Annotated in this window: 73 protein-coding genes and 1 pseudogene; 32 read left to right on the forward strand and 42 right to left on the reverse strand. The window is 51.0% G+C overall.

Features of this window, described 5'->3' with window-relative positions; all coding sequences use genetic code 11:
• Positions 1-126: 126 nt before the first annotated feature.
• The 5 genes from P0Y67_RS09115 to P0Y67_RS09135 all read right to left on the reverse strand — a co-directional run bounded on the left by P0Y67_RS09115 (position 127) and on the right by P0Y67_RS09135 (position 4,284).
• Entirely contained in the window at positions 127-423 is a 297-nt protein-coding gene (locus P0Y67_RS09115) for a hypothetical protein (protein WP_342391634.1), read from the reverse strand.
• Complete coding sequence (locus tag P0Y67_RS09120) at positions 413-1,162, reverse strand: AAA family ATPase (protein WP_342391635.1); 750 nt, start codon at positions 1,160-1,162, stop codon at positions 413-415. The genes P0Y67_RS09115 and P0Y67_RS09120 overlap by 11 nt, the downstream gene beginning before the upstream one ends.
• 140 nt (positions 1,163-1,302) lie before the next feature.
• Positions 1,303-2,589, reverse strand: coding sequence for an NAD(P)/FAD-dependent oxidoreductase (locus P0Y67_RS09125; RefSeq protein WP_342391636.1), 1,287 nt, complete (start codon positions 2,587-2,589; stop codon positions 1,303-1,305).
• Positions 2,589-3,971 carry an FAD/NAD(P)-binding oxidoreductase gene (locus tag P0Y67_RS09130; RefSeq protein ID WP_342391637.1) on the reverse strand — a complete coding sequence of 461 codons (1,383 nt, stop codon included), beginning with the start codon at positions 3,969-3,971 and terminating at the stop codon, positions 2,589-2,591. Before P0Y67_RS09130 ends, P0Y67_RS09125 begins: the two co-directional genes overlap by 1 nt.
• Positions 3,964-4,284 (reverse strand): (2Fe-2S)-binding protein, encoded by a 321-nt coding sequence (locus P0Y67_RS09135; RefSeq protein WP_161456708.1) that lies wholly within the window; start codon positions 4,282-4,284, stop codon positions 3,964-3,966. The genes P0Y67_RS09130 and P0Y67_RS09135 overlap by 8 nt, the downstream gene beginning before the upstream one ends.
• A gap of 277 nt (positions 4,285-4,561) precedes the next feature.
• On the opposite strand from P0Y67_RS09135, the gene pyrC reads away from it, so the two are divergent.
• Both pyrC and P0Y67_RS09145 read left to right on the forward strand, forming a co-directional pair.
• A complete protein-coding gene (pyrC, locus tag P0Y67_RS09140; RefSeq protein WP_161456709.1) occupies positions 4,562-5,593 on the forward strand; it encodes a dihydroorotase in 1,032 nt (343 codons plus the stop codon).
• Positions 5,594-5,731: 138 nt separating this feature from the next.
• Positions 5,732-6,967, forward strand: coding sequence for a cation:proton antiporter (locus tag P0Y67_RS09145; RefSeq protein ID WP_342391638.1), 1,236 nt, complete (start codon positions 5,732-5,734; stop codon positions 6,965-6,967).
• Between the two features lie 110 nt (positions 6,968-7,077).
• Here the strand turns inward: P0Y67_RS09145 and P0Y67_RS09150 are convergent, their stop codons facing one another.
• From P0Y67_RS09150 to P0Y67_RS09165, 4 genes are all read right to left on the reverse strand, one after another.
• A complete protein-coding gene (locus P0Y67_RS09150) occupies positions 7,078-10,149 on the reverse strand; it encodes an efflux RND transporter permease subunit (RefSeq protein ID WP_342391639.1) in 3,072 nt (1,023 codons plus the stop codon).
• On the reverse strand, positions 10,149-11,237 hold the full coding sequence (locus P0Y67_RS09155) for an efflux RND transporter periplasmic adaptor subunit (protein WP_342391640.1): 1,089 nt from the start codon (positions 11,235-11,237) through the stop codon (positions 10,149-10,151). Before P0Y67_RS09155 ends, P0Y67_RS09150 begins: the two co-directional genes overlap by 1 nt.
• Before the next feature lies 1 nt (position 11,238).
• The gene (locus P0Y67_RS09160; RefSeq protein WP_342391641.1) at positions 11,239-12,273 is read right to left on the reverse strand and encodes an efflux RND transporter periplasmic adaptor subunit; all 1,035 of its coding nucleotides are present in this window, start codon (positions 12,271-12,273) and stop codon (positions 11,239-11,241) included.
• A gap of 187 nt (positions 12,274-12,460) precedes the next feature.
• Positions 12,461-13,975 carry a fumarate hydratase gene (locus tag P0Y67_RS09165; RefSeq protein ID WP_342391642.1) on the reverse strand — a complete coding sequence of 505 codons (1,515 nt, stop codon included), beginning with the start codon at positions 13,973-13,975 and terminating at the stop codon, positions 12,461-12,463.
• A 218-nt stretch (positions 13,976-14,193) separates the two neighbouring features.
• Here P0Y67_RS09165 and pabB point away from each other — a divergent pair, with 218 nt between their 5' ends.
• From pabB to P0Y67_RS09185, 4 genes are all read left to right on the forward strand, one after another.
• On the forward strand, positions 14,194-15,570 hold the full coding sequence (gene pabB, locus P0Y67_RS09170) for an aminodeoxychorismate synthase component 1 (RefSeq protein WP_342391643.1): 1,377 nt from the start codon (positions 14,194-14,196) through the stop codon (positions 15,568-15,570).
• Between the two features lie 47 nt (positions 15,571-15,617).
• A complete protein-coding gene (locus P0Y67_RS09175) occupies positions 15,618-16,226 on the forward strand; it encodes a CoA pyrophosphatase (protein WP_342391644.1) in 609 nt (202 codons plus the stop codon).
• 168 nt (positions 16,227-16,394) lie between these two features.
• A complete protein-coding gene (locus P0Y67_RS09180; RefSeq protein WP_342391645.1) occupies positions 16,395-17,675 on the forward strand; it encodes a serine/threonine transporter in 1,281 nt (426 codons plus the stop codon).
• A gap of 180 nt (positions 17,676-17,855) precedes the next feature.
• Positions 17,856-19,217 carry an L-serine ammonia-lyase gene (locus P0Y67_RS09185; protein WP_120511151.1) on the forward strand — a complete coding sequence of 454 codons (1,362 nt, stop codon included), beginning with the start codon at positions 17,856-17,858 and terminating at the stop codon, positions 19,215-19,217.
• 278 nt (positions 19,218-19,495) lie between these two features.
• Here the strand turns inward: P0Y67_RS09185 and P0Y67_RS09190 are convergent, their stop codons facing one another.
• The 3 genes from P0Y67_RS09190 to nfsA form a co-directional block, all read right to left on the reverse strand.
• Positions 19,496-20,089, reverse strand: a complete 594-nt coding sequence (locus P0Y67_RS09190) for an acetate uptake transporter (protein ID WP_342391646.1) — start codon at positions 20,087-20,089, stop codon at positions 19,496-19,498.
• Between the two features lie 433 nt (positions 20,090-20,522).
• Positions 20,523-21,740, reverse strand: a complete 1,218-nt coding sequence (locus tag P0Y67_RS09195; RefSeq protein WP_342391647.1) for a hypothetical protein — start codon at positions 21,738-21,740, stop codon at positions 20,523-20,525.
• A 228-nt stretch (positions 21,741-21,968) separates the two neighbouring features.
• A complete protein-coding gene (nfsA, locus tag P0Y67_RS09200; RefSeq protein WP_342391648.1) occupies positions 21,969-22,694 on the reverse strand; it encodes an oxygen-insensitive NADPH nitroreductase in 726 nt (241 codons plus the stop codon).
• Positions 22,695-22,978: 284 nt separating this feature from the next.
• On the opposite strand from nfsA, the gene P0Y67_RS09205 reads away from it, so the two are divergent.
• From P0Y67_RS09205 to P0Y67_RS09225, 5 genes are all read left to right on the forward strand, one after another.
• A complete protein-coding gene (locus P0Y67_RS09205; protein ID WP_342391649.1) occupies positions 22,979-23,959 on the forward strand; it encodes a porin in 981 nt (326 codons plus the stop codon).
• Positions 23,960-24,158: 199 nt separating this feature from the next.
• Positions 24,159-24,422 (forward strand): GrxA family glutaredoxin, encoded by a 264-nt coding sequence (locus tag P0Y67_RS09210; protein ID WP_342391650.1) that lies wholly within the window; start codon positions 24,159-24,161, stop codon positions 24,420-24,422.
• Between the two features lie 162 nt (positions 24,423-24,584).
• On the forward strand, positions 24,585-26,267 hold the full coding sequence (locus P0Y67_RS09215) for an aspartate:alanine antiporter (protein ID WP_337113808.1): 1,683 nt from the start codon (positions 24,585-24,587) through the stop codon (positions 26,265-26,267).
• Positions 26,268-26,443: 176 nt separating this feature from the next.
• Entirely contained in the window at positions 26,444-27,118 is a 675-nt protein-coding gene (locus tag P0Y67_RS09220; protein WP_027253340.1) for a response regulator, read from the forward strand.
• Positions 27,115-28,467, forward strand: a complete 1,353-nt coding sequence (locus tag P0Y67_RS09225; RefSeq protein WP_342391651.1) for an ATP-binding protein — start codon at positions 27,115-27,117, stop codon at positions 28,465-28,467. Before P0Y67_RS09220 ends, P0Y67_RS09225 begins: the two co-directional genes overlap by 4 nt.
• Before the next feature lie 120 nt (positions 28,468-28,587).
• Here the strand turns inward: P0Y67_RS09225 and fabV are convergent, their stop codons facing one another.
• From fabV to P0Y67_RS09245, 4 genes are all read right to left on the reverse strand, one after another.
• Positions 28,588-29,790 carry an enoyl-ACP reductase FabV gene (gene fabV / locus P0Y67_RS09230; RefSeq protein ID WP_342391652.1) on the reverse strand — a complete coding sequence of 401 codons (1,203 nt, stop codon included), beginning with the start codon at positions 29,788-29,790 and terminating at the stop codon, positions 28,588-28,590.
• Between the two features lie 289 nt (positions 29,791-30,079).
• Positions 30,080-32,353 carry an acyl-CoA dehydrogenase gene (locus P0Y67_RS09235; protein ID WP_342391653.1) on the reverse strand — a complete coding sequence of 758 codons (2,274 nt, stop codon included), beginning with the start codon at positions 32,351-32,353 and terminating at the stop codon, positions 30,080-30,082.
• 68 nt (positions 32,354-32,421) lie between these two features.
• Positions 32,422-33,093, reverse strand: a complete 672-nt coding sequence (locus P0Y67_RS09240) for a TetR/AcrR family transcriptional regulator (RefSeq protein ID WP_342391654.1) — start codon at positions 33,091-33,093, stop codon at positions 32,422-32,424.
• 582 nt (positions 33,094-33,675) lie between these two features.
• The gene (locus P0Y67_RS09245; RefSeq protein ID WP_342391655.1) at positions 33,676-34,509 is read right to left on the reverse strand and encodes an NAD-dependent epimerase/dehydratase family protein; all 834 of its coding nucleotides are present in this window, start codon (positions 34,507-34,509) and stop codon (positions 33,676-33,678) included.
• A gap of 313 nt (positions 34,510-34,822) precedes the next feature.
• Between P0Y67_RS09245 and P0Y67_RS09250 the strand changes: the two genes are divergently transcribed.
• Positions 34,823-35,677, forward strand: a complete 855-nt coding sequence (locus P0Y67_RS09250) for a MurR/RpiR family transcriptional regulator (protein ID WP_046219713.1) — start codon at positions 34,823-34,825, stop codon at positions 35,675-35,677.
• A 284-nt stretch (positions 35,678-35,961) separates the two neighbouring features.
• Positions 35,962-37,407, forward strand: coding sequence for a pyruvate kinase (gene pyk, locus P0Y67_RS09255; protein ID WP_192015336.1), 1,446 nt, complete (start codon positions 35,962-35,964; stop codon positions 37,405-37,407).
• A 113-nt stretch (positions 37,408-37,520) separates the two neighbouring features.
• On the opposite strand, the gene rimJ is transcribed toward pyk, so the two are convergent.
• Complete coding sequence (gene rimJ, locus P0Y67_RS09260) at positions 37,521-38,105, reverse strand: ribosomal protein S5-alanine N-acetyltransferase (RefSeq protein ID WP_342391656.1); 585 nt, start codon at positions 38,103-38,105, stop codon at positions 37,521-37,523.
• Positions 38,106-38,214: 109 nt separating this feature from the next.
• Between rimJ and P0Y67_RS09265 the strand changes: the two genes are divergently transcribed.
• Positions 38,215-38,700 (forward strand): methylated-DNA--[protein]-cysteine S-methyltransferase, encoded by a 486-nt coding sequence (locus P0Y67_RS09265; protein ID WP_342391657.1) that lies wholly within the window; start codon positions 38,215-38,217, stop codon positions 38,698-38,700.
• 42 nt (positions 38,701-38,742) lie between these two features.
• On the opposite strand, the gene tyrR is transcribed toward P0Y67_RS09265, so the two are convergent.
• The 6 genes from tyrR to pspA all read right to left on the reverse strand — a co-directional run bounded on the left by tyrR (position 38,743) and on the right by pspA (position 44,308).
• A complete protein-coding gene (gene tyrR / locus P0Y67_RS09270) occupies positions 38,743-40,278 on the reverse strand; it encodes a transcriptional regulator TyrR (protein ID WP_342391658.1) in 1,536 nt (511 codons plus the stop codon).
• Positions 40,279-40,492: 214 nt separating this feature from the next.
• Complete coding sequence (locus P0Y67_RS09275) at positions 40,493-41,530, reverse strand: YcjF family protein (protein ID WP_342391659.1); 1,038 nt, start codon at positions 41,528-41,530, stop codon at positions 40,493-40,495.
• Positions 41,527-42,924: a YcjX family protein gene (locus tag P0Y67_RS09280; RefSeq protein ID WP_161446849.1), complete on the reverse strand. Its 1,398-nt coding sequence runs from the start codon at positions 42,922-42,924 to the stop codon at positions 41,527-41,529. The genes P0Y67_RS09275 and P0Y67_RS09280 overlap by 4 nt, the downstream gene beginning before the upstream one ends.
• 83 nt (positions 42,925-43,007) lie before the next feature.
• Positions 43,008-43,394 carry an envelope stress response membrane protein PspC gene (pspC, locus tag P0Y67_RS09285; protein WP_161456179.1) on the reverse strand — a complete coding sequence of 129 codons (387 nt, stop codon included), beginning with the start codon at positions 43,392-43,394 and terminating at the stop codon, positions 43,008-43,010.
• Positions 43,391-43,621, reverse strand: a complete 231-nt coding sequence (gene pspB / locus P0Y67_RS09290) for an envelope stress response membrane protein PspB (RefSeq protein WP_027253354.1) — start codon at positions 43,619-43,621, stop codon at positions 43,391-43,393. Before pspB ends, pspC begins: the two co-directional genes overlap by 4 nt.
• A gap of 21 nt (positions 43,622-43,642) precedes the next feature.
• On the reverse strand, positions 43,643-44,308 hold the full coding sequence (gene pspA / locus P0Y67_RS09295) for a phage shock protein PspA (protein ID WP_342391660.1): 666 nt from the start codon (positions 44,306-44,308) through the stop codon (positions 43,643-43,645).
• 286 nt (positions 44,309-44,594) lie between these two features.
• On the opposite strand from pspA, the gene pspF reads away from it, so the two are divergent.
• From pspF to P0Y67_RS09325, 6 genes are all read left to right on the forward strand, one after another.
• Complete coding sequence (gene pspF, locus P0Y67_RS09300; RefSeq protein WP_342391661.1) at positions 44,595-45,617, forward strand: phage shock protein operon transcriptional activator; 1,023 nt, start codon at positions 44,595-44,597, stop codon at positions 45,615-45,617.
• 122 nt (positions 45,618-45,739) lie between these two features.
• Positions 45,740-47,359 carry an ABC transporter substrate-binding protein SapA gene (gene sapA / locus P0Y67_RS09305; protein WP_342391662.1) on the forward strand — a complete coding sequence of 540 codons (1,620 nt, stop codon included), beginning with the start codon at positions 45,740-45,742 and terminating at the stop codon, positions 47,357-47,359.
• 3 nt (positions 47,360-47,362) lie between these two features.
• Positions 47,363-48,325, forward strand: coding sequence for an ABC transporter permease (locus P0Y67_RS09310; RefSeq protein WP_342391663.1), 963 nt, complete (start codon positions 47,363-47,365; stop codon positions 48,323-48,325).
• Positions 48,312-49,199 (forward strand): putrescine export ABC transporter permease SapC, encoded by an 888-nt coding sequence (gene sapC / locus P0Y67_RS09315; protein WP_027253359.1) that lies wholly within the window; start codon positions 48,312-48,314, stop codon positions 49,197-49,199. The genes P0Y67_RS09310 and sapC overlap by 14 nt, the downstream gene beginning before the upstream one ends.
• On the forward strand, positions 49,199-50,197 hold the full coding sequence (locus tag P0Y67_RS09320) for a peptide ABC transporter ATP-binding protein (protein ID WP_120511172.1): 999 nt from the start codon (positions 49,199-49,201) through the stop codon (positions 50,195-50,197). Before sapC ends, P0Y67_RS09320 begins: the two co-directional genes overlap by 1 nt.
• The gene (locus P0Y67_RS09325) at positions 50,194-51,018 is read left to right on the forward strand and encodes a peptide ABC transporter ATP-binding protein (protein ID WP_342391664.1); all 825 of its coding nucleotides are present in this window, start codon (positions 50,194-50,196) and stop codon (positions 51,016-51,018) included. Before P0Y67_RS09320 ends, P0Y67_RS09325 begins: the two co-directional genes overlap by 4 nt.
• Here the strand turns inward: P0Y67_RS09325 and P0Y67_RS09330 are convergent.
• The 9 genes from P0Y67_RS09330 to P0Y67_RS09370 form a co-directional block, all read right to left on the reverse strand.
• Complete coding sequence (locus P0Y67_RS09330) at positions 51,015-52,286, reverse strand: MgtC/SapB family protein (protein ID WP_342391665.1); 1,272 nt, start codon at positions 52,284-52,286, stop codon at positions 51,015-51,017. The genes P0Y67_RS09325 and P0Y67_RS09330 overlap by 4 nt on opposite strands.
• Positions 52,287-52,435: 149 nt before the next feature.
• Complete coding sequence (pyrF, locus tag P0Y67_RS09335) at positions 52,436-53,134, reverse strand: orotidine-5'-phosphate decarboxylase (RefSeq protein ID WP_027253363.1); 699 nt, start codon at positions 53,132-53,134, stop codon at positions 52,436-52,438.
• 99 nt (positions 53,135-53,233) lie between these two features.
• Entirely contained in the window at positions 53,234-54,403 is a 1,170-nt protein-coding gene (gene lapB / locus P0Y67_RS09340; protein ID WP_027253364.1) for a lipopolysaccharide assembly protein LapB, read from the reverse strand.
• A 7-nt stretch (positions 54,404-54,410) separates the two neighbouring features.
• Positions 54,411-54,698, reverse strand: a complete 288-nt coding sequence (locus P0Y67_RS09345; protein ID WP_046219696.1) for a LapA family protein — start codon at positions 54,696-54,698, stop codon at positions 54,411-54,413.
• 129 nt (positions 54,699-54,827) lie between these two features.
• A complete protein-coding gene (gene ihfB / locus P0Y67_RS09350; protein WP_027253366.1) occupies positions 54,828-55,118 on the reverse strand; it encodes an integration host factor subunit beta in 291 nt (96 codons plus the stop codon).
• A gap of 74 nt (positions 55,119-55,192) precedes the next feature.
• Positions 55,193-56,863 carry a 30S ribosomal protein S1 gene (gene rpsA, locus P0Y67_RS09355; RefSeq protein WP_027253367.1) on the reverse strand — a complete coding sequence of 557 codons (1,671 nt, stop codon included), beginning with the start codon at positions 56,861-56,863 and terminating at the stop codon, positions 55,193-55,195.
• Positions 56,864-56,956: 93 nt separating this feature from the next.
• A complete protein-coding gene (cmk, locus tag P0Y67_RS09360) occupies positions 56,957-57,649 on the reverse strand; it encodes a (d)CMP kinase (protein WP_027253368.1) in 693 nt (230 codons plus the stop codon).
• A gap of 150 nt (positions 57,650-57,799) precedes the next feature.
• Complete coding sequence (aroA, locus tag P0Y67_RS09365) at positions 57,800-59,083, reverse strand: 3-phosphoshikimate 1-carboxyvinyltransferase (protein ID WP_342391666.1); 1,284 nt, start codon at positions 59,081-59,083, stop codon at positions 57,800-57,802.
• A gap of 176 nt (positions 59,084-59,259) precedes the next feature.
• On the reverse strand, positions 59,260-60,516 hold the full coding sequence (locus tag P0Y67_RS09370; protein WP_342391667.1) for a DUF5666 domain-containing protein: 1,257 nt from the start codon (positions 60,514-60,516) through the stop codon (positions 59,260-59,262).
• 94 nt (positions 60,517-60,610) lie between these two features.
• On the opposite strand from P0Y67_RS09370, the gene P0Y67_RS09375 reads away from it, so the two are divergent.
• The gene (locus P0Y67_RS09375) at positions 60,611-61,279 is read left to right on the forward strand and encodes a response regulator transcription factor (protein WP_342391668.1); all 669 of its coding nucleotides are present in this window, start codon (positions 60,611-60,613) and stop codon (positions 61,277-61,279) included.
• Positions 61,251-62,507, forward strand: coding sequence for a sensor histidine kinase (locus tag P0Y67_RS09380; protein WP_342391669.1), 1,257 nt, complete (start codon positions 61,251-61,253; stop codon positions 62,505-62,507). The genes P0Y67_RS09375 and P0Y67_RS09380 overlap by 29 nt, the downstream gene beginning before the upstream one ends.
• Positions 62,508-62,554: 47 nt before the next feature.
• Here the strand turns inward: P0Y67_RS09380 and serC are convergent, their stop codons facing one another.
• Together serC and gyrA are read right to left on the reverse strand one after the other, a co-directional pair.
• Complete coding sequence (gene serC, locus P0Y67_RS09385; protein WP_342391670.1) at positions 62,555-63,637, reverse strand: 3-phosphoserine/phosphohydroxythreonine transaminase; 1,083 nt, start codon at positions 63,635-63,637, stop codon at positions 62,555-62,557.
• A gap of 239 nt (positions 63,638-63,876) precedes the next feature.
• A complete protein-coding gene (gyrA, locus tag P0Y67_RS09390; RefSeq protein ID WP_218383110.1) occupies positions 63,877-66,519 on the reverse strand; it encodes a DNA topoisomerase (ATP-hydrolyzing) subunit A in 2,643 nt (880 codons plus the stop codon).
• A 336-nt stretch (positions 66,520-66,855) separates the two neighbouring features.
• On the opposite strand from gyrA, the gene ubiG reads away from it, so the two are divergent.
• The 5 genes from ubiG (at position 66,856) to P0Y67_RS09415 (ending at position 72,545) form a co-directional block, all read left to right on the forward strand.
• A complete protein-coding gene (gene ubiG, locus P0Y67_RS09395) occupies positions 66,856-67,566 on the forward strand; it encodes a bifunctional 2-polyprenyl-6-hydroxyphenol methylase/3-demethylubiquinol 3-O-methyltransferase UbiG (protein WP_342391671.1) in 711 nt (236 codons plus the stop codon).
• A 179-nt stretch (positions 67,567-67,745) separates the two neighbouring features.
• Positions 67,746-68,462: an HAD family hydrolase gene (locus P0Y67_RS09400; RefSeq protein WP_051288292.1), complete on the forward strand. Its 717-nt coding sequence runs from the start codon at positions 67,746-67,748 to the stop codon at positions 68,460-68,462.
• Positions 68,463-68,806: 344 nt separating this feature from the next.
• Positions 68,807-71,074, forward strand: a complete 2,268-nt coding sequence (gene nrdA, locus P0Y67_RS09405) for a class 1a ribonucleoside-diphosphate reductase subunit alpha (RefSeq protein WP_342391672.1) — start codon at positions 68,807-68,809, stop codon at positions 71,072-71,074.
• Between the two features lie 53 nt (positions 71,075-71,127).
• Positions 71,128-72,261, forward strand: coding sequence for a class Ia ribonucleoside-diphosphate reductase subunit beta (gene nrdB, locus P0Y67_RS09410; protein WP_027253377.1), 1,134 nt, complete (start codon positions 71,128-71,130; stop codon positions 72,259-72,261).
• Positions 72,258-72,545, forward strand: a complete 288-nt coding sequence (locus P0Y67_RS09415; protein ID WP_027253378.1) for a 2Fe-2S iron-sulfur cluster-binding protein — start codon at positions 72,258-72,260, stop codon at positions 72,543-72,545. Before nrdB ends, P0Y67_RS09415 begins: the two co-directional genes overlap by 4 nt.
• Positions 72,546-72,638: 93 nt before the next feature.
• On the opposite strand, the gene P0Y67_RS09420 is transcribed toward P0Y67_RS09415, so the two are convergent.
• Positions 72,639-73,871, reverse strand: coding sequence for a CinA family nicotinamide mononucleotide deamidase-related protein (locus P0Y67_RS09420; protein ID WP_342391673.1), 1,233 nt, complete (start codon positions 73,869-73,871; stop codon positions 72,639-72,641).
• A 456-nt stretch (positions 73,872-74,327) separates the two neighbouring features.
• Here P0Y67_RS09420 and tyrP point away from each other — a divergent pair, with 456 nt between their 5' ends.
• Complete coding sequence (gene tyrP / locus P0Y67_RS09425; RefSeq protein ID WP_342391674.1) at positions 74,328-75,533, forward strand: tyrosine transporter TyrP; 1,206 nt, start codon at positions 74,328-74,330, stop codon at positions 75,531-75,533.
• A gap of 314 nt (positions 75,534-75,847) precedes the next feature.
• Positions 75,848-77,812: a putative bifunctional diguanylate cyclase/phosphodiesterase gene (locus P0Y67_RS09430; RefSeq protein ID WP_027253381.1), complete on the forward strand. Its 1,965-nt coding sequence runs from the start codon at positions 75,848-75,850 to the stop codon at positions 77,810-77,812.
• 60 nt (positions 77,813-77,872) lie between these two features.
• Here the strand turns inward: P0Y67_RS09430 and P0Y67_RS09435 are convergent, their stop codons facing one another.
• From P0Y67_RS09435 to cysB, 3 genes are all read right to left on the reverse strand, one after another.
• Complete coding sequence (locus P0Y67_RS09435) at positions 77,873-78,601, reverse strand: sulfite exporter TauE/SafE family protein (protein ID WP_161459080.1); 729 nt, start codon at positions 78,599-78,601, stop codon at positions 77,873-77,875.
• Entirely contained in the window at positions 78,601-79,803 is a 1,203-nt protein-coding gene (locus P0Y67_RS09440) for a methyltransferase (protein ID WP_342391675.1), read from the reverse strand. The genes P0Y67_RS09435 and P0Y67_RS09440 overlap by 1 nt, the downstream gene beginning before the upstream one ends.
• Before the next feature lie 134 nt (positions 79,804-79,937).
• A complete protein-coding gene (gene cysB / locus P0Y67_RS09445) occupies positions 79,938-80,912 on the reverse strand; it encodes an HTH-type transcriptional regulator CysB (RefSeq protein WP_027253384.1) in 975 nt (324 codons plus the stop codon).
• Between the two features lie 313 nt (positions 80,913-81,225).
• Between cysB and P0Y67_RS09450 the strand changes: the two genes are divergently transcribed.
• A complete protein-coding gene (locus tag P0Y67_RS09450) occupies positions 81,226-81,987 on the forward strand; it encodes a hypothetical protein (protein ID WP_027253385.1) in 762 nt (253 codons plus the stop codon).
• 103 nt (positions 81,988-82,090) lie between these two features.
• Here the strand turns inward: P0Y67_RS09450 and P0Y67_RS09455 are convergent, their stop codons facing one another.
• Genes P0Y67_RS09455 through P0Y67_RS09465 form a run of 3 tightly spaced genes read right to left on the reverse strand, consistent with a single transcriptional unit; the run spans position 82,091 to position 85,288 of the window.
• Complete coding sequence (locus tag P0Y67_RS09455; RefSeq protein WP_342391676.1) at positions 82,091-83,323, reverse strand: quaternary amine ABC transporter ATP-binding protein; 1,233 nt, start codon at positions 83,321-83,323, stop codon at positions 82,091-82,093.
• A complete protein-coding gene (locus tag P0Y67_RS09460) occupies positions 83,316-84,215 on the reverse strand; it encodes an ABC transporter permease (RefSeq protein WP_342391677.1) in 900 nt (299 codons plus the stop codon). Before P0Y67_RS09460 ends, P0Y67_RS09455 begins: the two co-directional genes overlap by 8 nt.
• Positions 84,216-84,274: 59 nt before the next feature.
• Positions 84,275-85,288, reverse strand: coding sequence for an ABC transporter substrate-binding protein (locus P0Y67_RS09465; RefSeq protein ID WP_036759873.1), 1,014 nt, complete (start codon positions 85,286-85,288; stop codon positions 84,275-84,277).
• Positions 85,289-85,548: 260 nt separating this feature from the next.
• Here P0Y67_RS09465 and miaE point away from each other — a divergent pair, with 260 nt between their 5' ends.
• Entirely contained in the window at positions 85,549-86,340 is a 792-nt protein-coding gene (miaE, locus tag P0Y67_RS09470) for a tRNA isopentenyl-2-thiomethyl-A-37 hydroxylase MiaE (protein WP_342391678.1), read from the forward strand.
• Here miaE and P0Y67_RS09475 read toward each other — a convergent pair.
• The gene (locus P0Y67_RS09475) at positions 86,327-86,458 is read right to left on the reverse strand and encodes a hypothetical protein (RefSeq protein WP_342391679.1); all 132 of its coding nucleotides are present in this window, start codon (positions 86,456-86,458) and stop codon (positions 86,327-86,329) included. The two genes, miaE and P0Y67_RS09475, sit on opposite strands and share 14 nt — an antisense overlap.
• A gap of 38 nt (positions 86,459-86,496) precedes the next feature.
• Between P0Y67_RS09475 and P0Y67_RS09480 the strand changes: the two are divergent.
• Positions 86,497-86,624 (forward strand): annotated as a pseudogene (locus tag P0Y67_RS09480) (IS256 family transposase); the annotation flags it as partial.

Here is an 86,624-nt window from a genome sequence, read left to right on the forward strand (position 1 = left end):
TGCACCAAAATAGAAACTGGCCCCCTCATTGGCACCATCTCGTCAATTCAAGCCGTTTTGCCGAAATTGAACCGGCAGCGGTGTACCGGTTTACAGCTCCCATAACCCATCACAGCAAACAGCTCCTCAACAGCGATGCATTCGTATGCCACCGCTCGCCTGAAAATCATGCCAGAGGCATAAAATCTCACTTTGCATTCCAACACGCTGTAAATCGATACTTTTAACGACGCTTAAAAGCTCTTCACCGAATTCAGTAAAGAGCCTGATGGCTTTATCTTTTGTATGCCTGTCCTTGCTTGCACTTTCTTTATCGTGTCTGTCCTTGTAAATCATCAAATTAACGTGACTGTCCTTATAATTCGCCCAAGCATTAACGTGACTGTCCTTGTTGTATTCACTGTTGTATTCGTTAATCGACAAACAGCTCATCAAGCATGGGTTGGGGGTTATTCAGAAACGCTTTCGTGATCGCGTAGTGTTCCGTCTCTTCATATCTCACCGGGTGAATACCGGACGGGCCAATCTGATAAATCAGAGCGCAGGGATACGCCATGATCATGGGTGAATGGGTAGCAATAATGAATTGTGATTGATCCTGAACCAGCTGATGCATTCGACTGAGCACCGACAGTTGGCGCATAGGGGATAAAGCGGCTTCAGGCTCGTCCAGTATATATAAGCCCTTACCGCCAAACCGCTCGACCATTAATGACAGAAATGACTCACCATGCGACTGGTGATGAAGGGGTACGCCGCCGTATGAATCAATCACAGGCGGCCCAAAACCTGGCGCTTCGTCCAGTTCATCAATATGGGTCGAGACATTGTAAAAACTTTCAGCCCGGAGAAAAAAGCCGTCCTTATAACGCCTGAACGACTTGTTGTAGCGGATAGACTTATACAATTCAGAATGCGTACTTCGGGTCGAGAAATTGAAATTCTTCGTTCCCCCTTCTGCGTTGAACCCCATACCGACAGCAATGGCTTCCAGCAAGGTTGATTTGCCGCTGCCATTTTCACCGACAAAAATTGTGACCTCCGGGCTGAAGTCGATTTTATCCAGGCCTTTTACTGCCGGAATACAAAACGGATAATGACCAAAAGAGTCAATTTTCTCTCGTTTCAGCTGAATATCTCTTAAGTACGGTAAAGGTTCCATCTTCTGAATCTAGTGTCGAAATAATCTGAATTGAGCCGTATAAACTCTCCAAATTCAAGGAAAATCACCTGTTGTGATGGTATTGATGCGAAAACGCTGCAGTTGCACAGCACCACGCCTGGAGTCCATTCCGGGAACAGTCATGAGTTGGCTATCCTGTTCTCAGAAGATGAGCCCGCTGTAACTGAATAAGCTGCATCAGCCTTTTCGCCATTATCGTGTAAAAAACGCTGGTACAGAAATGGGCTGATATCCACACTGGTTGGTTCGCCGCGTACCAGTTCATTCAATAATTTACCTGTAATCGCAGAAGTCAGCATACCGGTTCTGAAGTGACCGCAAGCCGTCAGATAACCCTCAATACCGGGCACTGGCCCCAGAATTGGCAACTCGTCCGGGGAGCCGGGACGTAATCCGGCCCAGCAGCGTTTAATGTTCATGTCGCGCAACTGAGGAATCGTCTTCATCGCGCCCCGGGCCAAGGATTTAAGCTGGTTCAAATCTGTGCGGGTGTCGTAACCACACTCTTCTGTGGTTGAGCCAATCAGGATCTCGCCATTGTCTTTCTGCGCAATATAGCAGTCGCTGGTGGTAATACAGCTATTGAGTATTTTGGGCAATCTTTCAGACACCAGCACCTGTCCTTTTACCGGGAAAACCGGCATCTGCATGCCCGTCGCCCACAAGTTGATCTGCTCAGCCCATGCCCCGGCTGCATTGATGACCATACCGGCGCTTAATTTACCCCGGGATGTCTGCACGCCCGTCACCCGATGACCTTGTCGCTCAATCGCTGTGATCGAGGTATTGAGGTACAAATCCACACCGTTCTGGCGCGCGGCTTCCACATAGGCATCATTCAGCCGATAAGGGTTGATCTGGTGGTCGGTATCGAACTCCATCGCGCCAATGGCATCCGGCGCTATATTCGGCTCTTCTGCCAGCAGCGTGGCTTTATCAAGCCAGCGAATATGTTGCTGACGATCTGGCACAGCAGCGGCAATATGTTCGGCATAAATACGATCATATTGATCAAACAACACAAACTTCAGCCCTGTTTTTTCAAATTTCATATCGACACCGTGTTTCTCCAGCAGCTCCTGATTTAAAGCCGGATACATCGCATTTGACATCATCGCCAGATCAAAAAAAGACTTAGGCATGATATGTGGTTTCATGGCTGAAGCGTCCGATACGTCCGCCCCTTCCCGGAGTTGTTTTGACAGCGTCTTGAACAGAATGACTCCACAGCCCAAACCCGTTGATTCACCCATCGCCCACAACCCGCCGGCAGAGGCGCGGGACGCGTTGCCCGGTTTTTTGAAATCGACCAGCGCAATATTCAGATCCCGGTTACGGCTTAACGCAAAGGCCACCGCTCCGCCAATCACCCCACCGCCGCAAATCACAACATCATAATGCTTCATTATTCGTTCTCCATGGCAGCAAAGGGAATAGGATCTAATGGGAATCTGACTCTAAACTGACCCTGTTCGCGGTGAAAGCCTTCACTCGCTAACCTGTCATTGCAATAATGACTGCAGGTTTTTCCCTGACAGTCTCCCATAGTGACACGGGTCCGCATTTTCAGGCTCACGCTATCCCGGCAGCCTTCGGCAATCGCTTTGTCTATGGCAGAACGCTTTACCTGTTCGCAGCGACAGATCACAGTCTCGGCGTCGGGCAGGTTCAATAGCCCTTTTTTACGCTGATTAGCACGGTCAAAAGCACCGCGGAAACGGTACAAACGCTTGAGCGTCTTCTGCAGTTCAGAGAGACGTTCTGCTACGTCTGCCGCCTTGTCCGGATACAGCTCTGCCACCAACGCCAGGGCCGCGATCTGACCTTCCACAATGGCGACATCCGCCCCGGCGAAACGGGCAGAGTCACCGGCACAGAAAATATTCGCGCGGCTACTGCGCTGATAGGCATCTGTTACCGGAATCAGTCCGCTGAATTCATCCATTCTGACCTCAAGATCCATTAGCTGAGCCAGCTGGGACCGGGACACAAAGCCGTAACCCACGCCCAGTAAATCGGCCTCTATCCACTGTATTTTCTGCTGATCGGCTTCCCAGTTGCTGTTATAGGGTGCAACGGCCACACGCTCCAGACTGACACTGCCTTTCGCTTTCACTATCCCCCAGCCATAATTCACCGGTACTTGATGCAGCCTGAGATAGGCCAGCAGCGACAGACCTTCCAGCGCCATCTGCGGCCGATTAAGCAGCGCTATCACCTCCTTACTCATCGCACTGAAAGATGTGGCGTCATAGACACCTTTCACTTCGACTCCTGAGCGGAGCAGCTGACAGGCAAGCAGCACCAATAACGGGCCTGTCCCGGTGATTACCGCCTGCCGGCCAGGGCGCACTAATCCGCTTTTGAGCTGCAGCTGTATGCCACCAGCCAGCATCACACCCGGTAACTGCCAGCCCGGAAAAGGAATGCTCCGTTCCTGACAGCCCGTTGCCAGAAAAAGATAATCAAAGTCCTGAGCAGAAAGCCTGTCATGGCGGGACAGCAGCAGTTGACTGCCGGCTAACGGGCCAAGCACCCGCGTCTCGGTCAGAAGTGCGATATTGTGCTGGTGCTCCGCCACCAGGGCCTGCTGCAAAGCGATGTTCTTTTGCAGGCTTTCATCCAGATGCGGCATGGTTTGTGTTGCCCGCCAGGGGCCGCGATAGATAACACCGCCGGCTTTGGGCGATTCGTCAATGACAGTTGATCGTATGCCAAATGCCGACAAAGTGGATGCTATCGACATGCCTGCAGGGCCGGCACCGACAATCACGATATTCTCAGGCATGCTCACTGTCCCCTTCGATAACCCGATTGCGACAGGTGCGGATTTTCATGCTGGGCTGGACCAGTGTCTGGCAGGCACGCTGCTTATGACGGCCATTAATTTCAACCAGGCAGCAATGGCAAACGCCCATACCGCAAAAAGCCCCTGAAGATGCGCCAAAATCGTTTTTCATCAAACGCCTGAACTCACTGGCTAATAATGTGCTCAAGACACTTTCACCGGGTACCGCTTTCACCTCAATATCATTCACTGACACACAAAACGTGCTGTCTTTTAGCGGTGTAATATCTTGTGTTCTGGTTATAGATGCCATTTTATACTCTGTCTCTTGTAGGTAAGGTAAGAACTGCCACTGGTTTGCACTTAATTTTAGTGAAACCAAAAGCATATGTTTACGCTACCACTTCGCCAGATTCTGCGATTGTTTTCGATCAATGTTTGGTGTGATCAGACGATGCTTAACCGCAACACCAGCGCAGACAGGGCAAAGAATGCAAACGATTGCGGTTTGAGAGGGCAAATAGGCAATACGGCTTTACTTAGTCACGCCATACTTTTAGAATCGGGCGAATTTTTTGGAGGGAGCTACTATGACGTCGATCACTATCACACGTCCGGACGACTGGCACGTACACCTGCGCGATGGCGATGTACTGAAGGATACGGTTCGGGACATCAGCCGTTATATGGGACGGGCTATCATCATGCCTAACCTTGTTCCTCCCGTGACTGATACCTCTGCCGCTCTTGCTTACCGTGATCGCATTCTGGCTGCTCAGCCAAGTGAAACCTTCTCTCCTTTGATGGTGCTATACCTCACCGATAACACAACACCTGACGAGATTCGCAAAGCCAAGGCCAGTGGTCATGTGTACGCGGCAAAGCTCTACCCTGCCGGCGCAACCACTAACTCTGATTCAGGCGTCACCGACATCAACAAGCTGCTGCCCACTATGGAAGCCATGCAGGAACTGGGCATGCCGCTGCTGATTCATGGCGAGGTGACCAAGCACGATGTAGATATTTTTGACCGCGAGAAAGTCTTTCTCGACACTGTGCTGGCGCCTATCGTCGCTGCCATGCCAAACCTGAAAGTGGTGCTTGAACACATTACCACTAAAGATGCCGTCGACTTCGTCAACAATGCCGGGCCAAACGTGGGCGCAACGATTACCGCTCACCATTTGCTGTATAACCGCAACCATATGCTGGCTGGCGGCATCCGTCCGCACTTTTACTGCCTGCCTATTTTAAAGCGCAACACCCATCAGGAAGCACTGATTGCAGCAGCTACCAGTGGCAGCAAAAAATTCTTCCTGGGCACAGATTCAGCGCCACATGCCAAAGGCAAAAAAGAAGCCGCCTGTGGCTGTGCCGGCTCTTATACGGCCCATGCTGCCATTGAACTGTACGCAGAAGTTTTCGAGCTGGCAGGCGCACTCGACAAGCTGGAAGGTTTTGCCAGCCACAATGGCCCTGACTTCTACGGCCTGCCTCGTAACCATGACACTATCACCCTGACCAAACAAAGCTGGGCGGTGCCGGACACCATGGAATTTGGTGCCGAGCAGGTGGTGCCTATCCGGGCCGGTGAACAAATCGGCTGGCAAGTAGCACAGTAATCTGCTTTGCCCTGGTAAAAAGGCTCCTGCGTCGGAGCCTTTTTCTCATCCAATCTGTTCTCACTGCAAATAATCCGCTTGCTTCATCCTCCAACACGATTAGAGTATAAAAAACAATCACTTTTTGGAGAGGCGTCTGTGACTGGTTATGAATCTATCCCCTCACTTGTCATCTTCGCCGTACTGGGCTGGGTCGCCCTGAACGCCATCTTTTTCTTTTCTCACCGCTGGCGGCTGTTTTCAGACATTACCTGGATCCTCCTGCTGGGACTGATCTACGGCGCGGTTTCCGCAATGCCAGGTTCCAACTTGCCGGATCTGGTATTGGAGCCGCATGTTGTGCTGTATCTTTTCGTGCCGTTGCTGGTGTTTTCATCTACCCAATGTATTTGTCTGTTTCATTTCAGGCAGGTGCTGATCCCCGCGTCACTGGCCGGCTCCTTCGGTATATTGATCAGCATGTTGGTGATTGCGGCCGCTATACACTGGCTGCTCGGGGTACCCTTGATGCCTGCGTTGTTGTTCGGGGTTATCATTTCTGCCACCGATCCTTTGGCAATCAGCGCCTTATTCAAAGATAACCAAAGCGTGACCGAAAACCAGAAACTGCTGATTGAAGGGGAATCCATATTGAACGACGGTTTTGTGGTCACTGTGGCCAGTATTCTTTCCTTAGTGATTTTTAGTGGCACTGAATTTGATTTGACAAGCAGCAGTCTGAGTTTAGTGTCGCATGTGGTGGGGGCTTTGGCGGTCGGTGTGGTACTCGGCCGTGGGGCTCGCTGGCTGCTGACATTACTCCATGAGCGGCATTACACCTTAACAACCAATATCACGCTGGCATTGGCATATGGCAGTTTTGTACTGGCTGAAGAAATGCATTTTTCCGGAATTCTGGCCGTGTTTGCCGCGGCACTGGCTTACGGTTACAAGCCTTATCAGGATGATGCCAATCATCTTGCCCATCAGGAGATCTGGGAGTACCTGGATTATGTCGCCAACGCGCTGCTTTTCTTCCTGCTCGGTTCCAGCGTATTTACCCTGCTGTCTCCCGATGTCCTGTCCGCCGTTATTATACTGTTATCCATAGTGCTGCTTTTTTCGGCACGGTTTATTTCGCTTTGGCTGATGCTGCCTGTCCTGCGTATAGATTCGAAAAAACTGTCGCGGCTCGATTTCTGGCTGCTGAATTTCTCAGGCGCACGCGGCGCGGTATCCATTGCCCTGATCCTGATGCTGCCGGCAGACTTCAGCTACAAACCTTTGTTTCTGACGATGGCAATCAGCATGGTTCTGTTTTCTCTGATTGTTTATCCGGTTATTACCAAGCGTGTGCTGGCCCAAAGCAGTGCCATCCGTGAGTCGGCGTCATAACATCCTCTTTAATCCACCGTCCGCCCCGCAAGTGCGGGGAGGACGGCAGGTGATGGTGTTGAGAAAATCAGCATGAAAGTACTAACCAGGCTGATTCTCTGGGCTCAGGGTTATCCCTCACGGCCCGGCAACGGGACACTGTGGAATAAGCGGTACAGCACAGGCACCACAATCAGAGTCAGTATGGTCGCAAAGCCAAGACCGAACATGATGGTCACTGCCATCGGCTTAAAAAACACATCCGGCAATAGCGGGATCATACCCAGAATCGTGGTGATCGCTGCCATACAGACCGGGCGAACCCGGCTGACGGCGGCATCTACCACAGCCTGGTATTTGTCTTTACCGCTGCTGATTTCGATCTCAATCTGGTCTAACAGCACAATACCGTTTTTCACCAGCATACCTGACAAGCTCAAAAAGCCCAGCAGCGCCATAAAGCCAAACGGGGTGTTCAGCAACAGCAGGCCAGAGGCCACGCCAATCACCGCCAGAGGCACAGTCGCCCACACAATCAGCGCCTCCTTCACCTTGTTAAACAGGAAGATAGTGATCAGGAACATCATCAGATAACCCATTGGCATCGAGCTGAACAACGAGGCTTTCGCATCGCCGGAGGACTCGTACTCGCCGCCCCACTCCAGCGCATAGCCAGGTGGCAGATCCAGCGCTTCAATCGCTGGCTGGATTCGCTTTTGCACCGTCGCGGCCGTTTCATCGCCGAGCGGATCGGGGTCAGCCATGACTGTCAGTACCCGCTTTCTGTCTTTACGTGCGATGAGCGGATCTTCCCAGCGCAGATTCACAGCCGAGACCACTTGCTGCAATGGCACATAGCCCTGCACCGCCGGACTCCAGATTTTCATCCCCTCAATCGTGCTGATATCAACACGCTCCTGCTCCGGCAGTCGGGCAACAATCGGCATCAGGGTAGTCCCCTCGCGGTAGATACCTACCGACAGGCCGGAAAACGCCATTTGCAGCAGATCATCGACATCTTTCTTGGTGATCCCGTAGCGGCGGGCCTGACTTTCGTTGAAAACCGGCTCCAGCACTTTGGTGCGCTCTCGCCAGTCATGCCGTATGTTGGCGGTGCCCGCGTCAGCCCGCATGATATCAGTGACCTCTTTGGCCAGACCGCGGAGTACAGTCGGATCCGGGCCTACCAGACGTGCTTCAATTTTCGCGCCCGAAGACGGGCCAAGCATGATTTGCTTGAGCTTGTATTCGACATTCGGGAAGTCCTTACCAATGATCGCCTGTACCTGAGACATAGCCGGCAGCACATCATCAAACTGCTTCACCCGGATAATCAGCTCACCGTATGCGGCATAACTTTTCTCGGGTGAATAGGTCAGCATAAAGCGCTGCGAGCCTTTACCCGCACTGGTGCTGACATAGTCAATGCTGTCATCTTGCTCAATTTGCTGCTGCAGTTGTTTCAGCGCATCATTCGTCGCCCGGATGTCTGTCCCTTCTGGCAACCAGATATCCACCATGAACATAGGCGACGTTGAAGCGGGGAAGAAAGATTGCTTTATCAGTGTGAAGCCGTACAGGCTCACCCCCAGCATCACCACCAGCGATATCACCGTCAGCCAGGCGCGTCGCATACAAAGCTCAAGAAACTGCCGGTACAGCACAAAAAACTTGCCTTTGTACGGATCGTCACCTTCGCCACTTTCAGCTACTTTTTGCGATTTGAAGAACAAATCGGCGAAGAAAGGCGTCAGAGAAATCGCCGTGAACCAGCTCAGCATCAGAGAAATAAGCAGCACGGTAAACAAAGTACGGGTGTACTCGCCGGTCGAGTCCTGCGATAAGCCGATGGGCGCAAACGCCATGACGGCAATCACGGTCGCGCCCAGGAGCGGCCATTTGGTTTGTGTCACTATGTCAGACGCCGCCTGCAGCCGGGTTCGCCCTTTCTGCAAACCAATCAGTATGCCTTCAACCACCACAATGGCATTATCGACCAGCATCCCCAGGGCAATGACCAGTGCCCCCAGTGAAATGCGCTGTAAGTCGATAGCCATCCATTTCATAAACACAAAGGTAGCAAGCACAGTTAACAGCAGAATCAGTCCGATAAGAAGACCGGATCGCAATCCCATGAAGAACAGCAGGACCACAATAACAATCACCACGGCCTGGCCCAGGCTCACCACAAAACCGCTGACCGATTTATCCACTTCTGTCGGCTGGCTGTACACCACGCCGATATCTATACCCACCGGCTGCTGCACTTTCAGTTCAGCCAGGCGGCTCATCACACGCTTACCGCCTTCGACCACATTGATACCGGAAACAAAAGAGATCCCCAGGTTCAGGGCTTGCTTGCCGTTATAGCTGACCAGGTTATCCGGGACTTCCTTGAATCCGCGTTCAATCGTGGCGACGTCTCTGAGGTAAATCAGCCCCTGAGAGCCGGAGTCTTTGATGATCAGATCGCCCAGCGCATCCGCATTCTGGAATTCACCTGTGGTCTGCACTCGGATATATTCATCCCCGACACGAATGGCGCCGGCACTGGTCACCAGATTCTGCTGCTGCAAGGTGCCATAAATCGTCTGCGGTGAGATCCCCAGATTACTGAGCCGCTGCATGGAGATTTCAATAAACACCTGCTCCTGCTGCGTGCCCGTGACCTGTACTTTACCCACACCATCGACCAGCTCCAGCTCCCGGCGAAGGTAATCCACATAATCGTTTAACTCACGGTAGCTATAACCCTCCCCGGTCACAGCCAGCAGAATGCCGTACACATCACCAAAATCATCCACCACTTTGGGTGTGCCGACACCGGGTGGCAGGCTGGGTTTCAGATCATTGACCTTACGGCGCAGTTCATCCCAGATCTGCGGCAGATCGTCCGGGCCATAATTATTTTTCATGGTCACTGTGATCTGGGACAGATCCCGGCTTGAAATGGAGTTCACTTCATCCACGTAAGGAAGCTGGCCGATGGCTTTCTCTATCGGATAGGTCACCTCTTCCTCAACCTGCTGCGCGGTCGCACCAGGATACGAGGTCACCACCATGGCGTCTTTGATCGTGAATTCAGGGTCTTCCAGCCGGCCCAGCTCCAGAAATGCCATTGTGCCGCCGATCAGAAAGATCAGGGTCAGCATCCAGCTGATGACTTTGTTTTTAATAAAATATGTGGCGATATCCTGTTTCATTACTTGGCTGCCTCCTGATCCACAACAGTCACATGCTGACCATCACGGAGGCGATTGACGCCTTCAGTCACAATCACGTCGCCTTCCTGTAATCCTGACACAATACGCACACCATCCGGGACGACTTTATCTGTCACAATCTGGCGTTTTGTCACTGTATTACCGTCATTCACTACCCACACGAATTTGTTGGCCGGATTGATAGCATCACCATCTTCATTGAACACGGCACTGAGCGGAATCACCGCTTCATCCGAGCGATAAATCTGCATTTTTTGTCCGTCCACTTTTACCTCAACCGAAGTGCCATCAAGAATAAATTGCTCTGCCGGCATTGGCATAGTGAGTGTGACCTTAAAAGAGCCCAGCTCAGGATCCGGCTCTGTCGTAAACTCTTTCAGATACGCGGTATATTCTGTTCCGTCATCCAGTATCACTTTGGTGCCCGGCCGCTTATTTTGTACCTGCCTGGCGGTGCTTTTTGAGTAAATCATGTCCGGGGCCTGGATCAGGATATCCACGTCAGTCGCGCTATGGATATTCATGACAGCCTCGCCCACCTGGACATTTTCAAACTGCTCAACAGGTACACGAGAAATTACCCCGCTGAAAGGGGCGTGCAATGCGGTGAAGGTCAGACGCAACTTGGCCAGATTCAGCCTTGCCAGCGCGATTTGCCTTTGTGCAGCCAATTCATCGAACTGCGACTGGGCCAGATATCCCTGCTTGACCAGTGTGGCCGACCGGCGATACTGGCTGTCCGCCAGACTGAATTTCGCCTGCGCATCATTGACTGTCAGCTGGTAATCGGTCGGATCAAGTTGCGCCAGCAACTGGCCTTTTTTCACAAACTCGCCAGGCTTGACGTTGACCTTGATCACTTCACCGGAAAGACGAAAAGACAGCACAGATTTATCTGCAGCAGCAGCGACGGCCGGGAAAGATAAAATCGGTGAGCTTTGCTCCAGCCCCACCTGATAGACGCTCACAGATTGTGAAGCCTTAGGCTCGGGCTGCGGCTCCTGACCACAGCCAACAAGCAACCACGGCAATAGCCAGAAAGCTGAACGTAATAAGGTACTTTTCATCTCAGAGACCCCGCTCCTTGACCCATTCACGTACGATCTGGCCTTCTTTCAGCTCAGTCACACCAGACGCCGCAATAACCGCTCCGTCTTCTAATCCGCTGACCACGCGGGATTGTTCATCCAGCACCACTTCAACTTTGCTGACTTTGCCATCATCAGCCACCCGCCACACATAAGTGCTGCCGTTTTCCCGCACAATCGCCCGTGCGGGCAATGAACCTGCCCCGGTTTGCGGTAACGCAATTTTCACTTGCGCTGCCATACCGGGAAGCAGGTTTTGATCAACCGGTTTTTCCATGGTGAGAGTGACCTGGTAACTGGAGGTTTTAGTGTCGGCTTCGGTGTCAATTTCCTTCAGGTTGGCCTGGAACACCTGATCCGGGATGGTATCGAAGATCACCTGAGCAGATCGCTCGTCACCGGATCGCATACGGTTAAGCAGTTGCTGAGGTAACTGGAAACTGACATTAAGCAGCCCTTCGCTCTGAATATGCATCACAGGCTGTTTCGCCGAGACATATTCATAATTGTTGGCCATGGAAATAGAGACTACCCCATCGTAAGGCGCCATCAGGGTGGCGTATTTCAGGTTGGCTTCCTGTTTATCCAACTCTGCTCTGGCCTGATTTCGGGCTGCCGTTGACTGGTCAAAGTCCAGTTCGGACACCACATTGGTTTTCAGCAATTCAGCATTTCGTTGGTACTGAACCTGAGCCAGGTTGTAATTGGCTTTGGCCTGTTCAACCAGCAAGGTCAGCTCATCGGTTTTCAGCTTCGCCAGACGCTGGCCTTTTTTCACCTCTTCGCCATCGCGCACATCCACACTCTCCAATACGCCGGAAACACGAAATGCCAGCACCGCTTTATCGCCGGCTTCCACCTGGGCGGGAAATGTCCGGTAACTCTGACTGTCACCGACATCAACAGTTAACAACTTAACCGGTCGGGATACGGGTTCGGGCACAGATTTTGTTTCCTCACTGCAAGCGGTGAGCATGCTCACCGACAGAGTCAGGGCCAGCAGAGTGAGCCTCATTCAATGCATCTCCAATTCAATAGGTCCGATTTATTCAACATCTTGTATTTAACCACGTGCCAACATAGCAAAAAAATGCCATTTTATTGCTTACTTCCTTAATCAAAGGTTAAACCAGTGCAAAAAAAAGGAGCCAGACGGCTCCTTTTTATTTCAAAGTATTTCAGCAGATAACACTGCAGGCGTGTTACGCATCCATTTCAGCGATTTTGACTTTCCAGATGTCAGGGCCGGTCTGGTGCGCATTCACACCGTCTGAATCGACGGCGACTGTGACAGGCATATCCTGCACTTCAAATTCATAGATAGCTTCCATGCCCAGATCTTCAAAGGCCACAACGCGCGATTTTTTGATGGCTTTTGCCACCAGGTACGCCGCACCACCCACTGCCATTAAATACACGGCCTTGTGATTTTTAATTGACTCAATCGCCACAGGGCCGCGCTCTGCTTTACCTATCATGCCAATCAGGCCGGTTTCAGCCAGCATCATGTCGGTGAATTTATCCATGCGCGTGGACGTTGTCGGACCAGCAGGACCCACAGCTTCGTCGCCCACTGCATCCACAGGACCGACGTAATAAATGAAGCGGTTGTTGAAATCCACACCGTCTGGCAGGCCCTGTCCGCTGTTCAGCATTTCCTGAATACGCTTATGGGCAGCATCACGGCCAGTCAGGATTTTACCGGACAGCAGCACAGTTTCACCGGACTTCCATTGCTGAATTTCCTCTTTGGTGATGTTGTCGACATTAACACGACGTACATTCTGGCCCACTTCCCAGGTCACTTCAGGCCAGTCTTCCAGCTTAGGCGGCGTCAACTCTGCCGGGCCGCTGCCGTCCAGGGTGAAATGCACATGGCGGGTTGCCGCACAGTTCGGGATCATGCAAACCGGTTTGGAGGCCGCATGTGTTGGCGCTGTCTTGATTTTGATATCCAGCACGGTCGTCATGCCGCCAAGGCCCTGGGCACCGATACCCAGCTTGTTGACGCGATCATAGATATCCAGACGCAGCTTCTCTTCGGCATTTTGCGGACCGCGCTCTATCAGCTCATGAATATCAACCGCTTCCATCAGCGACTCTTTCGCCAGTACCGCGGCTTTTTCAGCCGTGCCGCCGATACCGATTCCCAGCATACCTGGCGGGCACCAGCCCGCGCCCATCAGTGGCACCGTTTTTTCAACCCACTCGGCAATATCATCCGACGGGTTGAGCATCACCATTTTGGTTTTGTTCTCTGAGCCGCCGCCCTTGGCCGCCAGCTGAATTTCCACTTCGTTGCCCGGCACCATGTCAATATGAACAACCGCAGGGGCGTTATCTTTAGTGTTGATACGCGCACCGGCAGGATCCGCAACAACCGATGCCCGCAGAGGGTTGATCGGGTTGTTGTACGCCTGACGCACACCTTCATCGATCATTTCCTGAACGGTCAGATCGCTCTCCCACTGTACGTTCATACCAATTTTCACGAAACAGGTCACAATACCTGTGTCCTGGCAAATCGGACGATGGCCTTCGGCGGACATACGAGAGTTAATCAGAATCTGTGCCATGGCATCTTTCGCGGCCTGGCTCTGCTCTTTGTGGTAAGCCTTTTCAAGAGCCTGCACAAAATCCAGCGGATGATAGTAGGAAATGTATTGCAGCGCGTCTGCCACACTGCTGATCACATCTTCTTTACGGATGACGGTCATAGTTGCCCTCGTTGCTTATTGTCGTATACGCGCCTGCAAATTGACGGGCCTGACCCGGACCTTATGCATGGTAGGGTGTCAGAGGCAGACCGAAATCTTGAGCTGAATCATCAATGCGCCGGATAAAGCCGCGATGCAGACGTCGTATTTGTTTCTATGATACTCTTGCCCGCAATCTCGCGCTATGCGCCAATCGAACACCTGTCACAAAAAAGAAAATGAAATATTCTGCTGTCTCTCAACTCCAGGTGATGCATCTGGACTATAGCCAGGATGCTGTTCTGGACTGGTTCGAACCTCTTTCTGCCACCCCTTGGGCTATGCTGCTGCGTTCAGCGGCACAAGGCCACCCTGACAATCGTTATGACATTCTGGTTGCCAGCCCGCTGGCGACCATTGAAACCCGAGACGGTGTCAGTGTGATCACCCATGCAAGCGGCCAGCAACGCAGCTCTGAGCAAGACCCGTTTTCATTACTGCACGCGCTGCAGTCGGAATTATTACCAGCCTGTCCTGCTATTGACGATCTGCCTTTTACCGGCGGGGCTGTGGGGTATTTTGCTTACGATCTGGGCCGGCAGGTGGAAAAGATACCTGCCCTGGCCATTCAGGATATCAAGGCGCCGGATATGGCGGTGGGCTTATATGACTGGGCGTTAATTGCTGACCACCATACCCGGCAACTCTCGCTGGTGGCGCCAGATACCTCAGCGCGGCTGCAGTGGCTGAAAGCACAGCAATCAACTGAATCTGACCAGAGAGATGCCTTCCGGCTGACCTCCGACTGGCAGGCCAATATGACGCTCGACAGCTATATCGGGAAATTTAATCAGGTACAGGATTATTTGAACGCGGGTGACTGCTATCAGATTAACCTCGCCCAGCGTTTCAGCGCGGGTTATCAGGGCGATGAATGGCAGGCTTACCGGAAACTGGAAAGCCATAATGGCGCGCCCTTTTCAGCCTTTATTCGTCTTGATCAGGCCGCGGTATTGTCTGTGTCACCGGAACGTTTTCTGAAACTCAAAGACAACAAAATTGAAACCAAGCCGATTAAGGGCACCCGCCCTCGCTCTGCCGATCCTGTCACCGATCAGGCCAATGCCGAAGATCTGAAACACGCAGATAAAGACAGGGCAGAGAATTTGATGATCGTCGATTTGCTGCGCAATGACATCGGCCGGGTGGCATCACCGGGCACGGTGCGCGTCCCCAGCCTGTTTGCCATTGAAAGCTTCCCGGCCGTGCATCACTTGGTCAGCACAGTCACGGCCGACATGGACCCTGCTCACTATTGTGCAACGGATCTGCTGAAAGCTTGTTTTCCTGGCGGTTCTATCACGGGGGCACCGAAAGTCCGCGCCATGGAAATTATCGAAGAGCTGGAGCCGCACAGACGCAGCGTGTACTGCGGCAGTATCGGTTACATCAGCCGCTGCGGTCAGATGGATACCAGCATCACGATCCGAACCCTGATCGCGGTCGACAAGCAGATTTATGCCTGGGCCGGCGGCGGTGTGGTGGCCGACAGCGAAGCTCAGAGCGAATACCAGGAAACGCTGGACAAGCTGAGCAAAATTCTGCCAATCTTATAACAGACCCTCAACAAATTGCCGGGAGGGGGCGCCATCGGGAATACCACATGATAGTCCAGCATCACATGCTCAGCCGCTTCCTGCTTGCGCAGCCGGGCCAGTATGATCGCAGCCATCAGAGACGTATCAAGCAGTTGCTGCCCAACAGCAGCCGCTTTAAACCCGCGGCAGTGATGATCCCTCTGGTGGCAAGGCCTGACGGTTACCATGTGATACTGACCAGGCGGGCAAACCACCTGAAACACCATCCGGGACAGGTGGCCTTTCCGGGCGGTCGCTTTGAAAGCGAAGACGGCGAACTCATCAATACTGCCATTCGGGAAACACAGGAAGAGATTGGCATTCTGTGTGATAAAAAAGACATTCTGGGCACATTGCCCGCCCTCCCGACGCTCAGCGGTTATATGGTGACACCGTTTTTAGCGACTGTTACCGCCAGCTACCGGCCCGTGCTCGATCCCAACGAAGTCGACAGCATATTTGAAGTCCCTGTTACCTTCTTGCTCAATCCCCGCAATATGCGCACCCAGCGTTTCACCTTCAAAGGTAAGGAACACACCATTTATGCCATCCCATATCAGGAATATTCCATTTGGGGCGCGACGGCTCAGATAGTCAAAGCCCTGTCACATCAAATCTGGGTTGACAATCGCTGAACCTTTCGCCATCTGCGACATAAATAGCGACTCTTTAGGTGATCAAACTCTCATTTCCTTGCAACAAATGTTAAATAGTGAGCGAGTTTTTTCACAGATCATTTTTTCACGCCTTAAATAAGCGAAAATACCCCGGTTCCTGTTCCCTATTAAATGTTGGACTAACTTATGCAAACGAAAACTGCATCTGTATCTGCTGCATCCGCTGCTGCCAAAAGCCGCTGGACTGCACAAGATACGACCTGGGTGCTTTCTCTTTTTGGTACCGCAGTTGGTGCCGGTATCCTGTTTCTGCCAATCAACGCGGGTATGAGCGGCTTCTGGCCACTGCTGGCGATGACACTGCTGATTGGCCCGATGACTTACTTCGCGCACCGCGGTCTGGCGCGTTTTGTCCTGTCTTCCGCGAAGCCCGGCAGTGACATTACTGAAGTGGTGGAAGAACATTTTGGCGCCCGTGCCGGTAAATTAATCACCCTGCTCTACTTCTTTGCTATTTACCCGATTGTGCTGATTTATGGTGTTGGTATCACCAATACTGTCGATTCCTTCATGGTCAACCAGCTTGGTATGGCATCCATGCCTCGGGCATTACTGTCTATCATTTTGATTCTGGGCATGATGTCCGTGATGATTGCCGGTGAAAAACTGATGCTGAAAGTCACTCAGTTTCTGGTATACCCGCTGGTGGGCATTTTGCTGTTTATGTCGGTATATCTGATCCCCGAGTGGAATCTGTCTTCCGTCAGCCTGAGCACCATGCCTTCACTGGGTGATTTTGCGGTCACCTTGTGGATTACCATCCCTGTTCTGGTATTTTCGTTTAACCACAGCCCTATTATCTCGGCTTTCTCGCAGGCACAAGCGCGCGAACATGGCGAGCAGGCAGAAGAGAAAGCCTCCCGCATTCTGGCGCGATCTGCCGTTATGCTGCTGGGCTTTGTGATGTTCTTCGTGTTCTCGTGCGTACTGAGCCTGAGCCCTCAGGATCTGGCGCAAGCAAAAGCGGAAAACCTGGCTATTCTGTCTTACCTGGCCAACAAACATGACAGTCCATTTATTTCATATCTGGGCCCGGTTGTAGCATTTGTGGCTATCGTTTCATCTTTCTTCGGCCATTATCTGGGCGCGCGGGAAGGTCTGAATGGTCTAGTTTCTAAACAATTAAAGTCGGCTGGTAAGCAAGTTAACGAAAAGAATATTGACAAATTTACCGTTGTCTTCATGATTGCTACTATCTGGTTGGTCGCAACAGTTAATCCTAGTATTCTTGGGATGATTGAAACATTAGGCGGCCCGATTATTGCGACAATCTTGTTCCTGATGCCTATGTATGCCGTACATAAAGTACCGGCAATGCAGAAGTACAAGGGCGCGGTAAGCAACGTATTTGTCACACTCATGGGTCTGATCGCGATTTCAGCCATTATGTACGGGCTATTTTTCTAACGTCTCGCCTGTACAGCATTACTGACAAAATACGTAAAAGAACCGATACTTAAGAGCAGGGGAGCTTTCAGCACCTGCTCTTTTGTTTTGACTATACTCGCCAAGGAAGGGGCGGGAGTTCATAAAAAGATAACAGTCACGGGCCGAGGCAAGATCGCTTCCCCGACTGAGGTACTACGCATGATCAGTATTTTTGATATCTTCAAAATTGGTGTGGGTCCTTCCAGTTCGCACACTGTAGGTCCGATGAAAGCAGGTAAAGAGTTTGTCGATAACCTGCGTGAAATGGGCAAAATCAATGATGTGACAAAAGTCACCGTTGATGTGTATGGCTCTCTGTCTCTGACAGGTAAAGGCCACCACACAGACATTGCCATTATCATGGGCCTGGCTGGCAACAGCCCTGAAACTGTTGATATCGACAGCATCCCTGGGTTTATCGCCAGCGTTGGTGAAACCGAGCGTCTTCCAATTGCAGGTAATATTCACACCGTTGATTTCCCTCGTGATGGCGGGATGAATTTCCATAACACCAACCTTTCCCTGCACGAGAATGGCATGAGTATTCATGCATGGGCTGGTGAAGACAAAATTTACAGCAAAACTTACTACTCTATCGGTGGCGGCTTCATTGTTGATGAAGAAAACTTCGGTAAAGAAGAAGAGTCTGAAATCAAAGTCCCTTACCCGTTTACCTCGGCACAAGAGCTGGTTCAGCACTGCAAAGAAAGCGGTCGCTCCATGAGCTCTATCGTCATGGCAAACCAACGTGCCATGAACACTGAAGACGAAATTAAAGATTACTTCGCTAAAATCTGGAAAACCATGCAGGACTGTATGGACCGTGGCATGAACGAAGAAGGCATTCTGCCTGGCCCGCTGCGTGTGCCTCGTCGTGCAGCGGCACTGCGCCAGCAGCTCATCACCTCTGAGCGTACCAACACCGACCCGATGACAGTGGTTGACTGGGTGAACATGTACGCTTTTGCAGTGAATGAAGAAAACGCAGCAGGCGGCCGGGTAGTCACCGCGCCGACTAACGGTGCTTGCGGTATTATCCCTGCAGTACTGGCTTACTATGATAAATTCATTCAGCCGGTCAGCGAGAAAGAATATATCCGTTACTTCGCCGCGTCTGGCGCAATCGGCGGTCTGTACAAGCGTAATGCTTCTATCTCTGGTGCTGAAGTAGGCTGTCAGGGTGAAGTGGGTGTCGCTTGTTCAATGGCAGCTGCCGGTCTGGCTGAACTGATGGGCGCAAGCCCTGAGCAGGTCTGTATGGCGGCGGAGATTGCGATGGAACATAACCTGGGGCTGACCTGTGACCCGGTTGCCGGTCAGGTACAGGTTCCTTGTATCGAGCGCAACGGTATCGCAGCCGTTAAATCCATCAATGCTTCACGTATGGCGTTGCGTCGTGCTTCCGAGCCTCGGGTATCGCTGGATAAAGTGATCGAGACCATGCTGGAAACCGGTAAAGACATGAATGCCAAGTATCGCGAAACCTCTCAGGGTGGTCTGGCGATCAAAGTGATCTGCTGATCCGAAAGGACAATCCGATTGATAGGTTAAAGGAGGCTTAAGCCTCCTTTTTTATTCCCTGTATTCTCGATCTCAGCCTGCCCACTAGCCTGCCCTTTTTGGCCTTCAGCGCTAAACCCGCCATTATTTCGCCTGCAGCCAGGTAAGGTCTCGCCGCAGCCGGGCTAACGGCGTCCGGCTTTCTTCATCGCTGCGATGCAACACCAGCCAGCAACCGGCATAAAAAAACCCCGTACCTCACGGCACGGGGTAAGCAGTAAATATAGAATTGAAAAACGTTATGCCGCTGCTTTCAGAGGCTCCACAGCCGCCACTTTGCGCTCGCCGATTGGCAAGATAGTCCGGCCGAACTCATTGTTCAGTACCTGGGCCATCGCAAAGTAAATCGCACTCGCACCACAGATGATGCCTTCAAAGCCCGCAATGGTGCCAATCAGGGCGCTGCCAGTGAAATCACGTGCTGCCAGCAGGAAGAACAACACAGTCAAAGAAGCAAAGACAAACTGTTTGGCGCGTGGGTAATTGAGTGAACCAACAAACATAAAGGCAGTAAAGACGCCCCACAGCAGCAGATACCATGCCATGAACTCTGCAGGTGCGGCAGGCAGTCCCATGTAAGGCATCACAATCAGGCCAACCAGTGTCAGCCAGAACAGACCGTAAGAAGTGAAAGAGGTGGTACCGAAGGTATCACCACGCTTAAAACACATCATGCCGACAAGGATTTGAGCCAGACCGCCATAAAAAATCCCCATAGCCAGAATCATAGAGTTCAGTGGGAAAAAGCCTGCATTGTGGATGTTCAGCAAAATGGTGGTCATACCAAAGCCCATCAATCCCAAAGGTGCTGGATTTGCAAAATTCGTAGACATTTTATTCCCCTACAGGAAAATTTAAATAAAAGTGACATTAATTAAAATAATTGCGCAATCTGGCGCGGCGCGAATTCTAATCTATGTCCTGAGGGAAAACAATGTCTCAGCGGTACAAAAACCAACCATCAGACAAAAAAGCATGATTAACCAGAAAAAAGTAAATATAAAAAATATATCAAAACCCATGAAAGATGTAACAGAATGCATCATAAACCGTCTTCAGCCTGTAGTCTCTGGCTATAATAACGGCGAATCTCTTATAAAGAGCGCACTAATGATGCAGCATAAATCCCTGCTTTTATGGCCTGAAACGGATAGCCAGGAGAAGAGGCTCATGCTGATATCAAACAATCAGCGGGGGAATTGTGTACAAAAAAACCGCTGTCATGGCGGCGGTTTTTTGCTCTTCTGTGCCAGTATGACGAAGGCGCTACTGCATAACGGCAGATCCGGCCTCACCAGTATCGCGTTGCGGCTCTGTTAAGGTGGCATTGGAGTCGGGTGCTTCGCTCGACGCCGGTAAAGACACTGCAGGCAGTGTCTCCTTGCTAGCAGACAGTTTAGACTGCAGCAGGCTTATCTGACGCTGCTGGCTCATGACCAATGCATTGAGGTCGCGGATGTACTTGTCTTTATCCTTCAGCACCTCATCTGCCGGCGGCTTGCTGGCTGTTGCCTCCCTGACATTGATGGCACCAGCAATGATTAATCTGGCCTGTTCCTGAATGGGCTGATTACGCAAGTCTTCCTCTTTTAAAGCCTTGGAGATTCTCAGCAGCTTATTTTCGAAATCCAGAATATAAGACTCGTAATCATCTTTACTTAAATCGCGTAAACGCTGAACTTCCAACGAAATATGCTGAGCATGGGCAAGCTCAAACTGTACCGCACTCGCCGCCTGCTGTATGGCATCAAAATCGCGAGGGGTACGCTCAATTAATGCCTTGCCGGCTTCGATACGCTGCTCAATCTGTGCGTAGCTGTTTGGCGCATAGTCATTCACATCCTGACGGCGCAGTTCAATCATCATGGCTTCCAGCGGCGCAATATAGATTTTTTTGATCGTTTTGACTTCCAGGCTATGGCTGCGCGAAAGGAACTCGTCCTGCTCCTCTCTCGCGTCACTCAGTTCATCATCTTCAACCAAGGTAAACAAGCTGGCATACAGGCGATGCAAGCGTGTGTACTCACTTCGGTAGTACTGCCTGGCATCCAGAGAATCCAGATACTGCATCTGAGTGATTGCAGGAGACAGAACATCATCGGCGACCTTCTGTAACTGCTTCAATTGATTAAAAGAAGCTTCAACCTGATTCAGCTCTAACTGTATCTGCTGTAAATAGGTGGTAGAAGAAAACAAAGAGTAACTTTTATAAGCCGTCGACGGCGTTGCGGTGATCTCTTGATAAATTTTTTCTGCATTTTCCCAGCTGGTTATCATGCGCTGATAAACATCCGGTGAATAAATGGCCAGTTCGCTGGTATGTTGCATTGACTGCTGCCAGTGCCGGTAAGCAGACAATATCCGCTGAAATTCTCCCTGTTCAGAGATAGCAGTGTCCGACTCACTCATTTCAGGCGTGCTTGAGCAAGCACCCAATAACACGGCAAAAAACACCATCAGGGCTGAAAGGCCCGTTCTTTTCATAAAAAATTCCGTAATAATTTGATTTTACAGTCAATCCACTCAAAATTATGGAAAGCTATGTCTGTAAAGCGGCAGAAGTCCTACCAGTATGAAATGACAATCCCCCCAGCATCAGCATGATAAATGCTCGCTTGGGCCACTTTCTTCTTAAATTACAAGCAGAAAGTGACCATTTATACAAATCGGCAAGACAAAAATGAGTGAATACTCAAATAGTTTAACTGATGCCTACTTGGTACTAAAGCCTTTACTGGTAAGGAAATCCTTCATGAAGGGCCGGGCTTCTTTGGTTAAAGTCGCGGTAATCTGTTCTGACCAGCTCATATCTTTATTACCGCCAGTTCGCGACTGGTAATACTGGCGCACTTTTTCGTCATATTCTGCCAGTTGATGGCGATCCAGCTCCTGCTGATAGCTGTTTTGGTGAATGACCAAGGACTGCGGCAGGCGCGGCTTAGATTCAGGATTTTGATCCGGATAACCCAGGCACAGTCCAAAAACGGGCATGACATGCTTAGGCATATCAAGCAATGCAGCCACCTCTGCCGGATTATTTCTGATCCCGCCAATATAGACCCCACCCAAACCCAAAGATTCAGCCGCTAACAAACAATTTTGTGCCATGAGCGCAGCATCGACAGCGCCAATTAACGTCTGCTCAGTAAAACCAAGCTGTGCTTCAGGATGAATTTGCAAATGGCGGTGGAAATCCACACAGAACACTAAAAACTCTGCCGCTGAAGCAACATAGGGCTGATCGCCGGCCAGGTGGGCCATCTGAGTGCGTTTGTCTGTATCAACCACCCGTATCACGCTCACGCATTGGATAAAGCTGGAAGACGAGGCTGCGATTGCACAGTCAAGCAGGGTCGAGAGTACATCCGCCTGAATAGGTTCAGAGGTAAAACGTCGTATAGAACGGTGTGCCAGTATCGTATCAATTGTCTGATTCATTATTCTCTTCATCCTGCTGTTCAGCTTGAAAACACCATTATTCGCTTGCCAATAACAAAGATTATCTGGGGCAATTTATGCACTCTATCATAAACAACCAGATGATCTAGATTGCACACTATGACTGGCCGGTAAGCGTGCAAATGGAGTAATCCATTGATAAATAATGTTTCGCTTTCATCAAAGTGACTTTTGAACAACATTTTTTTGTCATATTCACCTTCTATCCTGCAGCCCATCAAAACAGCAATGAAGCACTTGATACCTACTTAGGGGAAAAAGAAATGAAAAAAACTGTTTTAGCATCGGCATTGATTACTGCTTTTGTTTCTGGCTCAGCTGCTGCTGCAAACGTTTATGACAAGGATGGGGCAACCGTTGATTTGTATGGCCGTGCAGTAGGTATGTACTACAGCTCGGATGATAACAGCGAAAAAGGCGATCAAAGCTACTTCCGCTTTGGTGCCAAAGCAAAGTCTGAGATTAACAGCAACCTTTACGGTCTCGGCGTATACGAAACCGAAGTGAACGCCTCTTCTAAAGACGAAGGTCTTGAAACACGTAAAGCTTATGCTGGTCTGGGCGGCAACTTCGGTGAAGCCACCTACGGTCGTCAGGAAGGTTCATTTACCCTGATTTCTGATTACACAGATACCCTGGAAGAGTTCGGTGCTGATGCCAGTGGTACAGGTACCGACCGTTTCGGTACAGGTAAAACCAGCTCAGTGCTGAAATATGCCGGCGAATTCAGCGGCCTGACTGTTGAAGCAAGCTACCAGTTGGACAACAACGCCGTCCAGCAAGTAGATGGTGACACATCAACCTCTTACGGTGTTGCTGCCTCTTACGCACTGCCTGTGGGTGTGAAATTTGGTGCCGGTTATAACTCAGGTGAAGGCCTGGATGGCACTGATGATGCGGAAGTGACTGCACTATCTGTTGCCTATGATGCCAACAACATCTATGCCGCACTGCTGTACAGCATGGGTGAAAACTGGAAAGACAAGTCAGGTGCAGAAACCGGTACTGACTACGACGGCTACGAAGCCGTAGTGGGCTACGACTTTGGTAATGGCTTCTCTGCCCAGGCTGTCTACAACTATCTGGAAGCCGATACAGGTACCACATCAGATATTGAAGACTACTTTGTGCTTGGCGCCTATTACAAGTTCAACAAAAACCTGCGTACCTACGCAGAGTACAAAGCCGATCAAATCGACGGCAACGAAGACGTTCTGGCGATGGCTATTCGCTACGACTTCTAACTTCTTGCTCCACTGCTGCCCAAAGCCAGGCCTATCCAGCCTGGCTTTTTTCATTGCAGCCACCTCAGACATAACAGGTTTGCCGCTGATGTAAATAGCGCTAACCATCGAAATTTTCTATTGATGCTACTGATAATTCCGACTTTCACCGCCGACAGACTCACGTTATAGTAGCCCCACAAGACAAAGGAGAAGCTCTATGTTCGTAGTAATTTTTGGTCGCCCTGGCTGCCCTTTCTGTGTTCGTGCAAAAGACTTGGCTGACAAGCTGAAAGATGAGCGTGATGATTTCAACTATCGTTATGTAGATATTCACGCAGAAGGCATTTCCAAGGCTGACCTGGAAAAAACCGTGGGCAAGCCCGTTGAAACGGTTCCACAAATCTTCGTTGATCAACAGCATATCGGTGGCTGCACAGACTTCGAAGCGTACGCAAAAGACAACCTTGGACTGTTTCAATAATCACAGTTCAATTGCGCAAATGTGACTCGTTGACAAAAAGGCTGTTTAATCAGCCTTTTTTTGTGTCGCGCACCTCGAATATCGGTATCGCATAGCAGTAGTTTAAGATAAAATTCTGCCCCATACCTTTAGTATATTGCGCTGACTTCGGAAAAATTTGTTGTGAACATCGACATTGCTGACCTGCTTCGCCAGAATGATATTCTGCTCCTCTTTGTAGTTCTCGCTGTGGGTCTTACTGTCGGAAAACTTCGTATCGCCAAGTTGCAGATTGGTAATTCCATTGGCGTTCTCCTGACTGCACTCCTCTTCGGTAACGCTGGTTTTACCTTTGATGCTGAAGCCCTCAATATTGGCTTTATGCTATTTATCTTCTGTGTGGGCATTCAGGCCGGACCAAACTTCTTCGGTATTTTTTTCCGGGACGGTAAGCATTATTTACTGCTGGCTTTAGTGGTGCTTTTATCGGCCATCACTATTACACTGACCATGTCGCACTACCTGAATCTGGATCTGGGTCTGGCGACCGGCCTGATGGCAGGCTCTCTTACCGCTACGCCGGTTCTGGTCGGTGCCAAAGATGCATTAAGTGGCGGCTTATCAAACCTGTCTGATCCCATGGTTGTTCAGGACCTGATTGACAGCCTGAGTGTCGGATACGCCATGTCTTACCTGATTGGCCTGATCAGCCTGATACTGCTGGCCAAGCTGATGCCCAAGCTGCAAAAGCAAGATCTGGCTGAATCCTCGCAACAGATTGCGAAAGAGCGTGGAATAGGTGGCGCCTCACAACGCAAAGTCTACTTACCTATCATACGAGCCTACCGTGTGGGACCTGAACTGATAGACTGGATCGATGGCCGTAACCTGCGTGAACTGGGCATCTATCGCCAGACGGGCTGCTACATTGAACGTATTCGTCGCCACGGTATTCTTGCCAACCCGGATGGTGATGCCATTCTGCAGGAAGGCGATGAGATAGCCTTGGTGGGTTACCCCGACAGCCACGCACGTCTGGACCCCAGCTTCCGCAACGGAAAAGAAGTGTTTGACCGTGATTTACTCGATCTGCGCATTGTAGAAGAAGAGATCGTGGTCAAGAACGACAACATTGCCGGTAAGCGCTTATCCGAGCTGAATCTGGCGGAATATGGCTGCTTCCTCAACCGTGTGGTACGTGCGCAGATTGAAATGCCGATGGACCACAGTACCCTGCTCAATAAAGGTGACATCCTCCAGGTCAGCGGTGAGAAAAGCCGGGTGCTGGGGCTGGCCGAGCGCATTGGCTTTATCTCTATCCACAGTCAGATTGCTGATCTTCTGGCCTTTTGCTGCTTCTTTATTATGGGGCTGCTGTTCGGCTCCATTACCATGACCTTCGGCCAGATCACCTTTGGTCTGGGTAATGCCGCGGGTCTGTTGCTCGCCGGGATCTCCCTGGGTTTCCTGCGGGCCAATCACCCGACGTTCGGCTATGTTCCTCAGGGCGCACTCAATATGGCCAAGGATCTCGGTTTGATGGTGTTTATGGTCGGTATTGGCCTGAGTGCCGGTTCTAACCTGTTTGAATCGATTACGCAAATTGGTCCGAGCGTATTTTTAGTCAGCATGATGGTGAGCGTGATTCCCGTGATGCTCGCCTACCTTTTCGGCGCTTACGTACTGGATATGAACCGCGCACTGCTGTTTGGTGCCATTATCGGCGCCCGTACCTGCGCCCCGGCGATGGACATGATCAATGAGCATGCCCGCAGTACTATTCCGGCTCTGGGCTATGCGGGCACCTACGCCATCGCTAACGTTCTGCTCACAATAGCAGGTACGCTGATTATTATTCTCAGCTAGCACCTCCCCACACGGCTGACACTGACACTTGGCAGAGTCAGCCGTTATTCAGATGATAGGTGGTATAATCTCTCACAATTAACCGGTGAAAATTGTACCCGCCAGCCCCCTTTGCTATAAAGCGTGCTTTCTGGTATTCGCAACTCTATTCCACAGTTTCAGGTAACTTTATTATGATGCGCATCCTGATAGTCGAAGACGATCCGATCCTGTGCCACCATCTGAAAACTCAGCTCAGTGAGCTGGGTAATCAAGTTCAGTGTGCCAATACGGCCGAAGAAGGCCTGTTTTATGCTGATAACTACCCCAATGATGTCGCTATCGTCGATATAGGTCTGCCCGACCGTGACGGTATCAGTCTGATTCGTGAAATCCGTGATAAAGGCTTACGACTGCCGATCCTGATTCTGACAGCACGCTCTAACTGGCAGGATAAAGTTACGGGACTGGAAGCCGGCGCCGATGATTATCTGGTGAAACCTTTTCAGAGAGAAGAGCTGGTTGCCCGGCTGAGTGCGCTGGTCCGGCGTAGTGCAGGATTCATCAAACCCGAGATGACCGCCGGAGAAATCCGTGTCGACCTGCTGGCGAAACAGGTTTTTGTCAGCGAAAGCCTGCTTGACCTCACCGCTTTTGAGTACGAACTGCTGGAATACCTGATGCGCCACAGCCGCCAGGTGGTTTCCAAGCAGCGACTGCTGGACGTATTGTATGAAGATCAGGAAGGCGATCCTAATACCATCGAAGTCATGATCAGCCGTCTGCGCAAAAAAATCAGCCAGACCGGACAGGACAACCCCATTTCGACCATTCGCGGTCAGGGATACATCTTCGAGCTTACCGCGCAATGAATCTGGCTATTCTCCCGCGGTTGCGCCATCGGGTAATGATCACATCCATTGCGATCATTGCCCTGATTACATCGGCCCTGGCCTGGGTGATCAATGAGCTCTACAGCCAGAGTTACATGGCTGCCTATTCAACCGATCTTGTTGCACAAATGCCTTTGGTCGTTGCCCAGCTTAACCGGGCAGGATTGATCAAAGACGTTGATAAGTGGATTGACTCTTTGGATCCATCCGCGACGGATTACATGTCGGTACTTTGTGATCGCAATGATAATACAATGTGGTTGTCAGATGAGGCCAAAGCCGCGGGACTGATCAGTATTTGCAGCAGCCTGCCGGATGCAATGCAAACCCCCACCCTGGTCAAGGCTGATAACACAAAGAGTTATATCGCTTACGATATCAGCCGTGACCGCGAGAATGGCAATGCTTACCAGCTGGTTGTCCTGCGCTCAGGCACAGCCTATGAACAGTCTCTGAGCCGGCTTCACAACCGGACCGCCCTCTATCTCGGCTTGTTTGTATTGATCGCCGTTGCCTTTCTCATCGCCGCATTTCACTGGAGCTTTCAGCCGTTGCGAAAACTGGCTACTCAGCTCAATCAGGTCACGGACGCCAAACGCGAGCAGCTGGACAGTGACTTTCCTACCGAGTTGCAAGACGTGACACAGTCACTTAATCGTCTCATCCGGATCAGTAACGACAAAACAGCCCGCTACCGCCACGCGATGGACGATCTGGCGCACAGCCTGAAAACCCGCCTGGCCGCCGCCAATGCCTTGCTGGATGATCATTCCCTGCCCCGCTGCGATCTCAATCACCGCATGCTGGAGCAAATCAGCCAGATGGACGATCTGGTTCAGTATCAGTTAAAACGCGCTTTGATGGGACAGCAAGGTCTGCAGAAAGATAAAACCCTGCTCAACCCAGTCGTGGAAAGCTTTGAGCGGATGCTGAAGAAGATTTACAGCACCAAACAGGTCACACTGAAACGCCAGTACAGTACGGGCTTGTACCTCCCTCTGAACCGTACCGATTTGATGGAACTGCTGGGAAATCTGCTGGAAAACGCCTTCAGGTTCTGCATCAGTGAGATTCGGCTCAGCGCCGCGCAACAACAGGGAAAATTGATTATCCGCATCGAGGATGACGGACCCGGTGTCAGCGATGACATGCGGGAGGCCATCTTCCAGCGGGGGATCCGGGCTGATCAGCGCAATCCGGGACAAGGGATTGGCCTGTCTGTCTGCCACGATATCGTTACCTGTTACGGCGGCCGTATTTACGTGGAAAAAGCCAGCATTGAAGGGGCAGCCTTTGTGATTGAACTGCCGGATGACAAGAACAGTTAACGCGCGTTAATCCACACGCCTGTTATACCCTGTTTACACTGCACGAAAATATCAGCCATAAAAAACCGCCAACTTGGGCGGTTTTTTTATCACAGCGTTTTTGTAATCACCATAAAGTGATCAGACATCCTGAACGTCGAACTCGACCACTGGATTGACGTCGGCATCATAGTCCACGCCATTCAGACCAAAGCCAAACAGTTTCATGAACTCGTCTTTGTACATCTGATAGTCTGTCACTTCGAACAGATTCTCATTCGTCACCTGTGGCCACAGCGTTGTGCAGTGCTCCTGGATATCGTCACGCAGTTCCCAGTCATCCAGACGCAGGCGGTTGTCGCTGTCGAGCTCAGTGGCTGAGCCATCGGCTTTATACAGGCGCTGTGAGAACATACGGAAGATTTGCTCCATACAGCCCTCGTGAACACCTTCTTCGCGCATTTTCTTGAAGACCATTGCAATATACAGTGGCATTACAGGAATCGCCGCACTGGCCTGCGTCACCACACTCTTAAGCACAGCAACGTTTGCCGTACCCTTGATATCGGCCAGTTTATTGCTCAGCTCGCTGGCGGCGCGGTCCAGGTCCATTTTGGCTTTACCCAGTGCGCCATGCCAGTAGATTGGCCAGGTAATTTCCGTACCAATATAGCTGTATGCAACCGTCTTACAACCTTCAGCCAGCACGCCGGCATCTGCCAGCGCATTGATCCACAGTTCCCAGTCCTGGCCGCCCATGACTTTCACTGTATCTTCAATTTCCTGCTCGCTGGCAGGCTCAATGCTCGCTTCAATCAGAACATCTTTGTTGGTATCAACCGCTGTCGCTGTATAAGTCTCGCCCATCGGCTTGAGGCTGGAGCGAATCAGCTCGCCTGAATCCGGCATTTTACGCACTGGGGATGCCAGTGAGTAAACCACCATGTCAATCTGACCCAGTTCTTCTTTGATCAGCTCAATCACTTTCTGCTTCATTTCATGCGAGAAAGCATCACCGTTAAGACTCTTGGAGTACAGACCTTCTGCTTTGGCGAATTTGTCAAACGCCGCAGAGTTATACCAGCCCGCTGAGCCCGGCTTTTTCTCTGTGCCTTGCTTTTCCAGGAACACGCCGATAGTCGCAGCGCCGGAGCCAAATGCTGCCGCGATACGTGAAGCCAGACCGTAGCCAGTGGAAGAGCCAACCACCAATACACGCTTAGGGCCATTTTCCAGCTTAGGCTGAGACTTGGTGTATTCGATTTGCTCTTTGACGTTTGCTTCACAACCCACTGGGTGAGTCGTTGTACAAATGAATCCACGAATTTTTGGTTTGATGATCATTTCGTTTTCTTCCTTTGTTCTGTTGCCCGTAGGATAAAAGGTTAGTCACTAATTCGCATCAGTTTTATGTTCGAAACCGCTAAAATCGACCAGTGGTTGGAGGTGTTAAGGCAGATTCTTTGATATTGAGCCATGAGTTGCTGAAGAAAACAGCACCCGCAGACAATAAGGATACGTCTTAAAAGCCCAGGCCTCTTCAGGATAGCTGAGCCGGTGAAAAAAATGCCGCGCAAATGCGCGGCATATTTGACCACCAGGTTTATTCTTCATTAAGCAATATCATTGCTTATCAGGCGGCTTTCCCTGGCTGTAAGGCGCCCTTTTTAAATGCTTCTGGTGCGAAGCTGTCCACTTGTATCGCATGCGATCTCAACTGGTCAGCATTATGCACTTTCTCAACCTCAGCTTCTGTGATTACTCCCGCATCCAGGGCAATCTTCAGTTTTTCAGCCAACGGTGCCTTGCGAGGCACAGTGCCGGCTTTCACCGCTTTCGCCAGTTTACGCTCAATATCGCGCACACCGTACATGGCAACGAAAGCACGCTCCATGATAGCCACAGGATCGTTGTCTTTCTCACCGATATAGCAGTTGGTGGTCAGTCGGTCACGCGCAACCCCTGGTGTCATCAGCAGTTTGGAAATCGCCAGTTTCAGCTCATCCTTTGGTGCTTCGTAGTGAATTCCCAACGGGAAGGTCAGTGTACGCAGTACCCGGCCAACCCCTTTGCGCGGGAAGTTATTGAAGACTTCATCAAACGCAACCCCACACTTGTTCAGACAGTGCTGTAACGCGTAATGAACCAAAGGCAGATCTTCTTGCTGACGGCCTTCCATTTCATAACGCTTCAGCACGGCCGATGCCAGATACAGGTGGCTTAACACATCACCCAGACGCGCAGACACCATTTCACGGCGTTTCAGCTCCCCACCCAGTGACAACATAGAGAAATCTGCCGCCACAGCCAGAGCACGGCTCATGCGGGACAAATGACGATAGTAATACGCCGTTTCACCCGATACCGGTGCCCGGTTGAGTTTGGAGCCGGTAAAGGCATTGAGCAAGGCTTTGCTGACATTCCCCACCGCAAAACCAATGTGTTTGAACAACAGCTGATCGAAGTCTTTCGCTGCCTGATCAGCATCCGGATTCGCAGCCGCTTCCATTTCTTTCAGTACATAAGGATGACAACGGGTCGCCCCCTGGCCAAAGATCATCAGGTTACGGGTCAGAATGTTTGCCCCTTCCACCGTGATCGCCACAGGCATACCAATGTACTGATTGGCCAGATAATTCATTGGTCCGGCCTGAATTCCCCGCCCGGCGTGAATATCCATCGCGTCGTTCAGGATAGTACGGGCAATTTCCGTCATGTGGTACTTGGCAATTGCCGTCACTATGCCCGGTTTTTCTTTCATATCCAGAGAAGTGGTCGTCAGGGTGCGGGCCGCTTCCAGCATATAGGTCATGCCGCCAATACGCCCCAGTGCTTCAGCCACCCCTTCAAAGTGACCAATCGACATACCGAACTGCTTACGCACATAAGAATAAGCGCCGGTGCTGCGTGATGTCAGATGGCCGATGGCCGTGCCCAGCGCCGGCAGCGAGATACCACGCCCTGCTGACAGACATTCCACCAGCATACGCCAGCCGCGCCCGACATAGTCCTGACCGCCGATCACCCAGTCCATAGGGATAAACACATCCTGGCCACGGGTAGGACCGTTCATGAACGCGCCGCCCAGCGGATCGTGACGCTCACCAATTTCAACGCCTTCATGGCTGGTTGGAATCAGGGCACAGGTAATGCCGATATCTTTCTGATCACCAATCAGACCTTGCGGGTCGCGCAGTTTAAAGGCCAGACCCAGCACAGTGGCAACAGGTGCCAGGGTAATGTATCGCTTGTTCCAGCTGACGCGGATACCCAGAACTTCCTTACCTTCATGCTCGCCATAACAGACTTCACCCATATCCGGGATACCGCCGGCATCAGAGCCCGCCTCCGGGCCGGTCAGTGCAAAACACGGGATATCTGTCCCGTCAGCCAGACGCGGCAACCAGTAATTCTTCTGCTCTTCTGTACCATAGTGGCTCAGCAGCTCACCCGGGCCCAACGAGTTGGGTACCATGACAGACACGGCGGCGCTTTGGCTTCGGGTGGCAATACGCGTCACTATGGTCGAGTTAGCATGCGCAGAGAACTCGCGACCGCCGTACTCTTTGCCAATGATCAATGAGAAGAATTTTTCTTTTCGCAGGTACTCCCACACCTCAGAAGGCAAATCACGATCTTCACGAACAATCTGGTTGTCATCCAGCATTTTCAGCAGAGTTTCAAGCTCATTGTCAATAAAAGACTGTTCGTCGTCACTCAGCTTAGGCTTGGGATAATTCAGCAGGGTATTCCAGTCTGGTTTACCGGCGAAAAGCTGACCATCCCACCAGACACTACCTGCTTCCATGGCTTCCCGTTCGGTATCAGACAGCGGTGGTAACACTTTCTTAAATACCTTGAAAGCAGGATCACTGATGTAGCGTTGTCTCAGACTTTTATTACTCATGGGTCACGTCCTTTTGTCTTTCTGCCACGTCTTGGCGAGAGTTAACTGTTATAGTTTTTTTGCAGGGTTCAGTAAGAGTTCTCTGTCGCTGCTGATACTGGTGCAGGCATCTCTATCGGCGCGGCAACACCGGCAGCAAGATACGGCACCATGCGATCAATCAGATCGGCGGTCGACACAGTACATTTGAAATCATTCTCAGCAATTTCCCGCAGTGCGGTACTGGATGCCATCGTAAAAACGGACGCCCCTAAGGTAAAATGCAAACGCCAGAACAGGGTTTCCGGATCTAATGATGGATTGGCGCGGCAAACCGCTTTGGTGAACAGGTTTAGCACCGGGTTATAACGCGTTACGATAAACCAGCGTAAGTGGCCCTGAACATCGGTATAACCGCGACCGATCAGGGACATGAAAATAGTGGCGCCACCAGCACGGAAATTGCCGAGCTTCAGCAAAGGTTGCTTGGTACAACGGAAGACATCTTCCATGCTGAAATCATCTCGGGTCAGCAGCACTTCCAGCTCCTGCTTGAGCGCTGGCATGAATTCTTCCAGATAGCGGCTCAGCACTGCCCGGATAAGCGTTTTCTTATCACCATAGTGATAGTTAACAGAGGCCAGGTTGACTCCCGCTTTGCTGGTTATTGTTCGCAGCGACGTTTCTTTGAAGCCATGCTCTGCAAACAAGAGTTCAGCGGCGTCCAGAATGCGGCTTTTTGTATCAGCTTTGACTACCATGTTAAGTCACCCGTATTAAACACATGTTTAAACTCTACACCTTGCTAACAGATTTAACAAGCGATGAACAGTATTGAAACGGAGAAGAAAAGAAAAAATTTTAAATAATGCGAAGTGCGATGGGAACCAAGGCTAAATACCGGAGTCATACATAGTGCCACTGCTTTTTCTTAGAAGATTTTCTTCAAAGCCCGTTTTCATCTGGAAACGGGTTTTCTTTCATTTTCACCCTATGACAGACGACCTTTGTCTGACCGTTTCAGCAAGTGCGCGGTTGTTTAAAAAAACGCTTAATTTTGTTTTATAGATATCAATTGGTTAGAAAATATTTCAAAAAAAGCGGTGTGAAATCGGAACTAAGCGATGAGCGCTCGGTCATAACTAGTGACATTAAGATTAACGAAGTGATTGATAACCGGCCGCCAATGAATGGTTCACTGAACAGCTTTAATCGACAATGCCACTGCTGCTAAACTCCTAATTGTGTTAAGGATAAATTCCTCCCGCTGACTTTTCAGCGGGATTTTTTTTATCTGGCACTCGCAACGCTGAGCCTACATGGTGAAGCGGTTGGGCTCTCCCTCAGAGCTCGGGAGCCAGAGTCATTAGATCCTCATAACGCCAGTTCAGCCCCAAAGCCTCAACAGTTGCGGACGCATTTATCCATTTCCCCTGCTCGCCACCAGGCTGAAACTCAGGCAGGGATAATCCTGCCAAACGGGCCATTTCCCGATAATACACTGCCCTGCTGGGGTGCTGTGGCGCCGATAAATGCAAAGTCGTCATGGCCGGCCAACGTTCTAAGATTGCCATAACGGCTGATATCACATCATCCAGATGCACCAGGTTGACTGGCGCTCCGCCATTGGCAATGCCTTGCCGTCCTGCCAGAAACTTCACCGGATGCCGTTGAGGGCCAATCAGGCCAGCCAAACGCAACACCACAAGATCATCACCCCATGACTGACGGAGTTGCTGTTCCAGATCAACATGTACCCTGCCAGATTCTGTCGCAGGAGCAGGCTCGGTTGATTCAGTTATTTCCCCTTCGGCATCCCCGTAAACTGCGGTGGTGCTGATGAAAATCAACCTATGACAACCGGCCGCTTTCGCTGCCTCTGATAATGATATGATTTTTAAACTGTATTCATCCGCTGACCTTGTTTGCCTCCCGGGCGGTACATTCAGCACCATGACATCTGCCGCCAGAAATGCGTTCAGCGCCGGTGAATGCGCTTCCTTTTGTAACGGCAAACTCACCGCCACACCTTTGATCCCCTGGCGCGCCAATACTTCAGCGCCCTCTTGAGTCTGCTTTGAACCGAAGGTTTCATAACCGGATTGATTCAGGCGCTTGGCCAAAGGCAAACCTAACCAGCCACAGCCGCAGACACTGACACGCTTTGTTTTTTCCATTGTTATTTCCTTTGAAACTTATTCGTTGTCTTTTTGTTGTACATTTAATTCAAACTGTAAATTAATTCCGTGCATTGAAAATAAATAACACAAAGCAGCTTAATACTCGGCAATTCTTTGCTTTTCCCCGGTTAAAATCATTTCAAAACTGAAAGGGAAAGTAGATCGTGATCAAACTATAATAAAAAGGAAAAGTGATTTTCAGAGATTTGCTAGGAGGCCAGAAAAGAAAAGTAGTATAGTTTCATCATATTTGGCAGCGTCCCAACGAACTCGCCTATTTTGAAATTCAGCAACGAATCGCGGTTATCGTATGAATACCCTTGAAAAAATCCAAAACAATTTAGAAAACTTCAGTAAGTCTGAGCGTAAGGTTGCTGAAGTTATCATCGCTTCCCCGCAAACCGCCATTCACTCAAGCATTGCGACTCTGGCCAAAATGGCCGATGTCAGCGAACCGACGGTCAACCGTTTCTGCCGTCGCCTTGATACCAAAGGTTTCCCGGATTTTAAACTCCATCTTGCTCAAAGCCTGGCGAACGGTACTCCCTATGTAAACCGTAACGTTGAAGAAGACGACAGCGCTGAAGCTTACACAGCCAAAATCTTCGAGTCCACCATGGCTTGTCTGGATGTCGCAAAAAGCAGTCTTGACCCGATGCAGGTGAACCGGGCCGTAGACCTGCTGACTCAGGCTAAACGCATTTCCTTTTTTGGCCTGGGGGCATCCGCCTCGGTTGCCCATGATGCCATGAATAAGTTCTTCCGCTTCAACATCCCTATTGTCTGCTTTGATGATGTTGTGATGCAACGTATGAGTGTCATTAACTGCACTGACAATGATGTTGTGGTGCTGATCTCTCACACCGGCCGTACCAAGAATCTGGTAGAAATTGCTGAGATGGCACGTGAAAACGGGGCAACTGTCATTGGTATTACCGCCAAAGACTCGCCGCTGGATCGCGAATGCTCACTGTCTATCTGCCTGGATGTCCCTGAAGATACCGACATCTACATGCCTATGGCCAGCCGCGTGGTACAGATGACAGTCATTGATGTACTCGCCACAGGTTTTACCTTGCGCCGTGGCCCGGGTTTCAGAGAGAACCTGAAACGCGTAAAAGAGACTATCAAAGATTCACGCATTGCCAAAGAAGGGTTATTTTAAACTCAACGATCCCTTCATGATTGTCAGGGTGGAAAAACATCAAAGCATGGTGATATAGCCATGCTTTTTTATATCCTCAGTATTCCCTCTGCGTTTAAAACGGACAATAATACCCGCTTAGCTGAGAATGAAAACGACCAACACGGATTACAAAGTCGTCAATTCATTGTCCTATGTCGCCTTTTTACTACAAGCACCTGTAATATAATTACAGATAATGCTAACACTATATACCCAAGTTATAACCCATCTCATCGTATCCTTTCGACTATATGGAGAGCTTCATGTCTCAAAGGTTAAGACGTACCAAAATCGTAACTACACTCGGCCCTGCTACCGATCGCGACAACAACCTCGAAGCCATTATTGCGGCCGGCGCCAACGTGGTACGCATGAACTTTTCGCACGGCAGCCCTGACGATCACATTCAACGCACGAAACAAGTCCGTGAAATCGCTGCTAAACTTGGCCGCCACGTCGCTATACTTGGCGATCTGCAAGGCCCGAAAATCCGAATTTCTACCTTCAAAGACAGCAAAATCAAGCTGGCTATCGGTGACACTTTCACCCTCGACAGCGACTTGCCTAAAGGCGAAGGCAATCAGCAAGCTGTTGGTCTGGATTATAAAGAGCTGCCAAAAGATGTCAGTCCTGGCGACTTACTGCTGCTTGACGATGGCCGTGTGCAGCTAGAAGTGACGCATGTTGAAGGCAACAAAGTACACACAAAAGTGACTGTTGGCGGCCCGTTATCCAATAACAAGGGCATCAACAAGAAAGGGGGTGGCCTGTCCGCCGAAGCCCTGACTGAAAAAGACAAAGCCGATATCATCACGGCAGCGGCCATGAATGTGGATTATCTGGCGGTTTCATTTCCCCGCAATGGCGAAGACATGCACTATGCGCGCCGCCTGGCAACCGATGCTGGCCTGAATGCCCGTCTGGTCGCTAAAGTAGAGCGTGCTGAAGCGGTTGCCAGTGAAGAAGCCATGGACGATATTATCATGGCCTCAGACGCTGTGATGGTTGCCCGTGGTGACCTGGGTGTGGAAATCGGTGACCCGGAACTGATAGGCGTGCAAAAGAAACTGATCCGCCGCGCCCGCAGCCTGAACCGTACTGTCATTACTGCCACTCAGATGATGGAATCCATGATCACCAGCCCGATGCCAACCCGTGCTGAGGTGATGGACGTGGCTAACGCCGTACTCGACGGTACGGATGCGGTAATGCTATCGGCTGAAACCGCTGCAGGTGATTATCCGGTTGAGACAGTCAAAGCCATGGCCAGCGTGTGTCTGGGTGCCGAGAAAGAGCACAGTGTGAACGTGTCTTCTCACCGCATGGACCGCACCTTTGATACCCCGGAAGAAACCATTGCGATGTCAACCATGTATGCCGCCAACCACATGGTCGGTGTCACTGCCATGATCACCCTGACCGAATCCGGTCGTACGCCGCTGATGATGTCGCGTATTTCATCCGGCCTGCCAATCTTTGCGTTGTCGCGCAATGAGCAGACACTCAATCGCGCCGCACTGTACCGTGGTGTCACACCCGTCTTTTTCGACCGTGCCGGTGACGCAGGTCTGGATGTTGCCAAACATGCCATTCACGATCTGAAAGAGCTGAATCTGCTGAAAACAGGCGATCTGGTGATTATCACGCAAGGTGACATCATGGACACTGTCGGCAGTACCAACAACATGCGTATCCTGACTGTCGACTGATAAATCAGAGCAACACGCTAAAATGAAAAAAGCTTGCGGTACTGAGCATACAGTAAACGCAAGCTTTTTTATTTCCGTTTTACCGGCCCACAGTCAATGTGCCCTTCAAACCGTTACTGCGAAGGTTGCGACCAGTCCGGGTTAATACGGGCCGTCAGTATATGATCTTCCCAGCGCCCATTAATCAACAAGTATTCACGGGCAACCCCTTCCTGCTCGAAACCCGCCGATTTCAGTACTGCCGCACTGCGCTTATTGCGCGGTATATAAGCCGCCATCACCCGATGAAACTGCTGCACGTCAAACATCCAGCGGATGGCAGCATTCAACGCCCGCCGCATAATGCCTTTGCCCTGACATTTTTCATCCAGTGAATAACCGACATGGCAGGCGTAAAAAGGGTGGCGTACCAGGTTACTGAAATTAATCACGCCGCAGACTTCTTCTGAGCCTTCCATGAAGATAACAAAATAATACGCCAGCTGGTGTTTATGAAGTTCTGCCAATTGGGTCAGACGGCGTTCCCAGCCTTCCACAGTAAAGAAGGCCGGATCCCGAAGCGGTTCCCAAGGCTGGAGAAATTGTTTGTTGCGCTGATAATAGGACGCTATCTGACGCGCATCTTTATTTGTCACCAGACGCACTGTCAGTCCATCAACTTTCAAGGTTGATGAACGCTGCATGATTGAATGAAACAAGCTGACCTCTGCATACTATACTTTCACTTTAACGCTACCGGCATTTGAGGCGGTCCTCTGTGCCTGGCTGAAGGTAGCCGTTAAGACTCTCTGACCGGTGAAGGCAACTATGTACTACGACCTGATCAATACTGAGCTTGGTCTGATTTATCTGCAGGCCAACGACCAGGGACTGAAACTGATCACCATTGCCAGTGACGGCTATCAACCTCCCCCCTGCTGGATTCATCACCCTAAAAAATTACAAGAGTACACCCTTCAGCTCAAGCAATACCTGGAAGGCCAGCGTCAGCAATTTTCACTGCGCTTAGCGCCCGATGGCACAGCTTTTCAGCATCAGGTCTGGCAGGCTATCCAGACCATCCCCTATGGCGAAACACGCACCAGTCAGGAACTGGCTGTCCAGCTCGGCAATAAACAAGCCCATAAGGCGGTGGCACTGGCAAAGAATGTGAATCCCATCCCTATACTCATACCCTGTCACCGCGTGATCTGCCAGAACCCGAGAATCAGCTGCCGTTTCGGGCTGGATTTGATCAACCTGTTACGGGCCCTTGAAAAAGGTCACATCCAGCCTAAACTCAGGCCACTTTAGCAAAGCGGCCTTCCGGGTGATTAACGTGGCACAGCCAGCAGGTTACGGCTTACTGATACCATACTCGCGTAATTTATTCGCCACTGCGGTGTGAGACACCCCTAATCGTTTTGCCAATTTACGCGTAGAAGGGTAACTCCGGTACAGGTTTGTCAGGATGCCGGTTTCATAGCGCTTCATGATGTCATCCAGCGAGCCATCCAGTGTCTCTTCGTTGATCACGCTGGCCGACTCATTCTCTGGCAGCTGAATATCATCGACCGTCATTTCGGCGCTTTCCAGCTGCGTCATGGCCCGGAACAGGACATTGCGCAGCTGGCGGATATTGCCCGGCCACGCATACTGGCTCAGCATCTGGGACAGTTTATCTGACATCGCAGGTTTCGCCTGCTGCAGCTCCTGGGCAAACTGAGACACAAAAAGCTCAGCCAGTGGCACTATATCTGCCGCACGTTCCCGCAACGGCGGAACCACCAGAGATAACACATTCAGACGGTAGTACAAATCTTCACGGAATTGCCCCGCAGCAACCAGATCCGGCAATCGCTTCTGTGTGGAGCAAATAACCCGGACATCGACCCGCACTTCTTTCTCTTCACCAACCCGGCGGAAAGTGCCATCCTGCAGGAAGCGTAACAGTTTCACCTGCAAATGAGAGGACATCTCGCCAATCTCATACAGGAACACCGTACCGCCGCTGGCCTGTTCGAAAATGCCTTTCTTACCGGATTCACCACCGGTACCGGCCACCCCGAACAACTCGGTTTCGGCGGCGTTATCCGGCATAGACACGCAATTGACCAGCAGGAATGGTTTTTCCCGGCGCAGTGAACGCTGGTGACAGGCTCTGGCCAGCATTTCTTTACCTGTCCCGGTTTCACCCTGGATCAGCAAAGGCGCATCGAGCAGGGCCAGTTTTTTCGCCTGCGCAATCAAATGCCGGAAACGGGAAGACTGCCCGACCAGATGTTCAAAACCATTGTCACCGCTGATCTTGCGCATCGCCAGCGGCATTTTGGCTTCCGACAGGGATTTCAGCAAAATCACCGCACTGGCCAGCACTTCATTATCGGATTCATCGGCCACGTAGACCGGCATGACTTCCATCAGATAATCCAGGCCGGACAACACCACCATTTCGCTGTAATGCCTGGCGCTGTCTTTCTCCAGCCAGCGATGGAAGTTGAAACCCAGCACACTGTGAACGGTTTCTCCCAGCACAGCTTCGCGGGTTTTGCCTAATAACTGCTCCGCCGGCTGATTGGCCAGATCGATTTTGCCCTGCAAATTGACAGAGAAAAAGGGATCCGGCAGCGCTTCCAGCAAAGCTTTCAATTCTTTGTGTTCACGCTCGCTCGGCATGAACTGTATTTTACGCACATCCGTCACTCCGTCTAACTGACGGATTTGAAACATTAACTGACGAAACTCTTCAAATTCGATTTCCGGACAATTGAGATAAATAATACCGCTGCGGTCGATTTCGATTCCCCGCAGATCCAGTTCCCGGCTCGCCAGAATATCCAGCAGTTCACGGGTCATCCCAAGCCGATCGACACAAAAGACTTGTAGTCTCATAGTGGTTGCCTTTTCGCTCCAGACAAAACTGTCAACAATTCGTGACACGAAAAGAAGTGTGCGCGGAAGTCGGTGTGTCGTCAAGACGGCAATGCCCGAAGGTGAGAGCTATATCGTGATGAAATGGCAGCAGAAAATACTTTTTGTTTCTGAGTGCCGTTAATCGGATAAAAAACGACCAGCGCTTTATGGCTGGTCGTTGTATTTCCGCGTATCAGTCTGCGGATGTTTCTGCTTTATCCCCGCCCAGCCGGCTGAGCAAATCACGACGAATATCACTCAGCGCCGGGGCTTGTTCCGGCTGCCAGGGTAACGGGCGCATCAAATTCATGGCTTTCAGGCCAAGACGGCCCGTTAGCAGGCCCACCCCCAGGCCTTGCGCGGCCCTGGCAGACAGTCGACCGGCAAGATGCACAGACAAGATATCCATGCTGCTGTCGGTGATCAGCTCACTGGCACCGGCTATGGCCATATTTTTCAATACCAGCTTGAACAACTGAATACGTGACCAGTAACCCAGTTCGATACCATAGACTGCCGCTATCTGATCAATCAGACGAAAATTCCGCCAGGCGACCAGTAACACATCAGCAATCGCGAGCGGGCTGACCGCGACCATCAGGGCGGCTTCCCGCGCATATTTCACCACCAGCTTTTTGGCCTGTTTGTCCTGCTGGCTGAGTACCAGCTGGTCATACATGGCCAGCACTTCCGCATCATTGTGCGTTGCCGCCAAAGACGCCTGCCAGCGGCTGTAACCCGGGTTCTCAGCCGAAATTGCACCTTGCTTGGCCAGGCGGATACAAAACGCTTTCCCCTGCCCGATGCCCTCGGCGGCCAGTAACATTTCAGCCTGCTCGCGTTCTGTCTGGCGATCTTTGAGGCGGCGCAGCCTGAGCCATTCACGGCCAAGCACACCGATACCCGTTGCAGCCACCGAGGCCACCAGCACGCTCCAGCCCAGCGACAGCCAGTCACCGCTCAGATAGGCGCTGGCAACATAATCAACGCTCTGCCACACCGTCAGTCCGATGCCGCCCAGCAGCAAGGTTTTCAGCCAGCGCCCCCGGGAAGACGATTTTCCCAGCGTTTTCTCCAATTGCGCTTCGGCCTGCGAGTCAGATTCCTCTTCGTCTGCGGCGGGCAAAAAGCTGTCCTGCCCGGCAAATTCCAGCCGGCTTTTCAGATCCGGGCCTGACGGCTCGGTTTCCTGCTCATCAAACACAATTTTGCTTTGATACGGCTTCGTCATCGCAGTTTATCTCCCAGCAAAAACGCCAATGTTTTATCCATACGAATGTGCGGCAAGGGTTCATCGCTTTGTTGTGGCAGCGGACGGAAACTGACAAAGTCAAACCCCTGCGCCTGCCAGAAGGCATCATCCGGCAGCCTGCGCGGCACTTCGCCGGGAAACACTGTCTGTGCCTGTCCTGACAAGGTATGCCCCCGCAGTGCCGGCACCTGCTTGCCCTGATGATCCACAAAGCCCGGCTCCGTGGCCTGAATGGCGGCCAGACTGGTACAGCTCATGTTAATGCCCTCAAAGGAAGCCGTTTGCCAGGCTTCATTGACCATTTGCTGTAACAGGCTGACCAGGTTCGGATGTTGCTCCGGGGTAATGTGATCGGCCTTGGTCGCCGCAAACAACACTTTATCAATACGAGGCGAAAACAAGCGGCGTAGCAAGGAGCTTCTGCCGTAATGAAAACTCTGCATCAGCTGATTGAGTGCATGGCGCATATCATTAAACGATTCGCGGCCGGCATTGAGCGGTTGCAGGCAATCGACCAGAATGATCTGTCGGTCGAAACGGGAAAAGTGCTCCCGGTAAAAGCCTTTCACCACGTGCTGCTGATAATACTTGTAGCGGCGTTTCAGCACGCCGATATTGGTGTCGTCACCCGCTTCATTTAACTGGGCTTCGGTGTATTTTTCCAGCCACATAAACGGGAAAAACTGCAACACCGGTGCCCCGGCCAGCTCACCGGGTAACACAAAACGTCCCGGTTGAACCCAGTGCAACCCGGCTTCCGCTTTACACTTGAACAGATAATCGGTGAAGGTCGCCGCCAGGCGCGCCAATGCTTGTTCGTCTGCCGGCGCGAAGGGATCCAGTGTCTCGCCTGCGGCAAGCCAGTCACTGGCCAGCTGTTGACGGCGGCCAGTCATCAACCGAGCCTGCTGTTTTGACCAGGCCAGGTAATCCATTTCCAGCAAAGGCAAATCCAGCAGCCACTCACCGGGATAGTCAATGATATCCAGATACAGGGTGGCAGTATCCTGCAGCAGTTTTAACGGGCCTTTCTGCGGTTTAAAGCGCAGCGCCATACGGATCTGACTGACATCCCGGGTCGGTTCCGGCCAGTGCGGGGGCGATTGCAGCAAAGCCTGCATACCTTCTTCGTAACCAAAAGCCGGTACGTGCATATCAACCTGCGGCACACGACGGGCGCCCAGCAGATGACCGTCACTGACGGCCGGAAACAGTGGCAGCCGCGGGTTGGTGCTGACATGCTGCAGCTGATTGACCAGCGACGTAATAAAGGCCGTTTTACCGGCTCGGGACAATCCTGTCACCGCCAGACGCACATGCCTGTCCAGGCCACGGTTTACCAGTTTGTTGAGCTCTTGCCCCAAATGAATCATATCCTGCCCTTTTGGTTGTTATTGGCTGATACGCAACAGAAAAGCAGGCCACTGCCTGCTTTTCGTAACACTTGACCGATAAATTAAAGCTGTTTGAACGCTTTTTCTACATTGAATGCCGATGAGGTGACATAGGCTTCCATGTCGCGGAGCTTGCCTTCCATCTCATCAAACTCATTTTCAATATTATCCAATAGCTGCGACGGCGACTGTCCCGACTGCCAGGGTTTTTGTTTCACTGTGTGCTCTTTATAAGCATGCTGCTGAATCTGACGCTCTTCCGGCATCTTGTCGAGAAACAGACAAGCTGCAATATACGCCAGCGTCACAAAGAACCCGATACCCAGCAGAAAGGCAGACACGGTCAGAATACGGACGACCCAGGCCTCCACCCCGAAGTATTCGGCAATCCCGGCGCAAACCCCGCCCAGCTTGCCGTTCTTCGGATCACGGTATAAGGTTTTCGTCATGGCTTCTGCCTCCAGTGTGGCGCTTCTGCATCAAGTATTTTTTCCAGTGTCACAATACGCTGCTGCATTTGCTCAGCACGGACCACCAGCCCTTGTAATTTGTCAGTATCTTCACCTGACAGCCCCTGTGCCGTCTGACGCTTACTGCGGTAGTGTAAAATCAGCCACAGTGGCGCAACAAACACCAGAAAGACAATCAACGGCCCTACAATAAATCCCATGGACATGCACACTCTCCTTCTGAGGCGTTATTCTTTGTCTTTCATGCCCGCTTTCAGGCGTTCCAGCTCTTTTTCAATGTCATCCTGCGCCTGCAGATCAGCAAATTCCTGCTCCAGGCTTTTGCCCCGGCCTATATTATAGCTGTCGGCTTCTGCTTCCATTTCATCGATACGGCGTTCGTACTGCTCGAATTTAGACAAAGCTTCTTCCACTTTACCGGTATCGAGTTGGCGGCGGACTTCACGACGATTATCGGCAGCCTGGTGACGCACCACCAGACTTTGCTGCCGGGCGCGGGTTTCCTGCAGCTTACGCTCCAGTTCAGCCACTTCGGTTGCCAGCTTTTCGATGGTCTCTTCCACCAGCTTATATTCTTCCTGCAGCGTCAGTACCACATCGCTGATTTTTTGTTTTTCAATCAGCGCAGCGCGCGCCAGATCTTCACGGCTCTTCTGCAGCGCCAGTGTGGCTTTGCTCTGCCAGTCTTCAGACTGTGACTGCAGGCTGTTGATACGACGATACAGCTCTTTTTTATCTGCCATCGCTTTGGCCGAAGAAGTACGGACTTCCACCAGCGTGTCTTCCATTTCCTGAATGATCAGGCGGATCATTTTTTGCGGATCTTCAGCTTTGTCCAACAGCGAATTCACGTTGGCGTTTACAATGTCCGCAAAGCGAGAAAAAATACCCATTATGTCTCTCCTTTCATCGCTGCAACCACACCTGTCGGGTTGCAAGCATTGTGATATGTCATTTCACCAGATAGCAATCTGCCTGTAACTCTTATTACAAGAGCCGTGCCAACTTTTAAAAAGCCGTAATTTCAGATATTTACCTTTGCGGATACAGATTTTCACTGCTATCTTATGATTGTTTACACCAAGAGTTGGTGAAATTCACCACACCAGTGTTGTGCCTCCCGGCAACCTCGCGCCAGTTGGGCATATCTTCATTTTCTACACAGTAACGGATAACCTGATGCAAAAAACAGACAATCTGATCGGTGAATCTGAACCCTTCCTTGCTGCCCTGGATCATGCCTCCCGTCTGGCGCCGCTTGAGCGCCCTTTACTGATTCTCGGTGAACGCGGGACAGGTAAAGAGCTGATTGCCCAGCGTATCCACTATTTATCAAAGCGCTGGGATCAGCCCCTGGTGTCGTTAAACTGTGCCGCACTGAGTGACGGCATCATAGACTCTGAGTTATTCGGCCATGAAGCCGGCTCCTTTACCGGCGCGAAGGGCCGCCATCAGGGCAGGTTTGAGCGGGCAGAAGGGGGCACGCTGTTTCTCGATGAGCTGGCCACCTCTCCGATGGGGATTCAGGAAAAACTGCTGCGTGTCATTGAATACGGGGAATACGAACGGGTGGGAGGAAGCAAAACCTGCCAGGCCAATGTCCGTTTGATTTGTGCCACCAATGCCGATCTGCCGGCGATGGCCGAAGCCGGCCAATTCAGAGCGGATCTGCTGGACAGACTCGCCTTCGATATCATACATCTGCCGCCGCTTCGTGAACGCCAGGAAGATATTATGCCGCTGGCTGAATACTATGCCGTGCGCATGTGCCGGGAAATGGGATTCGGCTATTTTGCCGGATTCAGTCCGCAGGCCCAGCGCACTTTACTGGCTTACCAATGGCCCGGCAACGTCAGAGAATTGAAAAATACCGTAGAGCGTTCCGTGTTCCGTCAGTCAAATGAAGATCTGCCAATACAGCATATTGTGCTGGACCCGTTTCAGTCACCCTGGTCGGCTAACGACTCTGATCAAGCAAACAGCGACCCTGAAAACAGCACTCAGTCAGTGAATGCCCAGCCTGTGTTACCGCTGGATTTGCGCCAGTATCAAACCGAACAGGAAGTGGCTTTGATCAATCACGCCCTGGCACAAGCCAAGTACAACCAGCGAAAAGCCGCACAACTGTTGGGATTAAGCTACCATCAACTCAGGGGTTTACTGCGCAAACATAATATGGTGGGCAGTAACCAGGAAGAATAGAAAAAAGGACGTTCAGATAAAAACACACTGGATATTGAAGGAGATACCTTGGTGCTTGGCGCGGAAAGTGGTAAATTTAGCCACTTGTTTTTTCTCGACACCATTTAGATAAGAGCGTTGTTATGAACGCCTGTTTCCGATTGCTGCTCACCTGTGCCGGATTGCTGGGTTTGACGGCCTGTTCACAGCCACAACACGATAGCACCATACGTCAGTGGGGGTTTATTTATTGTGGCCAGGATACACCCTGGACTTTTAACCCGCAGCTCACTGATGGCGGGCATACTGCAGACAGTCTGGCCGCTCAGGTTTTTGACCGTTTGCTCCAGCTTGATCCTATCAGTCATTTGCCGCAACCTGCACTTGCCAGCAGTTGGAGCGTTAGTGAAGATGGGCTTGAATACACCTTCACTCTCAGAAAAGATGTGCGCTTCCAGCAGACCGCGAATTTCGCACCCACGAGGCACTTTAATGCCGAAGACGTGGTATTCAGCTTTAAGCGGGTCATCGATCCCAAGCACCCTTATCATTCTGTCTCAGGCGGCCATTATCCCTGGTTTGAAAGTCAGTCATTCGGCCAGCTGATTGACAGCATTGATGTTCTTGATCCCCGCACAGTGAGATTCACGCTCACCCGGCCTGACAATGCCTTTTTGTCTACCCTGTCGAGTTCGTACGCGGCCATTCATTCGGCAGAATATGCTGATCAGCTGCTGCGTGAAGGCCATCCGGATTACATTGATACCAAACCGGTAGGCACTGGTCCCTTCTATCTGGCTGAATATCATCCCCATGATTTGATCCGGCTGAAGCGCCATTCTTTTTACTGGCGTGGCGCACCTTTTATGAACCAGGTGGTGTTTGATATTTCTTCTCGCGGTACCGGATCCCTGGCCAAGCTGCTCAATCATGAGTGTGATGTGCTCTCCTCGCCGGTTGCCAGTCAGTTACCTGTGATTAAAAATAACCCGGACTTCGAACTGATTGCCCAGACAGCCATGAACGTTGCTTTTCTGGCCATCAATAATAATATCCCGGCTTTGCAGGATGTTCGGGTACGTCAGGCGCTCAATCTGGCCATTAACCGTGAAAACCTGCTCGATTCTGTCTATTACGGCACGGGCACCAAGGCCAAAACATTGCTGCCGCCTATGTCCTGGGCACATGATGACCATCTGGCAGACCTCAATTATGACCCGGACGCAGCCATGGCACTGCTGAAAGAGGCAGGCTACAGCAATAACCTGCATCTGATCCTTGCCGTTCCCATGGAACCCAGGCCTTACAACCCCAGCCCGCGTAAAACGGCCGAGTTAATCCAGGCTGACTTACGGGCTGTGGGGGTTGATGTCACCTTACTGTTACAGGACAGACCGCTCCGGCCAGGTTCGGTGGCCCAGAAAGGCATAGATCTGACGCTGACTGGCTGGGTGGCGGATAATGGCGATCCGGATAACTTCCTGCGCCCGCTGCTGTCGTGCAGCGCCAAACAGGCTGGCCTGAATGTCGCTAACTGGTGCAACCTTCAGTTTGATAACCTGCTGGAACTGGCGTCACGCACCACTAAGCTGGATCAACGCATGGACTACTACCAATACGCTCAGGGAATATTGCGCGATGAAGTGCCGATTATTCCGCTGGCACACGGTATCCATTATCAGATCCACCATAAATCTCTGCACGGGCTGCATCTGAGTCCGTTCGGTACTCGCTCATTCTCTAATGTGTACCGGAGCGAATAACTGATGTTTATCTATACCATTCGCCGATTGAATCTGTTTCTGATCACCCTGTTCATACTCACCTTGATCGGCTACAGCATTTTACGTATTGAGCCGTCCAGCTACTGGAATCTTCACGAATTTTGGCCCGGCTGGCTGCTGTATCTCGATAACCTGATGGTGGGTAACCTCGGGCTCAATCAGGAAGGGCAACCTATTCTGTCAGAGATTCTCCAGGTGTTCCCTGCCACACTGGAGCTGTGTTTTTTCGCCTTTATTCTGTCGCTGATTGTTGGCATCCCGCTTGGCACCCTGGCTGGGGTCAAACGTGGCCGCTGGGTGGATACCTGCATTTCATCCCTGACACTGGTGGGTTATTCCCTGCCGTTATTCTGGCTGGCCATGCTGTTTATTATGCTGTTCTCGCTCAAGCTGGGCTGGCTGCCTGTTGCCGGGCGCTATAACCTGCTCTACCAGATTGATTCCGTGACAGGTTTTGCCCTGATCGATGTGTTTCTGTCTGACATGAGCTACCGTTCAGCCGCACTGATCGATGTCATCCGGCATCTGGTATTGCCGACATTAGTGCTGGCCATAGCGCCAACGACCGAAGTAATACGTCTGACCCGTGCTTCTGTTGCCGATGTCATGCAGCAAAACTTCATTAAAGTTGCGCAAACCAAAGGGCTGTCAATGTGGGAGATCATCATCCGGCATGCCCTGAAAAATGCCATTCCGCCCATTATCCCCAAACTGGGGATGCAGTTTTCAACCATGATGACCTTTGCCATGTTAACTGAGTCCATTTTCAACTGGCCCGGCATAGGTCGCTGGTTACTGGACGCCATTGCCACACAAAGCTATGTGGCCATTCAGGCCGGTGTGATTACTGTCGGTGGATTCATTCTGTTCGCAAACATTCTTTCTGACCTGGCGGGCGCCATGGTGAACCCACTGACCCGTAAGGAATGGTATGCCATCAAATAATATTTATCAGGAACATAAGATTCCGACGCAATGGGAACGGGCCTGGCAAAATTATCAGGCCAATTCTTTGGCGGTGTTTGGACTGTGGTGCCTTGGCTTTCTGCTGCTGATAACGATCTTCGCCCCGCTAATGGTTGCCTACGGGCCGGGAGAGCAAGTGGGCGAGTTTCTGATGCCCCCCTCCTGGGACGCCAGCGGCCATGTGGAATTTTTCTTCGGCACCGATGATCTGGGCCGCGATCTCTTCACCCGAATTCTGCTGGGAAGCCAGCTGACCTTTGGCTACGCGCTGCTCGTGGCGCTGGCTTCGGCGATCCTGGGCATAGTCATCGGCGTACTGGCAGGTATGACCCGCGGGCTCAAATCCAGTATCCTAAACCACGTACTTGATACTGTGTTGTCGATACCGTCGCTGCTGCTGGCCATTATCATTATTGCCTACATGGGTACCGGCATGACCAGTATTCTGCTGGCAATCTGGCTGGCGCTGATCCCGCGTTTTATCCGCGCAATTTACTCTGCTGTCCACGATGAGATGGAAAAAGAGTACATCATTGCAGCGCGGTTAGACGGTGCGAACAGTTTCTATCTGCTGTACTACTCTATTTTGCCGAATATTCAGCCCGTTATTATCAGCGAGCTGACCCGGGCGATCTCTATCGCCATGATAGATATCGCGGCGCTGGGCTTTCTGGGACTGGGCGCGCAGTCTCCGTCACCGGAATGGGGCGCCATGCTGGGTGATTCCATCGAATTAATCTATCTGGCACCCTGGACAGTGACCCTGCCCGGCCTGGCCATCACCTTCAGCATCTTAGTGGTAAACTTAGTAGGAGAAGGTCTCCGTCAGGCAATTAATGCAGGAGTCGACTGATGCCACTGCTCGATATACGAAACCTCACCATTGAAATTGAAACGCCTCAAGGCATGGTCAAAGCCGTTGAGCGTATGAGCCTGACACTGAACGAAGGTGAGATACGCGGACTGGTTGGCGAATCAGGGTCAGGTAAGAGTCTGGTCGCTAAGGCCATCGCCGGTGTCACTAAAGACAACTGGCGGGTCAGTGCCGACCGTTTACGCCTTGGCGATATTGATCTCCAGGCACTGTCTCCGCGCGAACGCCGCAAAGTGGTGGGCCGCGAAATTGCGATGATCTTTCAGGAACCCTCTTCCTGTCTTGACCCCTCTGAGCATGTGGGTCAGCAATTGGAAGAAGCCATTCCGCGCAGCTCTTTCAATGGCACCTTCTGGCAGCGCTTCCACTGGCGCCAGAAGCAGGCGATTGCCCTGCTGCACAAGGTAGGCATAAAAGATCATAAACGGGTGATGAACAGTTATCCCTATCAGCTGACTGACGGTGAGTGCCAGAAAATCATGATAGCGATGGCCATTGCCAACCGGCCTCGGCTATTGATTGCCGATGAGCCGACCAACGATCTGGATCCCATCACACAGGCGCAGATTTTCCGTCTGCTGAGCCGGATGAACCAGCTCAATAACACCACTATACTGCTGGTCAGTCACGATCTGACAACTGTCACCCAGTGGGCCGACCGCATCACTGTGATGTACTGCGGACAGGCGGTTGAATCCGGCAGCCGTAAGCAGTTACTGACCACACCGCACCACCCTTATACGATCGCCTTACTGCAGGCCATGCCGGATTTCAGCCAGGATATTCCGCATAAGAGCAAACTCACCACGCTGCCCGGCTCGATCCCGCCATTACAGCATTTGCCTATCGGTTGCCGGCTGGGACCGCGCTGTCCCTATGCACAGCGTAAGTGTGTGGAAATCCCTAAGCGTAAAAAAGTCAAAAACCATAAATACAGCTGCCATTTCCCGCTGAATATGCCGGAGCCAAAATCATGAGTGCCCTGTTGGAAGTGACCGACCTGAGAAAAGAATACCACCACCGTTCCGGCTTTTTCCGCCGCCGCAGCACAGAAGCCGTCAAACCTGTGTCTTTTAACCTGGAGGTGGGTGAAACCCTGGCTCTGATCGGTGAAAACGGCTCAGGTAAATCGACGCTGGCTAAGATGCTGGCTGGCGTTGTCGCCCCCTCGGGCGGTGAAATCCGGGTCAACGACGAACCATTGGCTTTCGAAGATTACAAAACCCGCTGTAAGCTGATTCGCATGATATTCCAGGATCCGAATACCTCGCTGAATCCAAGGATTCAAATTGGTCAGATCCTGGAAGGGCCGCTGAAACGTAACACCAGTATGACACCGCAGGAGCGCGAGAATCGTATCAAAGCCACTTTGCTGCGCGTTGGTTTGCTGCCGGAACATGCCTATTTCTACCCGCAAATGCTGGCAACCGGCCAGAAACAACGGGTATCACTGGCTCGTGCGCTGATTCTGCAGCCTTGTATTATCGTGGCGGACGAAGCACTCAATGGACTGGACATGTCGGTACGCTCTCAGATCATTAACCTGCTGCTCGATCTCCAGCAGGAAATGGGACTGTCGTACATCTATGTTTCTCAGCATATGGGCGTGATTAAGCATTTCAGCGATAAGCTGATGGTGATGCAAAAAGGAGAAGTGGTCGAAGCCGGCGCAACGCAGGAGGTGTTCAGTGCGCCACAGCACCCTTTGACTCAGAAGCTGCTGGACAGTCACTTTACAGCGCCGTCGCACGATCGCAGCACCCGGACCAGCAGCCGCTCGGCGAAAATTCACGTTTAACTGAGAGCCAGCCAGGCCCATATCGTCGCCGCACACAGCGATATCACCACAGGCAGCACCACGTAGCTGGCCAACGTACGGCTGCCGACGAAACAGGCCATCAGCATCTTCACCAGACTGTTCACACTAGCGGCAAGGACGATAGCGAAACCCGCGGTCTGGATGCTGAGCTGGCTTTGACTTTGACGCCCAAGGGCCAGCGTGATGGCGTCAACATCGGTAATCCCTGATACTGCCGCCAGCACATACGTGCCCGTATCACCAAACCATTCCTGCAGCGCCTGAGCCAGAACCACAATCACCAGCAGCACGACACCAAAAGCTAAAGCGGAAGGTAAGGCAAGAGGACTGCGTTTAACCTGAGGTGCCTGATACCCTTCCATGGGGTTTCTCAACCAGAGCCAAATGGCCGGAAGATAAAAACACGCCATCATGATCAGCATAGGAACGGCAACAATCGCCGCCAGCCTCGCGTTAATCACTGAGCAAAGAAATATAATACGCGGAAACATGGTGCCGCAGCTGATCAGGATCCCGCTTGCCAGCAGGGGGGACAGCGCCGTTTCCTGCTTAGATAAATTCGAGAATTGCAGCGTAAGGGCAGTTGAGGAACTCAGACCGGCAAATAAACTGGTAAATAGAATCCCTTTTCGCGGGCCGCCGATTCTGATGGCAAAATAGCCGACGAACGAAATGGCCGCAATCAGCACTACCAGCCACCATATTTCAAACGGATTAATGGCTTTCCAGGGACCAAAGCCTTCATTTGGCAGCAGCGGCAACAAGACAACCGATATCAGCAACAACCTGAGGGCGGCATCCAGTTCATACTCCTGCACCTTGGCAATAGCGGCGTGGAGCTCTTCTTTCATATCCAGAATAATCGCCGTGACGACAGCGGCCGATACCGCGACCACAGGCTGACCACTTACCGCCAGACACCCCAGCAGAAAAGTCAGCAAAATACCGATTAAGCCAGTAATGCTCAGATTAACAGCTAAACGCTGACTGGACAGATAAGCGATGGTGATCACCGCGCTTAATGCCACCAGGGCAAACCCCAGAATTACAGCCGAATAAATGCCCGCCAGCAGGCCAATCAGCCCTCCCAGCAAGCCGATCAATGAGTAGGTCCGAATGCCAGCGACGCGCTGCCCTTCTTGTTGATTACGGGTTACCCAGCCACGCTGCAAGCCAACGATTGCCCCTATCAATACGGCAATCCCCAACCGCCAGAGTGGAGATTGCCAATCCAGCACATGCTCCATACGGCTTTATCATCTTGTTGTTCTTACAAGTAAAAGTGTAAGAAACATCTTGGCAAAGTGCTGGAAAAAATCACCCCGCCGCAGCGGGGTGACACAAAAACAGAACTACCCCCGCCAGATGAAGACAGAGGCAGGATATGAAGAGGGAATTACGCCAGAAGAGAGCGGTTGATCTCGGCCAGCACTGCTGCCGGATCGTCAGCCTGAGTGATAGGACGACCAATGACCAGATAATCTGACCCTGCTTTTACCGCTTCAGCAGGAGTCATCACACGGCGCTGATCACCAGCGGCACTGCCGGCAGGGCGAATTCCCGGCGTCACCAGCTTAAATTCAGCACCCAGATTGGCCTTCAGCAGGCTGGCTTCCTGCGCTGAACATACCACGCCATCCAGCCCACTGTTCTTGGTCAGAGTGGCAAGATTCAGTACGTGTTGTTCTGGTGAGCAGGAGATCCCCACCCCGGCCAAATCCTGCGCTTCCATGCTGGTCAGCACAGTGACGGCAATCAACAGCGGTCTGTCTTTACCATAAGGTTCAAGGATCTCACGAGAAGCGCTCATCATGCGCTCACCACCACTGGCGTGTACATTCACCATCCATACCCCCAGTTCGGCCGCCGCTTTCACCGCGCGGGAGCAGGTATTTGGGATATCGTGAAACTTAAGATCCAAAAAGACGGAATGGCCTTTGTCGTGTAGCTTACGCACAAAGTCCGGCCCAAACAGAGTAAACATTTCTTTGCCTACTTTCAGTCGGCAACTGCCTGGCTCAATGCGATCAACAAACGCCAGTGCCGCATCCTGAGTGGGATAATCCAGTGCCACAATCACTTTTGGGTCTAACATTCTCTCTCCTAGACTTCTGTTCTGCATAGCTATATTCAAAAGAAAGGGCCAGCACACACGGTGATCAGCCCTTTCAAATTTACATTCTCTTTGTCGCCATTACTCACCATCCAGTCCTCGAATGGGTTTCACTGCCCCCCACCCTTTGCAGGACGGGCATTGCCAGTAAAGTGAATGACTTTCAAAACCGCACTTACCGCAACGATAGTGTGGTTTCATTTTCAACTGTTCGCCGACCAGACTACGCAATGTGGTCAAACTGTCCTTGGCGCGGCCTTCTTCTGCTTCATCAAGATGATAATCCATCAGCTGATAAAAGCCTTTCATCGTCGGGTTCTGCAGCAGCTGCCGAGTCATGAAAGTCTGCGCCATGATAGCGCCCTCATGACGAGCGATTTCATCTGCAAGCATCAATTCAGCGGTCGCCCCGGCATGGTTGTCTACACAGTGGTGAAGATACTTTATCCAACCTTCCTCATTGTGAGTGGCTTCATAGCACTCCAACAGCATAGGCAGGGTTTCACTAATGTAGTCCACATCCTGCTCGGCAACTTTTTCCAGGTGCTGCGCTGCGGATTTATAATTTTTTTCAGCGATAAGAATCCGGGCGGTACTGATGGAGGCCCGTACACAGTGTTTGTCGGCAGACAGTGCTTTCTTCAGCAGCTGCTTGGCTTTTTCTGCATTATGCGCGCTCAGCTCCAGCATGGCCAGCTCACACCAGAAATGTGCGATATCATGCCTGAGCTTATTTTTACCCATCTTGACCAGCTGGCTGGCCATTTCGATCGCGTTATCCCATTCCCGGGTTTGCTGATAAATCGTCAGTAACTGTTGCAACGCCCCTTCTCTGTGATCAGGCTCGTCCAGCAACTGCTCAAAGATTTTTTCTGCGCGATCGAAGAACCCGGCGGCCATATAGTCTTTGGCCAATTGTTGCAATGCCAGGTTGCGTTGGTCAATAGTCAGGTTCGGGCGGGCAATCAGGTTCTGGTGAATACGGATGGCACGATCAACTTCACCCCGGCTACGGAACAGGTTCCCCAGGGCAAGGTGAGTATCTATCGTTTCACTATCAACCTGTAATAGTTCAATAAACAGGTCGACAGCTTTATCAGACTGATCAGAGAGCAGCAGGTTCAGGCCTGTCACATATTGGCGTGACAGGTGATGAGACTTTTCCTGCCGCTTATTACTCGCGCTTCTGTTACCCATGTACCAGCCATATGCTGCGGCAATAGGAAGTAACAGAAACAACAGCTCTAGCATGAAGTGATTATTCCTTGGCGGTCTCTACAGAACGCAACTGCTCTAGTTCTTTTTCTTGTTTGGCGACTTTTTTCGTTAAACGATTTTTCGTGAAGCGGGCTTTCAGATACATAGAGCCACAAATCAACCAACCAATTGCAAATCCGATACCGAAGGTTGCACCTAAAAGCGTAGATAGCTGAAATTGTCCTTTGGCTATCAGAAAATCGAAGTCAACCATCACCTGATTCTGCGCACCCAGCGCCAGCGTTAATAAAAAACACGCTATCAAGATAATAATGCCTACTATTTTCATCGTGAATCCTCTCACTAGATCAAAAACTTGATGATTAGATTATGCAGTAAAACGACTCATCAGACCATGATCAACAGACATAAAAAAACGGCATACTTACAGCATGCCGTTTTTTCGTGCTAAATACGATTATCCTGCATTCGGTGCATTCACGCGGTCACGTAACTCTTTACCAGGTTTAAAGTGAGGAACGTACTTGCCGTCCAATTCCACTTTATCACCGGTTTTCGGGTTACGCCCTACGCGCGGTGCACGGTAATGCAAAGAGAAACTACCAAAGCCACGGATTTCAATGCGGTCCCCTTCAGCAAGGGTTGTTGCCATATGCTCAAGGATTTCCTTGATCGCATCTTCTACCTGTTTGGCAGAAAGATGAGTTTGTTGGCTGCACAGCCTTTCGATCAATTCAGACTTTGTCATAATCACCCCGTTTTTAGTATGTTTCTCAATAGTATAACCGTTAAGGGGGAAAATGCTTCCCCCCTTGGGGCAAATTATTCGCCTTTAGCCGCTTTAAACGCGTCAGCCATAGCATTACCGAATGCAGATTCGTCCTGCTGGTTCAGGCTAGCCATTGCTTCTTGCTCTTCGTCTTCGTCTTTCGCACGTACAGACAGGTTGATAACGCGGTTCTTACGGTCAACACCGGTGAACTTCGCTTCAACTGAATCGCCTTCAGACAGAACCAGAGTTGCGTCTTCTACGCGGTCACGAGAAGCTTCAGATGCACGCAGGTAACCTTCTACGCCTTCAGCCAGCTCAATGGTTGCGCCTTTAGCATCAACGGCAAGCACTTTACCGTTAACCAGAGTACCTTTCTTGTTCAGAGCTACGAAGCTGTTGAACGGGTCTTCTTCGATTTGCTTAACGCCCAGAGAGATGCGCTCACGCTCAGCATCAACAGCCAGAACAACTGCTGAAATCTCGTCGCCTTTCTTGAAGTCACGAACAGCGTCTTCGCCTGCAACATTCCAAGAAATGTCAGACAGGTGAACCAGACCGTCAATGCCACCGTCCAGACCGATGAAGATACCGAAGTCAGTGATAGACTTGATCTTACCAGTTACACGGTCGCCTTTAGCTTGTGCTTCAGCGAACTGCTGCCAAGGGTTAGCTTTACATTGCTTCAGACCCAGGCTGATACGACGACGTTCTTCGTCGATGTCCAGAACCATAACTTCAACTTCGTCACCCACGTTAACCACTTTAGATGGGTGGATGTTCTTGTTGGTCCAGTCCATTTCAGACACGTGTACCAGGCCTTCAACGCCTTCTTCGATTTCAACGAAGCAGCCGTAGTCAGTCAGGTTAGTTACGCGACCAGACAGCTTAGTGCCTTCTGGGTAACGCTTAGCGATAGCAACCCATGGATCTTCACCCAGTTGCTTCAGACCCAGAGATACGCGAGTACGCTCACGGTCGAACTTCAGAACTTTAACGTTGATTTCGTCACCAACATTAACGATTTCTGATGGATGCTTAACGCGTTTCCAAGCCATGTCAGTGATGTGCAGCAGGCCGTCAACACCGCCCAGATCTACGAATGCACCGTAGTCAGTCAGGTTCTTAACGATACCTTTAACTTCCATGCCTTCTTGCAGAGAAGCCAGCAGCTCATCACGCTCAACGCTGTTTTCAGATTCGATAACAGCACGACGAGAAACAACAACGTTGTTGCGCTTCTGGTCCAGCTTGATAACTTTGAACTCTAGCTCTTTGCCTTCCAGGTGAGCAGTGTCACGTACTGGACGAACGTCAACCAGAGAACCAGGCAGGAACGCACGAATGCCGTTCAGCTCAACAGTGAAGCCACCTTTAACTTTACCGTTGATGATACCAATAACGGTTTCAGCATCTTCGTAAGCTTTCTCAAGCTGGATCCAAGCTTCGTGACGCTTCGCTTTCTCACGAGAAAGTTGAGTTTCACCGAAACCGTCTTCAATCGCGTCCAGAGCTACGTCAACTTCAACGCCAACTTCGATTTCCAGCTCACCAGCAGCATTTTTGAACTGCTCAGCAGGAATAGCTGACTCAGATTTCAGGCCAGCGTCAACCAGAACGAAACCGTTCTCAATGGCAACTACAGTACCTTTAACGATCGCGCCAGGGCGTGTTTCGATTTCTTTTAGAGACTCTTCAAAGAGTTGAGCAAAAGATTCAGTCATTTAAATAATCTTCAGTATATGAACAACCATGGGTATCCTACCGCATGGGGTTGAAAACAAAGTCAGTTATCACTCCTTGACACCGACATACCATCAGGCTGATTTCTCAGCCGACAATTTTTCTTCAATGTGAGCCAGCGCCTGTTCGGTCACTTGCTCAATCGACAGATGCGTAGAGTCTAGCACTAAAGCATCTGCTGCGGGACGTAATGGCGCAACGGCTCGATTGCGGTCGCGATCATCACGTTCCTGAATTTCGCTTAAAAGACTGTCAAAGTTAACACTTAAGCCTTTTTGTTGCAACTGGTTCATGCGGCGCTTGGCGCGCTCTTCGGCGCTGGCATCCAGGAAAATTTTCACTTCAGCGTTAGGAAAAACCACTGTCCCCATGTCACGGCCATCCGCAACCAGGCCAGGCTCTCCGCTAAATGCACGCTGGCGGCGTAACAATGCTTCACGCACCCGAGGTAACGCCGCGACTTTTGATGCCGCATTGCCGACGTCTTCAGTCCGTAATGTGGAAGAAACATCTTCCCCTTCCAGAATCACTTTCACCAGTTCGCCTTCAGCAATGAACTGCACATCCAGATGCGCAGCCAGCGGAACCAATGCGGCTTCAGAATCCAGTTCTACACCATGATGAATTGCTGCCAGTGCCAGTACACGGTAAATAGCACCGGAATCCAGTAAATTCCAGCCCAGCTTATCTGCCAACAGCATGCAAAGTGTTCCTTTACCGGCTCCACTTGGCCCATCAACAGTGATCACTGGTGCGTTTGTAGACATAGAATTCTCCGAATTTGTTAAACCTTCAGCAAACTTGCTGTTTCAACGCGGGCCGTATTATACGGTAAATTTGTCCTGGAGGCACTTCCAGTCGGGAAAAAAATCACCCAGCCTTAAGCTGGGTGACAGGGACAAATCTGAGGAAGTGAATCAATGGCTTAATGCGGCCAGTTTGTCAAAGTAATCCGGGAATGTTTTCGAGGTACACTTGGGATCATTAATCGTCACCGGCGTGTCTTCGCTCAGCGCCACTAAGGAAAAACACATGGCCATGCGGTGATCGTCGTAGGTGTCGATAGCAGCATGCTGCAACTGCGCCGGCGGTGTGATGATAATGTAATCTTCACCTTCCTCGACTGTCGCGCCCACTTTACGCAGCTCTGTTGCCATCGCAGACAAACGATCCGTTTCTTTCACCCGCCAGTTATACACATTGCGGATAGCGGTGGTCCCTTCGGCAAACAATGCCGTTGTGGCAATCGTCATGGCGGCATCCGGGATATGGTTAAAATCCATATCCACACCGTGAAGGGTGCCGCGACGGGCGATGACATAATTATCACCCCACTCTATCTCAGCGCCCATAGCCGCCAGTGCTTCAGCAAACTGGGTATCGCCCTGGATACTGGATTTACCAATCCCGGTGACTTTCACAGCACCGCCTTTAATGGCGGCGGCAGCGAGAAAATACGACGCGGAAGAGGCGTCGCCTTCTACCATAAAATCACCCGGTGCCTGATATTGCTGGCCGCCTTTTACGATAAAACGCTGGTAATTATCATTCTCTACCTGCACCCCGAATTGCGCCATGATGTGCAGAGTAATATCAATATAGGGTTTAGAAACCAGTTCGCCTTTGATGCGAATCACTGTCTCTTCTGACGCCAGAGGTGCGGTCATCAGAAAGGCGGTCAGAAACTGGCTGGAAATTGAGCCATCAATCTCTACTTCACCGCCTTTGAGGTCGGTTCCCTTAATTTTCAGCGGCGGGAAACCTTCATTTTCGAGGTAAGTAATCTCCGCACCGGCACTGCGCAGCGCATCGACCAAATGGCCAATCGGGCGCTCTTTCATCCGCGGCTCTCCGGTCAGCACATACTCACCCGAGCCTAAGCTCAAGGCCGCAGCTAACGGACGCATAGCCGTACCCGCGTTGCCCAGAAACAGCTCAAGCGGCTGTTCGGCATGAAATGCCTGCCCCAGCCCCTGTACTTCACAGACGGTTTTATCCTCTGAAAGCTGATACGAAACGCCCAGTTTGGTGAGAGCATTGAGCATGTGACGGATATCGTCACTGTCGAGCAGATTCGTCAGACGCGTCGTGCCGTTCGCCAGTGCTGCCAGCAAGAGTGCCCGGTTAGACACACTTTTAGAACCTGGCAGGTTCACTTCCCCGTCAATACGCTGAATTGGCTGTAAAGTTAAACTCTCCATTGGGTGATTTTTCTATCCTGTTGTATTTGCGTTTCCGCAGAGTAACCAATATTTCGAAGTGATGCTAGTCATCCCAGGGGTCAAAACGCGCCATCCCCCGCCAGACTGAGCCTGACAGGGGATAAACCCTGCTTGCGAAACCTTATGACAGGGTCAATTACACTGGCTGAATCCCCCTAGTCATCCAGACGGCACTGGCTGACGGCCGAGCCGTCAAAATAACATTCCAGATCGACCCATTGCCCCTCAAAACCACCCAGTGAAGCATCCGAGGCGGCGTAGCCCCAGATCGCATTTCCGGACACCGGACCTTGCAAACTGATCTCCGCTTCCTGCCGTTCAGGTTCGATTTCGCGCACCAGATACTGGCCAGCAACTAAGCTGCCTTCAAGCTCGACCCACTTCCCGTCCAGTGTGGCTTTCGTCAGGCCGTCCTCCAGACGAACCGTTGAGCTCATCAGCAATTCAATGCCATTCACAGACAGGGTGTCATTAACATACTGCGCTGCCCCTTCAAGACTGAACCGATCCGTTGTGATCTGAGAAGAAGACGATTCAAAGTCCACTTCCACCGCGCTCAGTTGACCCGTCTGGTTCAGCAGTTCCACCTCTACCACGCGACCGGTGACCAGATCAGACTGGGTGCCATCTTCGTAGCGGGTATTTGCTGTCAGCGTTACGACAGTTCGGCTATTGAGTTCAATGGCTGTTTTTTCATGGTTAACAAAAGTGATCACACCTTCAAGCTCTTTACCATCCAATTGTGCCGCCTCTTCGGCGTCAACCTCGGCAGCCCGGAAGATACCGTCAGCGAACAGGCCCGTCACTTCAACCCACTGACCATTTTGTAACGGCTCATCATCCAGAGCCGCACCGGCAAAATTCACCACAGTGCCATTGATCGAGAACGTCTGCGCTGAGGTATCCAGCTGGCTGACACGGCCTTCCACTTCACTGATTGCTGTGGTATCGATCGCCTGCACGGCAGTCAGGGTCAGGCTGCCATCCGCCTGCGGCTGGGCGAAAAGCAGCACAAAATCCCCCACCTGCACGCTCGCCGCCACCTGTCCCAGCAGCACAGCCTGACCATTGACTGTGATGGACTGCCCGTCGACGGCGGTCACTTCACCGCTCATGAAAGGCTCAAGCTCAATCTCACTCACCCTGCCATCATCACTGTCGATTTCAACCTGCATCCCTGAAGTCACATCCGTCAGTAAAAGAGGCTGGTCCTGATAAGAAACACCGGCCGATGCGATATCCAGGCTGCGACCATTCACCGTCATTGTCGCTTGTTCAGCCTGCACACTGTCTACTGTGCCAAGCAAAGTCCCTGAATAGGCCTGCTGCCCGTCAGCATCGCTGCCTGAACCGCTGCCACCACAGGCGCTCAGCAAGCCGCCCAACACGGCAACTGAAAGAATTTTTTTCATGATTTCTGACCCTTATGTTCGCTTTCATTCTCGATACGGCATATGGTATGCAATGAGATGTGAAGCGTTCGTGAAGAGGTATAAAGGAGGCTGCATGCGGGTTCTGGTAGTGGAAGATAACCATAAAATCTCGGAAACCATTGCCGATTATCTGGAGCTGGAAGGCATGGAAACTGACTTTGCCTTTCACGGCGAAGCCGCGCTGGCTCTGGTCGCAGAAAACCATTTTGACGTCATTATAATGGACATCATGATGCCAAGGGCGGACGGTATTACTACTGTGCAGAAGCTGCGCCAGGAGCTGTTCTGCAACACACCCATTTTGTTTCTCACAGCCAAAGACGGCCTGGACAGCAAAGTGGCGGCGTTTAATGCCGGTGGTGATGATTACCTGCTCAAACCCTTTGCGATGGAAGAGCTGACTCTGCGCCTGAGAGCCCTTGCCAGCCGGGGGCCACGGCAAGATATAGGGACACTTTCCTACGCGGATATCAGGCTAAACCCGCAGACAGAAGAAGTCACCCGCAATGGCCAGCCATTAAAACTCAGCCGCATTCAGTTCAAAATTCTCCGGCTGTTGTTACGCCAGGCACCGGCTGTTGTTAGTCGGCAGGAAGTGATTGATGCCGTATGGGGTGAAGATGCACCGCCCAGCGATGCGTTGCGCAGCCATGTTTACAGCTTGCGAAATGCCCTCGACAAAGGATTTGAGACCAGCAGATTAGAGACAATTCATGGCAAAGGTTACCGACTCAAAAGCTGATCGCGTCTATCCCAGCATTTTTCATCGTCTGAGGATCAGTTTTTTACTGCTCACCCTGGCGATGTTCGGGTTATTTGGTTCGGTCATTTTCATCGCTGAAGAACAACTCGAGATAATCAGTCTGCACCACTGGCTGGATACTGAGGCCAATCAGTATGCCCAGCAATACCTGACCACAGGCAATGACACTCCGCTGCCAAACCCTGAGGAGTTTGCCAGTTACTGGAGCGAAGAGGCCCTGCCGCACTGGCTGGTTCCCTATAATAAGCCCGGTTTTTACGAACACTTGCTCGGCACCGAAGATAAGCACTTTACCGTGATTGAGCACCCCTCCGGCCAAGGACTTTTCTATCTGGTCTTTCAGGACGATGCCGATGACTATCTTGACGAGTACGAGAACAGCCTGCACAGCATCACACTGCTCCTTGGTATAGCGGTGACTCTGGCCATCGCAGCTTATGGGGTGTACCTGTCACGGACCTTGTCTCAGCCGTTGATCGCTATCCAGAAGAAAATTGGCCGGATGCCACCTGGCGAGCCTGTCTTTGATCTGGATACCGCCTTTAGCGAAACCCGAGCCATTGAACAAAGCCTGCGCGACAGTAAGCTCAACATCGCAAAATTTTTTCAGCGCGAGCAGGAATTCAGCCGGTTTGCTTCCCATGAGCTCAGAACACCTATCATGGTGATTAAAGGGTCGGCAGATATACTCAAAAGGATCCCGGAGCAACCCCGCATTGCGCAAAAGGCCATAGACCGCTTACAGCAAGCCAGTCAGGAGATGACATTATTGACAGAGACTTTCCTGCTCCTTGGCCGCGAACAGATTGATGACAGCTTCTTTTCGTCCTGTCATATCGCCGCTATTTTGCAGCAGCAACTGGATGAGCTTTCCCCCTTATTTGCCCGTCAGAATACCTGCTACGCGCTTTCACTCCATAACACGGCGACTGTGCAGGCACCGGAAAGTTTTGTCTCGATTATTATCAGCAACCTGATCAAAAATGCCTTCAGCTACAGCATAGGTAATATTGAAATCGCCCTTAACGGCATTCAACTAAGCATTGCCAACAGGCATGGCGGGCACGATACAGAAAACGCCGGTTATGGCTGCGGACTGGTGATCGTCAGCCGGATATGCGAAAGAATGGGATGGGATTATCAGGTAGAAGATGATGGCGAAGTATTTACCACCCACCTGACGTTCAGCAACAGTCGCCAGGCATAAACAAACAAGCCGCCTTAACAGGCGGCTTGACGGCAGATGCTCTTTACTCAGGCATTGTCGCGTTCGAAGGCCGCCATGAAGTCGACCAGCGCCTGAACGCCTTCAATCGGCATCGCATTATAAATTGAAGCTCGCATACCACCAACCACACGGTGACCCGCCAGGGCTTTCAAACCCGCGGCATCCGCCTGTTGCAAGAAGGCTTTATCCAGTGCCGCATTTTTCAGCTGGAAAGGGACATTCATCAATGAACGGTTAGCCTGATGCACTTCATTGCGATAAAAATCAGACTGATCAATAAAGTCATACAGTAATTTCGCTTTCGCTTCATTGCGCGCCTGCATCACCTCTACGCCACCGATGGCTTTCAGCCACTTGAACACTTCACCGGCCAGATACCAGGCAAAGGTGGGTGGTGTATTAAACATAGATTCTTTCTCTGCCAGCACTTTGTAATCCAGTATGCTTGGCAGGATGTCTTTGGCCAGCCCCAGTAAATCATCACGAACAATCACGATTGTCAGGCCGGCAGGGCCGATATTTTTCTGCGCTCCGGCGTAGATCACCCCGTACTGCGACACATCGATTTTGCGCGACAAAATGGTAGAAGACATATCGGCGACAATCGGTTTGTCCGTCTGCGGCAGGTCACGGATCTCAATACCGTCGATCGTCTCATTCGGGCAGAAATGCACATAGGCCGCCTGTTCAGTCAGCGCCCAGTCACTCGCCGGCAGAACGGCTTTTTTGCCATCACGCTCGCACGTGATATCGATAACATTTGGCTGGCAATATTTCTGGGCTTCGTCGATAGCACTGTGCGCCCAGTAGCCGCCGTCAATGTAATCCGCCGTAGTGGCATCGCCCAGCAGGTTCATCGGCACGGCAGCAAACTGTGCCCGTGCGCCACCGTGGCAGAAAAGAACATGGTAGTTGTCAGGAATAGCCATCAGGTCACGTAAATCGCGCTCGGACTGTTCTGCTACAGCGATAAAGTCTTTACTTCGATGGCTGATCTCCATAACCGAGGTTCCCAGACCATTCCAGTTCACCAATTCCTGTTGGGCTTTTACCAACACTTCTGCTGGCATCATTGCTGGACCTGCACAAAAGTTATAAACCTTATCCATGATGAGAAACATGCTCCTGCTTTGCGAAAATGTGGTGACCCTGTTATCAACATCATGAATAACTGGATCTGTGTTTTATTTTTTTACACCTTTCATTCGTTGCTGAAAACCTTTTTTGTTGAGTAAACAATAAAAAATACCGATAAGCGTCAGCGAAACAAACAAAAGAGGCATTTTGCTAAAAAAATGTTATAAAAAAACGCAGCTCTTGAGCTGCGTTTTTATGGTTAAGCTAACAATCAGTCTTCGCTGCTGTCTTTGGCTTCATCGCCTTCTTCAGGCAATACCGCATCGGTATCCGTTGTCACTTCCGCCACAACCTCTTCGCCATCAACTTGCAGTAACTCGTCATCCTCAGGTTCCTCAATACGCTGAAGACCAACAACTTGTTCATCTTCTGCAGTACGGATAAGGGTAACCCCCTGAGTATTTCGACCTACGCGGCTGACTTCTGCGACACGGGTACGCACCAGAGTACCGGCATTGGTGATCATCATGAATTCATCACCCTCCTGTACCTGAACCGCACCGACCACAGAGCCATTACGCTCGGAGACCTTGATGGAAACAACACCCTGAGTTGCACGGCTCTTCGCTGGGTACTCTTCCAGGCTGGTACGCTTACCGTAACCGTTTTCAGTCACAGTCAGCACGTCGCCTTCATTACCAGGGACGATGAGCGACACCACTTTGTCGTCGTTGGCCAGCTTGATACCGCGGACACCTGCCGCTGTACGGCCCATGCCACGCACTTGCTCTTCAGAGAAGCGCACCACTTTACCGGCGGCAGAGAACAACATGATGTCATTGCTGCTGTCAGTGATATTCACACCAATCAGTGAGTCACCTTCACGCAGGTTCACCGCAATAATACCGGCGCTGCGAGGACGGCTGAAATCCGTCAACGGTGTTTTCTTAACCGTACCGTCAGCCGTTGCCATGAAGATAAACTTATCTTCTTCATATTCTTTCACCGGCAGAATCGCGGTAATACGCTCATTCTCTTCCAGCGGCAGAATATTCACAATCGGCTTGCCACGTGCTGTCCGGCTAGCCTGCGGCAACTGATAAACCTTCAGCCAGTACATACGGCCGCGGCTTGAGAAGCACAGGATAGTATCGTGGGTATTGGCAACCAGCAGACGCTCGATGAAGTCTTCATCCTTCATACGCGTTGCTGCTCGGCCTTTACCACCGCGACGCTGTGCTTCGTAATCAGCCAGCAACTGATATTTCACATAGCCATGGTGAGACAAAGTCACCACCACGTCTTCCTGAGTGATCAGATCTTCCAGATCGATATCGTGGCTGGCCGCTGTGATTTCGGTACGGCGAACATCATTGAACTGCTCACGGGCAAGCTCAAGTTCACCGCGGATCACTTCCATCAGGCGCTCAGCACTGCTCAGGATCAGCATCAGCTCTTCGATCTGAGTCAACAGACCTTTGTACTCGTCGAGAATCTTCTCGTGTTCCAGACCGGTCAGCTTATGCAGACGCAGATCCAGAATTGCCTGTGCCTGTTGTTCCGTCAGGTAATACATACCATCACGAACACCCAGCTCAGCAGCCAGCCACTCAGGACGAGCCGCATCAACACCGGCACGTTCCAGCATGGCCGCCACGTCACCCAACTGCCATGGACGGGCCAGCAGGCCTTCACGGGCAATTTGCGGCGTCGCCGCCTGACGGATCAGATCGATGATTTCATCAATATTGACCAGTGCAATCGCCAGACCTTCCAGAATATGCGCACGCTCACGCGCTTTACGCAGTTCAAAGATGGTGCGGCGTGTCACGACTTCACGGCGGTGGTTAACAAAGCTTTCCAGCATCTCTTTCAGATTGAAAAGCTTAGGCTGGCCATTTTTATCCAGCGCCACCATGTTGATACCGAACGTGGTCTGCAGCTGAGTCTGCGCATACAGGTTGTTCAGTACCACCTCAGCCACAGCGTCACGACGACACTCAATAACAATGCGCATGCCGTCTTTATCAGACTCATCACGCAGTGCACTGATGCCTTCGACTTTTTTCTCTTTGACCAGTTCAGCGATTTTTTCAATCAGACGCGCTTTATTGACCTGATAGGGAATCTCGGTGACAACGATGGTTTCTTTACCATTTTTGTCTGATTCAATATCGGCTTTAGAGCGCATGTAAACTTTACCGCGCCCCGTTTTATAAGCGTCAATAATACCTTTACGGCCACTGATCATCGCCGCTGTCGGGAAATCGGGGCCAGGTATATATTCCATCAGCTGGTCGATGGTAATTTGATCGTTGTCCATAAATGCCAGACAGCCGTCAATCACCTCACCCAGATTATGCGGTGGAATATTGGTCGCCATACCTACGGCAATACCGGATGCACCGTTAACCAGCAGGTTAGGAATTTTGGTTGGCAACACAGCAGGAATGCGCTCTGTGCCATCGTAGTTGTCAACAAAGTCGACAGTTTCTTTATCCAGGTCGGCCAGCAGTTCGTGAGCAATTTTGCTCATCCGCACTTCGGTATAACGCATTGCCGCGGCAGAGTCGCCATCAATGGAACCGAAGTTACCCTGGCCGTCGACCAGCATATAACGAAGGGAGAAAGGTTGTGCCATACGAACAATAGTGTCGTATACCGCACTATCACCATGAGGGTGATATTTACCGATCACGTCGCCCACAACACGGGCAGATTTTTTGTATGGTTTATTCCAGTCATTACCGAGTACGTTCATCGCGAATAGTACGCGGCGATGTACCGGCTTCAGGCCATCACGCACATCAGGAAGAGCACGACCCACGATGACTGACATCGCGTAGTCGAGGTATGAGCCTTTCAGCTCCTCTTCAATGTTTACCGGCGTGATCTCTTTTGCAAGATCGCTCATGGAGCCACTATCCCTCAGGTAGATTCTGTCGTATTTTTATACGTGCAAGGTGCGGGAATATAGCATATTTCCCACTTAATAGGCACACCTTTCAGTGCCTTTCTTGTGAGTAATTTTACGAATTGAAAATAAACTCTTGTCCTTCTGTGCAATCCATGGGGGTTCTCCCCGCCATCAAGTGAAGGTTTTTAATACAGAAAAACAGTGACTGGCGAAAGATGCACCGGCATCACTGTATTTTCTTGCGACAGACCTAGGTTAGGCAAACAAGCATTTCATGTCAGCCGTCTTTCGCTATAATGCCCGCTCTGACATCAATGGAAATGGCGAGCAATAATGACCAAGCAGTTAAATGTCGATCCGGCAGAAATCAGTAAATTTGAAGAAATGGCATCACGCTGGTGGGATCTGGAAGGCGAATTCAAGCCTCTGCATCAGATCAACCCACTGCGCTTGAACTATGTGATCGACCATGCCGGCGGACTGTTTGGCAAAAAAATCCTCGATGTGGGCTGCGGCGGCGGCATCCTGGCCGAAAGCATGGCACGAGAAGGCGCAGAAGTCACGGGGTTGGACATGGGTAAAGAGCCATTAACGGTAGCTCGTCTGCATGCGCTGGAAACCGGCACTAAGCTGGACTACATCCAGCAGACGGTTGAAGAACATGCTGAACAGCACCCCGGACTGTACGACGTCGTCACTTGTATGGAAATGCTGGAACATGTGCCGGATCCTGCCTCTGTGATTGCATCCTGTGCCCGACTGGTGAAGCCTGGCGGCCATGTGTTCTTTTCAACCCTGAACCGGAACATGAAATCCTACTTGTTTGCGATTGTCGGTGCCGAGCAGGTCATGAAACTGGTACCTAAAGGTACGCACGATCACAAAAAGTTTATTCGTCCGTCAGAGCTGATGGCGATGGTTGATCTGACTGCGCTCGAAGACCGCCACATCACCGGCTTGCACTACAACCCACTGACCGACACCTACAAGCTGGGCCGTAACGTGGACGTGAATTATATCCTGCACACAGTAAAACCTGAATAAACAGCCTGTCTCACTACAGCCAGGCTACTTGCTCAGGTCTGGCTGACCCCTCCTTTCTTCCGCGTTTGATCCAATGCCCGGATTATGCCCATAATCATACGGCTTCGCCGTTTTACTGATATGCTTTAAGCACATTCATTGCACACGCTTTATCAGCCTTTGAGATAAGGACACAGCCTATGTTGGGGTATCGGATTGACGCTGTACTTTTTGATCTGGACGGCACCTTGCTTGATACCGCTCCGGATATGGCAAGAGCGGCTAACAGAGTGCTTGCAGATTACGATGTTCAGCCACTGACTGCAGCGCAAATCCAGGCGAATACCAGCTACGGTGCCAATGGCTTGATAAAAGCGGGATTTGGTACAATACCCGCGCATCTGAACCCCTTGCATCTCAGGCAACAATTCCTTGATTACTATCATGATGAAATTTGTTTAAAAACATCAATGTATGATGGCATTGATACACTTTTAAACTATTTGAACAAAAATAGAGTCCCGTGGGGAATAATGACAAACAAACCTGAGTTTCTCACTCAGCGCCTGCTTCCCTACTTCCCTGTTTTGTCTGAAGCAGAAGTCGTCGTTTGTGGCGACACATTAGACAAAGCCAAGCCGCACCCCGATCCGCTCTGGCATGCCTGCCAGCTGCTTAACATCCCACCTGAAAGTTGTCTGTATGTCGGTGACATTGAAAAGGACATGATTGCCGCGCGAGCCGCACGCATGCCAGGTGCTGTCGCTGGATGGGGATACATAGGTGATGAGCATCATCCCGACCTGTGGCAAGCTCAGGCGATCCTGCCTGAACCCGCCGCACTCATCCCCATACTGGAACAACATAATCGTAACGAAAGCGCCTTTTTTAACCAATCATGCTGCACGCAAAAATAGAGCGGAAAATCAGGAAAAATCAAGGGGAAAAAAAATTTTCCGGCGGAAAAAACAGGTGCTTTTTGTTTGCATTTTCCTATGACACTGGCAAGTCTGATGAAATAGGTGAGTACGCACTAACTATCCATTTTACATCCCCATGTTATCCACAAGCGGTCAAAAAATACCAGCTTGCAAATTCGTATCCTCACCACTATCTTGTTTGCCACATGGCTTAACACCCCAACATATAGTGTTTTGGTCTATCATTTTAAGTGTAACGAAGATCACAATCTTCCTTTACTTTTTTAATAAAATTGCAAAAAAGCACTATAGATCAGGGAAAACTGGGAAAACGATTAAAAATGAATCAACAGCTAACTGTAACCAAGCGTGATGGACGCAAAGAACGCATCGATCTGGACAAGATCCACCGTGTCATTACCTGGGCCGCTGAAGGTCTGGAAAATGTGTCAGTGTCGCATGTTGAGCTGAAATCTCATATCCAGTTCTACGATGGTATCAAAACAGAAGATATTCATGAGACCATCATTAAAGCAGCTGCTGACTTGATTTCGGAAGAGTCGCCAGATTACCAGTATCTGGCTGCCCGCCTTGCTATCTTCCATCTGCGTAAAAAAGCGTATGGTCAGTTCGAGCCACCGACACTGCTCGACCATGTAAGAAAAATGGTCGACAAGGGTAAGTACGACAAGCACCTGCTTGAAGATTACTCTGCCGAAGAAATGGCCGCGATGGATGACTATATCGATCACTGGCGCGACATGAACTTCTCGTATGCTGCAGTGAAGCAGTTAGAAGGTAAGTACCTTGTTCAGAACCGTGTCAGCGGTGAAATCTACGAAAGTGCCCAGTTCCTGTACATCATGATTGCCGCGTGTTTGTTCAGTAAGTATCCGAAAGATACACGTCTGGACTACATCAAGCGCTTTTATGATGCTGTGTCCCTGTTTAAGGTTTCCCTGCCTACACCTATTATGTCTGGTGTGCGCACGCCAACCCGTCAGTTCAGCTCATGTGTCCTGATTGAATGTGATGACAGCCTGGATTCTATCAATGCAACCGCCAGCGCGATTGTTCGCTACGTTTCCCAGCGTGCGGGCATAGGTATCAATGCAGGTCGTATTCGTGCCCTGGGTTCTGAAATCCGTGGCGGCGAAGCTTTCCATACCGGCTGTATTCCGTTCTACAAGTATTTCCAGACCGCGGTAAAATGCTGTTCTCAGGGCGGTGTTCGTGGTGGCGCTGCCACACTGTTCTACCCAATCTGGCACCGCGAAGTTGAATCTCTGCTGGTACTGAAAAACAACCGTGGTGTTGAAGAAAACCGTGTCCGTCACATGGATTACGGTGTTCAAATCAACAAACTGATGTATACCCGTCTGATCAAAGGCGAGACCATCTCTCTGTTCTCACCGTCGGATGTACCTGGGCTATATGATGCTTTCTTTGCCGATCAGGAAGAGTTTGAACGCCTGTATGTGAAGTATGAGCAAGACGACAGCATCAAAAAGCAAACAGTGAAAGCCATCGATCTGTTCTCTCTGCTGATGCAAGAGCGTGCGTCTACCGGCCGTATTTATATCCAGAACGTTGACCACTGTAATACTCACAGCCCGTTTGACCCGGCGGTGGCGCCAATTCGCCAGTCTAATCTGTGCCTGGAAATCGCGCTGCCAACCAAACCGCTGACCAACGTTGAAGATGAAAACGGTGAAATCGCACTGTGTACGCTGTCTGCGTTCAACCTGGGTGCTATCGAGAACCTGGATGAGCTGGAAGAAATGGCAGAGCTGACCGTCCGCGCTTTGGATGCCCTGCTGGACTACCAGGATTATCCGCTGCCTGCAGCTCGTCGTGCGACCATGAACCGCCGTACTCTGGGTGTGGGTGTGATCAATTTTGCTTACTATCTGGCAAAACACGGTGTGCGTTATTCAGACGGCAGTGCGAACAACCTGACTCACCAGGCGTTTGAGGCCATTCAGTACTACCTGCTGAAAGCGTCTGTCGGCCTGGCTAAAGAGCGCGGCGCTTGCCCGGCGTTCAATGAAACCACCTATTCGAAAGGTATCCTGCCCATTGATACCTATAAGAAAGATTTGGATAAAATCTGTGGTCAGGAACTGCGTTATGACTGGGATGCGCTGCGTCAGGAAATCATGACTCACGGCCTGCGTAACTCAACGCTGTCTGCTCTTATGCCGTCTGAGACATCGTCTCAGATTTCTAACGCAACAAATGGTATTGAGCCACCTCGTGGTTTCGTCTCCATCAAAGCGTCTAAAGACGGCATCCTGAAGCAGGTGGTTCCTGAATACAATAAATACAAAGACAACTATGAGTTGCTTTGGAACATTGGCAGCAATGATGGCTACCTGCAACTGGTCGGTATCATGCAGAAGTTCGTCGATCAGGCGATTTCCGCGAATACCAACTACGACCCGAGCATTCAGCCAGGTGGCAAAGTGCCAATGAAACTCCTGCTCAAGGACCTGCTGACAGCGTATAAACTCGGCGTTAAAACTCTGTATTATCACAACACCCGCGATGGTGCTTCTGATGCGCAGGGCGATGTCGCTGCAGACGACTGCACCAGCTGCAAGATTTAATAACTAACAAAAACAAATGGGAGCTTCGGCTCCCCTTTGATGCTGAGGACACAATGGCATACAGTACTTTCTGTAAAACTAACAACAACCCGCTGCATGAACCTATGTTCTTTGGTCAGCCGGTTAACGTTGCACGTTACGACCAGCAAAAGTTCGAGATTTTCGAAAAACTGATTGAAAAGCAATTGTCTTTCTTCTGGCGTCCGGAAGAAGTTGATGTATCCAGTGATCGTATTAACTTCAACAATCTGCCTGAGCACGAACGCCACATTTTCATCAGTAACCTGAAATACCAAACCCTGCTGGATTCCATTCAGGGACGCAGCCCAAACGTTGCCCTGCTGCCACTGGTCTCGATTCCTGAGCTGGAAACCTGGATTGAAACCTGGTCATTCTCAGAGACTATCCATTCGCGCTCCTACACGCATATTATCCGCAATATCGTTAACGACCCTGCTGTGGTATTTAACGATATCGTTGAAAATGAGCACATTATTAAACGCGCGGCGGATATTTCCCGTTACTACGACGAACTGATCCAGGACACCAGCGATTATCACCGTATGGGTGAAGGCGAGCATGTGGTCAACGGGGAAACCGTTGTGGTCAGTCTGCACGAGTTAAAGAAAAAACTGTACCTGTGCATGATGTCGGTCAATGCGCTGGAAGCGATCCGTTTCTACGTCAGCTTTGCCTGCTCTTTCGCCTTCGCTGAACGTGAGTTGATGGAAGGTAATGCCAAAATCATCAAGCTGATCGCTCGTGATGAAGCCCTGCACCTGACAGGCACTCAGCATATCCTTAACCTGATGCGTACCGGTCAGGATGATCCTGAGATGGCTGACATTGCCCGTGAGTGTGAACAGCAGAGCTTCGACATCTTTAAAGATGCTGCTGAGCAGGAAAAAGAATGGGCGGAATACCTGTTTAAAGACGGGTCGATGATCGGCCTGAACAAAGACATTCTTTGCCAGTACGTGGAATACATCACCAACCTGCGTATGACAGCCGTTGGCCTGAAACCCGCTTACCCGGGTGCCACTCAAAACCCGATTCCGTGGATTAACGCCTGGCTGTCTTCTGACAACGTACAGGTTGCGCCACAGGAAGCGGAAATCAGTTCTTACCTGGTTGGTCAGATTGATAACGACGTCAGTGCTGACGATCTGGGTGACTTCGAACTATGAGCCGATTGACCATTACGGTTAACGGACAACAGGTTTCTGGCAATAATGATGAGCCTTTATTAGTCCAACTGGAACGTGCAGGTTTACAGCCTGAGTACCAGTGCCGCAATGGAATGTGTGGAGCCTGCCGGTGCAAACTGATAGCAGGCCAGGTGGATCAGCGCGAGGCAATGGCCTTTGTCGCACCGGGAGAAATCCTTGCCTGCCGGTCGATACCAACCTCAGATCTGAGTCTGGAGTTTGATTACCAGGTCCAACTCTCTCACTCTGCGGTTAACGAGTAACCCACCTCAGCGCTGAACACAGCTCAACTCTGTGTCAAAAAAAGCCAGTCTGGAGTACCAGACTGGCTTTTTTGTTTCTTGTGCTGATTGAGATCAATTCGGCTCGGCCGGTAAAAACAACTCACTCAGCCTCTCGAACGATTCATACTGACCAATCACGGTCTGACCCGTTTGCCACCGGCGCAGCATATCCAGCATCAAAGTCGCGACCATTTTACGATGAGGCTTATTGGCATACTCCCGTCGGGTACGCACGTGCTGCGCCCAATCGCCGTTTGGCGTAGACAGGGCAATCGCAATACTGTTGTCATACAGCGGGCCACAAACCAGTGCCAGATCGGAACCCGTCTGCTGCCGGGCGGCGGCGGCCATTGCTAAAGAGGCCCCCATAGGCTCTGCGTCGCTCAAAGAGGGATCGACCTGGGTCGTCAACAACCATCCCTGACTTAATGCGGTCTGGGTCACCGGATTATCCTGCAGCCAGTTAAGTACATCACCGCCGGTAAACTGCTCTGCCACCGTTAATGTGAGAGGGGCTTTGGAGAAATGCGTGCCTATGGTATCGAGCAAGGTTTCACCGGCACCGACAATATTCTCACCCAGGCGCGCCTGAATTTGCGCTAACACGGCAGCGGCCTGGGCATCATTTTTAGGTGCAAACAACTTCACTTCGATAAAAGGCAAGTAAGAGCGGTAACCCAGCTGGAATAACGGCGGTAAGGACAGCGAAGCCAGAGTATCGTTGATGCCTGACTCTGATAATCCGAAGCTGTACAGCCGGTGACACTCAAGGCTTGCGACATCCGGGTGCAGCGATTTCAGCCTGGGCAGGATCTCGTCTTCTACCATGACCTTAAATTCACTGGGCACACCCGGGGTGAAGAACAAATGTGCACGATTCAGCTTCATCATGAAGCCGCATGCGGTACCAACCGGGTTATCCAGTACGTCGGCTCCCTCTGGCAACATGGCCTGCTTCAGGTTTGCCTGCGGCATTTCCCGACCCAGAGTCCGGTACTTCTCGATCATTTGCTCAACCCAGAACTCCGACTGCTCTAAGCCGGCTCCTGCTGCAATGGCTGCCGCCTGGGCTGTCAAATCATCGGTGGTCGGCCCCAGACCACCATTTACAATGACGATATCAGCCGTAAGGCTGCACTGCTCTATTTCCGATGCCAGACTTTCAAGCTGATCACCGACTGTAGTGCGTCGCGACAGCGCGAAGCCGTTCTGAAAAAACAAACGGGACAGCCATGCTGCATTGGTATCAACGATATCTCCATGCAGGACTTCTTCACCGGTACTTATCATGACAACTTGCAACATGTTGTTCCTCTTATTTATTCAGTTGGCACTTCACTGTAACACTTAGTCAACCACGAGAGAATCTTAAGCACTGATAATTGAAAACACCCTCTGGTGCAATGCATTACACTCACTACATAACAATCAGAACCGTAAACTTTAATTTACATAAAAATAAACAAAAGTTGACAGGTCATTTTTCTGCATTTAAAGTGTCCACCGTAAATTACGCCTGCTAATCAGTACAATTTACAGACAAAAACACCAATTGTTGTATAAATGTTATGAGTAAGTTCGCCATGAAAGTCTATTATCGTCGGCCACAGTGGTCGAGCGTGTTGTAAAGAAATCTGAACATATCAATTCCTTCCAACCCAGTGCACCATTGTGGCTATATTTTTTCTTCGGAGAGAATCAGCCTTACCGCCCCCCTCTCCCATTAATTAAACCAATAAAAATACAGGGAGTTTTTACTCGATGAGCATGAACAAAACCTTCGGCAGTACTTTAATTATTGCCGGAACAACCATTGGCGCAGGGATGCTGGCCCTGCCGCTGGCATCAGCCGGACTGGGTTTTACAACCGCCACACTGACCATGATCGGTATCTGGGCGCTGATGGTATACACAGCGCTGCTGATGCTGGAAGTTCATCAACATGCTGATCCTTCAGCCACGCTCCACTCGCTGGCGAAAGAGTTGCTGGGTACAAAAGGACAAGTTGTCGCCAACATTGCAATGATGTTTCTGTTTTACGCATTGTGCGCGGCCTATATTGCCGGTGGCGGTGCCCAGTTAAATGACAAGTTGTCCGGCTGGTTTGGGCTTGATGTCATGCCGCAGGCTGGCACAGTGTTGTTCACTTTGCTGATTGCGACTGTGGTATCGGTCGGGACACACTCGGTTGATTTGGTCAACCGTATCCTGTTTACGCTGAAAATTATTGCACTGGCTGTCATGCTCAGCCTGTTACTGCCGCATATTCAGGGACAACATCTGGTTGATATGCCGGTCGAAAAAGGCCTGCTCATCTCGGCTCTGCCTGTGGTGTTTACCTCCTTTGGCTTCCACGGCAGCATTCCTTCTATCGTCCGCTATGTGGGCATAGACATGAAAGCGCTGCGCAAGGTGATGATAGTGGGTGCCTCTGTGCCGTTAGTCATTTACCTGCTGTGGCAAGTCGCCAGCCAGGGCATTCTCAGCCAGTCTGATCTGATCGCCAATTCCAGCCTGGGCAGCTTTATTGCCGCATTGAGTACACTGCTCAAAAGCCCTATGGTCAGTAATTCCGTCTCTATCTTTGCAGACCTTGCGCTGGCGACCTCTTTCCTCGGGGTAAGCCTGGGCTTGTTTGACTTCCTGTCTGATACCTTAAATCAGAAAAATTCGAAGTCCGGCAGAGTACAAACGGCTCTCTTTACCTTCGTACCACCGCTGTGCTTTGCCCTGTTCTATCCGCAAGGCTTTATTATGGCGCTGGGTTATGCGGCGATTGCGCTCGTCATTCTGGCTATCTTCCTGCCAGTGGCCATGGTGCATGTTCAGCGAGGACAACGCCAGGCTATCGGTGAGTACCAGGTCAGCGGCGGCAAACCGGCTCTCATCATGGCAACCGGCGCAGGTGTGCTGATCATCACAGCACAGTTCCTCCAGATGGCAGGACTTATTCCTGCCGTCGGGTAAAGCACCATAAAAATGCACACTGAGTTTCATAATGTGAAGTAAGTGTGTGTTTACCTGTAAAGCAAGAGCAATTCTGGGCTTAGCTGTTTAGCTAAGCCCATTCTCAGACGTTAGCTCATCACTTGCACAGTGCACTTCCGAGCCAATAGATCCGCTGCCAGCTCACTATTTGTGCTTATTTATCATTAATTTACATTTACGCAACACGCACTTCCTGAATCAAGATCACGCTTTACGCCCTCTCGCATGTATGCCTCAGACAATTTAGGCTATCGTTGAGGCATTGCCCCTTTAAAGTCATTCCTTTATCTGGTATGAGCCAATTCTTTACGACCTTTGAATATCTGCAATCCCCGGTATGGGTTTTCGACATCGAAAACAAAGCCATTATCTGGGCCAATTCTGCTGCACTTCCCCTTTGGGAGGCAGAGAGCCTGAGTGAGCTTACCTCACGGGATCTGGGACAGGATATGTCCGACGCGGTAGAAGCAACCCTGAATGACTATTTGCAGATGTTCAAACGCGGTGAATCGCTAAAACTTTGGTGGAGCTACAGCCCCAAGAGCAAAGTGAAAAATGCATTGTGTCATTTCTCTGGTATCCCGAGCGAAGATGGCAGAATCGCTATGCTGGTTCATGTTATTTCTGAGGAAGCCAGCCTGAGACGTGAACTGGCATTTTCTGATGGCTCAAATCTTGCCCTGCTTTTTTCTTCTGAAGGTCAGTTGCTGAGTGCCAATCGCGCCTTCATTCACGCTTTTGGTGAACAGCTGGACAGCCTCGCCACTTTTGTCGGCGATATCAAATTGGCAGAAAAATGGTTGCATGATGCCAGTGAAGGACAAGTGGTCAACCACAGAAAGCTGTGCTGGACAGGCCGAAACTACGACTGGTTCAGCATTGATGGCAAGTGGCTGGCTGACAAACAACAGCTCTTACTCAGCCTGGTCAATATCAGCCAGGAAAAAGAGCAGTTAAAACAGGCGAAATACCAGTCAGAACACGACTACCTGACCGGCCTGCTGAACCGCAGGGGCATGATTAATGCTATCCACGCCTCTCAGCATTCATCACAGCCTTATACCTTGCTGTTTCTGGATGTGGACGGGTTTAAGCTCATCAATGACACCTATGGGCATGCCATTGGCGATAAGATGTTGCGGGCTATCGCTATCCGGCTCAGCGAAATTGTCAAATTCAACGGCTTGCTGGCCCGGTTTGGCGGAGATGAATTCATCATCCAGATTGACCACCGCCAGGTTGAAGATCCGGCCCAGTTTGCGCGAAAGCTCATTACCAATCTCAATAAGCCTTTTCACCTGAAAGAAGTGGGTGAGTTATCCATTGGCTGCAGTATCGGGATGGCCAGCTTCCCCAATGACGCAAAGAAAATTGAAACCCTCATCACTCAGGCTGACATGGCAATGCACCGTGCCAAACTGAGGGGCCGTAATCGCTGCCATCATTTCTCTCCTGAGATGGCAGAAGATTTATACCGTAAAATGACACTGCGCCATCACCTGACGCTGGCCATGGATGCTGAAGCCTTTGAACTCTATTACCAGCCCATCGTCGATCTGAAAAACAATCGGTTAGGTGGATTTGAAGCCTTAATTCGCTGGTACGATGAAGATCTCGGCCAGGTGGCACCGTCTGAATTTATTCCGCTTGCTGAAGAAACCGGCCAGATTGTACCGCTAGGAAAGTGGACGCTGAAACAAACTTGTATGCAGCTTTCACACTGGAATAAAGCCTATGGTAAGCGTTTTACCGTCAGTGTGAATCTGTCCCGGGCCCAGCTCCATGCCAGTCTCGCAACTTATATCGGGACATTACTCGAACACTACGACATTAACGCCAGCCAACTGGCGTTGGAGCTCACTGAATCTGCCATGTTGCAGGAGTATGATGACGCCAAACAGTGCCTCATCGATTTAGCGGAACTGGGCATTGAGCTTCATCTTGACGATTTTGGTACCGGTTATTCGTCACTCTCTCAGTTGCAGAACCTGCCCATCACTATGGTGAAATTGGATCAAAGCTTCGTGCAGGCCAATAATCAAAGCAGCCGGGCCATTGTGGAAGCGACCTGTGCTATCTGTGACAAGCTGAACCTGAAACTGGTCGCCGAAGGTGTTGAAACGCTTGAACAGCTGGAATATATCCAGCAGTGCGAGTTTGACTATTGTCAGGGATACTATCTGGGCAAACCCATGCCAGCCCATGAACTGGAACAGCGACAATTTAATCTGTTCAACATCATCCCCAAAGCCAGCTGACCCGATCTACCCCATCCAACGTCAGAGGCCGCTGTGATCAGCGGCCTCTGCATTGCAATTTTAGGTCCACATCGGGCTGAGTCCCTGCCACATGGCCGCCATGCCGGCAAAAGTACAAAGCACCAGCAAGGCATACCTGACCCATTCAGTTTTAATTAAATGCTGAACTTTATACGCAAACAAGGTGGTCAGTATCGGCGCGGGCAGCACGATCAGTGCATATTTCAGGTGCCACAGACTAAAATGGTCCGTTGCCGAAAGGGCAATCAGCGATAAAACACAGCTGAAGACAAAATACACGGCCAGATTCGCCCTTAATTTTCCGGCTTCCGCGTGCTGCAACACCAAAGCCATAGGCGGGCCACCAATACTGGTTGTCGTCCCCATCAGGCCCGACGTAAAACCAGCCACAAACAAGGCTTTAGGGGTGGGCTTGAAGCGGACCTTAGATAAACTGATCAGAACCGCCAGTAACACACCCACGCCCAGCACCAGGGCCAGATGCTCAGCACTGATGTATACCAAAATCCAGCCGGCAACTATGGTGCCAGGCACGCGCCCCACAAACGCCGCGCTCATTCCGGTAAAGGAAATCATTCGCCGGTACTGCCACATATTAATCAGCGCCAGTACCAGGCCAACAAATGTCACCACACCCGGCACAAAACGTGGTTCATAAAAATACACAATCGGCGCCGCCACAATAGCCATGCCAAAGCCAACGGTACTTTGCACAAAACAACCAGCCGATAAGGCCAGCGCACAGTAAATCAGCGTGCTTGTCTCCATTATTTCTCCAATTGGGCGTGAATAAGTATATTTCTTGGTGTGGTGGGTTTATCACAGAATGTGCCAACTAACACCTGATATCCGGCCTCTTCCATAAACAGCGCCCGGTCAAAAACCAGCCACATTTCAAGCGGTCGGCGAAAAGCCTGGCGAACCAGCTCCATACGCTCTACCTTTCGAAAGCGGACTTCTCCCAATCGCTGCCAGTACCAATAATCCATCTCTTGCGGCAGTTGTAATCCCTTTTGCGCTGCCGCCCACCGGCAAAAATCAGCAAACCCATGCTTCAAGAGGGCTTTTTGCACATTGGGGACAGGCAAATAAGCGTCATTGTTGGTCAGATGTTTCTGCAAAGCATCAAAGCCCAGGCGGTAGCTGACTTCGACAAATCGCTGCTGTTTCACCCGTTGTCCGGCTGTGACGGTTTCCTGCAGCGGCATTCTCAAATCATGCTTGGATAATCTCAGCTCACTCGCTTTTGCCGGTGCCGACAATGGCTGATAGGTGTCATGACGGATCAGGTGGTAGCAGCAAGGTGACACACTGACTGCCGCGGTGCGCTTTGCAACCACCCGCTCCAGCAGACTGACGTGCAGATCGCCGCAGGCATGTAAAGCCACCGCATGCTGATCCGGCCGGATCACACTGGCGCTTTCCGGTGCAAAGGCATCCGCCTGAACGAAAGTCATTGGCAACCCTAGCTGATTCGCAGCTAGCTGACCGTCTTGTGTCAAACTTTGTTGCCATTCAAGGCTGGTGACCCGGGTGTTGTGGCATGCTGCAAGCACTCGCCCTAAATACCCTTTGCCGGCACACCATTCCAACCAGGGAAGCTTATGCACAGGCAGTACCGCATTGAATGCCAGCACCTGCTGCCATTTCCGGCCCGGAATACCAACATCCAACCCACGGGGCAGATGCGGCGGCACCTCTGAGACTAAAGGGAGTGCAGGAATATCAGCCAACTGATGCATTTCAGGCAGAGCAGGGAGAAAAACGGCTAGTTCATCAATGAGCGCAGCAGTGTCTTCCAGTAAGCGGGCCACATCCAGATCGGACAGAGAGTCCAGCCAGTCCGACAGCCCTGGCATACTGTGCTGCCAGGGATATTCGTGGCAGGCGAAAGGCATAAACTGCCAGTATGCTCGTTCCTGAGTGAGCAAGGCATCCAACTGACAAAATGTGTCTGAATAAGCAGACATTGACGACCCTGATACGCTAATTAACTAAAGGGCCGCATTTTATCTCAGATCAGGTCGCAAAAGCAGTGAATAGTGAAGAGAGTACAAAAAAGCCGCAGAATGCGGCTTATTGGTTGCTGCAGGGCTTTAAAAACTCAGCGCACCGGCAGTTTAATACTGGCGAACATGGCTTCTATTTCATCATTACTCTTGAGTGCTAATGCCTGATCAACCACGTTCCGGGTCAGATGCGGGGCGAAGCGCTCCATGAAATCGTACATATAAGTACGCAGGAAGGTGCCTTTTTTAAAGCCAATGGTCGTCGTACTGGCTTCGAAAATGTGGCTGGCATCAATAGCAACCAGATCATGATCCGTCTCAGGATCAATCGCCATGCTCGCCATCACACCGACGCCAATTCCCAGACGCACATAGGTCTTGATCACATCGGCATCTGTCGCCGTAAACACAATCCGCGGTGTTAACCCGGAGCGGTTAAACGCATTATCCAGTTCAGAACGCCCGGTAAAACCAAATACGTAAGTCACCAAGGGATAAGCCGCCAGATCGTGAATCGTAATGTCTTTCTTCTGGGCCAAGGGATGATCCGAGCGCACCACAATTGAGCGATTCCAGTGATAGCACGGCAACATAATCATGTCCTGATATAAATGCAGTGCTTCAGTTGCAATGGCAAACACAGTCGTGCCCTTGGAAACCGCATCCGCTATCTGGGAAGGTGTTCCCTGATGCATGTGTAAAGAGACTTTCGGGTAGCGTTCAATAAAACCCTGAATCACTTTGGGTAGCGCATAACGCGCCTGGGTGTGTGTCGTCGCGATATGCAGTGTGCCCATTTCCGGATGCGTATACTCGCCGGCAACCGATTTAATGCTTTCTACTCGCGAAAGAATGTCACGAGCAATACGGACAATATTCTCACCTGCCGGCGTCACTTTGGTCAGGTGCTTACCGCTACGCTCGAAAATTTGAATGCCGAGCTCATCCTCAAGTAAACGTACCTGCTTGCTGATGCCCGGTTGAGAGGTATACAGATTTTCAGCCGTTGAGGACACATTGAGATTATGGTTTACCACCTCAACGATATAGCGTAATTGTTGTAGTTTCATTTTCCCGCCCCAAATATAGTCCGTTACATTCTAACAATACGACTATCTATTTCACTATGTTATATACAGTATCATAGTGTCTAAAATGCACATGTACAGCAACACAAGGGTTCTGACCATCATAATTTGACAACAGGTGGAAATCTATACGGGCCCGGCGTTAGCGACAGGGCACCAGCGACCTCCCCCAATGTAAAAATGTGCGCACTGCGAATGTGAGGCTATGAGCAAAATTCTACCCTATGCTATGACCTCATGATCAGATGGTGTATCTTATGGCTTCATTTGTCTGTGGATTATCTGATCGAGTTTTATGAGTATACCTTTAGTGGTCGGTCTTATCGGCCTGTTGTTAGTCCTGGTTGTGGGTTATAACGTTATCATTCAGTACCGGCAGCAGCTGGAAAGCCAGAAGCAGCAGGAATTGGCTAAGCACATTGCCATCATCGACTCCAGTGAAGATCTGATAGGTCATGCTCATCATTTGCCTTACAGCAAAGAATTACTGGTCTGTCTGAATCAACGCATCCTGTCAGCCCTGGAAAGCATGTTCGAGGTGGATCAAAAAGATCGCTCTATGCCCCAGCGTATTAACAACGTCCGGGAGCAGATTCATCAGCTGCAGCAAAATTACACCCCTAACGAAATGTCTGGCTTTAAAGTACCCACCACAGACCGTCAGGCTATTGCTATGCTGCAGCTGGTCAAACGCCTGAAACAGGTAGTTAAAAGCGAGCACAGCAAAGGCCGCCTGGGCACCCAGGCATTCGTTGCTGAGAATGCGCGTCTGGAAGGATTACAGCTGCGCATTAACATTGAAAACGTTGTTAAACGTGCCAACGATGCCCGCATGAAACGCCAGATTGGTACTGCCAAACAGCTGTTAAGAAAAGGCCTGGATGCGCTGGCGACCAAAAATCACAATTATGCCAATCAGGCCCGCGAAAAGTTGCAGGCCATGCTGGATGAAATTGACAGCTCGCAGAATCAGAGCAATGCCAAACAGCGTCAGGAAATGCTCGAAAAAGAGCAGGACGAACTGGATATCCTGTTCCAGCCGAAAAAGAAATGGTAATGACAGCACATTGCTAATCCAATCAGGCCGCTTAAAAGCGGCCTGATTCGTTTGGGCTGTACCTATCACTTAGTTAGCCGATATTGTGATTACGACGTGGTGATTACGATGTGGGGTTTACAACATGGTGTTCACTGAGCACTTTGGCCAGTGTAGAACGAGAAAGACGGCCACACACTTCTCCCTTCTCTCCCAGCACAGGCAAAGCGACGTCCGCCTCCAGAGTGACAGGCAGCACCTGCTCAAGCAGCTGATGACGCGAAATCGCAGGCACCGGCAGCAAAGCCGATTCATCTAACCGCCCGTCCGCAGCGTCAGTCATGGCCTTTTCAATACTGTGACGGGTCAGCACGCCCAGATACCGCTGCTGCTCATCCAGTACATAAACTTCGTTCAGGCTATGCTGCTCCATGTAGCGGTTCGCCTCAGATACCGAACATAACCCAACACAGTGCGCGCCCGGCGACATGACAGCCTCGACTTTCAGCACTCTGGACCGATTCACATCTTTAACAAAGGCTTCGACATAATCGTCAATGGGGTGCAGCAAAATATCCACAGGTCGGCCCTGCTGAATCAGCTCACCGTCGCGCAATATCGCGATCCGGTCACCCAGCCGCAATGCTTCGTCCAGATCATGAGTGATAAAAATAATGGTCTTGCCGAGTTTGGACTGCAGGGCCATCAACTGTTCTTGCATCTCGCTGCGAATCAGCGGATCCAGCGCCGAAAAGGCCTCATCCATCAGCAGAATATCAGCATCGGTGCAAAGCGCCCTCGCCAGTCCAACCCGCTGCTGCTGCCCGCCAGACAGGCTCGATGGATAGTGATCGCCATAGCCTGCCAGACCCACGGTCTCCAGCCAGTAGCCGGCTTTTTCCCGCCACTCACTGTTATCAGCACCTTGTATCTGCAGACCATAACCAATGTTCTGCAGCACAGTCCGGTGAGGCAGTAAGGCAAAACGCTGAAAGACCATTGCCATCCGCTGTCGCCGGAATGCCTGCAGCGCAGAAGCACTCAAAGCGGTGACATCCACCCCGTCAATTTCCACCTGACCGGCAGACGGCTCGATAAGACGATTAAAATGCCGGATCAAGGTCGACTTGCCTGAGCCGGACAAGCCCATCACGACAAATATCTCGCCCTGACATATCGACAGGTTAATCTTGTTCAGGCCAACCGTATGCCCGGTTTCTGCCAGGATGGCAGATTTCGATTTTCCGGCATGCACCTGTTTCAGTACCCGCTCGGATTGAGGGCCGAACACCTTATACAAATCGCGCACACGAATGAGCGGCGTGCCTGTGTCTGACGTGTGGATTGAATCAGTCATGTTTTTGCCCCGCAAGATGTTGCTGGGTGCGCCGGGCATAGCTTTGGGAGATACGATCAAAAATGATAGCCAGCGCCACTATGGCCAGCCCGTTGAGCAGACCCAGCGTAAAATACTGGTTGGTAATCGATTTAAGGACAGGCTGTCCCAAACCTTTTACGCCAATCATGGACGCAATCACCACCATGGCCAGCGCCATCATAATGGTCTGATTAATCCCCGCCATGATAGTCGGCATCGCCAGCGGCAACTGCACCCCGGTCAGCCGCTGCCAACTGCTCGCGCCATACGCCTCCGCCGCTTCGAGCACTTCTTTGTCCACCAGCCGAATACCCAGATTAGTCAGGCGGATCACAGGGGGGATCGCATAAATCACCACGGCAATCAGGCCCGGAATTTTACCTATGCCCAACAGCATCACGACCGGGATCAGATACACAAACGCCGGCATGGTTTGCATTACATCCAGCAGCGGGGTGATCACATTTTGCGCCCTGTCTGAACGGGCCATCAGAATCCCTACCGGTAAACCCAGCACGATCGCCAGCAGCGTGGATGCAATAATAATGCTCATGGTGCGCATAGTATCTTCCCACATACCGAAAAGACCAATGAACACAAAAGCAACGACTACGCCAACTACCAGCTTCCAGGAACGACTGGCATAAAAAGCCAGTCCGGCCAGTAGGGCAATCATCAGCCACCACGGCGTATTCAGCAGCAGCTTTTCAAAGCCAATCAGCAAAGAGAGCAGCGGGTCAAAAAAGGATTCAATACTGTCACCATACTCACGTGAAAACGCACGATAGGCGCCATCGAGGGTTTTACGAATCGCGAGCAGTTGATGACGATCGAGTTGGGGGAAATCGGTAATCCAGGAGAGTTCAGCCATATCGGGGTGCCGTAGATCGGTAAAATGAACAGACCCGGCAGCTACCGGGTCTGACTGGATCAGCGAGCCGCCAGGGCTTGCTTAATACGCTGTAACGCTGCCGGTGTTACCCACTGGCTCCACAGTGACTCATTATCCGCGAGAAAGTGCTCTGCAGCGATTTCACCGTCGGCCTGGTTTTCTTCCATCCAGGCCAGCATGCGGTTCATTTGCGGATTGGTAAAGGCGCGCTTTGATAAATAGGCCAGCGCGTCAGGTGCTCGTGCCGCAAAACGCTCAGTCACCACAGTATCAACCGGCGACGGCGGATACATGGTAGGTTTGGGGTCCAGACAGTCCGCCTGGGTAATACAAGCCTTATAATGCTCGGCATCTACCCCTGTGCCGAAGTCCACTTTCACCATCTCGTATTTGCCCAGAACCGCGGTGGGCGCCCAGTAGTAACCAAACCAAGGCTCCTGCCGCTCATAGGCTTTTGCAATGGATGCCGCCAGACCGGCGCCTGAACCGGGATCCACCAGCTCAAAACCTGAATCGCCCAATTTGAGCGCGTCAAACAAATGCTCAGAGGTGATCTGGCAGGTCCAGCCAGCAGGGCAGCCCATCATGGCGGATTTATCCGGATCTTCAGGATGCTTAAACAAGCTGGCATTGGCTTTCACCCCAGCCAGGGTTTTCAGGCTTGGCTCTTTGTCCACCATGTAGGCCGGCACCCAGAAGCCTTCTTCACCCCCGTCAGATAAGGTCACACCGGCATAGCGCAACCGACCTTCCTTAACACCTTTATCCAGTGCTTCGCGCATGGTATTGCTCCACATTTCAGGGGCAATATCCGGCTCACTTTTTTCAATCATGGATGTCGTGGTGGGAATGCTGTCGCCGGGGACAAGCTCGGCGTCACAGCCGTATCCTTGCTGTAAAATGAACTGATCCAGATGGGCGATAAAGGTCGCGGAATTCCAGTTCATGTCGGCAATGGTGACATGGCCGCACGCTTGTTCAGCCTGTGCATTCACGCTCAAAGGTAAAGTCACAGCGGCCAGCAACCAGGGGGCAATCCGGGGTAAGTGCATATAAAGTCCTTTTCTGATGTGTCTGGATGCCAATAACCGGCAGACCTCCTTCACCAGCCATCGACACATACTTTTTCAGTATAAGCACACCAAAATGGAATAACGATGATACAGCCCTCTTTTTTAAAGCTAAGTGGTTCATTTTTGTCTTAGTTTCTTACGATGAACCAATCTCTGTCATTCTCTGGTCGCTCAGAAAGAGCTTTGTTATAATCCGCCGGTTTTCTTTCTCCTGTTCAACTCAGCAATAAGACCCATCCATGACAGACACTCAGAGCATGATCAACGAGCTACTTCTTCCCGTCCGCCGGTTTCTGCATTGCGAAACCCCAGAGAGCTGGCTTGAGGAAGCACGCAAACCGGAAAACCTCAATGCCTTGCTGGTTGATCACTGTAACTGCGAGCTGAAAGCCAGCCAGACCGCTATTTTCCTGATCCGCAAATACGCCGTGGATGAGAAAAGCGGCCAGGCACTGCTTGACTGGGCCAAACCGTACGAAGATTTCGTCTATGGCAGGTCACGTCAAAAAGACGCCTTCCACGGCAAAATGAATGGCCTGAGTGCTGAACTGACGGCAAGGGCAGATTGCCCTTACGGCCAGGATCTGATTGATAAGATGGTTCGCCTGATCAAAGAAGAATTCCACCACTTTGAACAGGTACTTGAGATCATGGACAAGCGCGGTATCGCTTACTCAAACCTGAGTGCCGGCAACTATGCCCGCGGGCTGATGAAAGCCGTGCGTACTCATGAACCCGCCACCTTAATCGATAAACTGATTGTTGGCGCTTACATTGAAGCTCGCTCCTGCGAGCGTTTCGCCAGACTGGCACCGTTTCTTGATGATGAACTCAAGAAGTTTTACATCTCGTTGCTGCGCTCTGAAGCCCGTCATTATCAGGATTACCTGAAACTGGCCGAGCAAATTGCCGGCAAGGATATCAGTGACCGAATTCTGCACATTGGCCAGCGGGAAGCCGGACTCATCAACACCCCGGATCAAGATTTCCGCTTTCACAGCGGCATTCCGGCCACCGCTATGGTGAACTGAACACCACACGGCTGAAATCAATCCAGCCATTCGCCAGCAGTGATACCCCATTGAGATGACTTCGGACATTGAGCTGCTGGCGGTTTTGCCACAAGGGACGATAGATGCCGATATCCACCAGCCATTGTTCGATCTCCTGAAATTTGTCCAGCCGATAAGCTGACCAAAACCAAGGGCGGCTTCGCTAACGAAACCAGCTTGCTGAAGCTGCTCTATGCGGGGATGTTGAAGGCTTCCGAGAAGTGGACGCACCCGGTACAGAACTGGAATCTGACGTTATCCCA

The sequence above is a fragment of the Photobacterium sp. SP02 genome (assembly GCF_038519165.1).
Classification (GTDB): domain Bacteria; phylum Pseudomonadota; class Gammaproteobacteria; order Enterobacterales; family Vibrionaceae; genus Photobacterium; species Photobacterium halotolerans.

Bases quoted from the DNA above. Each gene is read 5' to 3' on its own strand.
- P0Y67_RS09120 (WP_342391635.1), bottom strand. From the start codon at position 1,162: ATGGAACCTTTACCGTACTTAAGAGATATTCAGCTGAAACGAGAGAAA.
- P0Y67_RS09125 (WP_342391636.1), bottom strand. From the start codon at position 2,589: ATGAAGCATTATGATGTTGTGATTTGCGGCGGTGGGGTGATTGGCGGA.
- P0Y67_RS09130 (WP_342391637.1), bottom strand. From the start codon at position 3,971: ATGCCTGAGAATATCGTGATTGTCGGTGCCGGCCCTGCAGGCATGTCG.
- P0Y67_RS09135 (WP_161456708.1), bottom strand. From the start codon at position 4,284: ATGGCATCTATAACCAGAACACAAGATATTACACCGCTAAAAGACAGC.
- pyrC (WP_161456709.1), top strand. From the start codon at position 4,562: ATGACGTCGATCACTATCACACGTCCGGACGACTGGCACGTACACCTG.
- P0Y67_RS09150 (WP_342391639.1), bottom strand. From the start codon at position 10,149: ATGAAACAGGATATCGCCACATATTTTATTAAAAACAAAGTCATCAGC.
- P0Y67_RS09155 (WP_342391640.1), bottom strand. From the start codon at position 11,237: ATGAAAAGTACCTTATTACGTTCAGCTTTCTGGCTATTGCCGTGGTTG.
- P0Y67_RS09160 (WP_342391641.1), bottom strand. From the start codon at position 12,273: ATGAGGCTCACTCTGCTGGCCCTGACTCTGTCGGTGAGCATGCTCACC.
- P0Y67_RS09165 (WP_342391642.1), bottom strand. From the start codon at position 13,975: ATGACCGTCATCCGTAAAGAAGATGTGATCAGCAGTGTGGCAGACGCG.
- pabB (WP_342391643.1), top strand. From the start codon at position 14,194: ATGAAATATTCTGCTGTCTCTCAACTCCAGGTGATGCATCTGGACTAT.
- P0Y67_RS09175 (WP_342391644.1), top strand. From the start codon at position 15,618: ATGATAGTCCAGCATCACATGCTCAGCCGCTTCCTGCTTGCGCAGCCG.
- P0Y67_RS09180 (WP_342391645.1), top strand. From the start codon at position 16,395: ATGCAAACGAAAACTGCATCTGTATCTGCTGCATCCGCTGCTGCCAAA.
- P0Y67_RS09185 (WP_120511151.1), top strand. From the start codon at position 17,856: ATGATCAGTATTTTTGATATCTTCAAAATTGGTGTGGGTCCTTCCAGT.
- P0Y67_RS09190 (WP_342391646.1), bottom strand. From the start codon at position 20,089: ATGTCTACGAATTTTGCAAATCCAGCACCTTTGGGATTGATGGGCTTT.
- P0Y67_RS09195 (WP_342391647.1), bottom strand. From the start codon at position 21,740: ATGAAAAGAACGGGCCTTTCAGCCCTGATGGTGTTTTTTGCCGTGTTA.
- nfsA (WP_342391648.1), bottom strand. From the start codon at position 22,694: ATGAATCAGACAATTGATACGATACTGGCACACCGTTCTATACGACGT.
- P0Y67_RS09205 (WP_342391649.1), top strand. From the start codon at position 22,979: ATGAAAAAAACTGTTTTAGCATCGGCATTGATTACTGCTTTTGTTTCT.
- P0Y67_RS09210 (WP_342391650.1), top strand. From the start codon at position 24,159: ATGTTCGTAGTAATTTTTGGTCGCCCTGGCTGCCCTTTCTGTGTTCGT.
- P0Y67_RS09220 (WP_027253340.1), top strand. From the start codon at position 26,444: ATGCGCATCCTGATAGTCGAAGACGATCCGATCCTGTGCCACCATCTG.
- P0Y67_RS09225 (WP_342391651.1), top strand. From the start codon at position 27,115: ATGAATCTGGCTATTCTCCCGCGGTTGCGCCATCGGGTAATGATCACA.
- fabV (WP_342391652.1), bottom strand. From the start codon at position 29,790: ATGATCATCAAACCAAAAATTCGTGGATTCATTTGTACAACGACTCAC.
- P0Y67_RS09235 (WP_342391653.1), bottom strand. From the start codon at position 32,353: ATGAGTAATAAAAGTCTGAGACAACGCTACATCAGTGATCCTGCTTTC.
- P0Y67_RS09240 (WP_342391654.1), bottom strand. From the start codon at position 33,093: ATGGTAGTCAAAGCTGATACAAAAAGCCGCATTCTGGACGCCGCTGAA.
- P0Y67_RS09245 (WP_342391655.1), bottom strand. From the start codon at position 34,509: ATGGAAAAAACAAAGCGTGTCAGTGTCTGCGGCTGTGGCTGGTTAGGT.
- P0Y67_RS09250 (WP_046219713.1), top strand. From the start codon at position 34,823: ATGAATACCCTTGAAAAAATCCAAAACAATTTAGAAAACTTCAGTAAG.
- pyk (WP_192015336.1), top strand. From the start codon at position 35,962: ATGTCTCAAAGGTTAAGACGTACCAAAATCGTAACTACACTCGGCCCT.
- P0Y67_RS09265 (WP_342391657.1), top strand. From the start codon at position 38,215: ATGTACTACGACCTGATCAATACTGAGCTTGGTCTGATTTATCTGCAG.
- tyrR (WP_342391658.1), bottom strand. From the start codon at position 40,278: ATGAGACTACAAGTCTTTTGTGTCGATCGGCTTGGGATGACCCGTGAA.
- P0Y67_RS09275 (WP_342391659.1), bottom strand. From the start codon at position 41,530: ATGACGAAGCCGTATCAAAGCAAAATTGTGTTTGATGAGCAGGAAACC.
- P0Y67_RS09280 (WP_161446849.1), bottom strand. From the start codon at position 42,924: ATGATTCATTTGGGGCAAGAGCTCAACAAACTGGTAAACCGTGGCCTG.
- pspC (WP_161456179.1), bottom strand. From the start codon at position 43,394: ATGACGAAAACCTTATACCGTGATCCGAAGAACGGCAAGCTGGGCGGG.
- pspB (WP_027253354.1), bottom strand. From the start codon at position 43,621: ATGTCCATGGGATTTATTGTAGGGCCGTTGATTGTCTTTCTGGTGTTT.
- pspA (WP_342391660.1), bottom strand. From the start codon at position 44,308: ATGGGTATTTTTTCTCGCTTTGCGGACATTGTAAACGCCAACGTGAAT.
- pspF (WP_342391661.1), top strand. From the start codon at position 44,595: ATGCAAAAAACAGACAATCTGATCGGTGAATCTGAACCCTTCCTTGCT.
- sapA (WP_342391662.1), top strand. From the start codon at position 45,740: ATGAACGCCTGTTTCCGATTGCTGCTCACCTGTGCCGGATTGCTGGGT.
- P0Y67_RS09310 (WP_342391663.1), top strand. From the start codon at position 47,363: ATGTTTATCTATACCATTCGCCGATTGAATCTGTTTCTGATCACCCTG.
- sapC (WP_027253359.1), top strand. From the start codon at position 48,312: ATGCCATCAAATAATATTTATCAGGAACATAAGATTCCGACGCAATGG.
- P0Y67_RS09320 (WP_120511172.1), top strand. From the start codon at position 49,199: ATGCCACTGCTCGATATACGAAACCTCACCATTGAAATTGAAACGCCT.
- P0Y67_RS09325 (WP_342391664.1), top strand. From the start codon at position 50,194: ATGAGTGCCCTGTTGGAAGTGACCGACCTGAGAAAAGAATACCACCAC.
- P0Y67_RS09330 (WP_342391665.1), bottom strand. From the start codon at position 52,286: ATGGAGCATGTGCTGGATTGGCAATCTCCACTCTGGCGGTTGGGGATT.
- pyrF (WP_027253363.1), bottom strand. From the start codon at position 53,134: ATGTTAGACCCAAAAGTGATTGTGGCACTGGATTATCCCACTCAGGAT.
- lapB (WP_027253364.1), bottom strand. From the start codon at position 54,403: ATGCTAGAGCTGTTGTTTCTGTTACTTCCTATTGCCGCAGCATATGGC.
- P0Y67_RS09345 (WP_046219696.1), bottom strand. From the start codon at position 54,698: ATGAAAATAGTAGGCATTATTATCTTGATAGCGTGTTTTTTATTAACG.
- ihfB (WP_027253366.1), bottom strand. From the start codon at position 55,118: ATGACAAAGTCTGAATTGATCGAAAGGCTGTGCAGCCAACAAACTCAT.
- rpsA (WP_027253367.1), bottom strand. From the start codon at position 56,863: ATGACTGAATCTTTTGCTCAACTCTTTGAAGAGTCTCTAAAAGAAATC.
- cmk (WP_027253368.1), bottom strand. From the start codon at position 57,649: ATGTCTACAAACGCACCAGTGATCACTGTTGATGGGCCAAGTGGAGCC.
- aroA (WP_342391666.1), bottom strand. From the start codon at position 59,083: ATGGAGAGTTTAACTTTACAGCCAATTCAGCGTATTGACGGGGAAGTG.
- P0Y67_RS09370 (WP_342391667.1), bottom strand. From the start codon at position 60,516: ATGAAAAAAATTCTTTCAGTTGCCGTGTTGGGCGGCTTGCTGAGCGCC.
- P0Y67_RS09375 (WP_342391668.1), top strand. From the start codon at position 60,611: ATGCGGGTTCTGGTAGTGGAAGATAACCATAAAATCTCGGAAACCATT.
- P0Y67_RS09380 (WP_342391669.1), top strand. From the start codon at position 61,251: ATGGCAAAGGTTACCGACTCAAAAGCTGATCGCGTCTATCCCAGCATT.
- serC (WP_342391670.1), bottom strand. From the start codon at position 63,637: ATGGATAAGGTTTATAACTTTTGTGCAGGTCCAGCAATGATGCCAGCA.
- gyrA (WP_218383110.1), bottom strand. From the start codon at position 66,519: ATGAGCGATCTTGCAAAAGAGATCACGCCGGTAAACATTGAAGAGGAG.
- ubiG (WP_342391671.1), top strand. From the start codon at position 66,856: ATGACCAAGCAGTTAAATGTCGATCCGGCAGAAATCAGTAAATTTGAA.
- P0Y67_RS09400 (WP_051288292.1), top strand. From the start codon at position 67,746: ATGTTGGGGTATCGGATTGACGCTGTACTTTTTGATCTGGACGGCACC.
- nrdA (WP_342391672.1), top strand. From the start codon at position 68,807: ATGAATCAACAGCTAACTGTAACCAAGCGTGATGGACGCAAAGAACGC.
- nrdB (WP_027253377.1), top strand. From the start codon at position 71,128: ATGGCATACAGTACTTTCTGTAAAACTAACAACAACCCGCTGCATGAA.
- P0Y67_RS09415 (WP_027253378.1), top strand. From the start codon at position 72,258: ATGAGCCGATTGACCATTACGGTTAACGGACAACAGGTTTCTGGCAAT.
- P0Y67_RS09420 (WP_342391673.1), bottom strand. From the start codon at position 73,871: ATGTTGCAAGTTGTCATGATAAGTACCGGTGAAGAAGTCCTGCATGGA.
- tyrP (WP_342391674.1), top strand. From the start codon at position 74,328: ATGAGCATGAACAAAACCTTCGGCAGTACTTTAATTATTGCCGGAACA.
- P0Y67_RS09430 (WP_027253381.1), top strand. From the start codon at position 75,848: ATGAGCCAATTCTTTACGACCTTTGAATATCTGCAATCCCCGGTATGG.
- P0Y67_RS09435 (WP_161459080.1), bottom strand. From the start codon at position 78,601: ATGGAGACAAGCACGCTGATTTACTGTGCGCTGGCCTTATCGGCTGGT.
- P0Y67_RS09440 (WP_342391675.1), bottom strand. From the start codon at position 79,803: ATGTCTGCTTATTCAGACACATTTTGTCAGTTGGATGCCTTGCTCACT.
- cysB (WP_027253384.1), bottom strand. From the start codon at position 80,912: ATGAAACTACAACAATTACGCTATATCGTTGAGGTGGTAAACCATAAT.
- P0Y67_RS09450 (WP_027253385.1), top strand. From the start codon at position 81,226: ATGAGTATACCTTTAGTGGTCGGTCTTATCGGCCTGTTGTTAGTCCTG.
- P0Y67_RS09455 (WP_342391676.1), bottom strand. From the start codon at position 83,323: ATGACTGATTCAATCCACACGTCAGACACAGGCACGCCGCTCATTCGT.
- P0Y67_RS09460 (WP_342391677.1), bottom strand. From the start codon at position 84,215: ATGGCTGAACTCTCCTGGATTACCGATTTCCCCCAACTCGATCGTCAT.
- P0Y67_RS09465 (WP_036759873.1), bottom strand. From the start codon at position 85,288: ATGCACTTACCCCGGATTGCCCCCTGGTTGCTGGCCGCTGTGACTTTA.
- miaE (WP_342391678.1), top strand. From the start codon at position 85,549: ATGACAGACACTCAGAGCATGATCAACGAGCTACTTCTTCCCGTCCGC.